The sequence below is a fragment of the Streptomyces sp. CNB091 genome (assembly GCF_000377965.1).
Genome location: NZ_KB899007.1, coordinates 1 through 115,343, shown reverse-complemented (window position 1 = coordinate 115,343; position 115,343 = coordinate 1). Strand labels below are relative to the sequence as shown.

General features: G+C 71.7%; 100 protein-coding genes and 4 tRNA genes (1 of these 104 running past the window's edge). 30 read left to right on the top strand and 74 right to left on the bottom strand.

From position 1 onward, the window contains the following. A protein-coding gene (car, locus tag D581_RS0128590; RefSeq protein ID WP_018960573.1) for a carboxylic acid reductase crosses the window boundary here: on the bottom strand, positions 1-1,430 show its 5' end (the start). 2,086 nt of this gene lie to the left of the window's left edge; 1,430 of the gene's 3,516 nt are visible here — the first part of the coding sequence; it begins with the start codon at positions 1,428-1,430; its stop codon lies beyond the left edge, outside the window. An 81-nt stretch (positions 1,431-1,511) separates the two neighbouring features. Continuing rightward, positions 1,512-2,906, bottom strand: coding sequence for an MFS transporter (locus D581_RS0128585; RefSeq protein ID WP_018960572.1), 1,395 nt, complete (start codon positions 2,904-2,906; stop codon positions 1,512-1,514). 315 nt (positions 2,907-3,221) lie between these two features. Here D581_RS0128585 and D581_RS01000000137835 point away from each other — a divergent pair, with 315 nt between their 5' ends. The 12 genes from D581_RS01000000137835 (at position 3,222) to D581_RS0128525 (ending at position 15,459) form a co-directional block, all read left to right on the top strand. Further along, on the top strand, positions 3,222-4,835 hold the full coding sequence (locus D581_RS01000000137835; RefSeq protein WP_018960571.1) for a 2-isopropylmalate synthase: 1,614 nt from the start codon (positions 3,222-3,224) through the stop codon (positions 4,833-4,835). Continuing rightward, entirely contained in the window at positions 4,832-5,335 is a 504-nt protein-coding gene (locus D581_RS0128575) for a MaoC family dehydratase (protein WP_018960570.1), read from the top strand. Before D581_RS01000000137835 ends, D581_RS0128575 begins: the two co-directional genes overlap by 4 nt. Beyond that, the gene (locus D581_RS0128570; protein ID WP_018960569.1) at positions 5,332-6,279 is read left to right on the top strand and encodes a 2-oxoglutarate and iron-dependent oxygenase domain-containing protein; all 948 of its coding nucleotides are present in this window, start codon (positions 5,332-5,334) and stop codon (positions 6,277-6,279) included. Before D581_RS0128575 ends, D581_RS0128570 begins: the two co-directional genes overlap by 4 nt. Beyond that, entirely contained in the window at positions 6,276-7,136 is an 861-nt protein-coding gene (locus D581_RS0128565) for an aldolase/citrate lyase family protein (RefSeq protein ID WP_018960568.1), read from the top strand. The genes D581_RS0128570 and D581_RS0128565 overlap by 4 nt, the downstream gene beginning before the upstream one ends. A gap of 15 nt (positions 7,137-7,151) precedes the next feature. Next, on the top strand, positions 7,152-8,042 hold the full coding sequence (locus D581_RS0128560; RefSeq protein WP_018960567.1) for a hypothetical protein: 891 nt from the start codon (positions 7,152-7,154) through the stop codon (positions 8,040-8,042). 29 nt (positions 8,043-8,071) lie between these two features. Further along, a complete protein-coding gene (locus D581_RS0128555) occupies positions 8,072-8,953 on the top strand; it encodes an alpha/beta hydrolase (RefSeq protein WP_032753227.1) in 882 nt (293 codons plus the stop codon). After that, positions 8,953-10,179: an aminotransferase class I/II-fold pyridoxal phosphate-dependent enzyme gene (locus tag D581_RS0128550; RefSeq protein WP_018960565.1), complete on the top strand. Its 1,227-nt coding sequence runs from the start codon at positions 8,953-8,955 to the stop codon at positions 10,177-10,179. Before D581_RS0128555 ends, D581_RS0128550 begins: the two co-directional genes overlap by 1 nt. Then, entirely contained in the window at positions 10,176-11,069 is an 894-nt protein-coding gene (locus tag D581_RS0128545) for an ornithine cyclodeaminase family protein (protein ID WP_018960564.1), read from the top strand. Before D581_RS0128550 ends, D581_RS0128545 begins: the two co-directional genes overlap by 4 nt. Before the next feature lie 41 nt (positions 11,070-11,110). After that, complete coding sequence (locus D581_RS0128540) at positions 11,111-11,317, top strand: hypothetical protein (protein ID WP_018960563.1); 207 nt, start codon at positions 11,111-11,113, stop codon at positions 11,315-11,317. Beyond that, on the top strand, positions 11,310-12,776 hold the full coding sequence (locus D581_RS0128535) for an amidase (RefSeq protein ID WP_018960562.1): 1,467 nt from the start codon (positions 11,310-11,312) through the stop codon (positions 12,774-12,776). The genes D581_RS0128540 and D581_RS0128535 overlap by 8 nt, the downstream gene beginning before the upstream one ends. Positions 12,777-12,821: 45 nt before the next feature. Continuing rightward, positions 12,822-14,057 (top strand): MDR family MFS transporter, encoded by a 1,236-nt coding sequence (locus D581_RS0128530; RefSeq protein ID WP_018960561.1) that lies wholly within the window; start codon positions 12,822-12,824, stop codon positions 14,055-14,057. A gap of 100 nt (positions 14,058-14,157) precedes the next feature. Next, complete coding sequence (locus tag D581_RS0128525) at positions 14,158-15,459, top strand: hypothetical protein (RefSeq protein WP_018960560.1); 1,302 nt, start codon at positions 14,158-14,160, stop codon at positions 15,457-15,459. Positions 15,460-15,550: 91 nt separating this feature from the next. Here the strand turns inward: D581_RS0128525 and D581_RS0128520 are convergent, their stop codons facing one another. The 9 genes from D581_RS0128520 to D581_RS0128480 form a co-directional block, all read right to left on the bottom strand. Then, a complete protein-coding gene (locus D581_RS0128520) occupies positions 15,551-18,235 on the bottom strand; it encodes a LuxR family transcriptional regulator (RefSeq protein WP_018960559.1) in 2,685 nt (894 codons plus the stop codon). After that, the gene (locus D581_RS0128515) at positions 18,232-19,674 is read right to left on the bottom strand and encodes an aminopeptidase P family protein (RefSeq protein WP_026290993.1); all 1,443 of its coding nucleotides are present in this window, start codon (positions 19,672-19,674) and stop codon (positions 18,232-18,234) included. Before D581_RS0128515 ends, D581_RS0128520 begins: the two co-directional genes overlap by 4 nt. A 102-nt stretch (positions 19,675-19,776) precedes the next feature. Then, positions 19,777-21,213 (bottom strand): aminopeptidase P N-terminal domain-containing protein, encoded by a 1,437-nt coding sequence (locus D581_RS0128510; RefSeq protein ID WP_018960557.1) that lies wholly within the window; start codon positions 21,211-21,213, stop codon positions 19,777-19,779. Positions 21,214-21,428: 215 nt separating this feature from the next. Beyond that, a complete protein-coding gene (locus D581_RS0128505) occupies positions 21,429-22,289 on the bottom strand; it encodes an HpcH/HpaI aldolase/citrate lyase family protein (protein WP_018960556.1) in 861 nt (286 codons plus the stop codon). 156 nt (positions 22,290-22,445) lie between these two features. Further along, entirely contained in the window at positions 22,446-24,140 is a 1,695-nt protein-coding gene (locus D581_RS0128500) for a flavin monoamine oxidase family protein (protein ID WP_018960555.1), read from the bottom strand. Between the two features lie 47 nt (positions 24,141-24,187). Continuing rightward, positions 24,188-24,985, bottom strand: a complete 798-nt coding sequence (locus D581_RS0128495; RefSeq protein ID WP_018960554.1) for a carbon-nitrogen hydrolase family protein — start codon at positions 24,983-24,985, stop codon at positions 24,188-24,190. Positions 24,986-25,191: 206 nt separating this feature from the next. Continuing rightward, positions 25,192-25,650 carry an Lrp/AsnC family transcriptional regulator gene (locus D581_RS0128490; RefSeq protein WP_018960553.1) on the bottom strand — a complete coding sequence of 153 codons (459 nt, stop codon included), beginning with the start codon at positions 25,648-25,650 and terminating at the stop codon, positions 25,192-25,194. 140 nt (positions 25,651-25,790) lie between these two features. Then, positions 25,791-27,248 carry an aldehyde dehydrogenase family protein gene (locus D581_RS0128485; protein WP_018960552.1) on the bottom strand — a complete coding sequence of 486 codons (1,458 nt, stop codon included), beginning with the start codon at positions 27,246-27,248 and terminating at the stop codon, positions 25,791-25,793. A gap of 167 nt (positions 27,249-27,415) precedes the next feature. Continuing rightward, the gene (locus tag D581_RS0128480; protein WP_018960551.1) at positions 27,416-28,882 is read right to left on the bottom strand and encodes a GuaB1 family IMP dehydrogenase-related protein; all 1,467 of its coding nucleotides are present in this window, start codon (positions 28,880-28,882) and stop codon (positions 27,416-27,418) included. Positions 28,883-29,189: 307 nt separating this feature from the next. On the opposite strand from D581_RS0128480, the gene D581_RS0128475 reads away from it, so the two are divergent. Further along, the gene (locus D581_RS0128475; RefSeq protein ID WP_018960550.1) at positions 29,190-30,266 is read left to right on the top strand and encodes a terpene synthase family protein; all 1,077 of its coding nucleotides are present in this window, start codon (positions 29,190-29,192) and stop codon (positions 30,264-30,266) included. Positions 30,267-30,334: 68 nt separating this feature from the next. On the opposite strand, the gene D581_RS0128470 is transcribed toward D581_RS0128475, so the two are convergent. The 3 genes from D581_RS0128470 to D581_RS0128460 all read right to left on the bottom strand — a co-directional run bounded on the left by D581_RS0128470 (position 30,335) and on the right by D581_RS0128460 (position 33,788). Then, positions 30,335-31,330 carry a sugar-binding transcriptional regulator gene (locus tag D581_RS0128470; RefSeq protein WP_018960549.1) on the bottom strand — a complete coding sequence of 332 codons (996 nt, stop codon included), beginning with the start codon at positions 31,328-31,330 and terminating at the stop codon, positions 30,335-30,337. 133 nt (positions 31,331-31,463) lie between these two features. Beyond that, positions 31,464-32,147, bottom strand: coding sequence for a ribulose-phosphate 3-epimerase (gene rpe / locus D581_RS0128465; protein WP_018960548.1), 684 nt, complete (start codon positions 32,145-32,147; stop codon positions 31,464-31,466). A 207-nt stretch (positions 32,148-32,354) separates the two neighbouring features. Next, on the bottom strand, positions 32,355-33,788 hold the full coding sequence (locus tag D581_RS0128460; RefSeq protein WP_018960547.1) for an RsmB/NOP family class I SAM-dependent RNA methyltransferase: 1,434 nt from the start codon (positions 33,786-33,788) through the stop codon (positions 32,355-32,357). 303 nt (positions 33,789-34,091) lie between these two features. Here D581_RS0128460 and D581_RS0128455 point away from each other — a divergent pair, with 303 nt between their 5' ends. After that, a complete protein-coding gene (locus tag D581_RS0128455; protein WP_018960546.1) occupies positions 34,092-35,036 on the top strand; it encodes an erythromycin esterase family protein in 945 nt (314 codons plus the stop codon). 131 nt (positions 35,037-35,167) lie between these two features. Here the strand turns inward: D581_RS0128455 and fmt are convergent, their stop codons facing one another. Beyond that, complete coding sequence (gene fmt, locus D581_RS0128450) at positions 35,168-36,100, bottom strand: methionyl-tRNA formyltransferase (RefSeq protein WP_018960545.1); 933 nt, start codon at positions 36,098-36,100, stop codon at positions 35,168-35,170. Between the two features lie 269 nt (positions 36,101-36,369). Here fmt and D581_RS0128445 point away from each other — a divergent pair, with 269 nt between their 5' ends. After that, positions 36,370-36,933, top strand: a complete 564-nt coding sequence (locus D581_RS0128445) for a hypothetical protein (protein WP_018960544.1) — start codon at positions 36,370-36,372, stop codon at positions 36,931-36,933. Positions 36,934-37,045: 112 nt separating this feature from the next. Here the strand turns inward: D581_RS0128445 and D581_RS0128440 are convergent, their stop codons facing one another. The 14 genes from D581_RS0128440 to pyrR form a co-directional block, all read right to left on the bottom strand. Next, positions 37,046-39,190: a primosomal protein N' gene (locus tag D581_RS0128440; RefSeq protein ID WP_018960543.1), complete on the bottom strand. Its 2,145-nt coding sequence runs from the start codon at positions 39,188-39,190 to the stop codon at positions 37,046-37,048. A 132-nt stretch (positions 39,191-39,322) separates the two neighbouring features. Beyond that, positions 39,323-40,546: a methionine adenosyltransferase gene (gene metK / locus D581_RS0128435; RefSeq protein WP_018960542.1), complete on the bottom strand. Its 1,224-nt coding sequence runs from the start codon at positions 40,544-40,546 to the stop codon at positions 39,323-39,325. A gap of 192 nt (positions 40,547-40,738) precedes the next feature. Further along, on the bottom strand, positions 40,739-41,989 hold the full coding sequence (coaBC, locus tag D581_RS01000000137830; protein ID WP_018960541.1) for a bifunctional phosphopantothenoylcysteine decarboxylase/phosphopantothenate--cysteine ligase CoaBC: 1,251 nt from the start codon (positions 41,987-41,989) through the stop codon (positions 40,739-40,741). A gap of 162 nt (positions 41,990-42,151) precedes the next feature. Next, the gene (rpoZ, locus tag D581_RS0128425) at positions 42,152-42,424 is read right to left on the bottom strand and encodes a DNA-directed RNA polymerase subunit omega (protein WP_003970369.1); all 273 of its coding nucleotides are present in this window, start codon (positions 42,422-42,424) and stop codon (positions 42,152-42,154) included. A 62-nt stretch (positions 42,425-42,486) separates the two neighbouring features. Beyond that, positions 42,487-43,080 carry a guanylate kinase gene (gene gmk, locus D581_RS0128420; RefSeq protein WP_026290991.1) on the bottom strand — a complete coding sequence of 198 codons (594 nt, stop codon included), beginning with the start codon at positions 43,078-43,080 and terminating at the stop codon, positions 42,487-42,489. Between the two features lie 38 nt (positions 43,081-43,118). Further along, the gene (locus D581_RS0128415; RefSeq protein ID WP_003970367.1) at positions 43,119-43,442 is read right to left on the bottom strand and encodes an integration host factor; all 324 of its coding nucleotides are present in this window, start codon (positions 43,440-43,442) and stop codon (positions 43,119-43,121) included. 244 nt (positions 43,443-43,686) lie between these two features. Then, positions 43,687-44,526 (bottom strand): orotidine-5'-phosphate decarboxylase, encoded by an 840-nt coding sequence (gene pyrF / locus D581_RS0128410; protein ID WP_018960539.1) that lies wholly within the window; start codon positions 44,524-44,526, stop codon positions 43,687-43,689. Continuing rightward, positions 44,523-45,635: a quinone-dependent dihydroorotate dehydrogenase gene (locus D581_RS0128405; protein ID WP_018960538.1), complete on the bottom strand. Its 1,113-nt coding sequence runs from the start codon at positions 45,633-45,635 to the stop codon at positions 44,523-44,525. Before D581_RS0128405 ends, pyrF begins: the two co-directional genes overlap by 4 nt. A 115-nt stretch (positions 45,636-45,750) precedes the next feature. Then, the gene (carB, locus tag D581_RS0128400; protein WP_018960537.1) at positions 45,751-49,059 is read right to left on the bottom strand and encodes a carbamoyl-phosphate synthase large subunit; all 3,309 of its coding nucleotides are present in this window, start codon (positions 49,057-49,059) and stop codon (positions 45,751-45,753) included. Beyond that, positions 49,052-50,191, bottom strand: coding sequence for a glutamine-hydrolyzing carbamoyl-phosphate synthase small subunit (carA, locus tag D581_RS0128395; RefSeq protein ID WP_018960536.1), 1,140 nt, complete (start codon positions 50,189-50,191; stop codon positions 49,052-49,054). The genes carB and carA overlap by 8 nt, the downstream gene beginning before the upstream one ends. Further along, positions 50,188-50,796, bottom strand: a complete 609-nt coding sequence (locus tag D581_RS0128390) for a PH-like domain-containing protein (RefSeq protein ID WP_018960535.1) — start codon at positions 50,794-50,796, stop codon at positions 50,188-50,190. Before D581_RS0128390 ends, carA begins: the two co-directional genes overlap by 4 nt. After that, on the bottom strand, positions 50,793-52,079 hold the full coding sequence (locus D581_RS0128385; protein ID WP_018960534.1) for a dihydroorotase: 1,287 nt from the start codon (positions 52,077-52,079) through the stop codon (positions 50,793-50,795). The genes D581_RS0128390 and D581_RS0128385 overlap by 4 nt, the downstream gene beginning before the upstream one ends. Before the next feature lie 2 nt (positions 52,080-52,081). Then, positions 52,082-53,068 (bottom strand): aspartate carbamoyltransferase catalytic subunit, encoded by a 987-nt coding sequence (locus tag D581_RS0128380; RefSeq protein ID WP_018960533.1) that lies wholly within the window; start codon positions 53,066-53,068, stop codon positions 52,082-52,084. 94 nt (positions 53,069-53,162) lie between these two features. Beyond that, positions 53,163-53,747 (bottom strand): bifunctional pyr operon transcriptional regulator/uracil phosphoribosyltransferase PyrR, encoded by a 585-nt coding sequence (gene pyrR, locus D581_RS0128375; RefSeq protein WP_018960532.1) that lies wholly within the window; start codon positions 53,745-53,747, stop codon positions 53,163-53,165. A 222-nt stretch (positions 53,748-53,969) separates the two neighbouring features. On the opposite strand from pyrR, the gene bldD reads away from it, so the two are divergent. Next, complete coding sequence (gene bldD / locus D581_RS0128370) at positions 53,970-54,470, top strand: transcriptional regulator BldD (RefSeq protein WP_003970358.1); 501 nt, start codon at positions 53,970-53,972, stop codon at positions 54,468-54,470. Positions 54,471-54,676: 206 nt separating this feature from the next. Here bldD and nusB read toward each other — a convergent pair whose 3' ends face one another. The 13 genes from nusB to D581_RS0128305 form a co-directional block, all read right to left on the bottom strand. After that, positions 54,677-55,108: a transcription antitermination factor NusB gene (gene nusB / locus D581_RS0128365; protein WP_018960531.1), complete on the bottom strand. Its 432-nt coding sequence runs from the start codon at positions 55,106-55,108 to the stop codon at positions 54,677-54,679. Between the two features lie 2 nt (positions 55,109-55,110). Further along, entirely contained in the window at positions 55,111-55,677 is a 567-nt protein-coding gene (efp, locus tag D581_RS0128360; RefSeq protein ID WP_018960530.1) for an elongation factor P, read from the bottom strand. A 50-nt stretch (positions 55,678-55,727) separates the two neighbouring features. Continuing rightward, complete coding sequence (locus D581_RS0128355) at positions 55,728-56,834, bottom strand: M24 family metallopeptidase (RefSeq protein WP_032753213.1); 1,107 nt, start codon at positions 56,832-56,834, stop codon at positions 55,728-55,730. A 125-nt stretch (positions 56,835-56,959) separates the two neighbouring features. Further along, entirely contained in the window at positions 56,960-57,850 is an 891-nt protein-coding gene (locus tag D581_RS0128350) for a Pro-rich N-terminal domain-containing protein (RefSeq protein WP_018960528.1), read from the bottom strand. A gap of 150 nt (positions 57,851-58,000) precedes the next feature. Beyond that, the gene (locus tag D581_RS0128345; protein ID WP_018960527.1) at positions 58,001-58,441 is read right to left on the bottom strand and encodes a type II 3-dehydroquinate dehydratase; all 441 of its coding nucleotides are present in this window, start codon (positions 58,439-58,441) and stop codon (positions 58,001-58,003) included. Next, entirely contained in the window at positions 58,438-60,075 is a 1,638-nt protein-coding gene (gene aroB / locus D581_RS0128340) for a 3-dehydroquinate synthase (protein WP_018960526.1), read from the bottom strand. The genes D581_RS0128345 and aroB overlap by 4 nt, the downstream gene beginning before the upstream one ends. Continuing rightward, entirely contained in the window at positions 60,072-61,256 is a 1,185-nt protein-coding gene (gene aroC / locus D581_RS0128335; RefSeq protein ID WP_026290989.1) for a chorismate synthase, read from the bottom strand. The genes aroB and aroC overlap by 4 nt, the downstream gene beginning before the upstream one ends. Positions 61,257-61,401: 145 nt before the next feature. After that, positions 61,402-62,253: a shikimate dehydrogenase gene (locus D581_RS0128330; protein ID WP_018960524.1), complete on the bottom strand. Its 852-nt coding sequence runs from the start codon at positions 62,251-62,253 to the stop codon at positions 61,402-61,404. After that, the gene (gene mltG / locus D581_RS0128325) at positions 62,240-64,015 is read right to left on the bottom strand and encodes an endolytic transglycosylase MltG (protein WP_018960523.1); all 1,776 of its coding nucleotides are present in this window, start codon (positions 64,013-64,015) and stop codon (positions 62,240-62,242) included. The genes D581_RS0128330 and mltG overlap by 14 nt, the downstream gene beginning before the upstream one ends. Positions 64,016-64,115: 100 nt before the next feature. Beyond that, the gene (gene ruvX / locus D581_RS0128320) at positions 64,116-64,589 is read right to left on the bottom strand and encodes a Holliday junction resolvase RuvX (protein WP_018960522.1); all 474 of its coding nucleotides are present in this window, start codon (positions 64,587-64,589) and stop codon (positions 64,116-64,118) included. A gap of 8 nt (positions 64,590-64,597) precedes the next feature. Continuing rightward, on the bottom strand, positions 64,598-67,267 hold the full coding sequence (alaS, locus tag D581_RS0128315; protein WP_018960521.1) for an alanine--tRNA ligase: 2,670 nt from the start codon (positions 67,265-67,267) through the stop codon (positions 64,598-64,600). Beyond that, on the bottom strand, positions 67,267-67,614 hold the full coding sequence (locus D581_RS0128310) for a DUF6167 family protein (RefSeq protein WP_018960520.1): 348 nt from the start codon (positions 67,612-67,614) through the stop codon (positions 67,267-67,269). Before D581_RS0128310 ends, alaS begins: the two co-directional genes overlap by 1 nt. A gap of 7 nt (positions 67,615-67,621) precedes the next feature. Further along, positions 67,622-68,083 (bottom strand): DUF948 domain-containing protein, encoded by a 462-nt coding sequence (locus D581_RS0128305; protein ID WP_007457957.1) that lies wholly within the window; start codon positions 68,081-68,083, stop codon positions 67,622-67,624. A gap of 221 nt (positions 68,084-68,304) precedes the next feature. On the opposite strand from D581_RS0128305, the gene D581_RS0128300 reads away from it, so the two are divergent. Continuing rightward, positions 68,305-70,515, top strand: a complete 2,211-nt coding sequence (locus D581_RS0128300) for a winged helix-turn-helix domain-containing protein (RefSeq protein WP_018960519.1) — start codon at positions 68,305-68,307, stop codon at positions 70,513-70,515. Between the two features lie 17 nt (positions 70,516-70,532). Here D581_RS0128300 and rpsD read toward each other — a convergent pair whose 3' ends face one another. Then, positions 70,533-71,147 carry a 30S ribosomal protein S4 gene (rpsD, locus tag D581_RS0128295; RefSeq protein WP_018960518.1) on the bottom strand — a complete coding sequence of 205 codons (615 nt, stop codon included), beginning with the start codon at positions 71,145-71,147 and terminating at the stop codon, positions 70,533-70,535. Between the two features lie 188 nt (positions 71,148-71,335). Between rpsD and D581_RS0128290 the strand changes: the two genes are divergently transcribed. Then, positions 71,336-72,037, top strand: coding sequence for a DUF2470 domain-containing protein (locus D581_RS0128290; protein ID WP_018960517.1), 702 nt, complete (start codon positions 71,336-71,338; stop codon positions 72,035-72,037). Between the two features lie 32 nt (positions 72,038-72,069). Here the strand turns inward: D581_RS0128290 and D581_RS0128285 are convergent, their stop codons facing one another. The 4 genes from D581_RS0128285 to D581_RS0128270 all read right to left on the bottom strand — a co-directional run bounded on the left by D581_RS0128285 (position 72,070) and on the right by D581_RS0128270 (position 76,453). Further along, entirely contained in the window at positions 72,070-73,440 is a 1,371-nt protein-coding gene (locus tag D581_RS0128285) for a replication-associated recombination protein A (RefSeq protein WP_026290987.1), read from the bottom strand. A 92-nt stretch (positions 73,441-73,532) separates the two neighbouring features. Next, the gene (locus D581_RS0128280; protein ID WP_018960515.1) at positions 73,533-74,171 is read right to left on the bottom strand and encodes a vitamin K epoxide reductase family protein; all 639 of its coding nucleotides are present in this window, start codon (positions 74,169-74,171) and stop codon (positions 73,533-73,535) included. Between the two features lie 314 nt (positions 74,172-74,485). Then, complete coding sequence (hisS, locus tag D581_RS0128275) at positions 74,486-75,748, bottom strand: histidine--tRNA ligase (protein ID WP_018960514.1); 1,263 nt, start codon at positions 75,746-75,748, stop codon at positions 74,486-74,488. 15 nt (positions 75,749-75,763) lie between these two features. Further along, positions 75,764-76,453, bottom strand: coding sequence for an MBL fold metallo-hydrolase (locus D581_RS0128270; RefSeq protein WP_018960513.1), 690 nt, complete (start codon positions 76,451-76,453; stop codon positions 75,764-75,766). A gap of 149 nt (positions 76,454-76,602) precedes the next feature. Between D581_RS0128270 and D581_RS0128265 the strand changes: the two genes are divergently transcribed. Together D581_RS0128265 and D581_RS0128260 are read left to right on the top strand one after the other, a co-directional pair. Continuing rightward, positions 76,603-77,394: a peptidylprolyl isomerase gene (locus D581_RS0128265; RefSeq protein ID WP_018960512.1), complete on the top strand. Its 792-nt coding sequence runs from the start codon at positions 76,603-76,605 to the stop codon at positions 77,392-77,394. A 212-nt stretch (positions 77,395-77,606) separates the two neighbouring features. Then, entirely contained in the window at positions 77,607-78,836 is a 1,230-nt protein-coding gene (locus tag D581_RS0128260; RefSeq protein ID WP_018960511.1) for a DUF349 domain-containing protein, read from the top strand. Between the two features lie 78 nt (positions 78,837-78,914). On the opposite strand, the gene D581_RS0128255 is transcribed toward D581_RS0128260, so the two are convergent. The 15 genes from D581_RS0128255 to pgsA form a co-directional block, all read right to left on the bottom strand. After that, positions 78,915-81,548, bottom strand: a complete 2,634-nt coding sequence (locus tag D581_RS0128255) for a RelA/SpoT family protein (protein ID WP_018960510.1) — start codon at positions 81,546-81,548, stop codon at positions 78,915-78,917. Positions 81,549-81,718: 170 nt separating this feature from the next. Beyond that, positions 81,719-82,270, bottom strand: coding sequence for an adenine phosphoribosyltransferase (locus D581_RS0128250; protein ID WP_018960509.1), 552 nt, complete (start codon positions 82,268-82,270; stop codon positions 81,719-81,721). After that, on the bottom strand, positions 82,267-83,361 hold the full coding sequence (gene secF, locus D581_RS0128245; protein WP_018960508.1) for a protein translocase subunit SecF: 1,095 nt from the start codon (positions 83,359-83,361) through the stop codon (positions 82,267-82,269). Before secF ends, D581_RS0128250 begins: the two co-directional genes overlap by 4 nt. 1 nt (position 83,362) lies before the next feature. Next, positions 83,363-85,135: a protein translocase subunit SecD gene (gene secD, locus D581_RS0128240; RefSeq protein ID WP_018960507.1), complete on the bottom strand. Its 1,773-nt coding sequence runs from the start codon at positions 85,133-85,135 to the stop codon at positions 83,363-83,365. Positions 85,136-85,285: 150 nt separating this feature from the next. Then, the gene (yajC, locus tag D581_RS0128235) at positions 85,286-85,780 is read right to left on the bottom strand and encodes a preprotein translocase subunit YajC (RefSeq protein WP_018960506.1); all 495 of its coding nucleotides are present in this window, start codon (positions 85,778-85,780) and stop codon (positions 85,286-85,288) included. Between the two features lie 166 nt (positions 85,781-85,946). After that, on the bottom strand, positions 85,947-87,035 hold the full coding sequence (gene ruvB / locus D581_RS0128230) for a Holliday junction branch migration DNA helicase RuvB (RefSeq protein ID WP_018960505.1): 1,089 nt from the start codon (positions 87,033-87,035) through the stop codon (positions 85,947-85,949). A gap of 29 nt (positions 87,036-87,064) precedes the next feature. Continuing rightward, positions 87,065-87,691, bottom strand: coding sequence for a Holliday junction branch migration protein RuvA (gene ruvA, locus D581_RS0128225; protein WP_018960504.1), 627 nt, complete (start codon positions 87,689-87,691; stop codon positions 87,065-87,067). Continuing rightward, positions 87,688-88,329, bottom strand: coding sequence for a crossover junction endodeoxyribonuclease RuvC (gene ruvC / locus D581_RS0128220; protein WP_026290986.1), 642 nt, complete (start codon positions 88,327-88,329; stop codon positions 87,688-87,690). Before ruvC ends, ruvA begins: the two co-directional genes overlap by 4 nt. Positions 88,330-88,493: 164 nt before the next feature. Continuing rightward, positions 88,494-89,246, bottom strand: coding sequence for a YebC/PmpR family DNA-binding transcriptional regulator (locus D581_RS0128215; RefSeq protein ID WP_026290985.1), 753 nt, complete (start codon positions 89,244-89,246; stop codon positions 88,494-88,496). Positions 89,247-89,307: 61 nt separating this feature from the next. Continuing rightward, the gene (gene pdxT / locus D581_RS0128210; protein WP_018960501.1) at positions 89,308-89,901 is read right to left on the bottom strand and encodes a pyridoxal 5'-phosphate synthase glutaminase subunit PdxT; all 594 of its coding nucleotides are present in this window, start codon (positions 89,899-89,901) and stop codon (positions 89,308-89,310) included. A gap of 6 nt (positions 89,902-89,907) precedes the next feature. Continuing rightward, entirely contained in the window at positions 89,908-90,828 is a 921-nt protein-coding gene (gene pdxS / locus D581_RS0128205) for a pyridoxal 5'-phosphate synthase lyase subunit PdxS (RefSeq protein WP_018960500.1), read from the bottom strand. A 200-nt stretch (positions 90,829-91,028) separates the two neighbouring features. Then, positions 91,029-91,577 (bottom strand): hypothetical protein, encoded by a 549-nt coding sequence (locus tag D581_RS0128200; protein WP_018960499.1) that lies wholly within the window; start codon positions 91,575-91,577, stop codon positions 91,029-91,031. A gap of 55 nt (positions 91,578-91,632) precedes the next feature. Continuing rightward, positions 91,633-92,793: a glycosyltransferase family 4 protein gene (locus D581_RS0128195; protein WP_018960498.1), complete on the bottom strand. Its 1,161-nt coding sequence runs from the start codon at positions 92,791-92,793 to the stop codon at positions 91,633-91,635. Beyond that, positions 92,790-93,713 (bottom strand): phosphatidylinositol mannoside acyltransferase, encoded by a 924-nt coding sequence (locus tag D581_RS0128190; protein ID WP_018960497.1) that lies wholly within the window; start codon positions 93,711-93,713, stop codon positions 92,790-92,792. Before D581_RS0128190 ends, D581_RS0128195 begins: the two co-directional genes overlap by 4 nt. After that, positions 93,710-94,447 (bottom strand): phosphatidylinositol phosphate synthase, encoded by a 738-nt coding sequence (gene pgsA, locus D581_RS0128185; RefSeq protein ID WP_018960496.1) that lies wholly within the window; start codon positions 94,445-94,447, stop codon positions 93,710-93,712. The genes D581_RS0128190 and pgsA overlap by 4 nt, the downstream gene beginning before the upstream one ends. 460 nt (positions 94,448-94,907) lie before the next feature. On the opposite strand from pgsA, the gene D581_RS0128180 reads away from it, so the two are divergent. After that, the gene (locus D581_RS0128180; protein ID WP_018960495.1) at positions 94,908-97,133 is read left to right on the top strand and encodes an elongation factor G-like protein EF-G2; all 2,226 of its coding nucleotides are present in this window, start codon (positions 94,908-94,910) and stop codon (positions 97,131-97,133) included. Between the two features lie 152 nt (positions 97,134-97,285). Then, on the top strand, positions 97,286-98,956 hold the full coding sequence (locus D581_RS0128175) for a hypothetical protein (RefSeq protein WP_018960494.1): 1,671 nt from the start codon (positions 97,286-97,288) through the stop codon (positions 98,954-98,956). A gap of 57 nt (positions 98,957-99,013) precedes the next feature. Here D581_RS0128175 and D581_RS0128170 read toward each other — a convergent pair whose 3' ends face one another. After that, positions 99,014-99,589 (bottom strand): HIT family protein, encoded by a 576-nt coding sequence (locus tag D581_RS0128170; RefSeq protein WP_018960493.1) that lies wholly within the window; start codon positions 99,587-99,589, stop codon positions 99,014-99,016. Between the two features lie 66 nt (positions 99,590-99,655). On the opposite strand from D581_RS0128170, the gene D581_RS0128165 reads away from it, so the two are divergent. Continuing rightward, entirely contained in the window at positions 99,656-100,333 is a 678-nt protein-coding gene (locus D581_RS0128165; RefSeq protein WP_018960492.1) for a potassium channel family protein, read from the top strand. Between the two features lie 99 nt (positions 100,334-100,432). Here the strand turns inward: D581_RS0128165 and thrS are convergent, their stop codons facing one another. The 3 genes from thrS to D581_RS0128150 form a co-directional block, all read right to left on the bottom strand. Next, positions 100,433-102,409, bottom strand: coding sequence for a threonine--tRNA ligase (gene thrS, locus D581_RS0128160; RefSeq protein ID WP_018960491.1), 1,977 nt, complete (start codon positions 102,407-102,409; stop codon positions 100,433-100,435). Between the two features lie 99 nt (positions 102,410-102,508). Further along, positions 102,509-103,762, bottom strand: a complete 1,254-nt coding sequence (locus D581_RS0128155; RefSeq protein WP_018960490.1) for a hypothetical protein — start codon at positions 103,760-103,762, stop codon at positions 102,509-102,511. After that, positions 103,762-104,358 carry a DUF4365 domain-containing protein gene (locus D581_RS0128150; RefSeq protein WP_018960489.1) on the bottom strand — a complete coding sequence of 199 codons (597 nt, stop codon included), beginning with the start codon at positions 104,356-104,358 and terminating at the stop codon, positions 103,762-103,764. Before D581_RS0128150 ends, D581_RS0128155 begins: the two co-directional genes overlap by 1 nt. Before the next feature lie 226 nt (positions 104,359-104,584). On the opposite strand from D581_RS0128150, the gene D581_RS0128145 reads away from it, so the two are divergent. Then, entirely contained in the window at positions 104,585-105,310 is a 726-nt protein-coding gene (locus D581_RS0128145; protein ID WP_018960488.1) for a 3'-5' exonuclease, read from the top strand. 65 nt (positions 105,311-105,375) lie between these two features. On the opposite strand, the gene D581_RS0128140 is transcribed toward D581_RS0128145, so the two are convergent. Beyond that, a tRNA-Val gene (locus D581_RS0128140) sits at positions 105,376-105,447 on the bottom strand. A 140-nt stretch (positions 105,448-105,587) separates the two neighbouring features. Between D581_RS0128140 and D581_RS0128135 the strand changes: the two genes are divergently transcribed. Beyond that, positions 105,588-108,245 (top strand): SCO7613 C-terminal domain-containing membrane protein, encoded by a 2,658-nt coding sequence (locus tag D581_RS0128135; protein ID WP_018960487.1) that lies wholly within the window; start codon positions 105,588-105,590, stop codon positions 108,243-108,245. A gap of 110 nt (positions 108,246-108,355) precedes the next feature. Here D581_RS0128135 and D581_RS0128130 read toward each other — a convergent pair. Both D581_RS0128130 and D581_RS0128125 read right to left on the bottom strand, forming a co-directional pair. Beyond that, a tRNA-Val gene (locus D581_RS0128130) sits at positions 108,356-108,427 on the bottom strand. A 55-nt stretch (positions 108,428-108,482) separates the two neighbouring features. Continuing rightward, the gene (locus tag D581_RS0128125) at positions 108,483-108,938 is read right to left on the bottom strand and encodes a TIGR02611 family protein (protein WP_018960486.1); all 456 of its coding nucleotides are present in this window, start codon (positions 108,936-108,938) and stop codon (positions 108,483-108,485) included. 190 nt (positions 108,939-109,128) lie between these two features. Between D581_RS0128125 and D581_RS0128120 the strand changes: the two genes are divergently transcribed. Continuing rightward, positions 109,129-109,542, top strand: a complete 414-nt coding sequence (locus D581_RS0128120; protein ID WP_003959770.1) for an SsgA family sporulation/cell division regulator — start codon at positions 109,129-109,131, stop codon at positions 109,540-109,542. Positions 109,543-109,811: 269 nt separating this feature from the next. After that, entirely contained in the window at positions 109,812-110,408 is a 597-nt protein-coding gene (locus tag D581_RS0128115) for a CGNR zinc finger domain-containing protein (protein WP_018960485.1), read from the top strand. 24 nt (positions 110,409-110,432) lie between these two features. Here the strand turns inward: D581_RS0128115 and D581_RS1000000141730 are convergent, their stop codons facing one another. Both D581_RS1000000141730 and D581_RS0128105 read right to left on the bottom strand, forming a co-directional pair. Then, the gene (locus tag D581_RS1000000141730) at positions 110,433-110,588 is read right to left on the bottom strand and encodes a hypothetical protein (protein ID WP_018960484.1); all 156 of its coding nucleotides are present in this window, start codon (positions 110,586-110,588) and stop codon (positions 110,433-110,435) included. A 205-nt stretch (positions 110,589-110,793) separates the two neighbouring features. Then, positions 110,794-111,267 carry a hypothetical protein gene (locus D581_RS0128105; RefSeq protein ID WP_026290984.1) on the bottom strand — a complete coding sequence of 158 codons (474 nt, stop codon included), beginning with the start codon at positions 111,265-111,267 and terminating at the stop codon, positions 110,794-110,796. A 331-nt stretch (positions 111,268-111,598) separates the two neighbouring features. On the opposite strand from D581_RS0128105, the gene D581_RS0128100 reads away from it, so the two are divergent. Then, positions 111,599-112,117: a DsbA family protein gene (locus tag D581_RS0128100; RefSeq protein WP_018960482.1), complete on the top strand. Its 519-nt coding sequence runs from the start codon at positions 111,599-111,601 to the stop codon at positions 112,115-112,117. Between the two features lie 43 nt (positions 112,118-112,160). Here the strand turns inward: D581_RS0128100 and D581_RS0128095 are convergent, their stop codons facing one another. The 3 genes from D581_RS0128095 to D581_RS0128085 all read right to left on the bottom strand — a co-directional run bounded on the left by D581_RS0128095 (position 112,161) and on the right by D581_RS0128085 (position 114,944). Next, positions 112,161-112,997 (bottom strand): GNAT family N-acetyltransferase, encoded by an 837-nt coding sequence (locus tag D581_RS0128095; protein ID WP_018960481.1) that lies wholly within the window; start codon positions 112,995-112,997, stop codon positions 112,161-112,163. Positions 112,998-113,067: 70 nt separating this feature from the next. Beyond that, entirely contained in the window at positions 113,068-113,889 is an 822-nt protein-coding gene (locus tag D581_RS0128090) for an aminotransferase class IV (RefSeq protein ID WP_018960480.1), read from the bottom strand. Next, positions 113,886-114,944 (bottom strand): chorismate-binding protein, encoded by a 1,059-nt coding sequence (locus D581_RS0128085; RefSeq protein ID WP_026290983.1) that lies wholly within the window; start codon positions 114,942-114,944, stop codon positions 113,886-113,888. Before D581_RS0128085 ends, D581_RS0128090 begins: the two co-directional genes overlap by 4 nt. A gap of 145 nt (positions 114,945-115,089) precedes the next feature. Between D581_RS0128085 and D581_RS0128080 the strand changes: the two genes are divergently transcribed. Then, positions 115,090-115,162, top strand: a tRNA-Gly gene (locus D581_RS0128080). A gap of 38 nt (positions 115,163-115,200) precedes the next feature. Then, positions 115,201-115,274, top strand: a tRNA-Cys gene (locus tag D581_RS0128075). Positions 115,275-115,343 lie beyond the last annotated feature (69 nt).

Genomic DNA, 115,343 nt, shown 5'->3' with positions numbered 1-115,343 from the left:
ACCTCGGGCTGCTGGTAGTACCCGGGGAACAGCCCGACCGACTTCACCCTCAACTCGCCGCGGGGGTAGGGCTTGTCGGTGCTGAAGTACCCGAGTTCGGGAACGTCGGCCAGCCGGTGGTCGGTCACCGGCGGGCAGCGGACCACCTGGTCGACGACGATGGCCCGGGTCGTCTCCGTCGACCCGTAGCAGTCGATGATCGGCGTGCCGAGGAGCAAGGCCGTGAAGGTGTGCATCGCCTCCGACAAGGGCGCGCTGCCGCACAGGGCGAAGACGATCCGGCCGCCGAGCATGTCGTCGCGGACCCGGGCGGACGCGGCCGCCTCGGCCTGCGGGCGGGGTGTGCCGGTACGGCCGACGCGGTCGGCCTCCAGCTGGTACCGCTGATACACCATGTCGCAGATCCTCGGGACCAGGCTGAGCACCGTGGGACGCGCCAGGCGGATGTCGTCGAACAGCGTCGACATGTCGCCGCGGGCCGCGAAGTAGCCGGTGCCGCCGGCGGCGAGGCCGTTGACCAGCCAGGCGCGGCCGTTGACGTGGCTCATGGGCATGTAGTGCAGCACGAACACCGGGGTCCCGCTGCCGCCTCCGGCGTTCAGCCCGCCGCGGGCGTTCTGCCACATCCTCGTGATCATGGAGGCGGTGTAGATCGCGCCCTTGGGCGTGCCCGTGCTTCCGGAGGTGTAGATCAGTCCGACCAGCCGGTCCGGATCCCCGTCCTCGTACGGTTCCGCGGCGGGCAGACCGGCGCCCCGGTCCACCTCGTCCACCAGCGTAACCACCTCGGCCCGCCCGCTCAGTCTGCCGCGGGCCGACGCGATCGCCTCCCGGTCGTCGTCCACCCGGGGGTCGTGGTCGAAGACCACCAGGCGCTCGATGGAGGCGGACGTGAGGACGGCTTCGACCGCGGCGTCGAGCGAGGCGACGTCGGCCGCGAGGATCCTCGGCCCCGTCTCGGCGACCACCGGAGCCAGCCGTGCGGCGGACGAGCCGGTGGGCAGCGGCACCGACACCGCACCCAGGTACATGCAGGCCAGGTCGATGACCGCGTAGTCGACACCGGTGAACCCCAGGGTCGCGACGAAGTCCTTGGCGCGCACGCCGTCGGCGCCGTCGGCCCAGGCGGCCGCCAGTCGGCCGACCTGTTGCCACAGCTCGGCGTAGGTCAACGTGTCGAAGCAAGGCAGGAGTTCACGGGTGTGCCGGCCGGTGGCGGGGTCGCGGACGACACGGCCGGACCTGCGGGCGAGGGCCGTCCGGTCGGCGTACCCGTGCATGGCGGCCGCGATGACCTCCATGAGGCCGTCCTGGCGGCCCATCGCGTCGGCGACGTCGGGGGACGGTACCGCCCCGGCGAACTCGGGATCATCCGCGTACAGGGCCGCGATCCTCGATGCGACGTCGTGACCTGCCTGATGCTCGGACATGAGGGCTCCGGTGTGTGTGGAGTGCGAGGAATCAGCTGCGAGCGCGCGTGCGGGTCGGAGTGCGGCCCGGTGGGACAGCTCTCAGCCGGGCGTCGCGTCGGCGGGCTTGGCCCGGCCGCCGAGGAGGGCGGCCAGGCCCATGAGGGTGTAGACGGCGACAAGGGCGAACGCCGGCGCGGCGATGCCGCCTCCCGACGGGAGGCCGGCGAGGAGGGCGACCCCGATCAGGGATCCGGTCGACCGGCCCGCCGACATCAGCCCGGAGGCGATGGCCGACCGGTGCTCGGGGGCGGCGGACAGGGTCAGGGTGATCTGGGGCACCGTCACCAGGCCGAAACCGAACCCGATCAACGCCAGCCCGGCACAGGTGCCGACCGGGGTGGCGCCCACGGCGGCCAGCACCACCGCGCCGAGCAGGGAGAGCAGGATGCCGGCGCCCAGCACGGCCCGGGCGCCGTACTTGGCGGCGAAGCGTCCCGCGGCCAGCGGCATGAAGGTGATCGGCAGGGCGGACGACAGGAAGAAGAGCCCGACGGTAACCGGGTCGTAGCCCCGCACCTGCTGGAGGAACACGCTGAGCGTGAACATCAGCCCGTTGTAGCCGACGAAGAGCAGCAGGCCGACCGCGACGTAGCCGCGGAACCCGGGCGCCCGGAACAGGTCCGCCGGGATCATGGGGTACGCGTAGCGGCGCTGGCGGACCACGAACGCGGCGAACGCGGCCAGGGCCGCCACCGCGGCCACCACGGGCAGGGGCCGCGTCCATCCCAGCTCCTGGCCCTCGGCGAGCGCCAGCGCGAGACCGCCGAGGAAGACGACGGACAGCAACTGGCCCGGCACGTCCTGCGGTTCCTTGGACGTGGACCGCTCCACCCGAGGCATGTTCCGTGCCGAGAGCCACAGGACGACCAGGACGATGGGCACGTTGATCCAGAAGATGCTCCGCCAGCCCACCGACGCGACCAGGGCGCCCCCGAGCGTGGGACCGAAGGCGACCGGACTCCCGGCGACCATCGACCAGATGGAGATGGCCTTGGCGCGTTTGCCGGGCTCCCGGTAGGTGTCGGTGAGCATCACCAGCGTCGCGGGCATGACGAGCACCGCGCCCAGCCCCTGGGCCGCCCGTACGGCGACGAGCACGGGGCCGTTGGGGGCGAGGCCGCACAGCACTGAGGCCACCCCGAACAGCACGACCCCGAGCCGGAACATCCGCACCGCGCCGTAGCGCCCCACCGCCGCGGCGCCGGCCAGCATCAGGCCGGCGATGACGACCACGTAGGAGGTGACGACGGCCTGCATCGTCGGAAGGCTCGCGTCGAGACTGTCGCGGATCGCCGGGATCGCGACGTGGAGGATGCTGGTGTCGACGACGATCATCCCGTGCGCCAGACAGGCCACCGCCAGGACGCGGCCGGGCCGCAGGGCCGCGGGGCCGGTGTCGGACGTGCGGTTGTCGAAACTGGTGGATTCGGCCATGGCCTGCCATTTCGCATGAGTTCGCATGGGTTCGCGTGAGCGCGCATGAGCCGGTGAATTTGATGCCGACAATACTGCGAAACCCTAGTGACAAAACGCGCAGCGTCAACCACGCAGCCGACCGGGCCGACCTCGATGTCTGAATCGTCCGATTCCAGGGTCAGGCATAGAGAATGGTCCACTTCCCCGCAGGGTCTGACGCTCCATAGCCTCGGAGCGCTGAGAATCACCAGAGGGCACAGCCTGGAAGTGCAGGGGGGAACAACATTGTCCTTTTCCCGAGAGTTCCGGGGAATTCAACAGCGCCCGTCGCCCATGCCGTTCCGCCGCTATGCGCGGGACGCCAATTCTCCCACTTCAGGCTGGTCACGGCGGTGGCCGGACGCCACACTCGACCGGGCTCCGATCTGGGCCTCGGTCGACCTCCGGGACGGAAACCAGGCGCTGGCCGAGCCCATGGACAGGGGCCGCAAGCAGCGGATGTTCGACCTGCTCGTGGCGACAGGCTTCAAAGACATAGAAGTCGGATATCCAGCTGCCAGTGCGCATGATTTCGATTTCGTCCGCGAACTGGCCACCAAGGACGAAATTCCGGACGACGTCACGATCTCCGTCTTCACGCCGGCCCGTCCAGAACTCATCGAGCGAACCTTCGACGCGATTCGCGGAGCCGACCGCGCCGTGGTGCATTTGTGCCATGCGACGGCTTGCCTGTGGCGCGAGGTCGTGTTCGGGATGTCGCCGCGCGAGGTCCTGCGCATGGCTGTCGACGGCGCACAGCACCTGGTGCGCCTGGCGGAGCGTGAGCCCGGTACCGACATCCGGTTCGAGTACTCCCCCGAGACCTTCAACGTGACCGAGCCGGAGCTCGCCCTGGAGATCGCGAACCGGGTCGCGGAGGTCGTCGACGCCACGTCGGACCGGCCGCTCGTACTGAACCTCCCGACCACCGTGGAGACCCACTCGCCCCACGTCTTCGCCGACCAGGTCGAGTGGATGCACCGCAACCTCGACCGGCGTGACGCGATCATCCTCTCCGTCCATCCGCACAACGACCGGGGCACCGCCGTCGCTTCGGCGGAACTGGCCGTGCTCGCCGGGGCCGACCGGGTCGAGGGCACCCTGTTCGGCAACGGCGAACGCACCGGAAACGTCTGCCTGGTGACGCTCGCGCTCAACCTGTTCAGCAGCGGGGTCGATCCCCAGCTGGAGCTCTCCGACATCGACGCCGTCCGCGCGATCGTGGAGGACTGCAACCGGCTGCCCGTGCACCCCCGCCACCCCTACGCCGGCGACCTGGTCTACACCGCCTTCTCCGGCACCCACCAGGACGCCATCGCCAAGGGCCTGGCAGCGCTGTCCGAACGGGCCGAACGGGAGGGCAAGGACATCGGCGACATGCCCTGGCAGGTGCCCTACCTGCCCATCGACCCGAAGGACGTCGGCCGCGACTACCAGGCGATCATCCGGGTCAACGGCCAGTCGGGCAAGGGCGGCATCGCCTACGTGCTCAAGGCGGGCTGGGGTGTCGACCTGCCGGCCGAACTGCGGCGGGACTTCGCGGCCGTGGTCCAGTCCGCGGCCGATGCCCTGCGGCGCGAACTGGAGCCGCCGGAGATCTGGCAGCTGCTCCTCAAGACCTACTGCCTCGACGACTCGCCCGCGCTGCCCGACGACGACGGCGATGGTGATGGTGCCGACGGCGCCGCGATCCTCGCACGGCTCGCCGCCGAGCACGGTGTCGGGTTCACCCGGCCCCGGTTCACCGGCTCGACGGCGGCCGGCGCACCGATGACCTGCCTCGTCGCGGTGGAGACGGACGGCCGCACCGTCTGGGGGCTCGGCCGGGCGGCCACCGTCGCCGACGCCGCACACAGATCCGCCCGTTCCGCGCTGCTACGGGCGGGCACGCACGAAGGAGACCAGTGAAGAACAACTCGTTCCACACGGTCGGCCCCGGTATCTACCGGGAGGACAGCGGAATGGTCTACGAGGACTACGTCCCCGGCGAGGTGGTCGAACACCGGCCGGGCCGGACGATCACCATGACCGACAACGTGTGGAGCTCCCTGCTCTGCCTCAACCAGCATCCGCTGCACATCGACGCCGTCTACGCCGAGCAGACCAGGTTCGGCAGGATCGTCGTCTCGAGTCTGGTCACCTTCGGGATCGTGAACGGGATGACCGTCTCCACCATCAGTGCCAAGTGCGTCGCCAACCTCGGTTGGGACAACGTGCGGTTGACCGCCCCGGTGTTCGTGGGCGACACGCTCTACGCACAGACCCGCATCGTCTCCCGGCGCGAGTCCGGCACACGTCCCGACCAGGGGATCGTGACCGTCCACACCACCGGCCGGAACCAGGACGACACGACGGTCATCGAATTCGAGCGGACGATTCTCGTCCCCAAGCAGGAGGCGCACCCATGATTCCGGTCATCGACCTGGCTCCGGCACGGCCCGGCCTCGAACACGGGACCGCCGAGGAGATATCCGACGCCTGTCGGCGGAGCGGGTTCTTCGTCGTACGCGGACACGGCATCGCCCGTGAGGTCTTCGACGACGCCTACGACGCCTCGCTGCGCTTCTTCGGCCTCCCGCTGGAGAGGAAGCGCGCGTTTCCCATGAGCACCTCCACCGCACGCGGCGACAACGACTACAGCCCCTACGGGTACAGCGCCCTCCTCTCCGAGAACGCCTACGCCTACACCGGGAAACCGGGAATGCCCTCGGACTACGTCGAGAAGTTCAGCACCGGACGGCTGATCCTGGACGACGAGGAGAAGCTCCCGTTCCCCGAGGACGAGTCGGGGGCACAGCTACGCACGGCCCTGAAGCGGTACTTCGCCGCCTGCGAGACCGTGGCGGGCCGGATCGCCGAGTTGCTGGCCCTCGCCCTGGACCTGCCCCGCGACTTCTTCGCCATCCGGACGAACACCTCCAACGACTCGCTCCGCTCGCACCTCTACCCCGGGGTCGCCCCCGAGTTCCTCAACGACCAGGGCATGGGGCAGCACACGGACGGCACGCTGATCACCCTGCTCACCCAGGACGGCCCCGGCCTCCAGCTACAGGACCGCTCCGGCCGCTGGCTGGACATCGACGTCCCGGAGCGCGACAGCTTCATCGTCAACATCGGTGACCTGATGGCTCGTTGGTCGAACGACGAGTACGTGTCGACGCCGCACCGGGTGCGGCTCGCCGACCGGCGGCGGCAGTCCATCGTGTTCTTCAAGCTGGCCAACGACGACACCGTCATCGAGTGCTTCCCCACATTCGCGTCGGACCGCCCCGCGAAGTACGAGCCCATCCGCTACGAGGACTACTCCCTCCAGAAGATGAACCTGCTGTTCGGAAGGGAAGACGCCCGGTGAAGTCGTACGCGAGCCTGCTCTACACCCCCGCGCTGCTGCTGGCGTCGGTCGCCCGGCCCGGCCGGGTCCGCGCCGACATACTGGTCCTGGACCTGGAGGACTCCATCCATCCGGCCAGAAAGGCCGAGGCCCGCGAGCTGCTGGCGGGGGCGGACCTCAGCGGGGCCGGGCTGCCCGCACTCGGCATGCGGGTGAACACGATCGCGACGCCCGACGGCCTGGAGGACCTGCGGGCGCTGATCGAGATGGACGCCACCATCGGCGGCGTACCTCTCGACGTGGTCTTCATCCCCAAGATCTCCGGCGCCGGCGACGTGGCCATCTACCGGTCACTGCTGTCACACACCTCCAAGCCGCCGGAGATCTGCAGCTTCATCGAAAGCGTCGACGCCGTCGACAACGCCGTCGAGATCGCCGCGGTCAGCGACGGCCTCTGCTTCGGACAGGCGGATCTGACGGCCGACCTGTACGCCGAGAACACCTTCTACCTCGATCACGCGCGAGCCCGGCTCTGCACCGCGGCGGCCAAGTACCGCGTGCCCGCGATCGACACCAACTCGTTCGAACTGCACGACCTCGACGCCGTCGCGGCGCAGTGCCGGGCCGCCCGGGACGCCGGATTCACGGGGAAGGCGGCCATCCATCCCCGGCAGGTCGACACCATCGCCGAGACGTTCACCGTCGGCGCGGACAAGATCGCCGAGTACCGCAGCGTGGTCGAGGACTACCACTCCACGTCCTACGGCTTCGCGGTCGAGGAGGACCGGGTACTCGCCCCGCCGTTCGTGCTGCGGGCCCAACGCATGCTCGCACTCCACGCACCCGCCGAAACCGGCCGGAACGCCCGCACCAACTAGCCCAGGGGGACCCCAGTGAAGAAGCTTCCGCAGCACGCCGTCATCGACGTCTCCACCCACCCGACCGAGCTGACCGACGGCCGGCTCCGGGCCGTCGGGGACGAACTCGTCCGGGAACTGGTGCGGCTGGTCGCCGAGGGCGACGGCGTGGCCGTCTGCCTCGGCGTCTCCAGAACGCTGGCGCACCACGGACTCGACGTCCACAAGGAGCAGGACGCCGCGATCGCCCGCGACTACCTCGAATCGCTGTTCCGCGGCTTCGGGGAGCACGTCGACGTCTCCCGGTTCAGCCCCGTCGCGATGGACTACGACCGCATCGCCGGCATGGACGTCGACGGGTACAACAAGAACACGCACTTCACGCCCAACGGCGACCACACCACCGAGCGCGAGTTCCTGACGACCAAGTGCGTGCACTTCGACGCCGCCACACCGTTCATCGGGAACATCTACGGGCCCAACACCAACATCACCCACGGCACCCCGATGGTCTGCGACACCCGGGCCTACTGCCAGGAGACCGGGGTCGCCCCCGCCGATCTGCTGGAACTGATGCCGCACAGCTACAACGTCGCGGTCAAGGAGGAGCACGCCGGGCCGGTCCTGGCCGGGTACGCCGCCGCCGTGGAGGCCGACCTCTCCGCCGACCTGGTCATGGTCGTCCTGCTGAACGAGGTGGACCGCGGGCTCGCGCACGCCGGCTCCGAGCCCCGCCCCACCGACTCCACCCGGCCCGCCCGCCGTCCGATCCGGCACCTGGAGTACCAGTTCGCCGAGGGTGTCGAGCTGTCGAAGTGGTACCGGCACTACCGCCTGGAGATCCCGCAGCCCAGCCTCCAGGTGCCGGACGAGGCCGCCCGCGAGCGCTTCCACCGCGGGATCGACCCGGTCGGGACGGACCGGTGACGACGTCCGCGGAATACAGCGTGCCGTCCATGTCCGCGAGCGACCGCGCGGAGCTCGACAAGCTCCTCGCGGCCCTCGCGGCGGGCGAGTGGCCGTTGGACATCGACGAAGCCCGGGTGTTCTACGACGCCTGGGGCGCGCCGATCGCCGACGACATCGTGGTCGAACAGCGCGACGGCGGTCACCTGTTGACCCCGCCGAACGCGGAGGGCTCCCTGACCGGGCTCTACCTGCACGGTGGCGGGTACGTGTACGGATCGCTGCGCAGCCACGGTCACATGGTCTCCGAGATCGCCCGCGCGGCCCGCTGCCCGATGTTCTTCGTGGACTACCGGCGAGCCCCCGAGCACCCCTATCCGGCGGCGCTCGACGATGCCGTGGCCGCGTACCGGAGTCTGCTCGCCGACGGGGTCGCCGCCGGTGACGTGGTCCTCGCGGGCGACTCGGCGGGCGGCGGCCTGATGCTCGCGATGCTGCTGAAGCTGCGGGACTCGGGGCTGCCGGCCCCGGCCGCGGCGGCCTGTGTCTCGCCGTGGACCGACCTCACGGGCAGCGGGGAGAGCTATCACGCCCTGGAGCAGGAGGATCCCATGCTCAGCAAGCCGGTAGTGGACCTGGTGTCCGCGTCGTACCTGGCGGACGCCCCGCGCACGCATCCGTACGTCTCCCCGCTGTTCGGGGAGCTCGCGGGTCTGCCCCCGGTGCTCCTCCAGGTGGGCAGCCGCGAGATCCTGCGCAGCGACGCCGAGCGGTTCGCGGCCGGGCTGCGGCGCGCGGGCGGCACCGGTGTGCTGGAGGTCTGGCCCGGCATGGTGCACGTCTGGCACCTCCACCACTCGCGCCTCGGCAAGGCCCGCGAGGCCGTGAGCCGGCTCGGCGGCTGGCTCCGCGCCCAGGCGGCGGGGGCGTGATGACCGAGGACATCACCGGGCCCCATCGGTACCGCAACAACCGGAAGATGGTGCCCGCGGGTGAGGCCGCGTGGGGCCTGTCCCGCAAGCACGGGATGCTCGGCCTCGTGGTCGAGGCCGTCGAAGGGCAGAACCGGCTGCGCGACGTCCGCACCGGGCACGAGTTCGCCAACCTGTCGTCCTGCTCGTACCTGGGCCTCAACAGCCACCCCACGGTGGTCGAGGCCGGACGGGCCGCGCTGGAGGAGGAGCGGATCACCGGGCTGTCCATGGGCGAGTTCCGGATCCGGCTCGGCATCATGGAACGGCTGGAGGAGGAGCTCGCCGAGCACTTCGGCGCCCACGTCCTGCCCTCGGTGTCCTGCGGAGTGCTCAGCTCGGCGATCCTGCCGCTGCTCGCCTCCGGGCATCTCACCGATGGCGAGCCCCTCGTCGTGGTCTTCGACCGGTTCGCGCACTTCTCACTGAACTTCCTCAAGCCCGTTCTCGCCGACGAGACGCTGGTGCTGACCTGTCCGCACAACGACATGCAGTACCTGGAGGACGTCTGCAAGCGGTATCCGCGGGTGGCCTACGTCGCCGAAGGCGCCTACTCCACCGGCGGGCAGGCGGACCTGAAGGGGATCAAGGACCTCCAGGACCGGTACGGGATGTTCGTCTACCTCGACGACTCCCACGCGCTGTCGGCCGTGGGCGAGCGCGGTGAAGGATACGCGCGCACCGTGTTCGACACTCTCGGCTCCCGCACGATCGTCGTCGCCTCGATCGCCAAGGCGTTCGGCAGCACCGGCGGCATCGCCATGGTCGGCGACCGCGAGATGTTCGAACTCCTCTACCGGACCGGGCCGCTGGCCTGGTCCCAGGGATTGCGGACCGCCGCGGTCGGCACCACCCTCGGAGCCCTGGAGGTCCACCGGAGCCCGGAGCTCGGCCTGCGACAGCGACGACTCGCCCAGAACATCGCCCTTTTCGACGAGCGGCTGCGCGACCACGGCCTGCGGGGCGCCGGATCGCACATCAAGTTCGTCACCGTCGGCGACAACGACCGGGCGGTACGACTGTCGACCGAGCTCTACCGGCGCGGCTACTACTGCTCCGCGATGTTCTTCCCGATCGTGGCGCAGGGGCAGGCGGGCGTGCGGATGATGCTGCGCGGCGACATGCCGACGGAGCTGACCGAGCGTTTCGCGGCGGACCTCCTCGACGTACTGGCGGAGCTCACATGACCCCCGCGGGCACGGACCACGACGGGTCCGACGTGGCGGCCGTGGCCGCGCTGATGCGCGAGAGCCTGCGCAGCGGCGCGGTGCGGAGGATGGCCGTACCCCTGCGGCAGGTCGTCGACGACGGCCGCGGCACCAGATTCCTGTCCATGCCCGCCGTCAGCGCCGATCACGGGCTGTGCGTCAACAAGACCGCCACCATCACCGACGGTCCGGGCCCGACCGTGACGTCCGTGGTCCCGGTGTTCTCCACCGTGACCGGGGAGCTCCTCGGGGTGCTGGACGGCGCGGCCGTCACCAACCTCAAGTGCGCGGCCGTGACGGCATTGGTCACCGACGCCTGCGCGGCCCCGGGCAGCGCCGTCCTCGGGATCGTCGGATCGGGGGTGCAGGCGTGGCAGCAGTACCTCGGGGTGACGGCGGTGCGCCGGATCACCGAGGTACGGGTCCACTCCCGCACCCCCGAGCACGCCGGGATCCTGTGCGAGCGCATCCGGCGCGCCGATCCGGGCGTACGCGCCCTGGTCGGCGCGTCGGCCGAGGAGGCGACCGCGGGAGCGGATGTCGTCTCGACGGCGACGACCTCCGTACGGCCGCTGCCGATCGCCGCCGAACTGCCGGAGCACGTGCACATCAACTGCATGGGCGCGCACACCACCGAGTCCCGGGAGCTGCCGCGCTCGCTCCTGGCCGCCGCCACGCTGGTCGTCGAGGACAGGGCGATCGCCGTGGCCGAGGCCGGGGAGATCCACCGTACGGCGATCGACCTGGAGTCCCTGGAGACCGGCGGGCATGCCGGATTCGACCGCCGCCGGACCGTCTTCAGCTCCACCGGGCACGCCTCGCTGGACCTCATCACCTGCGCCCATCTGGTGGCGCGGCCACACCGTTGACCGAGCGGTCAGCGCTGACCGGAACGAAAGGACGACCGTACGTGGCACACGTCGGCACGGAAGAGACCACGGGGTCGCACGAGGACGGAGAGCCGGCGGGGGCGGCCGCCGACCGGGAGTTCGACGCGGCTCTCGCCCGCCTCGGCATCGAGATGCCGCCGGACCTGGCGCCGGGAGTCCTGGCCGGACACCGCTCGCTGCGCGCGATGAACCGACTGCTGCGGGACGTGGAGATCGCCGATGTCTGACACCGCCCCCGCCCGGCCGGGCCCTCGGCCCGACGTACCCGAACCGCGCGAAGCCCCGGGCCTGTCCGGGCTGTCCGTGGCGGAGGCCGGTGCGCGGCTGCGCGCCGGGACGCTCACCTCGGTGGAGCTGGTGGAGCACGCGTTGAGCCTGATCGACGCGTACGACGGCGAGCTGCACGCGTTCGTCCTGGTCACCCGTGACCTCGCGCTGCGGCGCGCGGCGCGGGCGGACCGGGAGCTGCGCGACGGCGTCGACCGCGGACCGCTCCACGGCATCCCGTACGCGCTGAAGGACATCCTCGCCGCCGAGGGCCTGCCCACCACCAACCACTCGCGGCTGACCCTCACCGACCTGGCCACCGAGGACAGCACCGTGGAGGCCCGGCTGCGGGCCGGCGGCGCGGTGCTGCTGGGCAAGCTGGCCACCTACGAGTTCGCGTTCGGCGGACCGAGCACGGACCTGCCCTTCCCGCCGGCGGGCAACCCCTGGAACCGCGAGCACATCCCCAGCGGCTCCTCGTCGGGAGCGGGCGCCGCGGTGGCGGCCGGGTTCCTCCGCGTCGCCTTCGGGTCCGACACCGCCGGCTCGCTGCGCGGCCCGGCGTTCCACTGCGGGGCCGTCGGCCTCAAGCCCACCTACGGCAGCGTCTCGGGTCACGGCGCCACCCCGCTGGCGCCCACCATGGACCACTTCGGGCCCCTCGCCTGGACGGTGGCCGATGCCGCCGCCGCCCTCCAGGTGGTCGCGGGTCCCGACCCCAGGGACCCGCGCACCCGCGAGGCGCCGGAGCCCGACTTCCTCGGCTCGCTGAGCGGGGAGGTCCGCGGGCTGCGCGTGGCGTACTCGAAGGCCTGGTACGCGTCGGATCCGGGGACCCTTCCGGAGATCACCGAGAGCATCGACCGGGCCCTGGCCCACCTCGACCGGCTCGGCGCCGTCGTCGAGGAGTGCGAGCTGCCGCCGTACGAGCTGTTCGACGCCTGCGGCCGGGTCATCCTGATGGCGGAGGGGTTCGCCGTGCACCAGGAGAACCTGCGCCGCGCGCCGCGGTCCTTCGGCCGCTACACCTACCAGAAACTGATGCCCGGCGCGGGGATCACCGCCGACGAGCTCCAGCGGGCCCGCCAGGTCCGCGACAGCCTCGCCGCGGCCCTCGACCGGCGGGTCTTCGCCTCCCACGACCTGCTGATCACGGCGTGCGGTCAGACCACCGCGGCCCGGATCGACGCCTTCGGCGCCGACTGGCCCCCGCCGAAGCTGGCCAACGACATGCAGACCATCCCGTTCGCCGTCACCGGACACCCCGCGATGTCCCTGCCCCTCGGGTTCGCCGGCGACGGTCTGCCCATCGGTGTGCAGCTCGTGGGGCCCGCGTACGGCGAGGCGGGCCTGTTCCGGGCCGGCCTCGCCCTGGAGGCCGAGTTCGGCCGCCGGGACACCCGTCCGGGGCCGGCATGAGACGGCGGTCCCGCCCGTCGGCGACCCGTCGGCAGAAGGGCTGAGGTGAACGACCGCACTCGCCCCCCGCTCCCCGCCGGCTTCTGGTGGCTGTGGACCGCGACGCTGGTGAACCGGTTCGGCCTGTTCGTCATGCCGTTCCTGTCCCTCTACCTCGCCGTGGAGCGGGGCTACTCCGCCACGTACGCGGGCCTGGTGATCTCGCTGTACGGACTCGGCGGGATAGCCGGATCGCTGATCGGCGGGTCGCTCAGCGACCGGTGGGGCAGGCGGCCCACCCTGCTCACCGGGCAACTGGGCGCCGCCGTCTTCACCCTCGCCCTGGGACTCGCCGAGCAGCCCGTGACGATCGCGGCGTGTGTCACCGTGCTGGGCGTCGCGCTGAAGGTGTCACAGCCCGCGATCGGGGCGATGCTCGCGGACCTGGTCCCCGAGGAGTCCCGGCCCCGGTCCTACTCGCTCAACTACTGGGCGCTCAACCTCGGATTCTCCGTCTCCGCCCTGTCGGCGGGCACCCTCGCCGCCTTCGGCTATCCGACCCTGTTCGTGGTGGACGCCGCCAGCACCCTGCTGTGCGCGGTGCTGGTCTTCTGGCGGATTCCCGAGACCCTGCCGGCGAAGCTCCGCACGGAACCGTCCGAGGAGGCGGCCCCGCGCACGTCCCTGGCCGCCGTGGTCCGCGACCGCCGGTTCATGTGCCTGGCCGGACTGAACCTCCTGGTGGTCACCGTCTTCACCCAGCGGCACCTGGCACTGCCGCTGTCCATTGCCGAATCCGGCCTGTCCACCGCGGACTACGGGATCGTGGCGGGCGTCAACGGCGTCATGATCGTCACTCTCCAGCTCGCCGTCACCCGCTTCACCCAGCACCGGCCCGCCGGTTGGGTGCTCGCCTGCGGGGCGCTGCTGATCGCGCTCAGTTCGGTGCTCAACGGACACGCCGGCACCGTGCTGCTGTACTGCTGCGCCGCCGTCGTCTACACCCTCGGTGAGATCGCCTACGTACCCACCAGCGAGGCGCAGGTGCCCGCCATGGCTCCGGAGCACGCACGTGGCCGCTACGAGGGCGTGATGGTCCTGACCTGGGCCGTCGGCGGCTTCGTGGCACCGCTGACGAGCGGTCTGATCATCGACGCCCACGGCACGGACACCCTCTGGGCGGGGTGCGCGGTGATCGGCGCGCTCGCGGCCGCCGGTTACGTCGCGTTGCTGCGGCCGCGCCGCGGGAAGGAGGACGCCCCCGGGTCCGCACGAGCCCTCCGGTCCACGCGGGCTCCCTAGGGGCCCCTGGCCCCCAGTCCGCACAGCCTTCTAGCAGGAGTGGAAAGACATGGAAGACACCTCGACGACCCCGCGGGCAGCGGCTTCGCGGAGGCCGCATGTGACGGACCCCCGCAGGCTCCTCAACGCGTTCGACCACCAGTTCCGGGGCTTCAGGACCTTCTGGTTCGACCGGATCGCCCCGGCCGGTCCCGTCGTCCTGCCCGCGGCGCTGGGCGCCGAACTGGAGGACGCGATCGCCTACTTGGCCGACCTGCTGCGGCGGGCGGTGCACCACCTGGGCGACGACTGCGTCTCCCGGCACCGGGCCCTGGGCCTGGACGAGCGGCTGACGGAGTTCTACGGGGACGAGGAGTTCGAGAACGCCTACGCCACGGTCATGGGCCGACCGGACGTGATCCTCACCGACGCCGGATGGAAGTTCATCGAGTTCAACTTCTGCTCGTCCACCGGCGGTCAGGTCTACGTCCACCTCCTCAACGAGCTGTGGCGGCAGCTCCTGCCCGACGACGCCCTGAACACCCTCACGCTCGCCGATCCGCTCAAGACACGCGGGGACATGCTGCGCACCGTCCTGGACGACCTCGGTCTGGAACCGTACGTCGCGCTGGTCGGCCATCTCCCGGACGTCTTCCTCTCCGACTCCGGGGGGAACCGGAGGTACTACGAGATCGAGGCCGACTCCCTGCGGAAGTCGGGCATCAGGGCGGAGTACTTCGAGACTGACGAGTTCATCGACGCCCTCGGCTCCCGTCGGGGCGAGTTCCCCCTGGTCCTGGAGCGGACCGTGCCACAGGAGTGGATCGACGCCGGCCGAGAACTCGGACCGCTGCTGACGATCAGGAAGTGCGGCGCCGCGGTGCTGACGCCGCAGAGTTCCTACCAGGCGGCGAACAAGCAGCTCTTCGCCCTGCTGTCCCAGGGGCAGGACTGGATGAGCGACCGGGACCGGGAGTTCGTGCGGCGGTACATCCCCTGGTCGCGCTCGGTCCGGGAGGAGACCGTCGAATACCGGGGCATGTCCTGGAAGCTGGACGAACTGCTGCGCGGGCGGCGGGCGGACTTCGTCCTGAAGCGCTCCGACGGCGACCAGAACTTCGACGTGCACATCGGCGCGCTGACCGACGCGTCCGCCTGGGAGGAGGTCATCGACAGGGCCCGCGAGGCCGGCACCTGGATAGCGCAGGAGACCGTCCACAGCACCGGGATCCACGCGGACGTCCTCGACTGCGACCGGGGCGAACACCACGGCATCGCGACGCGCGCGGTGTTCGGCCCCCTGTTCATGGGAGGACGCATGACCGGATGCGGGGTGCGCTACGACGTACCCGCCCCGGGCGGCTCCGCACCGCGGGCGACGGGATCGAGCATCCTGGGATCCGTCGGCTGGCAGGCAGGCTGACCCGGACGTCCGTCCCGTGTCCGGGCCGGGGCCGCCGGCGGGGTCGGCCGGTGGGCCGGCCCCGGCCCGGACATCCTGCCGGACGTCCCGGTCACCGCCGCTCGGGGTGGGCGCTCTTCTGGACGAGCGCCGTCAGCTGGACCCGCGAACGCACCCCCAGCTTGCGGTAGATCCGGGTGAGCGCCGCCTCCACGGTCTTGACGCTGACGTACAGGGCGGCCGCGATGTCGCGGTTGCCGCGCCCTTCGGTGACCAGCTCGGCGATCCTGCGCTCCGCGTCCGTCAGACCGGCCGGCGAGGACCGCACCCGGTTCGGCTCCGGCTCCCACAGCGGCGCGCCCGCCCTGCGGAACACCGCGTCGGCCGTCGCCCGGAGCTCCCTGGCCCGGGCCGGGCGCCTGTGCCGCTGCTCGACGGACGAGTACGCCAGCAGCACCCGGCCGCACTGCAACGGGTAGCCGAGCCGTTCGAAGGTGCGCAGGGCGCGGCCGACCAGTTCCTCGGCCGACGCGTGGTCGCCCGCCGCCGCGTGGCACAGCGCCTCGGCCCGGTCCAGCGAGGCGAGGACTCCGCGCCGTCCCAGCTCCTCGGCCCGCGACCGGGCGTCGGCGACCGTCCGCAGGGCGGCCGGCAGGTCTCCCGCGGCGACCAGTGCCTCGGCCAGATCCGCGTCGTAGCGGACCTCCGCGGGGTCCGCGATACCCAGGTCCTGCACCAGGTCCCGGACCCTGAGCAGATCCGCCAGGGCTCCGCCCGCGTCCCGCAGCAGCAGCCGGGTCATCCCGGACAGGTGCAGACAGTGCGCGGCGAAGACGGTGTCCTCGTCCTCCTGCGAGGCCGTCAGACCGAGGTCCGCGTAGGCGAGCGCCTGCTCCAGGGTCCCGCCGGCGAGTTCGGCGACCGCCGCCGCGTACCACGGCGGACCGGGCGAGGTACCCAGGTCACGTGTCAGCGCCAGGAGCCGGTGCGCCTCCTCGCGGGCAAGCTGGCCCTCGCCCCGGTGGGCGTGGATCCGGACGGCGCGGCCGAGCACCCAGAGCCGGTCGGCGGGGCAGTCCGGCGGGCGCATCTCGTCCAACAGCCGCCCCGCCTCGTCCAACCGGTCGTCGAGCAGGGCGAACGCGACGCCGACCCGGCGTGGCTCCCCGGGGGTCCGGCCGGCTCCGGCCGGCGTGCCCGTCGCCAGGGCACGCCGGAGCAGCTCGGCCTGGCCCGGCGAACCGCGGACCTGCTCGATCCGGGCGGTCAGGGCCAGGGCGAAGGAGTGGACCGCCGCGTCGCCGGCCCGCTCGGCCAGTTCGGCGGCCGAGCGGGCGTGCGTCAGCGCCTCCGCGTGGTAGCCCCGGTTCGCGCCCAGGCTCCGGGCGAGGCGCAGATGCGCCGCCGAGGCCAGTGCGGGATCGTCGGCGGCCAGGGCCTCGGACAGGGCCCGCGCCGCCATCCGCTCCACCACCGCGGCGCCCCGGCCGGCGGCGTCGGCGACGGCGAGCCGCGCCTGGGCGCGGGCGGTGGGCACGGCCCGCCTGCGGACCAGCTGCTCCAACGCCGTGCAGGCCAGGTCGAACCGCCCGGCGGCCTCGGCGTCCCTGGCGGCGGCGATCAGCAGGTCGTGCCAGGCGCCGCCGGCCCGGCCGCCCGCGAGCAGACCGAACTCGGCCGCCCGGGTGTGGTCACCGCCCTCCCGTGCGGCGGTGGCGGCGTCGGCCAGGCCGGGAACCAGCCGCGCGGGAATCTCGGCCGCGCTCAGGGCGGAGGCCTCGTGCCAGACGCGGTCGTCGTCCTCCGACGCGGCGGCGGCCAGGGCGAGATGCGCCTGGCGCACCGCCTCGCCGCTGGACTCGGCGAGGAGGCACTCGCGTACGACCGGGGCCGGGAAGCACACGGTGCCCGCCACGCGGATCAGCCCGGCGGCCTCGGCGTCGGCCAGGGCCGCGTCGGCGGACGGTCCCGCGGCCCGGCGGACGGCGTCGAGCGAGGGGTCGGCCGCCAGCGCCGCGAGGAGCAGCACCCAGTGCACGGGGGCCGCGAGCCCCGCCAGCCAGGCCCTCAGGGCCTTGCGCGCGTGCGGGGCCAGCGGCTGTGCGTCCAGGACCGCCGTCGCCCCGGCCCGGGCCAGTCCGGCGGCGATGTCCGAGACCAGACGGGGGTTGCCGCCCGTCGCCGTGTGGATGCGCGCGGCGGTCCGCAGGGGAATCCCGAAGGACCGCACCACGGCTGCCGACTCGTGCGGGGTGAGCGCGGGGACCGCGATCTCCACCGCGTCACCGCCGAGGACGTCGTGCGGCAGCGGGCCGTCGGGCCGCAGCGCCGCCAGCAACGACACACTGCCGCGGCTGCGGCGTGCCGCGAAGCCGAAGACGTCCAGGCTGTCCGGGCCCCACCAGTGCATGTCGTCGGCGGCCAGCAGCAGCCGGGCCCGGCGCCCCCACGTCTGGAGGCACGACAGGACCGTGACCCGCAGGATCGCGGGGTCGGGCGGAGGCCCGGTGACCCGGCGCAGCACCCAGTCGATCGTCGATCGCTGGACGTCCGGCAGGTCGCCGCTCACGTCCGCCGGGCACACGGTGAACAGGTCCACCAGGGGTACGTACGGCAGGTGTGCGTCGGCGGGCGCCGAGCTGAGCCTGACCACGGGGTCCCCGGAGGACTGCCATCCCGCGCACACCGCGTCCAGCACCGCGGACTTGCCGAAACCGGTGGGTCCGACCACCGCCACCGCACCTGCCTGCCGCAGCTCACCGGAGACCTGGTCGACCAGCGGGCGGCGCGCCCTCACCGCAACGCGTCCATCCACGCCTCGACCGCGTCCGCGTCGCGCGGCAGGTCCGCCGACAGACACAGCGCGCCGTCGGAGGTGATGACGAAGTCGTCCTCGATCCGCACGCCGATGCCGCGCAGTTCCTCGGGGATCGTCAGGTCGTCGGGCTGGAAGTACAGCCCCGGCTCGACGGTGAGCACGTGCCCCTCCTCCAGTACACCGCCCAGGTACGTCTCGCTGCGGGCGGCGGCGCAGTCGTGGCAGTCGAGGCCGAGCATGTGGCCGGTGCCGCACACGGTGTAGCGACGGTAGAGGCCGGGCTCGTGCGGGATCGTGGCGCCGCCGGGCCGCAGGCCCCAGGCGTCGAGCCCCTCGGTGATGACCCGCGTCGCGGCGTCGTGGAAGGCACCGTACGGCGCTCCGGGCCGCAGGGCGGCGATGCCCGCGGACTGGGCGGCGAACACCAGGTCGTAGACGCGGCGCTGCACATCCGTGAAGCGCCCGCCGACCGGCAGGGTCCGGGTGACGTCCCCGGTGTAGAACGAGTCGGCCTCGACGCCCGCGTCCAGCAGGAGCAGTTCCCCCTCCCGCACCGGGCCGTCGTTGTGCATCCAGTGAAGCACGCACGCGTGCGCGCCGGCCGCCGCGATGGTCTCGAACCCCAGGCCGTAACCCTCCAGCCTGGCCCGCCTGTTGAAGGTGCCCTCCACCCAGCGCTCCCCGCGTGCGAGGCGGGTGGCGTGGGGCAGCTCACCGGCGACGTCGTGGAAGCCGGCGACCGTGTGCCCCACGGCGGCGCGCAGCTGCTCGATCTCCCACGCGTCCTTGACCAGCCGCGACTCGGAGAGGAAGGCGAGCAGTTCGGCGTCGGCCGGTGCGGACGGCGGGACGGTCGCGTCGACGAGCGCGTCCTCGCCGCGCACCACCCGGGTCGGGACGTCACCGGCGAGTGCCCGCTCCAGCCCCTCCCGGGAGACCGCCTCGACGCCGAGGGCTTCGGCGGTCTCCCGGAGCGTCCGGCGCCGGCCGACCCAGAACTCGCCGTGCTGCCGGTCGCCGTAGAACTCCGCACCGGACGGACCGGCGTCGCGCGGTGACCGGGGCCGGGTGAACAGGGTGATCTCGTGCCCGCTGCCGGTGGGCTCGAAGACGAGCACGCTGTCCGGCACCGCGCCCGTCCCCTGTTCGGCCGTGAGGTGGATGTACGCGGAATGCGGGCGGAAGGCGTAGTCGAAGTCGTTGCTGCGGGCCTTGAGCCCGCCCGACGGGACGACGATCCGCTCTCCGGGGAACCGCGTCGACAGCGCCGCACGCCGCTTGGCCGCGTATGCGGCTCCGGAGACGGGTGGAAGCCTCCTGTCCGTGTCCGCCCACCCCTGCCGAAAGACCTCCGCCACCGCCGCCGGTACCCGACGATCGTGACTCCGCGCTCCGCGCGGGCCGTCCTGACGTTCCATCGCACGCCTCCCCGTCATTCCGTTCCGTGGTGCTGCGCCCTCACTCCACAGGGAGAACGCACGTGTCCGAGCCGCGGCCCCGAAGGGCCGCGGCGGCCGATGTCAGCCGCGAAGCCGGGCCATCCACTCCTCCACTTCGTCGGCCGTCCGAGGAAGGTCGGCCGAGAGGTTCTCGTTGCCCTCGTCGGTGACCAGCAGATCGTCCTCGATCCGCACGCCGATGCCGCGGAGCTCCTCGGGCACGGTCAGGTCGTCCGACTGGAAGTACAGGCCGGGCTCGACGGTGAGCACCATGCCCGCCTCCAGCGTCCCGTCCACGTACAGCTCGGTACGGGCCTTCGCGCAGTCGTGGACGTCCAGGCCGATCATGTGGCCCGTGCCGGCCAGCGTCCAGCGGCGGTACAGCCCGAGTTCGTACGCCTCGTCCACCGACCGCTCGCCGAACAGGCCCCAGGAGGCGAGGTGCTCGGTCAGCACCCGCTGGGCGGCGTGGTGGAAGTCCCGGTACTTCGCACCGGGCCGGACCTCGGCGATACCGGCCGACTGCGCCGCGTACACCGCGTCGTACACCTTGCGCTGGACCGGTGTGAAACGGCCGTCGACCGGCAGCGTCCGGGTGACATCGGCGGTGTAGAGGTTGCGGCTCTCCACTCCGGCGTCGATCAGCAGCAGCTCGCCCGGCCGGGTCTCGCCGTCGTTGCGGACCCAGTGCAGCGTCGTGGCGTGGGCTCCCGCGGCGCAGACCGACGCGTAACCCACGTCGTTGCCCTCGGTCCGCGCACGCATCCAGAACGTGCCCTCGATGACCCGCTCCGCGGTCGGCGTGTCCGTGCCGAGAACGCGCACCACGTCCTCGAAGCCACGCGCCGTCGCCTGACAGGCGTGGCGCAGGTCGGCGATCTCGAACTCGTCCTTGAGGAGGCGCATCTCGGACAGGGCGACGCGGAACTCGGTGTCGCGCTCGGCGGTCACCTTGTCGTCGAGGGCGGCATCGACCCCGGCGTCGTAGTCGCGCAGCAGACGGATCGAGCCGGTGGCCTCGGCCAGCCGCTCGGTCAGCGTGCGGACATCACGGCAGGGCAGGCCCAGGAGCCGCTCGTTCTCGGTGAGGCTGTTGCGACGGCCGTCCCAGAGCTCGCCGTGGTAGTCGCGCCAGAACTCCCCGTTCTCGCGGTCCGACCGGGGGAGCAGATAGGCGACCGCCACATGGTCACCGTCCGCACCGGGCTCCAGGACCAGTACGGAGTCCTGGGACTGGTCACCCGTCAGGTAGACGTAGTCGGAGGACGGGCGGAACGGGTAGTCCGTGTCGTTGGCACGGACCTTCGGGTTGCCGGCCGGGACCACCAGCAGTTCACCGGGGAACAGCGCGGAGAGCGCCGCCCGACGGCGCGCGGTGTACGCCGCCTGGGCGATGGGTTCGAGGTCGCGGCGCTCGGTGTCGGCCCAACCCTGCTTCATGTTCTCGGCCAGCTCGGCGCTCACGTCCACGTACAGACCGTTCTTCCGCGTCTTGTTCTCATCCGTCTCACCAGCCACGACAGCCTCCTGATGCGAATCCGTCACGCGTGTTCCTCTCGATCGCAGAAGTCGATGCCCGCCCCGGGGACCGACCGGAGAATCCTCCGGGCAGTGCCGGCCCGGCGGCCCCCAACTCCCCCGGCAGTAGGGCTCCTTGCCGTGAACCGCACTCTTGCAGCCGCCCCTCGTCCCCACGTCATACACATGTATGAAATCTCACGGATGCTCTTGCGTCATTTGTCGCTGGGCGGGCCCGGCCGCTCTCGTGGAGTCTGGGCCAGACAGCCACCCCCGGCGGCGAGGATCCGGCGGGCGCGTTCGAGCAGGGGCTTGTCGATCATCTGTCCGTCCACCACGGTGACGGAGTCACCCGCGGCGACCACGGCCCGGGCCCATTCGCGTTCGCTCGCGGTCGGCGCGAACCGCTCCGCCACGACGGGGACTTGGGCGGGATGGATGCACAGCTTCCCGGTGAAGCCGAGCCGGCGCCCGTGGGCGATGTCCGCGGCGAGCGCGTCGGCGTCCCGCACGCCGGTCGTGACACCGTCGACCGGAGCGCACCGCCCCGTCGCAGCCGAGGCCGAGACCAGCCGGGACCGGGCGTACGCGAGGGCCGTGTGGTCGTCGTGAGCGACGCCGAGCTGCCCGGCCAGGTCCACGTTGCCGAGGGCGACACGGACCGCGCCCGGGGTGGCACACACCTCCACGGCCCGCTCGATCCCGGCCGCCGTCTCGATCAGCGGAATCAGGAACGGCACCCCTCCCGTCCGGGAGGCCAGGCCCGCGAGCACGAGCGGGTCCTCGGCCTTGGGCACCATCACGGGCATGCCGCGCCCGGCCGCCATCGCGAGGTCGTCGTCGCACCAAGGCGTGCCGGGCGCGTTGATCCGGACCAGGGCGCTGTTTCCCGCGCCGAGCCAGGCGGCGGCGTGATCACGCGCGCGATGCTTGTCCGGCGCCGCGACCGCGTCCTCCAGGTCGAGGATGACCACGTCCGCTCCGGTGGCGACGGCCTTGTCGAACCGGTCCGGCCGGTCCCCGGGCACGAACAACAGACTGCGGGCCGTTTCCAGCCGGCTCACGGGCATGCTCATACGGATGGCTCTCCTCTACGGCTGGTCCAGGAGCGCCATCATGCTCGGTGAGGGGCGAAGCCGCCCCCTTCGGGGCCCGCACGTCGGCGCGGCGCGCCCACCGCCGCGAGGAGCCCCGGGCGGTTTCCCGCCCCGGGGCTCCCCTCAGTCCTCCGGTCAGTCCTCCGGGAGCTCCACCGGGGCGATCTCGTCGAAGACGTCGCCGGGCCCGGGGTTGGTCGCGTCGGTCGCCCCGCCGAACTGGTGCATGACGCCCCACACGGCGTTCAGCGCGGTCTGCACCGCGCCCTCGGCCCAGCCGGCCGTCCAGGAGATGTCGTCGCCCGCCAGGAACAGGCCCCGCTTGTCGGCGGGCAGTCCGTCCTGCATGAAGTGGGTGAACAGCCGTCGCTGGTAGCGGTAGTGGCCGGGCAGGTTCGCCTTGAACGCGCCCATGAACCAGGGCTCGTTCTCCCAGGAGACGGTGACCGGATTGCCGATGATGTGGCTCCGGACGTCGACGTTCGGGTAGATCTCGCCGAGCGACTTGAGCATGACCTCCATGCGCTCCTTCGGGGAGAGCGGCAGCCACTTCAGGCTGTCGTCGCACCACGTGTAGGAGAGGCAGATGACGGCGGGCCTGTCGGGGCCGTCGTCCAGGAGGTACGTCCCCCGGGTCATCCGGTCGGTGAGCGTCATCGACATGGTATCGCGGCCGGTGGTCGCGTCCTTGTCCAGCCAGAACGGCCGGTCGACCGGGACGAACAGCTTGGACGACTCCATGTAGTGGGTGCGCTCCATCGCCGTCCAGTGGTCGATCGGGAAGAGTGCGTCGTCGCAGTCGATCTTGGAGAGCAGCAGCCAGGACTGGCCGGTGAAGACCGCGGCCCGGAAGGTGCGGATGTCCCCGGTGGCGTCGGTGACCGTGATGCGGTTGCCCGCGGTACGGGTCAGCCGGGTCACGGCGGGACGCGGCTCGCCCCCGTGCAGGGAGGCCAGCGAGGTGCCGAGCGGCCAGTGGACGATCTTCCGCGGCTCGCGGTCCCACAGGCGCAGCGGGAGCTGCTGGCTGCCGCCGACGATGCCGCGGTGGTGGTCGTCGGCCTCGGTGTAGACGACGCGCAGGATCTCCAGGATGGAGTTGGGGAAGTCGGTGTCCCAGCCGCCGGTGCCGAAGCCGACCTGGCCGAAGATCTCGCGGTGACGGAAGGACTTGAACGCGTCGGAGTCACAGAGGAAGCCGTAGAACGTCTGGTTGTCGAGCCGCTCGACGAGCTGCGACCAGATCTCCCGGATACGCGGTACGTCGCGCTCGCGCAGCGCCCGGTTCATGTCGGAGAAGTCGGCGCCCTCCTCCAGAGCGGCGCTCCACGCCTCGGCCACGTCACGGTAGACCTGCGGCAGGTCGTCGATGGTCTCGGCGTAGTGCGACTCGCCCTTGAGGTCGACGACGGTCGATGGCGTCGCCGGGGAGAGCGGGTTGGGGAAGGGCCGGGTCTCCAGGCCCACCAGGTCGATGTAGTGCTGGAGCGCCGTGGAGGAGGGCGGGAAGCGCATCGCGCCCATCTCGGCGGTGAGCGAGGGGTCGCAGCCGTCGAAGCCGACGGTGCGCAGCCGGCCGCCGATCCGGTCGGCCTCGTAGACGACGGGCCTGAGGCCCATCTTCATCAGCTCGTACGCGGCGATGATCCCGGAGAGCCCGCCGCCGATGACGGCGACCTCCTGGCCGTGCTCGGTCGCCGGTATCTGCCCGAGGCCCGCCGGATGGGCGAGGAAGTCGTCGTAGGCGTACGGGAAGTCCGGCCCGAACATGGTGATCGGCGGGGCGGTCGCGTCGGTGTGCTGGACGGCGTTGGGCACCGTGGACGTCATGGGGTACGGACTCCTTGCGCGGTACGGAAGTTCGGGAGGAGGCGGGTTCAGGCGAGGGAGCCGTACAGGCCGGGGCGGCGGTCACGCAGATACGGGTTGGCGGCGCGCGAGGCGGCCAGGAGCTCCGAGTCCACCTCGCCGACGACGAGTTCCTCGCCGCGTCCGGCGCGGGTGCGCACGGCGCCGTCGGGGCCGGCCAGACAGCTGAGCCCGACGAACTCGAACTCGCCTTCCGGACCGGTGCGGTTGACGTACGCCACGTACATCTGGCTCTCGAAGGCCCGTACGGGGACGACGGATTCGGCGACGAACTGGAAGGGGTGCATCTGCGCGGTGGGCACCAGCAGCAGATCGGTGCCGGCGAGGGCGTGCGCCCGGACGTTCTCCGGGAACTCGACGTCGTAGCAGATCAGCAGGCCGATGCGGATGCCGTCGAGGTCGGCCTGGACGACCGGCTGGTCGCCGGGGGTGAACCACTCCTGCTCGAAGCAGCCGAACAGGTGGGTCTTGCGGTAGTTCGCGAGCCGCCCGCCGTCGGGTCCGATGAGCTGGGACGCGTTGAAGATCCGCTCCCCGTCGCGCTCCGGATAGCCGTAGAGGACCGCGAGGCCGTGGCGTACGGCGATCTCGGCGACGGCCCCGGCGCCGGGGCCGTCGGCGGGTTCGGCCAGCTCGGGGACCGCGTCGCCGATGGCGTATCCGGTGAGGAACAGCTCGGGCGAGACCAGCAGCCGGGCCCCCGCACCGGCGGCCCGTGCGGCGGCCTCGTCCAGCGCCTTCAGGTTCTCGGCGACGGCGCCCGGGCGTCCGGAGCTCTGGAGCAGGGCGGTGCGCAACGACGGCATGGCTGACCTCGGGAGGTGCGGGCGGGGTGGGGAGACGTATCGAAGGTACGTGGCCCTGATCGGCCCGGACAAGGCGCGACTGTTGCGCACCAACCGTTGATTCGTTGCGTGGGAAGGGCCTGGCGCGGCGAATCGTTGCGCGGGGCGTCATCGCAGGTCAACGGGGTGACCTGCGCCACGGTCGGGGGAACCGCGGGTGGTGCGCCTCAGGCGGGCGGGCCCTCCGCCGAGTACCGCCGCAGCAGCGGCGAGAGCACGAGGACGGATTTGGTGCGCTCGACGTACGGCTCGCCCGCGATCCGCTCCAGGACCTGTTCGAAGTGGCGCATGTCGGCGGCGAAGACCTGCACCACCGCGTCCGCCTCGCCGGTCACCGTCGAGGCCGAGGCGATCTCCGGATAGCGGGCGAGGCCCTGCCTGATGGCGTCCGGGGAGGTGTTGCGGCTGCAGTAGATCTCGATGAAGCCCTCGGTCTCCCAGCCGAGCGCCGCCGGGTCGACCCGCACGGTGAAGCCGGTGATCGCCCCCTCGGCCCGCAGCCGGTCGACGCGGCGTTTCACGGCGGGGGCGGAGAGGCCGACGATCGCGCCGATGTCGGCGTAGGAGCGCCGGGCGTCTTCGGCGAGGGCGTGGACGATGCGTTCGTCGAGGTCGTTCAGGCGCACGTCGGGCGGTTCACTTCTCTGCGATGGGTCGGTTTGCGGGAGGCGGAGCGTGCCGCCTCCCGCAGTAGACCATGCGCCGCCGTCCCGGGCGTGCCCGGCGTGATGGGGTCCCGGAACGGCCGGGACCGGGCGGGAGGCGCTCAGAAGGGGAACTGCGAGCGGCCGTGCTGGATGGAGATCCACTTCTGGGTGGTGAAGGCCTCGACCATCGAGTCGCCGTTGAGCCGGCCGAGGCCGGAGCTCTTCTCGCCGCCGAAGGGGACGATCGGCTCGTCGTGGACGGTGCCGTCGTTGATGTGGATCATGCCGGTGTGGATGCGCTGGCCGATCCGCACCCCGCGCTCGATGTTGCCGGTGTGGACGGCGCCGCTGAGGCCGTACGGGGTGTCGTTGGCGATGCGGACGGCCTCGTCCTCTCCGTCGAAGGGCACCAGCAGGGCGACGGGGCCGAAGATCTCCTGGTGCAGGACGGGCGAGTCGGCGGCGAGACCGGTCAGCACGGAGGGGCTGACCAGGTTGCCGTCGGCGCGGCCGTGCAGCAGCGCCGTCGCCCCGGCCGCCACGGTCTGGTCGACGAGCTTGGAGATGGACTCGGCCTGCGAGGAGTTGATCAGCGGCCCGATCTGGGTGGCCGGGTCGGCGGGGTCGCCGACGGTGAGCGAGGCGACCTTGGCGACGAACTTCTCGGTGAACTCCGCCTCCACGGCGCGGTCGACCAGGATGCGGTTGGCGGCCATGCAGACCTGGCCCTGGTGGACGTACCGGCTGAAGACCGCCGCGTCGACGGCGTAGTCCACGTCCGCGTCGTCGAGCACGATCAGGGCGCTGTTGCCGCCGAGTTCGAGGACGGCGCGCTTGAGGTTCCGGGCACAGACGGTGGCGACGTGACGGCCGACCTTGTCCGAGCCGGTGAAGGAGATGACCTGCGGCACGGGGTGTTCCAGCAGAGTGTCGCCGATCTCCGCGATGTCGGTGATCACGACGTTCAGGAGCCCGGCGGGCAGCCCCGCGTCCTCGAAGATCCTGGCCAGCAGGGTGCCGCCGCAGATCGGGGTGTTCTGGTGCGGCTTGAGGACGACGGCGTTGCCGAGGGCCAGCGCGGGGGCGACGGACTTGAGGGAGAGCAGGAACGGGAAGTTGAACGGGCTGATCACGCCGACGACCCCGACGGGCACGCGGTAGACGCGGTTCTCCTTGCCCTCGGTCGGCGAGGGGAGGATCTGTCCGGCGGGGCGCAGCGCCAGCTGGATGGCCTCGCGGAGGAACTCCTTGGCCAGATGCAGTTCGAAGGCGGCCTTCAGGCGGGTGCCGCCGAGCTCGGCGACGATCGCGTCGCTGATCTCCGGCTCGCGCTCCTCCACGAGGTGCAGCGCCTTCTCCAGGACCGTCCGCCTGCTGTACGGGTTGGTGTCCGCCCACGTCTGCTGGGCGCGCTCGGCGGCGCGGTAGGCCTGGTCGACCTCGTCGGCGGTGGCGACCGGGATCGAGGCGAGCTTCTCCCCGTCGAACGGGTTGAAGTCGATGATGTCCCAGGACCCCTTCCCCGGCCTCCACTCGCCGTCGATGTACTGGTGGGCCAGGTCAGTAAAGAAGGACATGAGATCCCTTACCGCAGAGAGGGCGGGCAGCTGAGTGGGCTTCATATTACTTACCACTCAGTGCAGTTGAAGCGCACCCCTGAGCGGCCTCCGCACGGCCGAAAACGACCCTGCCCCCTCCGGCGCGAAGCACCGGAGGGGGCAGGGTCGTTGCGGTGATCGGGGGATCAACTCCAGCTGGCGTGGAGCGGCTTGCCCTCGGCGTAACCGGCGGCGCTCTGGACGCCGACGACCGCCTTCTCGGCGAATTCGGCCAGGGAGCCGGCGCCGGCGTAGGTGCAGGAGGAGCGGACACCCGCGATGATCGAGTCGACGAGGTCCTCGACTCCCGGGCGTGTCGGGTCGAGGAACATCCGCGAGGTGGAGATGCCCTCCTCGAAGAGCGCCTTGCGGGCGCGGTCGTACGCGGACTCGTCCGAGGTGCGGTTCTTCACGGCGCGGGCCGAGGCCATCCCGAAGGACTCCTTGTAGAAGCGGCCGTCGGCGGACTGCTGGAGGTCGCCGGGCGACTCGTACGTCCCCGCGAACCAGGAGCCGATCATCACGTTGGACGCGCCGGCGGCGAGCGCCATCGCGACGTCGCGCGGGTGCCGGACGCCGCCGTCCGCCCAGACGTGCTTGCCGTGCTTCCTCGCCTCGGCGGCGCACTCCAGGACGGCGGAGAACTGCGGTCGGCCGACGCCCGTCATCATCCGGGTGGTGCACATGGCGCCGGGGCCGACGCCGACCTTGATGATGTCCGCGCCCGCCTCGATCAGGTCGCGCACGCCCTCGGCGGCGACGATGTTGCCCGCGACGATCGGCACCTGCGGGTCGAGCGCCCGGACGGCCTTCACCGCGCTGATCATGGACTCCTGGTGGCCGTGGGCGGTGTCCACGACGAGGACGTCGGCGCCCGCGTCCAGGAGCTGCTCGGCCTTGCCGGCCACGTCACCGTTGATGCCGACGGCGGCCGCGATGCGCAGCTTGCCCTCGGCGTCGGTGGCGGGGGTGTAAAGCGTGGCGCGCAGGGCGGCCTTGCGGGTGAGGATGCCGACGAGGCGTCCCTGCGCGTCGACCGCGGGGGCGAGCTTGCGGTTGGCGCCGTCGAGCTTGTTGAAGGCGTCGCGCGGGTCGATGTCCGCGTCGAGCAGCACCAGGTCCTTGGACATGACCTCGGAGAGCTGGGTGAAGCGGTCGACGCCCGTGAGGTCGTGGTCGGTGACGACGCCCACCGGACGGCGGTCGGCGTCGACGACGACGCCCGCGCCGTGGGCCCGCTTGGGCAGCAGGGAGAGCGCGTCGGCGACGGTCTGGCCGGGGGCCAGCTCGATCGGGGTGTCGAGGACGAGGTGGCGCGTCTTGACCCAGGAGATGACGTCGGTCACGACCTCGATCGGGATGTCCTGGGGGATGACGACGAGGCCGCCCCGACGGGCGATGGTCTCGGCCATCCGGCGGCCCGCGATGGCGGTCATGTTGGCGACCACGAGCGGAATGGTGGTGCCGGTCCCGTCGGGCGACGAGAGGTCCACACCTTGCCGGGAGCCGACCGCGGAACGGCCCGGGACCATGAAGACGTCGTCGTACGTGAGGTCGTACGGGACCGCGGGGGACTCTGTGTAGCGACCGGTGCCCGGCTCAAGAAAACGCATAACACTCATTTTTTCATACGAAACGGTGCAGGTCGTTTCCACGAAGACACAACAAAGGACCCCCGCGTTCGTCTTTTCCTCCGAAGAGGCGCGAAAAGGCGGCCGGGGGCTCCGGGCAAGTGGAACCTGCCTTACCCACGGACCCTACCCGAACAGGATTCGAATCATTCGTGATCACCATCCCTGGACCGGGTGACAAGGGGTCAGGTAGCTTCAAACCCGCAGGTCCCGTGGGTGTCCGAAGCGTCGATCGGCTCATCGGCACCCCTGGGCACACCGTTTGACCGGAGAGGATCCCGATCCGCCTGTGGACAGCGAACTGCCGGACATCTACTGCCCGTTCCCGCAGCGGACCAACCCGCACGTGGCGCATACCCGTGGGCATCTGGACAGCTGGACCAGACAGACGGGTCTGGTCCACCGCGAGTCCGCGAGGAACCGATTCGAACAGGCCGATTTCGGGGCGTTCGTCGGCATGGTCTATCCGACGGCCGACGAGGAACACCTCGATCTGGTGGCCGACTGGTTCGTCTGGCTCTTCCTGGTCGACGACCAGCTCGACGACGGCCACCTCGGACGTTCGCCCGACCGGGTGAGAGACGTCGTCGACCGGATGCGCGCGGTGGTCGACGGCTCCGCCCCCGAGCCGCTGCCGGGCGAGGACGTCCCGGCGGCCGTGACCGCCCTGGCCGACCTGTGGAAACGTACGATGCCGGACGCCGCCCCGCACTGGCGGACCCGGTTCGCCTGGCACCTGGTCACCTACCTCACGACCGCCACGACCTGGGAGGCGGGAAACCGCGCCGAGGACGTGGTGCCATCGGAGGACACGTACATCGCCAAACGGCGGCACACCGGGGCCATCCACGTCTGTATGGACCTCATAGAGATCGTGGCGGGCATCGACGCCCCGGAGTCGATCCACAACGACCCCCGCTTCATCACCGCCCTGGAAGCCGCGTGCAACCACGTGTGCTGGGCGAATGACGTGTACTCCTTCGAGAAGGAGCAGGTGCTCGGCGAGATCCACAACCTCGTCCACCTGGTCCGCCACCACCGGGGCCTCGGGGAGCAGCAGGCGCTGGACCACGTCGCGGAGCGCCTCGCGAGGGAGACCGAACGGTTCCTGACCGCCGAGGACGAGCTGCTGGAGCTGTATCCGGAGCTGTCCGGGATGCTGGTGCCCTACCTCGACGGGATGCGGAGCTGGATGCGCGGCAACCTGGACTGGTCGCGCCGGACGCCGCGCTACAACCCCGCCGACGTGGGCCAGTACGAGGAGCCCGAGGAGTATCTGGAGGAGACCGTGCTGGGCGTTCCGTCCGCGCGCATGGAGACCGCCGCCCCCGCCCCGTGCGTGGCCAAGGCCCCGCCGGCGGGCTGACACGGGCCGGGACACACCGAGGGCCGTGCACCGCGTCCGGTGCACGGCCCTCGGTGTGTTCCCGCCCGTCACTCCCCGTCGGGGTCGGCCCGCTCCAGTGCCGGACGGACGCCCGCGGGGGACTCGGTGAGCAGGAAGTCGGCCGCGGCGGTGTCCGTCACCAGGCTGGTGACGAGTCCGGAGCGCAGCACCGCGCCGATCGCCGCCGCCTTGCGCAGACCACCGGCGATCGCGACCACCTCGGGGATCCGGCGCAACCGGTCCGCCTCCACGGTGATGCAGCGCTCCCCCAGGTCACGGCCGACCCGGCGGCCGTCGGAGTCGAAGAGGTGCGCGGACATCTCGGCGGCGACGCCGAGCGAGGCGTAATGGGCGCGTTCGGCGTCCGAGAGCATGTCGTGGACCGTGGAGATGCCCGGCTCCCAGGAGCCGATGGAGACGGCGGCGACCGTCACCTTGTCGAAGTACTCGAAGGCCCGGGCGATGCCGGTCTGCTCGCGCAGCGCGGCGGCCGTCGCGGGGTCGGGCAGCAGCATCGGTGCGTAGATGGGGTGCGCCTCGCCGCCGGAGACCTGCGCCGCCCGGCGGACCGCCTCGACCGAGCCGCGCTCGGCGGTGCCCGCGTCGTACACGCCGGTCAGCTGGACTACCGTGCACGGCGGGAGCCGGTCGAGGGCGGCCGCCATGTGGATGGTGGAGCGCCCCCAGGCCAGGCCGAGTACATCGCCCTCGACGACCAGCTCGCCGAGGAGGTCGGCCGCGACCTCGCCGAGGTTCTCCGGGTCGGGGGCGTCCTCCTGTTCCTCGGCCGGGGACTCGACGACCACCGCGTGCCGCAGCCCGTAACGGGCCCGCAGGGCGTCGGAGCGTTCGGCGTCCAGCTCGGCCGGTACCCGGATCTCGATGCGCACGAGATCGCGTTCGAGGGCTGTCTCCAGGACCCGGGCCACCTTGAAGCGGCTCACGCCGAACTCCTCGGCGATCTGGATCTTGGACTTGCCCTCCAGGTAGAACCGGCGGGCCATGGCCGCCGCCTGCACCAGCTCCGCGGGTCCCATCCGCATGGCTGACCGACCCGCCGAGATGCCAGACACCGCGATCTCCTCACTGCTGTTCACACGCCCGATACGCCGTTCATCCTGTCAGATCCGGCGATCCTTGATCGGCCCTGTCGGACCGCGTTCATCTGCCCTTGGTTCAGTGTCCGCATGCCCAGGGGGCGACGGCCGTGACCGCGTCCGCCTGTGCCCGCAGCTCCCGCACCGCCGCGGCCGGGTCCTGGGCCCCGTAGACGGCGGAGCCCGCCACGAAGACGTCGGCGCCGGCCTCGGCGCAGCGCTCGATGGTGGTGGCCGACACCCCGCCGTCGACCTGGAGCCACAGTTCGAGACCGTGCTTGCTGATCAGCTCCCGGGTGCGGCGGATCTTCGGCAGCATGATGTCCAGGAAGGCCTGGCCGCCGAAGCCCGGCTCGACCGTCATGATCAGCAGCATGTCCAGCTCGGGCAGCAGGTCCTCGTACGGCTCGATGGGCGTCGCCGGCTTGAGAGCCATCGAGGCGCGGGCCCCCTTCGCCCGGATCTCCCGCGCCAGGCGCACCGGAGCCGCCGCCGCCTCCGCGTGGAAGGTGACGGACCCGGCCCCCGCCTCCACGTACTGGGGGGCCCAGCGGTCCGCGTCCTCGATCATGAGGTGGCAGTCCAGCGGAGTGTCCGTGGCCTTGCTGAGCGCCTCGACGATCGGCACGCCGAGGGTCAGGTTGGGCACGAAGTGGTTGTCCATGACATCGACGTGGAGCCAGTCCGCGCCTTCGACGGCCTTCGCCTCCTCGGCGAGACGCGCGAAATCGGCGGACAGGATGCTGGGGTTGATCTGCGCCATGACCCAAGCCTGCCACGTCTCCCGCCGGTTCCCCGCCTCGCTGGGCTCCGAAGCCTCACAGGGCCATCACACTTCGCACATTCTGCACATTTTGCTGGCGCTTTACTGTTCCTTTGCCGTTCTCAGGAATCCCGGGGATCTGACGGGCTGCCGTGCCCGGCCGTCGACCCCGCATCGCCCGGTCTTTCCCGAGGGCGGGCGGCAGGTTCAGCCGGTCCGGCGCAACAGCGCCAGGTACATCGCGTCCGTGCCGTGCAGATGCGGCCACAGCTGGACGTCGGGGCCGTCCCCCAGCGCCGGCACCCCGAGCATCAGCGGGCGGGCGTCGATCCACTCCGCCTCCACCGGCTCCCCGCCCCGGCCCTTGAGGACGTCCTCGACCACCACGCGGGTCTCCGCGAGATGCGGCGAGCAGGTCGCGTAGCCGACCACGCCGCCGACCCTTACGGCCTTCAACGCCTCGCGCAGCAGGCCTCGTTGGAGCGGGGCGAAGGCTTCGAGGTCCTCGGCCCGACGCCGCCAGCGGGACTCCGGACGACGCCGCAGAGCGCCCAGGCCGGAGCAGGGAACGTCCATCAGGATCCGGTCGAACGTGCCGGGCAGCCACGGCGGACGGGTGCCGTCCGCGGTGATCACCTGGTACGGGCCGGGGTTGCCGGCGAGCGCCCGCTCGACCAGCCGGGCGCGGTGCGGCTGCTTCTCGGCGGCGAGCAGGGCGGCGCCCCGGCCGGCGGCGAGGGCGGCGAGCAGGGCGGCCTTGCCACCGGGGCCCGCGCAGCCGTCCAGCCAGCGGGTGTCGCGGCCCTCGACGGGTGCGGCGGCCAGGGCGGCGGCGACGAGCTGGCTGCCCTCGTCCTGGACGCCCGCCCGGCCCTCCTGGACGGCCTCCAGCGCGCCGGGCTCGCCGCCCTCGGCCATCCGGACCGCGTACGGGGACCAGCGGCCCGGCAGGGAGTTGTCCTCGCCGAGCGCCTCGGCCAGCTCATCGGTGGTGGAACGGCCGGGGCGGGCCGCCAGCGTCACCTCGGGCCGCTCGTTGTCGGCTTCCAGCAGGTCCTCGATGCCCGCCCGGCCGCCGCCCAGCGCGTCCCAGAGGGCGGAGACGATCCAGCGGGGGTGCGAGTGCACGACGGAGAGGTGGTCCTCGGCGTCCTCGTCGTACGGCGGGGCGACCTTCTCCACCCAGCCGTCGAGGTCGTGCGCGGTGACCTTGCGCAGCACCGCGTTGACGAACTTCGCACGCCCCTCCCCCAGCACCACCCGGGCCAGCTCCACACTGGCGGAGACGGCCGCGTGCGTGGGGATACGGGTGCCGAGCAGCTGGTGGACGCCCATGTTCAGGACATCGAGGACCGGCGGGTCGACCTCGCGCAGCGGCCGGTCGACGCAGGCCGCCACGATCGCGTCGTACGTACCCTGGCGGCGGAGCGTCCCGTAGACCAGCTCGGTCGCCAGCGCCGCGTCCCGGCCGTCGAAGTCGCCCTTGGCACGGGCCTTCTTCAGCAGCGGGGGCAGCACGAGGTTGGCGTACGCGTCACGCTCGTCCACGGCCCGGAGCGCCTCGAAGGCCAGGAAACGGACCGGGTCCTTCTGCGGACGACGGTGGGGCTTGGCGGGACGGCGACGCGGCTGGTCGTTCACGTGAAAGGTGCTCCGCTGATGGTGAGAGGTGCGAACTCTCCCAGCGTACGTCGCCGTCCCCGGGCGCCCGAACGGCAGCCCGGGGCCCTGGCCCGGTTCAGCGTCGGACCGTCGGCATGGCCATGGGTCGGGTAGAGCTGACGAACGAGGAGCGGGCGAACGCAGAAACGAAGTCGAGAGGGGCCGCTCCAGTGACGAGCGCCGACTCGACGTCACGAACTCTTGACCTCAACCGAGCTTGAGGTCAGACGATCTCCTGGAGGGGCCCGCAGGAAGCGGAGCTCGGGGATGAAGGGCAGGCCAGTGGAGACAGCGACCGAATGGATCAAGAAGAACTCCCAAGCGCTCGTGAACAGGAAGCCTGACGAGCCACTGGACGATCTGCGGCCGCTCGCCCCGCTGGTGCGCGACGCCAAGATCGTGGCGCTTGGAGCAGCTGCCCGGCAGACACGCGAATTGTCGGACGTGGCGCATCGCATCGTGCGGCTGCTGGTGGAAGAAGAGGGGTTTCGCTCCCTTGCCCTGGAGGGCGACGACCCCGTTCGCCTCGGCCTGGACGTCCATGTCGCCACCGGCGATGGAGACCCCCGCGCACTGCTGGGAAAGGCACGGTCGTTCTGGCAGACCGCCGAGATCCTCGATCTCGTCCACTGGATGCGGTCCTACAACAAGCGCCACCCGGGCGACCCGGTATGTTTCGCGCAGTTCCCCGCTGAACCGGTGCGGCACACCACACGGCTCGATGGTCTGGCCGAACTGGAACGCACGCTGGCCGACGGCGTGAGCTGGTGGCAGCAGCTCACCGGCGACAAGGTCGTCTACTGGGGTGGTACGGCGCACACCGCCATCGGCGCCCCGCGTAGCGTGTCCCCCTCGGAGCCCCTGGAGTCGCACCGGAACATGGGCGGCTACTTGCGTGAACGACTGGGACAGGACTACCGGTCCGTGGGCCTGACCATGGGGCATGGTTCGATCGGCCGGCCACTGCCCGCCCCACGCCCGGACTTCGTCGACAGCCTGCTGCACACGGCCGCCGAGGACAGGGCGGGATACGTCCTGGATCTGGGCACATCGCGGCCCGAGCCGATCCGCCGTCTCCTGGACGCCCCGACGCGCACGCGGTTGATCGGCCCGTTCTACGACCCCCGGGATGACGGGGCCCACCACATGTCGGGCGGGTCGCTCGCGAGCTGGTTCGACGTCGTCGTCCACACCCAAGAGGTGACACCGTCCCGGCCCTTGCCCTGAAGGCTGCCCGGCGGAGCACTCCGCGGACGTCGGCTCCGCCACGCAGACATGCGCTGATCCGCCGGACAGGACCCCCGACTCGAACCGTCCCGTCCCGGCCGCGTCCCGTCCCGGCCGCTCGGGGCGCTTTGCTACAGGCCGAGCAGCTCGCCGTGGACGATGCGGACGCCGCGCGCCCAGTCGGCGCCCTTCATCGGCTTCTTGCCCTGCGGCTGGACCCAGAGCAGCTCGACCGCGTGCGATCCGGTGCCCACGTACACGTTGTTCTTGGCGGCCGACAGCTCGCCGGGGGCCAGGTCGGTGCGGTCTGGGACCGGCGTGGCCTGGATCAGCTTGAGCCGCTCGCCGCGGAACAGGGTCCAGGCGCCGGGGGCGGGGGTGCAGCCGCGCACCACCCGGTCGACCCGCAGGGCGGGCGCGGACCACTGGACCTGGGCGTCCTCGACGGTGATCTTCGGGGCCAGGGTGACGCCGTCGTGCGGCTGGGCCACGGCGTGCAGCGTGCCGTCCTCGATGCCGTCCATGGTGGCGGCGAGCAGCCCGGCCCCCGCGAAGGCGAGCCGGGTGAGCAGGTCGCCGCTGGTGTCGGTAGGGCGGACCTCCTCGGTGAGGACTCCGTAGACCGGGCCGGAGTCCAGTCCCTCCTCGATCAGGAAGGTCGACGCGCCGGTCACCTCGTCCCCGGCCATCACCGCGTGCTGGACCGGCGCCGCGCCCCGCCAGGCCGGCAGCAGGGAGAAGTGCAGGTTGACCCAGCCCCGGGCGGGTACGTCGAGGGCGGCCTTGGGCAGCAGGGCCCCGTAGGCGACGACCGGGCAGCAGTCCGGGGCGATCTCGCGCAGCCGGGCGAGGAACTCCTCGTCCCGGGGCTTCGCGGGCTTGAGCACCTCGATCCCGGCCTCCTCCGCCCGCTCGGCCACCGGACTCGCGACGAGTCGGCGGCCCCGCCCGGCGGGGGCGTCCGGGCGGGTCACGACGGCGGCCACCTCGTGGCGGCCGGAGGCGATCAGGGCGTCCAGTGCGGGGACGGCGACTTCGGGGGTGCCGGCGAAGACGAGCTTCATGGGTGGCTGACTGCCTCTCGGGCCAAGACGTACGGTGACGAGCAGCACACCAGTCTAGGGGCGTGCCGCTGATCGGGGCCCGGTGGCTCCCTTGCGTGGGGGCGGCGACCGGGGGGCGTACGCGCGCCGCGCACGCCCCGTGCATATGCACATACGCCCCGATAGCGTGACCACATACCCGGCTCGGGCGTTGGTCAAAGGAGATTGACCGAAGCGGGCCGCCCCGATGCGGCCCGATCCCTTTCAACGCCGGTTCGAGAGGCTTCTTCATGGCCGACCACGCAACCCACGACGCCCAAGCGCGGGCCAGTCTGCATCTTCTGGTGCGGGACATCGAGCGGGTCCGGCGGCAGGTGGACGCGCTGCGCACCCTCACCGCCCAGCTGGGCAACGTCTACCGTCCGCGCCGCTCCGGCCCTTCCGCGGGCTTCGTCGTCTACGGCAGGGCCCCGGCCCCCACCGTCCGCCTCGCGCAGGAACTGCGGGACAGCGTCGAGACGCTGGTCACGGCCGCGGTGGACTTCGACCGCTCCCTGGGCTTCTCCTGGGACGCGGTGGGCTCCGCCCTCGGCGTCACCAAGCAGGCCGTGCACCGCCGTTACGGAACGCGCCGGACCACGCCGCAGCCCACCGCCGAGACGGGCGGCGAGGCCGCGGCCGTGTCGCGCCCGGTCTCCGTCGGGCCCGGGCTGTCCGGTTCCTCCGCCGGGGGGCCCGGCTCCCCGGTGCCCTCGGTCCCGGCGGCCCGCTCGATGCCGCCGCAGCCTCTCGCGGACCGGCCGGTCCGCGAGGAGCTGCGCCCCGGCGCCTTCCCGGGCCCCCGCAACGGCTGACCGGGCGCCGTCCCTCTGCCCCACCGTGCCGGTCGCACGGCGGGGCAGTCCCCTGTCCGGGCCCAGGGCCTGTCCGGGGCCCAGGGTCCCCGCGGGGGCGTCCCCCGTGGTCTCAACCGATGTCGGGCGGGTCGATCCTGATGCGCACCGGGTCGGTCGCCCCCTTGGCCATGCGGGCCGCGAGCGCCGTCTTCAGGGCGCGGGCGAGCGCCGCCCCCCGCCCCGGGACCACCCGGATCAGGGCCCGCTCCCAGGTCTCGCCCGGCGGGGCGTCCCCCGAGCGGCGGGGCCTGCCCGGCTCGGCCGACGAAATCGGCACCGGCCCCAGGATCTCGGCCTCCGGCGGCAGCCCGGCGGTCCGGAGGAACGCGGCCAGGGCCTCGGCGGGACCCGTCGCCGAGGCCATCCGGGAGACCGGCGGGAAGCCCAGCTCGGCCCGCTCCGCCAGCTCCCGCCGGGCGAATCCCGCCGGGTCCCAGCGGACCAGCGCCTGCACCGCGCGCTCCGTCGGCTCGGCCACGATCACCACCGTGCCGCCCTCGTCCTGGCCCCGCACCAGCGCCCCCGCGGCCGTCCACCGGCGCAGCGCCTCCTCCCCGGCCCGCAGATCGGGCCGGCCGAGCATCGCCCAGCCGTCCAGAAGCAGGGCCGCCGCGTAGCCGCCTTCGGCGACGGGCTCCGCGCCGGGCGTGCTGACGACGAGCGCCGGGGTGTCGGGCACCGCGTCCAGGATGTGGTCGCGCCCCGAGGTACGGACGGGCACGGCGGGGAAGGCCCGGCCCAGCTCCTCCGCCGTGCGGCGGGCGCCGACGATCTGGGCGCGCAGCCGGTTCGAGCCGCACTCCGCGCAGTGCCAGGCCCGCTCGGCCCGCCCGCACCACGCACAGTTGAGATCCTGCTGGTCCGGGGCCTGAAGGGGGCCCGCGCAGTGCCGGCAGCGGGCGGGCGTGCGGCAGCGTTCGCAGGCGAGGCGGGGGGCGTAACCCCGGCGGGGCACCTGGACCAGCACCGGACCGCTGCGCAGGCCGTCGCGCACGGCCCCCCAGGCGAGGCTGGGCAGCCGGGCGGTCCGGGCGGCCCCGTCCCGGGCCAGCTCGCCGTCCCCGACCGTACGGATGAGGGGCGCGGCGCGGCGCAGCCGCTCGCGGTCCGCGAGGAGCGGCAGCGCCCAGCCGCTCTCCACGAGCTGGGCGGCCTCGACCGTGCAGCTGGTCCCGCCGAGGAGGAAGCCGCAGCGGCCCTGTGCCGACCGCAGCTCCAGGACCTCGCGGACATGCGGGAAGGGGGCGTTGTCGTCGCTGTGGCTGGAGTCCCCGTCGTCCCAGACGACGACCAGGCCGAGGTCCTGGACGGGCGCGAACATGGCGGCCCTGGTCCCCACGACCGCCCGCACCGAGCCCCGGCGCACCGCGAGCCACTGCCGGTAGCGCTTCTCGGGGCCGGAGTCGGCGGTCAGCAGGGCATGCCGGCCGGAGCCGAGCGCCTCCGTCAGGGCCGTGTCGACCCGTCCGGCGGCCCGTCCGTCCGGGACGACGACGAGCGCGCCGCGCCCGGAGGAGAGCGTCGCGGCGACGGCCCCGGCGATCTCGGCGGGCCAGTGCGGGCCCGGCAGGGCGGTCCACACCGCGCGCGGAGCGCCCCCCTCGGCCAGCGCGCGCAGGAAGGCCGGGCCCTGGCCGTACCGCTCCCAGGTGCCCGGCTCCGGCGCGGGGGGCGGGGGCAGCGGGTCCGGCGAGGGCTTGGACTCGGCGCGGCCGTTGCGGGGCGGGACGGCGAGCTGGAGCACATCGGCGAGGCTGCCCGCGTACCGGTCGGCGACGGCGCGGCAGAGGGCGAGCAGGTCGGGCCCGAGGACCGGCTCCGGGGAGACCACGGAGGCGAGGGCGGCCAGCGCCCCCCGGTAGTCGGAGTCGGCGCGGCGCTCGACCACGAAGCCGTCGATCAGCCCGCCGCCCTCACGCCGCCCGCCCTGGATATTGCGTCCTCCCGCCCCGAACCGGACCCGCACCCGGACGCCCGGCTGCGCGTCGGCGTCCAGCTCCTCGGGGACCGCGTAGTCGAAGTACTGGTCGAGGTGGAGGACGCCCTTGTTGACCAGGACGCGGGCGACGGGCAGCTCCTCGGCGAGGGCCGCGCCGCGCCAGGTGCGCGGCTTGGCACGCGGGACCTTCGCCCGGCGCACGGTCTCCCGGATCAGCGCAAGCTGCTCCGGCGCCCCGGCACCGGGTTCGGCGGACTGCTCGTTCTCGCTGCTCACAGCTGAATTCCTACCAGAGTGCACTGACAGCGGCGGGGGCACGGCAGCGGGGCCCGGCCACCGCGTTCGGTGTCCGGGCCCCGCTGTCGTACTCGATGACGCCCGCCCCGCTGTCGTACGCGGGCGGTTTCGCTACAGACCGGCGGCGGCGCGCAGGGCGTCCACGCGGTCGGTGCGCTCCCAGGTGAAGTCGGGGAGCTCGCGGCCGAAGTGGCCGTAGGCGGCGGTCTGCGCGTAGATCGGGCGCAGCAGGTCGAGGTCGCGGATGATCGCGGCCGGGCGGAGGTCGAAGACCTCGCCGATCGCGTTCTCGATCTTCTCGGTGTCGACCGCGGCGGTGCCGAAGGTCTCGACGAAGAGACCGACGGGCTCGGCCTTGCCGATCGCGTAGGCGACCTGGACCTCGCAGCGCGCGGCGAGACCGGCGGCCACGACGTTCTTGGCGACCCAGCGCATCGCGTACGCGGCGGAGCGGTCGACCTTGGACGGGTCCTTGCCCGAGAAGGCGCCGCCACCGTGCCGGGCCATGCCGCCGTAGGTGTCGATGATGATCTTGCGGCCGGTCAGGCCGGCGTCGCCCATCGGGCCGCCGATCTCGAAGCGGCCGGTCGGGTTCACCAGCAGGCGGTAGCCCTCGGTGTCCAGCTTGATGCCGTCCTCGACGAGCTGTGCGAGGACGTGCTCGACGACGAACTCGCGGATGTCGGGCGCGAGCAGCGAGTCCAAGTCGATGTCGGAGGCGTGCTGCGAGGAGACGACCACCGTGTCCAGACGGACCGCCTTGTCACCGTCGTACTCGATGGTGACCTGGGTCTTGCCGTCGGGGCGCAGGTAGGGGATGGTCCCGTTCTTGCGCACCTCGGACAGCCGCCGGGAGAGGCGGTGCGCGACGTGGATCGGGAGCGGCATCAGCTCCGGGGTCTCGTCGCAGGCGTAGCCGAACATCAGGCCCTGGTCGCCCGCGCCCTGCTTGTCGAGCTCGTCGACCTCTCCACCCGCGGCGGCACCCCCGACCCGATTCTCGTACGCGGTGTCGACGCCCTGCGCGATGTCCGGCGACTGCGCGCCGATCGACACCGAGACGCCACAGGAAGCACCGTCGAAGCCCTTTTTGGAGGAGTCGTAACCGATCTCCAGAACCTTGTTGCGCACGAGGTTGGGGATGTCGGCGTAGGCCTTGGTGGTGACCTCGCCCGCGACATGCACCAGACCGGTGGTGATCAAGGTCTCGACGGCGACGCGCGAGGAGGGGTCCTCGCGCAGGAGCGCGTCGAGAATCGTGTCGCTGATCTGGTCAGCGATCTTGTCGGGGTGACCCTCGGTGACGGATTCCGAGGTGAAGAGACGGCGGGACACATCGCTCCCTGGGGTTGCAGCGGCTGCTGGCTGATCATGGGTGGCACGACCGAGAGCTGCGCTCGGCCCGTACCGTCGGCCAGTTTATCGGTCGCATCGGGCCAGCGGGGCAGGTGTCTCGCCCTTTGGGAGGTTCGTGACGTGCGCCACGCAGGGAGCCAGTAGGACAATCCACCCTTCCCGACCCATGTTTCAGGCCTTATAGGACGATTTCGCCCGCCCGGAGGGTTGACTGTGAATCGGCCGGAACCTGCCCGAAACCAGATCCCAGACCGTGTCGGCGAGCGCTTCCTTGGGGCCGTACGGCACCGGCGTCTCCTGGCCGTCGGCGGCGAGGACGACCGCTTCGTTCTCCTCGGCGCCGAAGGTCTTGCGTTCCCCCACCTCGTTGACCACGAGGAGGTCGCAGCCCTTGCGGCGGAGCTTCGCACGGCCGTTGACCAGGACGTCGTCGGTCTCGGCGGCGAATCCGACGACGATCTGATCCGGGCGGGCCCGCTCACCGGCGACCTCGGCGAGGATGTCGGGGTTACGGACCAGGGTGACGACCGGCGCCTCCTCGCCGTCCTTCTTCTTGATCTTGCCGGAGGCATACGCGGCGGGACGGAAGTCGGCCACCGCGGCCGCCATCACGATGACGTCCGCACCGGGGGCGGCCTTCAGCACGGCCTCGCGCAGCTGGACGGCCGTGCCGACGCGGAGGACATCGGCCCCGGCCGGGTCGGGCAGCCCGGTGTTGGCCTCGATCAGCGTGACCCGTGCCCCCCGGGCCACCGCGGTGCGCGCCAGCGCGTACCCCTGCTTGCCGGAGGAGCGGTTGCCCAGGAAGCGCACCGGGTCGAGCGGCTCGCGCGTGCCGCCGGCGCTGATCACCACATGGCGGCCCGCGAGGTCGGGCTCGGTGACCCCGCGCGCCAGCACCCGGCGGCAGACCTCGAAGATCTCGCCGGGGTCGGGGAGCCGGCCCTTGCCGGTGTCGACGCCGGTGAGCCGCCCGACGGCGGGCTCGATGACGACGGCTCCCCGGCGGCGCAGGGTGGCGACGTTCTCCTGGGTGGCCGGGTGCTCCCACATCTCGGTGTGCATCGCGGGGGCGAAGACCACCGGACAGCGGGCGGTCAGGAGCGTGTTGGTGAGCAGGTCGTCGGCGAGCCCGTGGGCGGCCTTGGCCAGCATGTCCGCGGTGGCCGGGGCGACCACCACGAGGTCGGCGCCCTGCCCGATCCGCACGTGCGGGACCTCGTGGACGTCCTGCCAGACCTCGTCGGAGACCGGGTGGCCGGAGAGCGCCGACCAGGTGGCGGCCCCCACGAAGTGCAGCGACGCGGCGGTCGGGACGACCCGTACGTCGTGGCCGGACTCGGTCAGCCGGCGCAGCAGCTCGCACGCCTTGTAGGCGGCGATGCCCCCGCTGACCCCCAGGACGACCTTCGGCTTGTCCACTGCGTCTCCCCGCACTCGGCAACGTAAGGCAACGTACGCGTCCCACACGTACGCCCCCCATGCTGCCTCACCGCCCGGACCGCGTTCATCCGGCCCCGGGCACGCCTCAGGCCCGGCGGACGGGCCGCCGGGCCTGAGGTGAGGTGCCGTGGTGCTCCTGCGTTACTGCGCGGGGCCCTCGATGGCCTCGGAGGTCAGCAGGCCCGCGTTGATCTCGCGGAGTGCGATCGAGAGCGGCTTCTCGTGCACGTGGGTGTCGACGAGCGGACCGACGTACTCCAGGAGGCCTTCACCGAGCTGCGAGTAGTACGCGTTGATCTGGCGGGCGCGCTTGGCCGCGTAGATCACCAGGCTGTACTTCGAGTCGGTGGCTTCGAGGAGCTCATCAATCGGCGGGTTGATGATGCCCTCGGGCGTGGTGATGGAAGAGGACACTCTCTGCCTTCCGAAGGGGATGTAGATCAAAGATCAGAACGATCCGAAACGATCGCGGAGATCTAGGCCTGAAGCATCAACGTTAGCAGCTCACGCGCGACGTCCTCGACGGAGGTGTTGACGAGCGTCGTATCGAACTCGGCCTCGGCGGCCAGTTCGATCTTCGCGGCGGCGAGCCGGCGCTCGATGACCTCGGGGGCCTCGGTGCCCCGGCCGGTGAGCCGGCGCACCAGCTCCTCCCAGCTCGGCGGGGCCAGGAAGACCAGACGCGCGTCGGACATCGACTGGCGGACCAGCCGGGCGCCCTGGAGGTCGATCTCCAGCAGGACCGGTTCGCCGGCCTCCAGTCGGTCGAGCACGGCGCGCCGGGGCGTGCCGTAGCGGTTGCCCGCGAACTCGGCCCACTCCAGCAGTTCACCGTTGGCGACGAGCTTGTCGAACTCCTCGTCGTCCACGAAGAAGTAGTGCACACCGTTGCGCTCCCCGGGGCGTGGCTTGCGTGTCGTCGCCGACACGGAGAGCCAGACCTCGGGGTGCACGGTGCGCATATGAGCGACGACCGTGCTCTTGCCGACCCCTGAGGGGCCGGAGAGCACGGTCAGCCGCGGACGTACGTCCGGGGGTACGGGGGACGTCCCCCGGGATGTTGCAGCCATGGGGCGATTATCCCCGTTCTCAGGAGTGCCTGAGAACGTCAGGCGGGGCTGCCGCCGAACTCACGCTCCAAGGACGCGATCTGATTGGAGCCAAGACCCCTGACCCGGCGGCTCTCGGAGATGCCGAGACGCTCCATGATCTGCTTGGCGCGGACCTTGCCGACGCCCGGCAGGGATTCGAGCAGTGCGGAGACCTTCATCTTCCCGATGACGTCGTTCTCCTGGCCCTGCTTGATGACCTCGTGGAGGGAAGCGCCGGAGTGCTTGAGTCGATTCTTGACCTCGGCCCGCTCCCGGCGAGCCGCGGCGGCCTTTTCGAGCGCGGCTGCGCGCTGTTCAGGGGTAAGGGGCGGAAGAGCCACGCCTACGTCACCTCGGATGTCGATCTGTCGGATACGGACCGGCGGGGAAGCTGGACGCCACCCACCAGGTGAGCGGAGAACACACTGTGCTCGGCCGCTCTCGACGGAGACTAGCGGCAAGGGCCGCTGTAGTCAGCGAGAACAGACGAAAAGTCCTGGTCAGCTGTGGCCGACCAGGATTTTCGCGACATATCGACCAGGTTTCTCGTCAGTATTTCGTCAACACGCTGTAAACGTGTCAGGGTCAGCTGCCGGATACGGCCCCGCGGACCTCGTCCGCGAACCGCTCGGCGGCTTCGCGCAGCCCGGACACGTCCGGGCCGTGGCGCAGCACGCCCCGGCTCACGCTGGGGACCACGTTGCCCACCGCGTCGCCGAACACCGCCGGAAGATCCGCCGGGGTCGCGCCCTGGGCGCCGATGCCGGGCGCGAGGAGCGGCCCGTTGATCGCCAGGTCGACCCCGGGGTCGCCGAGCGTCGCGCCGACCACCGCGCCGACCGAGCCGAGCGGGAGGGCCCCGGCGTTCTCGGCGGCCATGTGGTCGAGCATCAGCTGGGCGAGCGAGCGGCCGTCGGCCGCCGTGGCCCGCTGGACCTCGGCGCCCTCCGGGTTGGAGGTGAGGGCGAGGACGAAGACGCCCGCGCCGGAGACGGCGGCGGCGTCGAGGGCCGGGCGCAGCGAGCCGAAGCCCAGGTACGGGGAGAGCGTGACCGCGTCGGAGAAGAGCGGGGAGTCCTTGTCCAGATAGGTCGCCGCGTAGGCGCCCATGGTGGAGCCGATGTCGCCGCGCTTGGCGTCCATCAGGACGAGCGCCCCGGCGGCGCGTGCCTCCTCGACGGCCTTCTCCAGGACGGCGACGCCGCGCGAGCCGAAGCGCTCGAAGAACGCGGACTGCGGCTTGAGGACGGCGACCCGGTCGGCCAGCGCCTCCACGACGGTCCGGGTGAAGCGCTCCAGGCCGGCGATGTCGTCGTTCAGGCCCCAGGAGGTGAGCAGGGAGGCGTGCGGGTCGATGCCGACGCAGAGCGGCCCGCGGGTGTCCATGGCACGGCGCAGGCGGGCGCCGAAGGGTTCGGGCGTCACAGGGCGGCCTTCTTCCGGGTCTCGGCGCCGACGGCCTCGGCGAGGGTGGCGTACGGCGAGGCGGCGAGCCGGGCGGCGAGGCCCTTGTGGATCGCGCGGGCGTAGCAGGGACCTTCGTAGATGAAGGCGCTGTAGCCCTGGACGAGGGTGGCTCCGGCGAGGATGCGCTGCCAGGCGTCCTCGGCGTTCTCGACGCCCCCGACGCCCACCAGCGTGATCCGGTCCCCCACGCGGGCGTACAGGCGGCTCAGGACCTCCAGCGAGCGCTCCTTGAGGGGCGCGCCGGACAGTCCGCCGGTCTCCCCCACCAGTCCGGGGGCCGACTTCAGGCCCAGGCTCTCCCGGGCGATGGTGGTGTTGGTGGCGATGACGCCGTCCAGGCCCAGCTCCACGGCGAGGTCGGCGACGGCGTCGACGTCCTCGTCCGCGAGGTCCGGGGCGATCTTGACGAGCAGCGGGACGCGCCGGGTGGTGACGGTGCGGTCGGCGGCCTCGCGTACGGCGGTGAGCAGCGGGCGCAGCGACTCGGTGGCCTGGAGGTTGCGCAGGCCGGGGGTGTTGGGCGAGGAGACGTTGACGACCAGGTAGTCGGCGTGGCCGGCCAGCGCCTCGGTGGACTTCACGTAGTCGGCGGCGGCCTCGGCCTCCGGGACGGCCTTGGTCTTGCCGATGTTGACGCCGACCGTGGTGCGGAAGACGGGGTTGCGGGCGGCGAGGCGGGCGGCGACGGCGGCGGAGCCCTCGTTGTTGAAGCCCATGCGGTTGATCAGCGCGCGGTCCGCGACCAGCCGGAAGAGGCGCTTCTTGGGGTTGCCCGGCTGCGGTTCGCCGGTGACGGTGCCGATCTCGATGTGGTCGAAGCCGAGCATGGCCATGCCGTCGATCGCGACGGCGTTCTTGTCGAAGCCGGCGGCGAGGCCGAAGGGACCGTGCATCCGCAGGCCGAGGGCCTCGGTGCGCAGCTCCTTGTAGCGCGGGGCGAGGGCGGCGGCGACGAAGGTGCGCAGGAGGGGGGTCCGGGCGGCGAGGCGGATCCAGCGGAAGGCCGCGTAGTGGGCCTGCTCGGGATCCATCCGCTTGAAGACCAGCCGGAAGAAGAGCTCGTACATGAAGAGATGTCCTTGGTGCTCGGCGTGCTCGACAGGGCTCGCGAGGAGTCGAGAGGAGTCGACAGGGCTCACAGAGAGGGGGACACCGTTTGACGGTGTCCCCCTCTCCCGGCGGCTAGTCGCGCGCCGCGATCAAGTGTTCCGCGTGTTCCTGGAGGGAACGGACCCCGACGCCACCGTGGTTGAGGGCGTCGATGCCCTGGACGGCGGCGGCGAGCGCCTGGACCGTGGTCAGGCAGGGTACGGAGCGGGCGACGGCCGCGGTGCGGATCTCGTAGCCGTCGAGCCGGCCGCCGGTGCCGTACGGCGTGTTGACGATGAGGTCGACCTCGCCGGCGTGGATGAGCTGGACGATCGTCTTCTCGCCGTTCGGGCCGGTGCCCTCGGACTGCTTGCGCACGACGGTGGCGTTGATGCCGTTGCGCTTGAGGACCTCGGCCGTGCCGGAGGTGGCCATCAGCTCGAAGCCGTGGGCGACCAGCTCGCGGGCCGGGAAGATCATCGAGCGCTTGTCGCGGTTGGCGACCGAGATGAACGCGCGGCCCTTCGTGGGCAGCGGGCCGTAGGCGCCGGCCTGCGACTTGGCGTACGCCGTGCCGAAGACCGAGTCGATGCCCATGACCTCGCCGGTGGAGCGCATCTCCGGGCCGAGGACCGTGTCGACGCCCCGGCCGTGGATGTCGCGGAAGCGCGACCACGGCATCACGGCCTCCTTGACGGAGATCGGCGCGTCCAGCGGCAGGGTGCCGCCGTCGCCGGTCTTCGGCAGCAGGCCCTCCGCGCGCAGCTCGGCGATGGTCGCGCCCAGCGAGATACGGGCGGCGGCCTTGGCGAGCGGCACAGCGGTCGCCTTCGAGGTGAAGGGGACCGTGCGGGAGGCGCGCGGGTTGGCCTCCAGGACGTAGAGGATGTCGCCGGAGAGCGCGAACTGGATGTTGATCAGTCCGAGGACGCCGACGCCCTTGGCGATGGACTCGGTGGAGGCACGCAGCCGCTTGATGTCGAAGCCGCCGAGCGTGATCGGGGGCAGGGCGCAGGCCGAGTCGCCGGAGTGGATGCCGGCTTCCTCGATGTGCTCCATGACGCCGCCGAGGTACAGCTCGGTGCCGTCGTAGAGGGCGTCCACGTCGATCTCGATGGCGTCGTCGAGGAAGCGGTCGACCAGGACCGGCCGGGTGGGGCTGATCTCGGTGGACTCGGAGATGTACGAGGCGAGGCGCGTCTCGTCGTACACGATCTCCATGCCGCGCCCGCCGAGGACGTAGGAGGGGCGTACGAGGACGGGGTAGCCGATCTCGTCGGCGATGGCCTTGGCCTCGCCGAAGGTGGTGGCGGTGCCGTGCTTGGGCGCGGGCAGTCCGGCCTCGGCCAGGACCCGGCCGAAGGCGCCGCGGTCCTCGGCGGCGTGGATGGCCTCCGGGGAGGTGCCGACGACGGGCACGCCGTTGTCCTTGAGGGCCTGCGCGAGGCCGAGCGGGGTCTGGCCGCCGAGCTGCACGATGACACCGGCGATCGGGCCCGCCAGCGATTCGGCGTGCACGATCTCCAGGACGTCCTCCAGGGTGAGCGGCTCGAAGTAGAGCCGGTCGGAGGTGTCGTAGTCGGTGGAGACCGTCTCCGGGTTGCAGTTGACCATGACGGTCTCGTAGCCCGCGTCGCTCAGGGCGAAGGAGGCGTGCACACAGGAGTAGTCGAACTCGATGCCCTGGCCGATGCGGTTGGGGCCCGAGCCGAGGATGATCACGGCCGGCTTGGTGCGGCTCGCGACCTCGCTCTCCTCGTCGTAGGAGGAGTAGAAGTACGGCGTGTTCGCGGCGAACTCGGCGGCGCAGGTGTCGACCGTCTTGTAGACCGGGCGGATGCCGAGCGCGTGCCGGACCTCGCGGACGACGTCCTCGCGCAGCCCGCGGATCTCGCCGATCTGAGCGTCGGAGAAGCCGTGCCGCTTGGCCTCGGCGATCAGGTCGGCGTCCAGGCGGTCGGCGGAGGCCAGCTCGTCGGCGATCTCCTTGATCAGGAAGAGCTGGTCGACGAACCAGGGGTCGATCTTCGTGGCGTCGAAGACCTCCTCCTGGGTGGCTCCGGCCCGGATCGCCTGCATGACGGTGTTGATGCGGCCGTCGGTGGGGCGGACCGCCTCGGCCAGCAGCTCGGACTTGTCGCCGATGGGGCCGGTGAAGGCGAACTGCGAGCCCTTCTTCTCCAGGGAGCGCAGGGCCTTCTGGAGCGCCTCGGTGAAGTTCCGGCCGATCGCCATGGCCTCGCCCACCGACTTCATGGTGGTGGTGAGGGTGGAGTCGGCGGAGGGGAACTTCTCGAAGGCGAAGCGCGGGGCCTTCACGACGACGTAGTCGAGGGTCGGCTCGAAGGAGGCCGGCGTCTTCTCGGTGATGTCGTTGGGGATCTCGTCCAGGGTGTAGCCGACGGCCAGCTTGGCGGCGATCTTGGCGATCGGGAAGCCGGTGGCCTTGGAGGCGAGCGCCGAGGAGCGGGAGACGCGCGGGTTCATCTCGATGACGATGACCCGGCCGTCGGCGGGGTCGATGGCGAACTGGATGTTGCAGCCGCCGGTGTCGACGCCGACCTCGCGGATGATCGCGATGCCGACGTCGCGCAGCCGCTGGTACTCGCGGTCGGTGAGCGTCATCGAGGGGGCGACGGTGATGGAGTCGCCGGTGTGGACACCCATCGGGTCGAAGTTCTCGATGGAGCAGACGACTACTACGTTGTCGTGTCTGTCGCGCATCAGCTCCAGCTCGTACTCCTTCCAGCCGAGGATGGACTCCTCCAGGAGCACCTCGGTGGTCGGGGAGAGCGTGAGGCCCTGTCCGGCGATGCGGCGCAGCTCCTCCTCGTCGTGGGCGAAGCCGGAGCCGGCGCCGCCCATGGTGAAGGAGGGGCGGACGACGACGGGGTAGCCGCCGAGGGTGTCGACGCCGGCGATGACGTCGTCCATGGTGTGGCAGATGACGGAGCGGGCGGACTCGCCGTATCCGATCTTCTCCTTGACGGCCGCGACGACGCCCTTGAAGAGGTCGCGGTCCTCGCCCTTGTTGATCGCCTCGACGTTGGCGCCGATGAGCTCGACGCCGTACTTCTCCAGGACGCCGTTCTCGTGCATGGAGATCGCGGTGTTCAGCGCGGTCTGGCCGCCGAGGGTGGGCAGGAGCGCGTCGGGGCGCTCCTTGGCGATGATCTTCTCGACGAACTCGGGGGTGATCGGCTCGACGTAGGTGGCGTCGGCGATCTCCGGGTCGGTCATGATCGTGGCCGGGTTGGAGTTCACCAGGATGACGCGCAGGCCCTCGGCCTTGAGGACGCGGCAGGCCTGGGTGCCGGAGTAGTCGAACTCGGCGGCCTGGCCGATGACGATCGGACCGGAGCCGATGACCAGGACGGACTGGATATCGGAGCGCTTAGGCACGCTGGCCCTCCATCAGGGTGGTGAAACGGTCGAAGAGGTAAGCGGCGTCGTGCGGGCCCGCGGCCGCCTCGGGGTGGTACTGGACGCTGAAGGCGGGCCGGTCCAGGAGCTGGAGGCCCTCGACCACCTGGTCGTTGAGGCAGACGTGGGAGACCTCGGCGCGGCCGAACTCCGTGTCGGACACCTGGTCCAGCGGGGCGTCGACGGCGAAGCCGTGGTTGTGCGCGGTGACCTCGACCTTGCCGGTGGTGCGGTCCTGCACCGGCTGGTTGATGCCGCGGTGGCCGTACTTCAGCTTGTAGGTGCCGAAGCCGAGCGCGCGGCCGAGGATCTGGTTGCCGAAGCAGATGCCGAAGAGCGGCGTGGAGCGCTCCAGTACGCCGCGCATGAGGGCGACCGGGTGGTCGGCGGTGGACGGGTCGCCGGGGCCGTTGGAGAAGAAGACGCCGTCGGGGTTGACGGCGTACACCTCGTCCAGGGTGGCGGTGGCGGGCAGCACGTGCACCTCGATGCCGCGTTCGGCCATCCGGTGGGGGGTCATGCCCTTGATGCCGAGGTCGATCGCGGCGACGGTGAACTTCTTCGTGCCGATCGCGGGGACGACGTAGGCCTCCTTGGTGGCGACCTCGGCGGAGAGGTCGGCGCCCGCCATCTCGGGGGCCTGCTGGACCCGGGCCAGCAGCGCGGCCTCGTCGGCCAGCGCCTCGCCGGAGAAGATCCCGACGCGCATCGCGCCGCGCTCGCGCAGGTGGCGGGTGAGGGCGCGGGTGTCGACGCCGCTGATGCCGACGACGCCCTGCGCCTGAAGCTCCTCCTCCAGCGAGCGCTGGGAGCGCCAGTTGGAGGGCTTGCGGGCGGGGTCGCGGACGACGTAGCCGGAGACCCAGATGCGAGCGGACTCGGGGTCCTCGTCGTTCACGCCGGTGTTGCCGACGTGCGGGGACGTCATGACGACGACCTGGCGGTGGTACGAGGGGTCGGTCAGCGTTTCCTGGTAGCCGGTCATGCCGGTGGAGAACACCGCTTCGCCGAAGGTCTCCCCCACGGCCCCGTAGGCGCGGCCGCGGAAGGCGCGACCGTCCTCCAGGACGAGTACGGCGGGGGTCTGGTCCCCCCGGGTGGAGATCGTCATCGTGCGGTGCCTTCCGTAGTGGTGCTGGTGAGTTCCGTGGCGGCCGGTGCGCCGGTGAGCCGGCTGACGGCGTCGACCCAGGCCTGGTGCTCGGCGGCGTGGTCGGAGCGGAAGCCGGAGTCGATCAGAGTCTCGCCGTGCGCCCAGGTGATGATCAGCAGGCCGCCCTCGGGGAGGACCTTGCCCGCGAGCGCCTTGTCGAGGCGGGCCTCGCGCAGGGCGTCGGCCGGGATGAAGAAGCCGGCCGCCCCGGGGCGTACGACGTCGAGGCCGCGGGTGGTGAGCGTGAGCTCGGTGCGGCTGCGGGTGCCGAGGCCGTGCGCGACGATCCGGTCGAGCCACTGCCCGGCGGTGGTGGAGGCGTGGTAGCGCCCCTGAAGCGTCAGCAGCGTCTGGTCGTCGGCGAAGTCCTCGGGGGTGGCGGGGAGCTGCGGCAGGTCGGACTGGAGGCTGGCGCGCCACTTCCAGCCCTGGCGCATCAGCCAGTAGACGAGGGCGATGAAGACGAACAGGCCGATCACCCAGGCGATGCGGGCGGCCCAGTCCGTCACTTCCGCCGACTTCTGTTCGGCGGCCAGGTGGTACAGGGGGGTCAGAGTTGTCACGCGAGCTTCCCGTCGACGACCGTGGCACGGCCCCGCAGGAAGGTGTGGGTGACGCGGCCCGGCAGCTCACGGCCCTCGTAGGGGGTGTTGCGGCTGCGGGACGCGAAGCCCGCGGGGTCCACGGCTCCACGGTATGCCGGATCGACCAGAGTGAGGTTGGCGGGCTCACCCGCCGAGACGGGGCGGCCGTGTCCTTCGAGCCGGCCGATGGCCGCGGGGCGGAAGGACATGCGGTCCGCGACGCCCGCCCAGTCCATCAGGCCGGTGTCCACCATCGTCTGCTGGACGACCGGGAGCGCGGTCTCCAGGCCCACCATGCCCATGGCGGCCGCGGCCCACTCGCAGTCCTTGTCCTCGTGCGGGTGCGGGGCGTGGTCCGTGGCGACGCAGTCGATCGTGCCGTCGGCGAGCGCCTCGCGCAGGGCCAGGACGTCGGCCTCGGTGCGCAGCGGCGGGTTCACCTTGTAGACCGGGTTGTAGGTGCGGACCAGCTCGTCGGTGAGGAGGAGGTGGTGCGGGGTGACCTCGGCGGTGACGTTCCAGCCCTTGGACTTGGCCCAGCGGACGATCTCCACGGAGCCGGCCGTGGAGAGGTGGCAGATGTGGACACGGGACCCGACGTGGGCGGCGAGGAGGACGTCGCGGGCGATGATCGACTCCTCGGCGACGGCGGGCCAGCCGCCGAGCCCGAGTTCGGCGGAGACGATGCCCTCGTTCATCTGGGCGCCCTCGGTGAGGCGGGGCTCCTGGGCGTGCTGGGCGACGACGCCGTCGAAGGCCTTCACGTACTCCAGGGCGCGGCGCATGATCACCGCGTCGTCGACGCACTTGCCGTCGTCGGAGAAGACCTTCACCCCGGCGGCGGAGTCGTGCATCGCGCCGAGCTCGGCGAGCTGCTTGCCCTCCAGGCCGACGGTGACGGCGCCCACGGGCTGCACGTCGCAGTAGCCGGACTCCTTGCCGAGGCGCCAGACCTGCTCGACGACGCCGGCGGTGTCGGCGACGGGGAAGGTGTTGGCCATGGCGTGCACGGCGGTGAAGCCGCCGACGGCCGCGGCCTTGGTGCCGGTGAGGACGGTCTCGGAGTCCTCGCGGCCGGGCTCGCGCAGATGGGTGTGCAGGTCGACCAGGCCGGGCAGCAGGATCTGCCCCTCGGCCTCGATGACGGTGGCGCCGGCGGCGTCGAGGCCGGTGCCGACCTCGGTGACGGTCTCGCCGTCGATCAGGACGTCCCGGGGCTCGCCGCCGAGGATCCGCGCACCGCGGATAAGGATCTTGCTCATGGTTACTTGTTCTCCTCGGTACGGGCGGGGGCGGCGGACAGTGCGGTGTCGGAGCCGCCGAGCAGCAGGTAGAGCACGGCCATGCGGATGGAGACGCCGTTGGCGACCTGCTCGACGACCGTGCAGCGGTCGGAGTCGGCGACCTCGGCGGTGATCTCCATGCCGCGGACCATCGGGCCGGGGTGCATGACGATGGCGTGTCCGGGCATCTTCGCCATGCGCTCGCCGTCCAGGCCGTAGCGGCGGGAGTACTCGCGCTCGGTCGGGAAGTACGCGGCGTTCATCCGTTCACGCTGCACACGCAGCATCATCACCGCATCGGACTTCGCCAGCACGTCGTCGAGGCTGTAGCTGACGTCGCAGGGCCACTTCTCGACGCCGACAGGCACCAGGGTGGGCGGAGCCACCAGGGTGACGTGCGCGCCGAGCGTGGTGAGCAGGTGGACGTTGGAGCGGGCGACGCGGCTGTGCAGGATGTCGCCGACGATCGTGATGCGGCGGCCGTCCAGGTCGCGGCCGAGCCCGGTGTCGGCGCCGACGAGCCGGCGGCGCATCGTGAAGGCGTCCAGCAGGGCCTGGGTGGGGTGTTCGTGGGTGCCGTCGCCGGCGTTGACCACGGCCCCGTCGATCCAGCCGGAGGTGGCGAGCCGGTAGGGGGCGCCGGAGGCTCCGTGCCGGATGACGACGGCGTCGGCGCCCATCGCCTCCAGGGTCAGCGCGGTGTCCTTGAGGGACTCGCCCTTGGAGACGGAGGAGCCCTTGGCGGAGAAGTTGATGACGTCGGCGGACAGCCGCTTGGCGGCCGCCTCGAAGGAGATACGGGTCCGGGTCGAGTCCTCGAAGAAGAGGTTGACGACGGTACGGCCGCGCAGGGTGGGGAGCTTCTTGATCGGCCGGTCCGCGACCCGGGCCATCTCCTCGGCGGTGTCGAGGATCAGGACGGCGTCGTCGCGGGTGAGGTCGGCGGCCGAGATGAGGTGACGCTTCATCTGGGGGTTCTCCGGGTTGCTGGAGGGAGTTTCAGGCATGCGGGCACGCGGGAGCGGCCGTACGTCCCCGAAAGGCCGTACGGGCGGGCTCGGGCTACTGCGTGTCCGCGGGGGTGGCCTGCTTGACGCCCAGCAGCACGGCGTCGCGGCCGTCCTCCTCGGCGAGCTGGACCTTGACCGTCTCCCGCAGCGACGTGGGGAGGTTCTTGCCGACGTAGTCCGCGCGGATCGGGAGCTCCCGGTGGCCGCGGTCGACGAGGACCGCGAGCTGCACGGCGCGGGGGCGGCCGATGTCGCCGAGCGCGTCGAGGGCGGCGCGGATCGTGCGACCGGAGAAGAGCACGTCGTCGACCAGGACGACCAGGCTGCCCTCGATCCCCTCGCCGGGGATGTCGGTACGGGCCAGGGCGCGCGCCGGGCGCATCCGCAGGTCGTCGCGGTACATGGTGATGTCGAGCGATCCGACCGGCGTCTTCCGGCCGGTGATCTCCTGGAGTTTCTCGGCCAGCCGACGGGCGAGGAAGACGCCTCGGGTCGGGATGCCGAGCAGCACCACGTCGTCGGCGCCCTTGGCGCGTTCGACGATCTCGTGGGCGATACGGGTCAGAACACGGGCGATGTCGGGGGCCTCGAGAACGGGGCGTGCCGCGTTGCCGGTGTCGTCGTGCTGTGCGTCCATAAGAAACGGACCTCCTTCTCCGCCTCACGGGACGGATCGTTAAAGGACGTCGAAATTGCGTCATCCACGCTACCAGGGCTTGCGCCCGGCCCTGGCCCCGCCCCCGGGAGGTACCGGTCCGGACCATTCGGCTTGACGCATCCAAGTAACGCTGCGTAACCTCACAGTGAGTTACCAGCCACGCGGCGGAGCCGCACACTGTTCCAGCGTCCGGGGAGCCATATGTCCAGCGAATACGCAAAACAGCTCGGGGCCAAACTCCGTGCCATCCGCACCCAGCAGGGCCTTTCCCTCCACGGCGTGGAGGAGAAGTCCCAGGGTCGCTGGAAGGCCGTCGTGGTCGGTTCGTACGAGCGCGGCGACCGTGCCGTGACCGTACAGCGCCTCGCCGAGCTGGCGGATTTCTACGGGGTCCCGGTGCAGGAGCTGCTGCCCGGTACGACGCCGGGCGGGGCCGCCGAGCCGCCGCCGAAGCTCGTCCTGGACCTGGAGCGCCTCGCCCACGTCCCGCCGGAGAAGGCCGGTCCGCTGCAGCGCTACGCGGCGACCATCCAGAGCCAGCGCGGCGACTACAACGGCAAGGTGCTCTCGATCCGCCAGGACGACCTGCGCACGCTCGCCGTCATCTACGACCAGTCGCCTTCCGTGCTCACGGAGCAGCTCATCAGCTGGGGCGTGCTGGACGCGGACGCGCGCCGCGCGGTCTCCCACGACGAGGGCTGAGCGAGCGGGGCAGGACCCCACAGCAGAAACGTGCCGCCGGGTGGGCGGGGACCTTCGGGCTCCCGCCCTCCCGGCGTTTCTGTTCCCGGCCCGTGCCCCGGGTCCATCCGACCCGGCGCGCGGTTCCCGGGTACGACGAAGGGGCCCGCGGTCGGCTGACCGCGGGCCCCTTCGTGGTGTGTGCGACCGAACCGCCGCGGCCGGGGCTACTGCTCCCGGCGGAGGTTCGGCTTCAGGTCCTTGAAACGGGCCAGCAGGCCGTTCACGAAGGACGGGGAGTCATCGGTGGAGAACTCCTTGGCGAGCTGGACGGCCTCGTCGATCACCACGGCGTCCGGGGTCTCGTCCATCCAGATCAGCTCGTACGCGCCGAGCCGCAGGATGGACCGGTCGACGACCGGCATTCGGTCGATCTCCCAGTCCACGGCGTAGGTGACGATGAGGTCGTCGATCCGGTCCGCGTACTGCGCGTACCCCTCGACGAGCTCCATCGTGAACTCACCGACCGGCGGCTGACGGTCGTCGGTCCGCGAGAGCCGAACCCAGTCCGCGAGGACGCGCTGCACGGACTCACCGCGCTGGTCGGCCTCGAAGAGGATCTGGAAGGCGCGCTTGCGGGCCTTGTTCCGGGCAGCCACGGTTAGCTGTTCACCCGGCCGAGGTAGTCGCCCGAGCGGGTGTCGACCTTGATCTTCTCGCCGGTGCTGATGAAGAGCGGCACGCCGATCTCGTAGTCCGTCTCCAGGGTGGCGGGCTTGGTGCCGCCGGTGGAACGGTCGCCCTGCACGCCCGGGTCGGTGTGCTTGACGGTGAGCTCGACGGCGGCGGGCAGCTCGACGTAGAGCACCTCGCCCTCGTGCTGGGCGACGGAGGCGGTGAAGCCCTCGATCAGGAAGTTGGCGGCGTCGCCGACGGCCTTGCGTTCGACCATGAGCTGGTCGTAGGTGCTCATGTCCATGAAGACGAAGTACTCGCCGTCCATGTACGAGAACTGCATGTCGCGGCGGTCAATGGTGGCCGTCTCGACCTTCACACCGGCGTTGAACGTCTTGTCGACGACCTTGCCGGAGAGCACGTTCTTGAGCTTGGTGCGCACGAAGGCGGGGCCCTTGCCGGGCTTGACGTGCTGGAACTCGACGACGGACCAGAGCTGGCCTCCGTCGAGCTTGAGCACCAGGCCGTTCTTGAGGTCGTTCGTGGAAGCCACGGTTGCGGAATCTCCTGGACTGAAGCTGGTGGAACGACCGAGGATGCGCGCTAGAGCGCGAGCAGCTCCTTGGTCGTCATGGTGAGTAGCTCGGGTCCGCCGTCCGCCTCGGGGCGCACGACGAGCGTGTCATCGATCCGGACACCGCCCCGGCCCGGGAGGTGGACCCCCGGTTCGACGGTGACCGGCACACAAGCGTCCAGTTTACCCATGGCTGTCGGTGCCAGTTGCGGGTCCTCCTCGATTTCCAGGCCCACACCGTGCCCGGTCCTCGGCTGAAGCCCCGCTCCGTGCCCCGCCGACTCCAGCGGATGACGGGCCGCACGGTCCACGTCCCGATACGCGGCCCCCGGTGCCAGGGCTTCCCGGCCGGCCCGCTGAGCGGCGAAAACAAGGTCGTAGAGCTCGATCTGCCACTCGGCGGGGGCGGTGCCGATGACGAAGGTCCGGCCGATCTCGCAGCGGTAGCCGTGGTAGCTCGCGCCGAGGCGGACGGAGAGGAAATCCCCCTCCTCCACCCTGCGGTCCGAGGGCCGGTGGCGGCCCTGGCCGGAGTTGGGGCCGGTGGCCACGGAGGTGGCGAAGGCGGGGCCGTCCGCCCCGTGGTCGACCAGGCGGCGCTCCAGCTCCAGGGCGAGATGCCGCTCGGTGCGGCCGACGAGGATCGATTCGAGGAGTTCGCCGAGGGCCTGGTCGGTGATCTCGGCGGCGATCCGGAGGCAGCCGATCTCCTCCTCGTCCTTGACGATCCGCTGCTGCTCCACGGTGAAGCCCAGATCGGCCAGGATCAGGCGTGGGGCGGCCTTCCCCATGGCTCGGTGCCGGGCCACGGTCAGATCGTGCTCCTCGACGGCGAGCGAATCGGCGCCCGCCGAGGCGGCGAGCCCCGCGGCGGCGACCACCGGGTCCCCGTCCGGGGCGGGCAGGAGGTCGATCCGGAGCGCCTCGTCGGGCCGCCCGTGGGCGGGTTCACCGGTCGGGGCGCGAGGGCAGAGCAGAACGTCCTCGCCGGGGCAGAGCAGCAGCACGGCCCCGGGCGGCGCTCCACCCGCGAGATAGCGGACGTTGGCGGGGCGGGAGACCAGGGCGGCCGCGGAGCCCGCGGCGGCGCACCGGTCGCGGAGCAGCCCGCGTCGGACGGCGTGCACCTCTGACATGGTTCGAGCGTACGAGCGGGGGCGGCCCCCCGCCCGGCCAGCGCACCCGACCGGGGGCCCGGGCACCGGGGGCGCCGCGCGGCGGCCGCCGTCGGGAGTCTCCCGGCCGGGCGGGCCGCCGACGGCTACCAGGCGGGCGGGCTCGCGATCGAGCGGGCCAGCACGTCGTCCAGGACCCGGGCGGTGGTCTCGACGTCGTACGTGGAGTTGTCGATGATCGGGAGGCCGGAGCCGTACCAGCCGGCCATCCGGCCGTGGATGCGGGCGACCTCCTCGTCGGAGAGCCTGCGGTTGCCGCTGCGGGCGGCGTTGCGCTCCAGGACGATCTCCAGGCCGGGCAGCAGGACCACGGGCAGCAGGCCGGGGCCCACGTGGCGCTTCCAGCCTCCGAGGCCGACGACCGGGCGGTCGGGGAAGACGGCGTCGTCGAGGATGCAGGAGATGCCGTTGGCGAGGAAGTTACGGGCGGCGAAGCCGCAGGTGCGGCGGGCCAGCCGGTACTGGGCCTCCGAATGGTCGTTCCAGCCGGCCTGCGGGTCGGCGAAGCCGGAGCGGACCCATTCGCGGACGTCGTCCAGGGAGACGTGGGCGGTGGGCACCCGGCGGCGGGCCGCCCAGAGCTTGGCGACCGTGGTCTTGCCCGCGCCGGCGGGGCCGATGAGCAGGACGGCGAGCGTGGCACCACCGGTGCCGGCCCCGGCGGGCGGGGCGGGCAGCGGAACGGGACCGCCCGGGGGCAGTTGGACGTGCCCGGTGTGCCCGGTGGCCTGCCCGGCGGGCGGCGGCGTGGGTCCGGTGCCGCTCCAGCCCGGCTGCGGGGCCTGGCCGGGGGCGGCGGGCTGCTGGGGCCGGCCCTGGGCCGGGGCCTGGCCAGGAGCGGGGGGCGCCTGGCCGGGCGGCGGGGATATCGGGGGCGGGCCGGGGTGGCCGGCGTGCTGGGCCTGGTACGGCCGGCCGACGTGCCCGATGCCGGGGCCGTGGGGCGGCGGCAGCGGGGCCCCCACTGCGTGCTGCATCCGGTGCCACTCCGTCTCGTAACTGCAACTGACGCTGATGGGACGGCCACCGTACCTTCCCGGGCCGTCTCGGGGTGAACGGCCCGGGAGGGTGCGAAGTGCCCGTCGGCCGTGCGGAGTGCGGACGGGCGTCGCGATGCTGTCGGTCCGTCAGTCCGTCAGCTCTTCGGCCAGGGCGCGCAGGGCGAGCCGGTAGGAGCCGATGCCGAACCCGGCCACCGTGCCCGTGGCCACCGCGGCGACCACGGACGTGTGCCGGAACTCCTCGCGGGTGTACGGGTTGGAGATGTGCACCTCGATCAGCGGGGCGGTGCGCTGGGCGGCCGCGTCCCGCATGCCGTACGAGTAGTGCGTGAAGGCGCCCGGGTTGAGAATGACCGGAATCGATCCGTCCGCCGCCTCGTGGAGCCAGCGGATCAGCTGGCCCTCGTCGTTGGTCTCCCGCACCTCGACGTCGAAGCCGAGCTCCTTGCCGAGGGTCGTGCAGGCGTCGACGAGCCCGGCGTAGGAGGTGGCCCCGTAGACGTCGGGCTCACGCGAGCCGAGCCGGCCGAGGTTGGGACCGTTCAGGACGAAGACCCTGCGGGTCACGCGGAGACCTCCCCGTAGGCGGCGAGCAGCACGGCCGGGTCGGGGCCCTCCAGGACGGTGGGCCTGCCGATGCCGTCCAGGACGATGAAGCGCAGCAGGTCGCCGCGCGACTTCTTGTCGACCTTCATGTTCTCCAGCAGCTTGGGCCACTGGTCGCCGCGGTAGGCGAGCGGCAGGCCCACCGACGCCAGGACGCTGCGGTGCCGGTCGGCGGTGGCGTCGTCGAGGCGTCCGGCGAGCCGGCCCAGCTCGGCGGCGAAGACCATGCCGATGGAGACGGCCGCGCCGTGGCGCCACTTGTAGCGCTCGTTCTTCTCGATGGCGTGGGCCAGGGTGTGGCCGTAGTTGAGGATCTCGCGGAGTCCGGACTCCTTGAGATCGCTGGAGACGACCTCGGCCTTGACCCGGATGGACCGCTCGATCAGCTCGGCGGTGTGCGGCCCGGCCGGGGTGCGCGCGCCCTCGGGGTCGGCCTCGACCAGGTCCAGGATGACCGGGTCGGCGATGAACCCGGCCTTGATGATCTCGGCCATGCCGGAGACGTAGTCGTTGACCGGCAGCGAGTCCAGCGCGGCGAGGTCGCAGAGGACCCCGGCGGGCGGGTGGAAGGCCCCCACCAGGTTCTTGCCCTCGGCGGTGTTGATGCCGGTCTTGCCGCCGACGGCCGCGTCGACCATGCCGAGCACGGTGGTCGGGACCGCGATCCAGCGCACCCCGCGCAGCCAGGTGGCCGCGACGAACCCGGCGACGTCCGTGGTGGCGCCGCCCCCGATGCCGACGATGACGTCGGTGCGGGTGAAGCCGGTCTGGCCGAGCGCCTTCCAGCAGTAGGCGGCGACCTCGACGGTCTTGGACTCCTCCGCGTTGGGCAGTTGGATGGCGATGGCCTCGTACCCCTGGTCGGCGAGGTCCTGGCGGACCGCCTCACCGGTCTCGGTGAGCGCCTCCGGGTGCAGTACGGCGACGCGTCGCGCGCGGTCGCCGATCAGCTGGGGCAGCTCGCCCAGGAGCTGGTGGCCGACGAGGACCTCGTACGGGTCGGAGCCCGCGGAGCCTGCGACCTGGATGCGGGTGGGGCCCTGCTGCGTCATGCCGGTGTTCTCCACGCCGGGGGCGGCTTGGCCCTCCGGCAGTTCCAGTGCGTCGATGATCGCCTGGGCGACCTCTTCGGGGGTGTGTTCGTCGGTGGCGACGACGGTGCGGGCGACCTCTTCGTAGAGGGGGCGGCGGGCGTCCATCAGCTCGCGCCACTGCCGGCGCGGGTTGACCGCGAGCAGGGGGCGGGCGGCGCCGAGGCCGACGCGGCGGACGGCCTCGTCCACGTCCATGGAGAGGTAGGCGACGGGACGGCCGGCCAGCAGCTTCCTGGTCGTCGCGTCCAGGACGGCACCGCCGCCGAGGGCGAGGACGCCCGTGTGTCCGGCGACGGCCGCCTCGACGGCCCGGCGCTCCAGGGCGCGGAAGTGCTCCTCGCCCTCGTCGTAGAAGATCTCCGCGATCGGCTTGCCGGCCGCGGTGACGACGTCCGCATCGGTGTCCCGGTAGGTGGTGCCGAGGCGGGCGGCGAGCAGTTCGCCGACGGTGGACTTGCCGACGCCCATCGGGCCGACGAGGACGACCAGGGGGCCGCTCATCGGATCTGGAGGTGGTCGAGGTACGACTGGACGTTGCGGTGGGTCTCGGGGACGCTGTCGCCGCCGAACTTCTCCGCGACCGCGTCGGCCAGGACGAGGGCGACCATGGCCTCCGCGACGATGCCCGCGGCCGGGACGGCGCAGACGTCGGAGCGCTGGTGGTGGGCCTTGGTGGCCTCGCCGGTGACGACGTCCACGGTGGCCAGGGCGCGCGGCACGGTCGCGATGGGCTTCATCGCGGCGCGCACGCGCAGCAGCTCGCCGGTGGTGAGCCCGCCCTCGGTGCCGCCGGACCGCCCGGAGGTGCGCCTGATGCCGTCCTCGGTGGCGACGATCTCGTCGTGCGCCTTCGAGCCGGGGACCCGGGCCAGCTCGAAGCCGTCGCCGACCTCGACGCCCTTGATGGCCTGGATGCCCATGAGCGCGGCGGCGAGCCGGGCGTCCAGGCGCCGGTCCCAGTGCACGTGCGAGCCGAGCCCGACGGGCACGCCGTACGCCAGCACCTCGACGACCCCGCCGAGGGTGTCGCCGTCCTTGTGGGCCTGGTCGATCTCGGCCACCATCGCCTTGGACGCGTCGGCGTCCAGACAGCGGACCGGGTCGGCGTCCAGCTTCTCCACGTCGGCGGGGACGGGCACGACCCCGTACGGGGCCTGGGCGGCGGCCAGCTCGACGACATGGCTGACGATCTCGATGCCCGCGGTCTCCTTGAGGTAGGAGCGGGCGACGGCACCGAGGGCGACGCGCGCGGCGGTCTCCCGGGCACTGGCGCGCTCCAGGACCGGCCGGGCCTCGTCGAAGCCGTACTTCTGCATCCCCGCGAGGTCGGCGTGGCCGGGGCGGGGGCGGGTCAGCGGGGCGTTGCGGGCGAGCTTCGCCAGCTCCTCGGGGTCGACCGGGTCGGCCGACATGACCTGCTCCCACTTGGGCCACTCGGTGTTGCCGACCATGACGGCGACCGGGGAGCCCATGGTGAGGCCGTGGCGGACGCCGCCGAGGAAGGTGACCTCGTCCTTCTCGAACTTCATCCGCGCGCCGCGGCCGTAACCGAGCCGTCGCCGGGCCAGCGCCTCCGCCACCATCTCCGTGGTGATCGGGACACCGGCGGGAAGGCCCTCCAGCGTCGCCACCAGTGCGGGGCCGTGCGACTCCCCCGCGGTCAGCCAGCGCAACCTGCTCAACGGTGCTCCTCATGCTCGCGCCTGAAATCCAACGGCGCCACCGGGTGCGCGGCCCTGGCCCGCCGCCTTTGATCCTCCCACGACCGGGGGCACGGTCCGGCCGCCGGTCCAGCAGACGGACGGACGGCCCCGGCCCGCGGGCCCGTCAGCGGGCCGCGAGCGCGGCTTCCCCGGCCTGCCGCATGGCGGCCAGCGGCGCCGGGGCCCGGCCGGTCATCTGCTCGACCTGGAGCAGTGCCTGGTGGACGAGGAGGTCGAGTCCGCCGACGACGGCCCCGCCGTGCGCCGACCAGGCGGCGGCGAGCGCGGTGGGCCACGGCTCGTACAGCACGTCGAAAAGGATGCCCGGGGCAGTCGGCACGGATCCGGCCAGGGCGTCGGTGGCGCCCGCCGGGGTGGTGGCGATGACGAGCGGCACGGTCAACGCCGCTGCCGCGTCCGCCCAGTCGGCGATCACGACGTCGACGCCGAGCCGTTCCCCCCAGGCCCGCATCTCGGCCGCGCGCTCGGGGCCGCGCACGTATGCCGTCACGGGTCCGGCGCAGACGGCGGCGAGCGCGGCGAGTGCGGAGGAGGCGGTGGCTCCGGCGCCGAGGACGGCGGCGGAGTCGACCTTGTCGATCCCGCGTTCCCGCAGGGCGGCGATCATGCCGGGGATGTCGGTGTTGTCACCGACCCGGCGGCCGTCGTCGGTGAACACGACCGTGTTGACGGCCTCCACGGAGGCGGCCGTCGCGCTGATCTCGTCGAGGAGCGGGATGATCGCCCGCTTGAGCGGCATGGTCAGCGACAGCCCGGCCCAGGAGGCGTCCAGTCCCGCGACGAAGCCCGGCAACGCCGCCTCGTCGACCTCGAACCGGTCGTAGGACCAGTGGTCGAGGCCGAGTTCGACGTACGCGGCGCGGTGCAGGACCGGGGAGAGGGAGTGGGCGATGGGCGAGCCGAGGACGGCCGCCCGGCGCTTCTCCGTCGAGGGCGTCGCATCAGTCGAGGGCATCGAACTTCTTCTTCAGCCTGAGGTGCTCGTCGTAGGTCTTGGCGAACTCGGTCTTGTGCCGACCGTCGGTCGCGACGAAGTAGAGCCAGCCGTCCGTGGTGGGGTTCAGAGCGGCGTCGAGGGCGTCGGCCCCGGGGTTGCTGATGGGTCCCGGAGTGAGGCCCGGCTGCGTGTACGTGTTGTACGGGTCCTTGTTCTCGCGGGTCTCCGCCTCGCTGATCTTGATGTTGCTCTGGTTCTTGAGGTAGTTCAGCGCCGAGTCGAACTGGATCAGCTGGTTCGTCTCCGTGTTGGACGGCTTGAGGCGGTTGTAGATGACCTCGGACATCTTGCGGAAGTCGTCGAGCGTCTTGCCCTCCACCTGGACCAGACTCGCCACCGTGATCACCTGCCACGGCCCGTCGAGGTCGTACTTCTTGGCGGCGGCTTCGAGGTCGTGCTTGCCGTACTCCTTGTTGGCCCGCGCGACCATCCGCTTCAGCGCGTCCTCGGGCTTCGACCCCTTGGCGACCGGATAGGCGGCCGGGTACAGGAAGCCCTCCAGCGGGTCCTTCACCTCCGGGTCGTCGACCACCCAGTCGGGCAGCCCCAGCGACTCCGCCTTGGTCTTGGCGATCTTCGCCGTGGTGCCCTTCTCCAGCTCCAGCCGCTCGTCGATCTTCTCGTAGACCTTGACGTTACGGGTGCCCTCGGGGATCACGAAGGCGTTCTGGCTCTTGGGGTCGAGCATCAGCTCGATCGCGCTGGCGGCGGACATCTCCTTCTTGAGGAGGTAGACGCCGGCCTGGAGCAGCTTGCCCTTGGGGTTGTCGTTCTGCGCCGCGACGAAGGCGTCGGAGGACTTGATGACGCCCTTCTTGCGCAGGATGTTGGCGATGTCGTAGCCGAGCGACTTTTCGGGGATCTCGACCTCGACCTCGCCCGTGCCCGTCCCCGCGTAGTCGGCCGGGGCTCCGAACTGCTTCTGCCAGAAGGTGTAGCCGACGTAGCTGACGCCGCCGAGGCCGCCGACCAGGACGACGGCGACCACCAGACAGGCGACGCCGCTGCGGCTCTTCTTCTTGCCCTTGCCGCCCCGCCGGTCGCTGCCGCCGCGGTCGCGGCGCGAGGCGCGCGAACCGTCGTCGTCCGGGTCATCGTCGTCGTCTCGCGGCTCGCGGCCGGCCGGTTCGTCCGCACCGGTGAAGAAGGGGTGCGTCTCTTCCTGCGGCGCGTCCGGGTCCCAGTCCGCCGGCGACTGCTGTTGTTGCTGCCGCTCGGCTGCGGCGTCGCGGCGGCCCGGGGGCTGCGGCGGAGGGTAGGCCTCAGGGGTGCCGTAGTAGTCCTGCGCCGCGTCGTAGCCGCCGGGCTGCTGGGCGTACGGGTCCTGGGGCTCGGCCCCGTACGGCATGGCGGCCTGCTGCCCGGTGTCCCAGCCGCCGTTGTACTGCGGCTGGGCACCCGGCTGCTGGGCGTACGGGTCCTGCTGAGGCGTGCCGTACTGCTGCTGCTGGTTCTGCTGGGCGTACGGCTGCTGGTTCTGCTGGTCGTACTGCTGCTGTTGCTGGTTCTGCTGCTGCGGGTACTGCTGGTGGTTCTGGGCGTACGGGTCCTGCGGATAGGACTGCTGCTGGGCGTACGGGTCCTGCGGAAAGGACTGCTGCTGGTCGCCGTACTGGCCCTGGCCGTGGGCGGCCTGCTGGCCTCCCCATCCCTGGTCCCCGTACAAGGGGTCCTCGGGATGCCACGGTTCGGAGCCGGGGCCCCGGCCATACTCAGTCATCGATCCCCTAGAGCCGCGAGACGACGTTCCGTCTCTTCGCTTCGCTGTGCGGTGTTTGTTCGAACACCGCCGCATCGCGCGGAACGTTACCGTATCGCGATCAGACAACCACTTCGACGCCCTCGCCGGGGGGGTTGCCTGACGCCCGTTCGGACTCCAGAGCGTTCTGAAGGATCACCACAGCGGCAGCCTGGTCGATGACAGACCGGCCCTTCTTGGACTTCACGCCCGAGGCGCGCATCCCCTGAGCGGCCGTCACTGTGGTCATCCTCTCGTCCACCAGCCTCACCGGAACGGGTGCGATCGAGCGGGCGAACACCTGGGCGAACTCCCGGACCTTGACCGCCGCCGGGCCCTCGCCGCCGCCGAGGGAGCGCGGCAGGCCGAGGATGACCTCGACCGGCTCGTACTCCTCGACGAGTTGGCGGAGCCGCCGGTGGGCGGCCGGGACGTCGCGTCCCGGCACGGTCTCCACCGGCGTGGCCAGGATCCCGTCGGGGTCGCACGAGGCGACCCCGATCCGGGCGTCCCCGACATCGACGGCGAGCCGTCGGCCCCGGCGCATCGGCGTCATCCCGCTCGTCACGCGGTCTCGGTGACGAGGCGTTCGACGGCGGCCACGGCGTCGCCGATGGCGGCCGGGTTCGTGCCGCCGCCCTGGGCGACGTCCGGCTTGCCGCCGCCACCGCCACCGAGGGTCTTGGCGGCGGCGCGCACCAGGTCACCGGCCTTGAGACCGCGCTCGCGGGCGGCCTCGTTGGTGGCGATGACGGTGAGCGGGCGGCCGTTGGCCGTGGTGAACAGGGCCACGACGGCCGGCCGGCCGCCCTGGATGCGCCCGCGCACGTCCAGGACCAGCTTGCGCAGGTCGTCGGCGGAGGTGCCGTCGGGGACCTGGCCGGTGACCAGGGCGGTGCCCCGGACGTCCTTGGCGGACTCGACGAGTCCGGCGGCGGCCGCGAGGACCTTCTCCGCGCGGAACTTCTCGATCTCCTTCTCGGCGTCCTTGAGCTTGCCGAGCATGCCCGCGATCTTCTCGGGGAGCTCCTCGGGTCGGCCCTTGACCAGCTCCTGGAGCTGGGCGACGACCGTGTGCTCCCTGGCGAGGAAGTTGTACGCGTCCACGCCGACCAGAGCCTCGATACGGCGCACGCCGGAGCCGATGGAGGACTCGCCGAGCAGCTTCACCAGACCCAGCTGGGCGGTGTTGTGGACGTGGGTGCCGCCGCACAGCTCCTTGGAGAAGTCGCCGATGGTGACGACGCGGACCCGCTCGCCGTACTTCTCGCCGAACTCGGCGATGGCGCCCTGCTTCTTGGCCTCGTCGATGGACATGACCTCGGCCTGGACGTCGAGCTCCCGCGAGAGGACCTCGTTGATCCGCTGCTCGACGTCGGTGAGGACCGTGCCGGGGACGGCGGCGGGCGAACCGAAGTCGAAGCGGAAGCGGCCGGGCGAGTTCTCCGAGCCGGCCTGGGCGGCCGTCGGGCCGAGCGCGTCGCGCAGTGCCTGGTGCGTGAGGTGCGTGGCGCTGTGGGCGCGGGCGATGGCGCGGCGGCGGGTGCTGTCGATGGAGGCGAAGACAGGAGCCCCGACCGTCACCTCGCCGACCTGGACGACGCCCTTGTGCACGTGGACGCCGGGGACCGGCTTCTGGACGTCGCGGATCTCGATCACGGCGCCGGTGTCGAGCCGGATGCGGCCGGTGTCGGCGAGCTGGCCGCCGCCCTCGGCGTAGAAGGGGGTGCGGTCGAGGACGACCTCGACCTCGTCGCCCTCGGTGGCGGCGGGCGAGGGCACGCCGTCGACCAGCAGGCCGACGATGGTGGACTCGCCGGCGGTGGCGGTGTAGCCGGTGAACTCGGTGGCGCCGGAGGTGTCGGCGACCTCGCGGTAGGCGGAGAGGTCGGCGTGACCGGTCTTCTTGGCGCGGGCGTCGGCCTTGGCCTTGTCGCGCTGCTCCTGCATGAGGCGGCGGAAGCCGTCCTCGTCCACGGAGAGCCCCTGCTCGGCGGCCATCTCCAGGGTGAGGTCGATCGGGAAGCCCCAGGTGTCGTGGAGCAGGAACGCCTTGTCGCCGGCGAGGACCTGGCCGCCGGCGGCCTTGGTCTCGGTGACGGCGGTCTCCAGGATGTTGGTGCCGCCCTTGAGGGCCTTGAGGAAGGCGGCTTCCTCGGCGAGCGCGACCGTCTCGATGCGCCTGCGGTCGGTGATCAGCTCCGGGTACTGGAGGCCCATCGTGTCGATCACGACGTCGACCAGGTCCTTCACCACGGAGCCGGTGGCGCCCATGAGACGCATGTTGCGGATGGCGCGGCGCATGATGCGGCGCAGCACATAGCCGCGGCCCTCGTTGCCGGGGGTGACGCCGTCGCCGATGAGCATCACCGACGTACGGATGTGGTCGGCGACGACGCGGAGCGAGACGTCGGTTCCCTGCTCGGCGCCGTAGCGCACGCCGGTCAGCTCGGTGGCCTTGTCCATGACGACGCGCAGGGTGTCGGTCTCGTACATGTTCTGTACGCCCTGGAGGATCATGGCGAGGCGTTCGAGGCCGAGACCGGTGTCGATGTTCTTCGACGGCAGGTCCCCGAGGATCGGGAAGTCCTCCTTGCCGTCGCCGGCGCCGCGCTCGTACTGCATGAAGACCAGGTTCCAGATCTCCACGTACCGCTCGTCGTTGACGGCCGGGCCGCCCTCGACGCCGAACTCGGGGCCGCGGTCGTAGTTGATCTCCGAGCACGGGCCGCAGGGGCCGGGGACGCCCATGGACCAGAAGTTGTCCTTCTTGCCCAGGCGCTGGATGCGCTCGGCGGGAACGCCGATCTTGTCGCGCCAGATCTGCTCGGCCTCGTCGTCGTCGAGGTAGACCGTGATCCAGAGCTTCTCGGGGTCGAGGCCGTAGCCGCCGTCCTCGACGGAGTTGGTCAGCGCCTCCCAGGCGAGCTGGATGGCGCCTTCCTTGAAGTAGTCCCCGAAGGAGAAGTTGCCGCACATCTGGAAGAAGGTGCCGTGCCGGGTGGTCTTGCCGACCTCTTCGATGTCCGGCGTACGGACGCACTTCTGCACGCTGGTGACGCGCGGGGCGGGCGGCTTGACCTCGCCGAGGAAGTACGGCTTGAAGGGGACCATGCCCGCGGGGACCAGCAGCAGAGTCGGGTCGTCCGCGATGAGCGACGCCGAAGGCACGGCGGTGTGACCGCGCTCCTCGAAGAAGCTCAGCCAGCGGCGGCGAATTTCAGCCGACTCCATCAGTGGTCCTCATTCCGGTTGTTCGAGTTGTAGGGGAGCGTGCGGTACGTGTTCGCGTTCGCGGGCGGTTCGGCCGCTTCGACGGCGAAGTGCCGCTGTACGGGAAGGTCGGGGTCGACCGGTGCTTGAAGGCCCAGGGCGCCGCCCAGTTCGGCTTCGCGCCGGACCATGCCGTCGCGTACGTCGAGGGCGAAGTCCTTGAGCTTGTGACCGGTCTCGATCGCCTTGTCCGCGGCCTGCGCCGCGAGGCTCTCGGGCGTCAGCTGCTTGAGCTTGCGGTTGACCTTGGTGGTGGCCCACACACCGGCGGCTGCGCCGGCGGTGAACCAGAACGTGCGGCGGAACATCGCTCGATCAGTCCTTCTGTCCGCGGGCGTTTCGGCGTTCGCGCCTGCGTCCGCGCGCCGAGGGTACGGTCCGGCCGACGATCACCGTGCGGCGGGCGGAGCCGCGGCCCCGCGCCGGTTCCGGTTCGGGCTCGGGTGCGGTGCGGCGGCCGAGGGCCTGCCGTACGCCGTAGCCGAACGCGGCGACCTTGACGAGGGGACCGCCGAAGGTGGAGGCGACGGTCGTGGAGAGCGCGGAGGCGTTGGAGGTGACCTCCTGGACGTCGCTCGCGATGGCGTCGACCTTGTCCAGCTGGGTCTGCGCGGAGCGCACCGTCGCCGAGGCGTCGGCCAGCAGCGGAACGGCCTGGTCGGTCACGTCCGCCACGAGCTTGGTGGTCGCCCTGAGCGTCTGGGCGAGCCTCACCAGCACCACGGCGAGGAACGAGACCAGGATCGCCCAGAAGACGGCCACGAGGATCCCGGCCACCTCTCCACCGGACACTGTGCACCGCTCTCTGCTCGTCGCTCGGCCCTGCCGGGCCTTGTCTCCGTCGGTCGCGTCCGGGCCTCGGCCCGGACGCCCGATCGTCGTCACACGAGCCTATCGCGCCGCGCATCTCCTCCCCTACCGCATTCTCCGCGGGCGGGGCGGGAGTTGCCATAACGAGATTGTACGGAGAGCTTTCAAGCCAGTACGCTCCGTGTTTCATGCGACGCCTGCACGACCCCTGCCCGAATCCCGGCGATCCGGACGCCCGCCCCGCACGGGCGCCCGGCAATCTCCCGGCCGAACTGAACCCCTTCGTCGGGCGCGAGGACGAACTGGCCGAGCTGGGCGGGCTGCTGGAGGAGCCCAGGCTCGTCACCGTCGCCGGAGTGGCGGGTGTGGGCAAGACCCGGTGCGTCATCCGGGTCGCCGCACTTCGGGAGAAACGGTACTGCGGCGGGGCCCTGCTGGCCGAGCTCTCCGCCGTCCGCCACCCCGACCTGCTGGAACACGCCCTGGTCGACGCCCTGGGGCTGACCGATCACACCAGCAGGCCCCCGCATGCCACCCTCGTCGAACATCTTTCCGGGCGCCGCACGCTGCTGGTGATCGACGGCTTCGAGCACCTCGTCGACGCCTGCGCCGACCTCGTCACCGAACTCCTGCGCCGGGCTCCGCGCCTCCAGGTGCTCGCGGCCGGACGCTGCCCCCTCCGGGTGGACGGGGAGCGGACGTTCCCGCTCGCCCCGATGTCCGACGGGGACGCGGTGGAGCTCTTCACCGAGCGGGCGCGCGGGGTCCGGCCGGGCTGGGAGCCGACGGCGGGCGAGCGGGCGTCCGTGGTGGAGCTCTGCCGCCGCCTCGACGGCATTCCGCTGGCCCTGGAACTGGCGGCCGGGCGGCTGCGCGCGCTCTCGGTGGAGCAGGTGCTCCTGCGCCTGGACGACCGGTTCCGGCTGTTGACCGGCGGCCGTCGCGGCGCGCCGCCCCGCCAGACGCTGCGTACGGCGATCGGCTGGAGCCATGAGCTGTGCACGCCCGAGCAGCGGCTGCTGTGGGCGCGGCTCTCGGTGTTCGCGGGATCGTTCGACCTGGAGGCCGCCGAGTACATCTGCGGCGGGCCGGATCTGCCGGCCGACTCGGTGCTCGATGTGCTGGACGAGCTGCTCGCCCAGTCGGTGGTGGAGCGCGAGGACGGCCCGGCCGGCGCCCGCTACCGGCTGCTGGACACGGTCAGCGAGTACGGGGCGCAGTGGCTGGCGGCCGCCGGGGACGCCCCGCGGCTGCGGCGGCGGCACCGGGACTGGTTCCTGGGGCTCGCGACCTGGTGCGAGCTGGACTGGTTCAGTCCGCGTCAGGCGGAGGTGGCGGCGCGCGTCGACAGCGAGCTGCCCAACCTCCGCCGGGCGATGGAGTGCTCGATGGAGAGCCCCGACGAGGTGCATCTGGCGCAGTATCTGGCGGGCACGCTGTGGTTCTACTGGGCCGGCTGCGGGCGGCTGTCGGAGGGACGGCACTGGCTGGACCACGTCCTGGAGGAGCCGACCCCGCACGACGCCGCACGGCTGAAGGTGCTGTGGGTGCTGGGCTACGTCGCCGTGCTCCAGGGCGACGCGGTCGGCGCGATCTCGGCGCTCCAGGAGTGCCGGGAGGAGGCCGAGCGCTCCGGGGACGCGACCGCACTGGCGTACGCGGTGCACCGCACGGGGTGCCTGGCGATCGTGACGGACGACATGGAGCGCGCCGAGGAGCTGCTCCGCGACGCGCTCGGCCGGTACCGCGAGGTCGGCGAGCTGAACAGCAATGTGCTGATGGCGCAGGTGGAGTTGGCCATGGCGGTGGCGTTCCTCGGTGATCTGGACGCGGCGGCGGCGATCTGCGACGAGGTCCGGGAGGTCTGCGAGGACCACGGGGAGCGGTGGGCGCTGGCGTACGCGCTGTACGTCCTGGCGTACGCGGCGCTGCGGCGCGGTCGGCCGGCCCGGGCGCGGCAGATGCTCGGGGAGTGCCTGACGATCGGCCGGACGTTCAACGATCTGCTGGGCACGGTGCTGTCGCTGGAGCTGTTGGCCCTGGTGACGGCGGTGGAGGGGGACTCCCGGGAGGCCGCCGTGCTCCAGGGAGCGGCGGAGGGCGTCTGGCCGTCGGTGGGGTTGCAGCTGTTCGGCTCGGCGTTCTACGGGCGGCCGCGGGCGGAGTGCGAGGAGCGGGCGCGCCGGGAGCTGGGGAACGTGGCGTACGAGGAGGGGCTGCGGGCGGGCCGGCGGCTGGATCCGGCCACCGCGGTCGAACGGGCCCTGGCCGGCGGCGGACCGGCGGCGACGGTGGACGGACCGGGCGCGGGCGGCGCGCCGACGGCGGGCGGATCCGGGGGAACGCGAAGGCCCGCCGCCTCCCGGATGACAGGGAGGGGCGGGCCGGAGCGCTGGTGAGAGCGGCTACGCCTGGATCAGCGGGCGTAGTACTCGACGACGAGCTGCTCGTCGCAGATCACCGGGATCTCCTTGCGGTTCGGGTCCCGGTCCAGGCGGAAGGCCAGGGCCTTCAGGTTCACCTGGAGGTAGCGCGGGGTCTCACCGTCGGTGTCGTAACCACCCTCGCGGGCCACCTGGAAGGGGACCTTGGAGCGGCTGCGCTCGCGGACCATCACGACGTCGTCGGGACGGACGCGGAACGACGGCTTGTCGACCTTGCCACCGTTGACCTCGATGTGGCCGTGGACGACCATCTGACGGGCCTGGTAGATGGTGCGGGCGATGCCCGAACGCAGGACCAGGGCGTCGAGGCGGCGCTCGAGCTCGACGACCAGCGCCTCGCCCGTCTTGCCTTCGGCCTTCTTGGCACGGTCGTAGGCGCGCGCCATCTGGCGCTCGCTGATGTCGTACTGCGCACGCAGGCGCTGCTTCTCCAGCAGACGGACCTTGTAGTCCGAGTTCTGCTTGCGGCCACGGCCGTGCTCGCCCGGCGGGTACGGACGAGCTTCGAAGTACTTGACAGCCTTGGGCGTCAGAGCGATGCCGAGGGCACGCGACTTCTTGACCTTGGGACGCGACTGGTTAGGCACGTTCTCCAGACCTCCGTTGTAGGTTAGGTTAGGTTTACCTTACTCAAGGAGATCGCATGTCTCGCCCTGGGAACACCACTCACGTCACGGACAGCACAGACAGCGGCAGCACACCAGAAGGTGCTGCTACGACGGAAGGCCGATCTGATCGTGGTCAGCCGCGTCCCAGCGGGCTTGAAAACACTCGGATGCCGTCAGCAGCCGAGCGCACACGAACTCTCGTACAGAGTACCTGCTCCGCGCTGCTCGTCGTACCGGGGCTCGACCTGGCCCGCGCCGAACCCCTCATCCCGGACAGCAGGAGCGTGGGCCCCGAGGGCGACCTGTTCCTCGAATTCCCCGCGGATTCCCCGGCCGTTCGGGCCGCCACACACGCGCAGGGCGACGAGCTGACCGCCGTGCTGGAGATCACGGACGTCGCCCCGGTCTCCGTACCGCACCGGATCCGCGGCCGCGCGTGGGTCTCCGGCTGGCTCACCTCCGTCCCCGGACTTGCCCCGGCCGGCCGGATGATGCTGCGCCTGGAGTTCGGCGAGGCGTACGTGGACGACCTCTGGGGCGCCGAGGACATCGAGCCGGAGGACTTCCGGGACGCGGTACCCGACCCGCTGGTCCTCCACGAGCCGGAGCTGCTCCAGCATCTGCACTCCGCCCACGACGAGCAGATGCGCACCCTGTGCGGGCTGCTGGGCGAGCGCACCGCCCGCGCCTGCTCCTCCCAGCAGCCCAGGGCCGTGCCCGTCGCCCTGGACCGCTTCGGGCTGCGGGTCCGCTTCGTCGAGGACCGGGGCTCCTGCTTCGACGCCCGCTTCGAGTTCCCGGAGCCGGTCCGCGACGTCACCGAGCTGCGCCGCGCCATGCACACGCTCTTCGAGGCGGCCGCCTCCTGATCCAGGGGCCTCGGCCCCCAGTCCCTGTAGACCTAGGACGGCTCCGCGCTCTCGCCGGACCGGCCCAGGCGCTCGCGCACACGCTCGACGACGTCCGCGTACCGCGCCTCGGCGCCGTAGCGGGTCGGGGTGTAGTACCGCCGGTCGCGGACCGCGTCCGGGGCGTACTGCTGGGCGGCGATGCCACCCTGCACGTCGTGCGGATAGACATAGCCCTGGGCGTGGCCGAGCTTGGCCGCGCCCTTGTAGTGGCCGTCGCGCAGATGGGCCGGGACTGGTCCCGCGAGCCCCTTGCGCACGTCCTCCCGCGCGGCGGAGATCGCCAGGGTCGCCGCGTTGGACTTGGGGGCGAGCGCCAGTGCGATGGTGGCGTGGCTGAGGGTGAGCGCCGCCTCCGGGAATCCGATCATGGCGACCGCCTGGGCGGCGGCCACGGCGGTCGGCAGTGCGGTGGGGTCGGCCAGGCCGATGTCCTCGCTGGCCGAGATCATCAGCCGACGGGCGATGAACCGCGGGTCCTCCCCCGCCTCGATCATGCGGGCCAGGTAGTGCAGAGCGGCGTCCACGTCGGAGCCGCGGATCGACTTGATGAGCGCGCTGGCCACGTCGTAGTGCTGGTCGCCGTCCCGGTCGTACTTCACGGCGGCGCGGTCGACGGTCGCTTCCAGCGTCTCCAGGGTGATCTCCGCCTCGCCCGTGGCGATGGCCGCGCCCGCGGCGGCCTCCAGCGCCGTGAGGGCCCGGCGCGCGTCGCCGCCCGCGATGCGCAGCAGATGCGCCTCGGCGTCCTCGGGCAGGGTGACCGCCCCGCCCAGGCCCCGCTCGTCGGTCAGCGCCCGGCGCAGCAGATCACGCAGGTCGTCGTCGGTCAGCGATTCCAGGGTCAGCAGCAGGGACCGCGACAGCAGCGGGGAGATGATCGAGAAGTACGGATTCTCCGTGGTGGCGGCGATGAGGGTGACCCAGCGGTTCTCCACGGCGGGGAGCAGGGAATCCTGCTGGGCCTTGGAGAAGCGGTGGATCTCGTCGAGGAAGAGGACGGTCTCCTTGCCGAAGCCACCGGTGGCGCGGCGCGCGCTCTCGATGACGGCCCGGACCTCCTTGACGCCCGCGGTGATCGCTGAGAGCTCGACGAAGCGCTTGTTGGTCGCCTTGCTGACCACGTACGCCAGGGTCGTCTTGCCGGTGCCGGGCGGTCCCCACAGGATGACCGAGGACGCGCCGGCCGGACCGCCGCCCCCCTCACCCACGAGGCGGCGCAGCGGCGAGCCCGGCTTCAGCAGATGCTGCTGGCCGACGACCTCGTCGAGGATTCGGGGACGCATCCGGACAGCGAGGGGGCTGCTGGACGGGTCCTTCTCCTGGCGGTCTTCGGCGGCTGCGGTAAAGAGGTCGGGCTCCACGTCATGAAGCCTATGCGACCCCACTGACAGTGCCGCCGGGGCCACCTATCCAGAGTCGTAGGCGCTCACCACCTACCAGAGTCGTAGGTGCCTCAGCTGGTCCAGAAGTCCCACCAGCGGGTCAGGATCAGCATTCCGATGATGCCGATCCACATCACCGGCAGCACCCACGGGAACTCGGTGAGGCCGTTCCGCAGCCAGGCCGGGGCCGGGAGGATGCGGTGCTTGACGTTGTGCGTGGTCACGTAGCAGAACATGACGATGGTGGCGACCCAGGCCAGGCAGCACCACAGGCAGAGCGAGTTGATGTTGTACAGCGACTGGTACTGGAGCCAGGTGCAGAAGCCGACGCCGAAGAGCGTCCCGGCGTTCAGCCCGAGCCAGAACCAGGCGCGGAAGCGCGCGCCGGCGAGGAGCCCCATCCCGATCGCGATGACCATGCCGTACGTGACGAGGCCCAGCATCGGGTTGGGGAACCCGAACACGGAGGCCTGCTCGCTCTTCATGATGTTGCCGCACGCGACGACGGGGTTGAGGCTGCACCCGGGGGTGAAGGAGGGGTCCTCCAGCAGCTTGAACTTGTCGAGCGTGATGACCCAGGCGGCCAGCAGTCCGGCCGCGCCGGTGATCACCAGGAGCAGGGCGAGACCGCGTCCGGCCCCGAAGGTGCGCTTGCGGCCGCCCTCGTCCTGATCGGAGGAGAGATCGTGGTCTACCGCTGCAGTCGTCATATCGCCGTTCCGTCACCGAGTGGTCAGCCGGGCATGGTCATTGTGCCGCACCCCCGTACGGATCAACCGTTCGATGAACATAAAGGTGTGCGCCCGCGAGCACTCCCCCGGGCGGAGTCGCTGGGTGGCGGGGCCAGGACTACGGACGATGCGCGTGTCCCCTGCGCCGGTCCGGCGAGGCCGACCGCGCGGGAGGCTCCAAGTCGGGGTCACCGGCCAGGATGAATCACCGCTCACCGGGTTGACAGCGAACGAGAAGGGCGCGGGCGGCAGGACCTTAACGTCCTTCCGCCCGCGCCCCGCTCACGCCTCGGTCAGCCGAGCCGCTTCATCAGCTCCGCCGCGACCTCGGCCAGCTCCACCGGGCCCTGCTCGCCGGACTCCATGTCCTTGAGCTGGACGACGCCCTCGGCGAGATCGCGCTCGCCCGCGACCAGGGTGTAGCGCGCGCCCGAGCGGTTGGCGCTCTTCATCGCGCCCTTCAGACCGCGGCCGCCGAACGCGAAGTCGGCGGCGATCCCCGCGCGGCGCAGCTCGGTGACGACGCCGAACAGCACCCGGCGGGCCTCCTCGCCGAGCGGGACCGCGTACACGCTGGTGGTGGAGGGCAGGTCGAGTTCGATGCCCTCGGTCTCCAGCGCGAGGACCGTGCGGTCCACGCCGAGCGCCCAGCCGACGGACGGCAGCTCGGGGCCGCCGATCATCTCGGACAGTCCGTCGTAGCGGCCGCCGCCGCCCACCGCGGACTGGGCGCCGAGACCGTCGTGGACGAACTCGAAGGTCGTACGGGTGTAGTAGTCGAGGCCGCGCACCAGCTTCTCGTCATCCTCGAAGGCCACCCCGGCGGTCGTGAGGAGCGACCGGACCTCCTCGTGGTACGCCTTGCACGCGTCGCAGAGGTGGTCGCGGAGCTTCGGGGCGTCCGTGAGCTGCTGCTGTACGTCGGCCCGCTTGTCGTCCAGGACGCGCAGCGGGTTGATCTCGATGCGGCGGCGGGTCTCCTCATCGAGGTCCAGGTCGCGCAGGAAGGTCTGGAGCGCCTCGCGGTAGACCGGGCGGCACTCCTTGTCGCCCAGCGAGTTCAGCAGGATGCGGAACCGGCGCAGGCCCAGCGAGCGGTACGCCTGGTCGGCGAGGATGATCAGCTCGGCGTCCAGGACCGGGTCCTCGGTGCCGATGGCCTCGGCGCCGACCTGCGAGAAGTGGCGGTAGCGGCCCGCCTGCGGGCGCTCGTAGCGGTAGTACGAGCCGGAGTACCAGAGCTTGACGGGGAGGTTGCCCGCCTTGTGGAGATTGGCCTCCAGGGCGGCGCGGAGCACGGACGCGGTGCCCTCGGGCCGCAGGGCCAGCTGGTCGCCGCCCTTGGTGGTGAGGGTGTACATCTCCTTGGTGACGATGTCGGTGGACTCACCGACACCGCGGGCGAAGAGCTCGACGTTCTCGAAGCCGGGCGTCTCGATGTAGCCGTAGCCCGAGTCGCGCAGCGGGGCCGCGATGGCCTCGCGCACGGCGAGGAACGTCGCGGAACGGGGCGGGGTCAGGTCGTACGTGCCCTTGGGGGCCTGAAAGGTGCTCACGATTGCGTCTCTCGTCTACATTCCTCGGCGCGGCGCCGCGTCCAGACCGTTCAGGAACGGGTTGGAGGCGCGCTCGCGGCCGATGGTCGTCTGGGGGCCGTGGCCGGACAGCACCACGGTCGAGTCGTCGAGCGGCAGGCACACACGGGCCAGCGACTCGAGCAGCTCGGCGTGGTCGCCGCCGGGCAGGTCGGTGCGTCCGACGGAGCCGGCGAAGAGCAGGTCGCCCGAGAAGAAGACCGGCGGAACGTCCGCGGCCTCGGGCATCCCGAACGTCACCGACCCCTTGGTATGGCCGGGCGCGTGCGAGACGGCGAACTCCAGACCGGCCAGGGTCAGCTTCGAGGCGTCGGTCAGCTCCTTGACGTCGTCCGGCTCCCCCACGGTCAGCTCGCCCATGAGCGGCATCCCGATCGAGCGGCCGAGCGCCTTCTCCGGGTCGCTCATCATGTAGCGGTCCTCGGGATGGATCCAGGCGGGGACGTCATGGGCGCCGCAGACGGGGACGACCGAGGCGACATGGTCGATGTGGCCGTGGGTGAGGACGACGGCGACGGGCTTGAGCCGATGCTTCTTCAGCGTCTCCTCGACGCCCTGGGCGGCCTGGTGGCCCGGGTCGATGATCACGCACTCCTCACCGGCGGCGGGGGCGACCAGATAGCAATTGGTCCCCCAGGCCCCGGCGGGGAACCCGGCAATGAGCACGATCGTCCTTAATGTTCGTCCGGAGGATGCGGCAACGGCGAAGGATGCGGCGGATCAGAGCCTACCGGCGCTCCTCACGACACAGGTAACCCATATACGGTACGGGCAACTCAGGCCCTCATCTCACGACGTAACAAGGAGCCCAACCGGTGTCCAGCAGCGAACAGCGGCGGCGGCAGCTCGCCCGGGAAAAGTTCGAGCGCCAGCAGAAGCGCCGGGAGGAGGCGCGCAGCAGGACGAGGCGCGTCACCGCGATCGTCGCGGCCTCGGTGGCCGTGGTCGCCGTCGTGGGTGTGAGCGCGTTCGTCGTGGCGGGCAAGGACGACGACAAGGACAAGAAGAGCGACGCGGCGTCGAGCCAGAGTCCCGCTCCGGAGCCTTCGGAGAGCGAGAGCAAGGCTCCCACGCCGCCGATGAAGATCGACAAAAAGGCGAAGTACACGATGTCGCTCAAGACGAGCCAGGGCGACATAGCGTTCTCGATGGACGCGGCGAAGACTCCGCAGACGGTGAACTCCTTCAAGGCGCTCGCCGACAAGAAGTACTTCGACGACACCAAGTGCCACCGGCTGACCACCCAGGGCATCTTCGTGCTCCAGTGCGGCGACCCGAAGGGCGACGGCACGGGCGGTCCCGGCTACAACATCCCGGACGAGAACCTGGACGCGCTCGGCAAGGCGGGCGCCGACGGCACGGTCGTCTACCCGCCGGGCACGGTGGCGATGGCCAATACCGGCCAGCCGAACTCCGGTGGCAGCCAGTACTTCCTGGTCTACGAGGAGACGAAGCTCCCGCCCACCTACACCCCGTTCGGCACGATGGACGACGCCTCGCTGAAGGCCGTCCAGAAGGTCGGCGAGGCCGGTGTCGAGGGCGGTGCGGGCGACGGCGCCCCGAAGAAGGCCGTGACGGTCGAGAAGGCTTCGGTCGAGAAGGGCTGAACCGTCGGGACGGGACCGACGGGTACGGCGACCGGCCGGGCAGAGCGCCGCCGCTGGCCGGAGCGGAGAATTTCAGCCGTGCTGAGTGCGGACAGCCGGGTGGCCGGTCGCCTAGATTGGCGTTGTGCAGGGCGGGCGATGCCCGCCCCAGGAAACTGTGGACGATGCCCGGGGGGCGAACCCCCTCGCAGGCATCAGGTGGAGGAGGCGCTGTGAGCAGCGACCCGTGGGGCCGCGTCGATGAGACGGGCACCGTGTACGTGCGTACTGCCGAGGGCGAGCAGGTCGTCGGATCGTGGCAGGCCGGTTCGCCCGAGGAGGCTCTGGCCTATTTCGAGCGCAAGTACGACGGCATTGTGGTCGAGATCGGCCTCCTCGAACGGCGGGTGAAGACCACCGATCTGTCGGCGAAGGACGCGACGACGGCCATCGACCACCTGCGGCAGCAGGTCGACGAGCACCACGCGGTGGGCGACCTCGACGCGCTGCGCAAGCGGCTGGACGCGCTCGTCGCGACGGTCGAGGCGCGGCGCGAGGAGCGCAAGGTCCTCAAGGCGAAGCAGACCGACGAGGCCAAGCAGGCCAAGGCGGCCCTGGTCACCGAGGCGGAGGAGCTGGCGCAGAGCGAGCAGTGGCGCTCGGCCGGTGAGCGGCTGCGGGCCCTGGTGGACACCTGGAAGGCTCTCCCCCGTCTCGACCGCAAGTCGGACGATGAGCTGTGGCACCGCTTCTCGCACGCCCGCTCGGCGTTCTCCAAGCGGCGCAAGGCCCACTTCGCCGCCCTGGACGCCCAGCGCGAGGACGCCCGTAAGGCCAAGGAGAAGCTGGTCACCGAGGCCGAGGCGCTGTCCGGCTCCACGGACTGGGTGACCACGGCCGCGCGCTACCGCGACCTGATGACCGAGTGGAAGGCGGCGGGCCGCGCCCAGCGCGAGTCCGAGGACGACCTGTGGAACCGTTTCCGCGGCGCCCAGGACGTCTTCTTCGCCGCCCGCAGCGAGGTCTTCGCGGAGCGGGACGCCGAGCAGGGCGAGAACCTCAAGCTGAAGGAGGAGCTCGCCGCGGAGGCCGAGAAGCTGGTGCCGGTGAAGGACCTCAAGGCGGCCCGGGCCGCGTTCCGGTCCATCAACGAGCGCTGGGAGGCCATCGGCCACGTACCGCGTGACGCCCGCCCGAAGGTCGAGGGCCGGATGCAGGCGGTGGAGCGGACGCTCCAGGAGTCCGAGGAGTCGGAGTGGCGCCGGACGAACCCGGAGGCGCGGGCCCGCGCCGCGGGTCTGACGGGTCAGCTCCAGGCTGCCGTGGACAAGCTGCGCGGCCAGATCGACACCGCGCGCGCCCAGGGCAACAACGCCCGTGCGGACAAGCTGGCCAAGGAGCTGGAGGGCCGCCAGGCGCTGCTGGACCAGGCGCTCAAGGGCCTGGAGGAGTTCGGCGGCTGAGACGGCTGTCAGAAGGCCCCGGTACGCGTCGCGCGTACCGGGGCCTTTCCGTTGCCGGTGCTCAGGGCGGGACAGCCCTCAGGGCCTGCGGGCCGAGGTGACCCGGTAGACGTCGTAGACGCCCTCCACCCCGCGCACGGCCTTCAGGACGTGGCCCAGGTGTTTGGGGTCGCCCATCTCGAAGGTGAAGCGCGAGGTGGCCACCCGGTCGCGGGAGGTCTGGACGGCCGCCGACAGGATGTTGACGTGCTGGTCGGAGAGGATCCGCGTGACGTCGGAGAGCAGCCGGGAGCGGTCCAGCGCCTCGACCTGGATGGCGACCAGGAAGACGGAGGACTGGGTGGGGGCCCACTCGACCTCCAGGATCCGTTCGGGCTGCTGCGAGAGCGACTCCACGTTGACGCAGTCGGCGCGGTGCACGGAGACGCCGCTGCCCCGGGTGACGAAGCCGATGATCGGGTCGCCGGGGACGGGCGTGCAGCAGCGGGCCAGCTTGACCCAGACGTCCTCGACGCCCTTGACGACGACGCCGGGATCCGCGTTGGCGCGGCGCTTGCCGCGACCGCCGTGCGAGGGCGGAGTGGACTCCGCGAGGTCCTCGTTGGCCTCGTCGTGGCCGCCGAGTGCCTGCACCAGCTTCTGCACGACGCCCGCCGCCGCGACATGGCCCTCGCCGATCGCCGCGTACAGCGAGGAGATGTCCGGGTAGCGCATCTCGTGGGCGAGGGTGACCAGGGAGTCGCCGGTCAGGATGCGCTGGATCGGCAGGTTCTGCTTGCGCATGGCGCGCGCGATGGAGTCCTTGCCCTGCTCGATGGCCTCGTCGCGGCGCTCCTTGGAGAACCAGGCGCGGATCTTGTTGCGGGCGCGCGGCGACTTGACGAAGCCGAGCCAGTCCCGGGAGGGTCCGGCGCCGGCCGCCTTGGAGGTGAAGACCTCGACCAGGTCGCCGTTGTCGAGCGTCGATTCGAGCGGGACGAGCCGCCCGTTGACCCGTGCTCCTATGGTCCGGTGGCCGACCTCGGTGTGGACGGCGTACGCGAAGTCGACGGGGGTCGCGCCTGCGGGCAGCGCTATCACGTCGCCCTTCGGCGTGAAGACGAACACCTCGTTGCGCGAGAGGTCGAAGCGCAGGGACTCCAGGAACTCGCTGGGGTCCTCGGTCTCCTTCTGCCAGTCCAGGAGCTGACGCAGCCACGCCATGTCGTTGACGGTGTCCTGCCCGCGACCGGTGCTCCTGGGCACGTCGGTACGCACCTTGGAGACGCCGGCGGAGGGCTCCTGCTTGTACTTCCAGTGGGCGGCGATGCCGTACTCGGCGCGGCGGTGCATGTCGAAGGTGCGGATCTGGAGCTCGACGGGCTTGCCGCTGGGACCGATCACCGTGGTGTGCAGTGACTGGTACATGTTGAACTTGGGCATCGCGATGTAGTCCTTGAACCGCCCGGGCACCGGATTCCACCGGGCGTGGACGGTGCCGAGCGCCGCGTAGCAGTCGCGGACCGTGTCGACGAGGACTCTGATGCCCACCAGGTCGTAGATCTCGGCGAAGTCGCGGCCTCGCACGATCATCTTCTGGTAGACGCTGTAGTAATGCTTGGGGCGGCCGGTGACGGTGGCCTTGATGCGGGCGGCGCGCAGGTCGGCCTGGACCTCGTCGGTCACTATGGCGAGGTATTCGTCGCGCTTGGGGGCGCGCTCGGCGACGAGCCGGACGATCTCGTCGTACATCTTGGGGTAGAGGATCGCGAAGGCGAGGTCCTCCAGCTCCCACTTGATGGTGTTCATGCCCAGCCGGTGCGCCAGGGGGGCGTAGATCTCCAGCGTCTCGCGGGCCTTCTTCTCCTGCTTCTCCCGCTTGAGGTAGCGCATGGTGCGCATGTTGTGCAGACGGTCCGCGAGCTTGATGACCAGGACCCGGGGGTCCTTGGCCATGGCGACGACCATCTTGCGTACGGTCTCGGCCTGTGCGGCCTCGCCGAACTTGACCTTGTCGAGCTTGGTGACGCCGTCGACGAGCAGGGCGACCTGATCCCCGAAGTCGCGCCGCAGGGTGTCCAGGCCGTACTCGGTGTCCTCGACGGTGTCGTGCAGCAGGCCCGCCATCAGCGTCGCCGGGTCCATGCCCAGCTCGGCGAGGATCGTGGTGACGGCCAGCGGGTGGGTGATGTAGGGGTCGCCGCTCTTGCGCTTCTGGCCGCGGTGCCAGCGCTCGGCGACCTGGTAGGCCTTCTCGATCTGGCGGAGCGTGGCCGTCTCGATCTTGGGGTCGTTGCCCCGGACCGTACGCAGGAGGGGTTCCAGGACGGGGTTGTACGGGCTGGAGCGCTGTACGCCCAGTCGGGCGAGGCGGGCCCGCACCCGGTTGGAGGAGCCGCCGGTGCGGGAGGCGGACCCGGCGGTGGCCCCGGTCTTCGCCGGGGGGCCAGGAGCCGGGGGCTTGGGCGCCTCAGGGGCCGGTTTCCTCGCCGGTGGCTGCGCGGGCCCGGTCGTCCCGGCCGGAGTCGGCGGAGTCTCGGGGCCCGCGGGCTTCGCGGGAGGGGCGGCCGGACCGGTGGGCTTCGCGGCGGCCGGGGGGCGCGCGGCGTCGGCGGCGGGTTCGGCGGGCGCGGGCTCCGGCGCGTTCGAGGGCGCGGCCTTTTCCGGCGTGGCGGGGGCCGCCACGGGCTTGTCGGGCTGCGGGGCGGCGGCTGACTGGGCCTCGTCTGGCAAGAGCGCTCCTCGTGCGGATCCGGGGTACCCGGAGAGCCCATGGTATCGATCCCCCGGCGGGACCTCGCCCGGGGCGGTGGGAGCCTGCACAACGAGGGATGGGCACCCGGTGTTCCCGGGTGCCCATCCCTCTCGTGCTCGGTGTCCGTCGCGGGACGGGCGACCGGCGTTCAGACCGTGATCAGAGCCTCCAGCGGTATGCCTGCGAGGCCGCGTTCCAGACGGGCCCGGCCCGCGAGGAAGCCGAGCTCCATGAGGACCGCGACGCCCACGACCTGGGCTCCGGCCCGCCGGATGAGTTCCAGCGAGGCCTCGGCGGTGCCGCCGGTGGCGAGGACGTCGTCGATGATCATGACCCGGTCCTCCGCGTCGAGGTCCTCCGCGTGGATCTCGATCTCCGCGCTGCCGTACTCCAGCTCGTAGGACTGGCTCAGCGTGGCACCGGGGAGCTTCCCGGCCTTGCGGACCGGGACGAACCCCATGCCGGCCCGCACCGCGACGGGCGCGGCCAGGATGAAGCCGCGCGCCTCCAGGCCGACGATCTTCGTGGCGCCGTGCCGTACGCACAGCTCCGCGAGGGCGTCGGTGAGCGCCGTGAAGGCCACCGGGTCCGCGAGCAGCGGGGTGATGTCCTTGAACATCACCCCCGGCTTCGGGTAGTCCGCGACATCGCGGATCCGGCTGAGCAGTAGCTCCCTGGTGGATTCGGTGGTGCTCGTCATCGCTCAGCGCTCCCGGGGGTGTGGCCGTGCGACCGGGGGCGGCCGATCGCCGTGCCCGCGGTCTGGGCGTCGTCGTACTGGTCCTCGGGGCCGTCGTCGTCGGGGGACTCGCCCTTGGCGGCCGCGGCGGCCCGCTTGGCGAGGATCCGCTTCTTCAGCGCCTTCATCTGCGGCTCGCGTTCCTTGAGGTCGGCGACGAGCGGCGTGGCGATGAAGATCGAGGAGTAGGCACCGGCGGCGAGACCGACGAACAGCGACAACGAGATGTCGTTCAGCATGCCCGCGCCGAGGACGCCGCCGCCGATGAAGAGCAGGCCGGCCACCGGCAGGAGCGCCACCACGGTGGTGTTGATGGAGCGGACGAGCGTGCTGTTGATCGACCGGTTGGCGATCTCGCTGTACGTGAAGCGGGTCTGCTTGGTGATGTCCTTCTGGCCCTCCTTGAGGCTGTCGAAGACCACCACCGTGTCGTACAGGGAGTAACCGAGAATGGTCAGCAGACCGATCACCGTGCCCGGTGTGACCTCGAAGCCGACCAGGGCGTAGACGCCGACCGTGATGGTGATGTCGTGGATCAGCGCGATGAGGGCGGCGACGGCCATCCGCCACTCGAAGGCGATGGCCAGATAGATCACCACCAGGATCATGAAGACCCCGAGACCGGTCCACGCCTTGTTCGCGATCTGCTCGCCCCAGCTGGGGCCGACCAGGTCCGCGTTGATGTCGTTGGCGGGGATGCCGAGCTCGTCGGAGAGCGTCTCCTTGATCTCGTTGGCCTTGGCGGTGTCGACCTCGGTGATCTGGATGCGCAGACCGCCGTTGCCGAGTTCCTGCACGATCGCCAGGTGGCCGGAGGCCTCGGTCGCCACGTCCGTGGCCTGGGCGGTGGAGATCTGGGCCTTGGTGTCGGTCGTGAAGACCGCGCCGCCCTTGAACTCGATGCCCATGCGGAGGCCGCCGACCGCCACGCCGATGATGGCCGTGATGGTGATCAGGATCGAGATGCCGTACCAGATCTTGCGGTTGCGGATGAAGTCGTAGCCGACCTCGCCGCGGTAGAGCCGGGCGCCGAGATTGCCGAGTCGCGACATCTCACGCCTCCTTCGGTTCGGTGGGGGCGTTGACACGGCGCGAGCGGCGCAACGGCGGCTGGGCGCCGAGCCGCTTCGGGTCCAGCCCGGACCACGGTCCGCCCTTGGAGAAGAACTTCGTCCGGCCCATGAGCGTCATCAGGGGCTTGGTGAAGAGGAACACCACGACGACGTCGAGCAGGGTGGTGAGGCCGAGCGTGAAGGCGAAGCCCTGCACCTTGCCGACGGTGACGATGAAGAGCACGATCGCGGACAGGAACGATACGAAGTCGGAGACCAGGATGGTGCGTCGGGCGCGTGGCCAGGCGCGCTCGATGGCCGGGCGCAGCGTGCGTCCCTCGCGGATCTCGTCTCTCACGCGTTCGAAGTACACGATGAACGAGTCCGCTGTGATACCGATCGCGACGATGGCACCGCAGACCGCCGGGAGGTTCAGCGCGAAGCCGATGGCCGGGCCCAGGAGGGCCATGATCGTGTACGTCAGGATGCCCGAGACCAAGAGGCTCAGCAGCGCGATGAACGCCAGCCCCCGGTAGTAGGCGACCAGATAGATCACGACCAGCGCGAGACCGATCGCACCGGCGATCAGACCCGCCTTGAGCTGTTCGTCGCCGAGGGCGGCGGTCACCGTGGTGACGCTCACCTCCTCGAAGGTCAGCGGAAGCGCACCGTACGACAGGATGTTGCCGAGGTCCTCGGCGGACTGCTGGTCGAAGCTGCCGGAGATCTGGGCGTTCTTGCTGAGCGCCGTGCGCACCGAGGGCGCGGAGACGACCTCGCCGTCGAGGACGATCGCGAACTGGTTCATCGGCGGCTGCTGCTGCGAGAGCCGGCCGGTGATCGTCTGGAACTTCTTGGCGCCGGCGGAGGTGAACTCCATCGACACGATCCACTCGCCGGTCTGCTGCTCGATGGCGCCCTTGGCGTCGTCGACGTCGCTGCCGGAGACCTCGGCCGGGCCGAGGACGTACTTCTCGTAGCTGCCCGGGACGTTGGAGCCGCAGGCGACGATCGAGTCGGTGGGCTTGGCGTTCTTGCCGGCCTCCGTGCGCTGCTTGGGATCGGTGCAGTCGAGCTTGGCGAACTCCTCCTGGAGCTTGGCCGTCGCCGGGTCCGCAGGGGGCGTCGCCCCGGGGGAGTCGGACGGCTTCGGCTTGTCGGAGGCGCCGGGGGTCGGGTCGTCCTTCGTCAGGGCGCCGGTGACCGCGCGGCCCTGGGTGGTGGCGCTCGCCGAGGGGGTGGCCTCCGAATCAGTGGCCTCCTCGCCCTTGGGCTTGTCCGCGTCTTCGGCGGACTCGCCGGGCTTCGGGGTGGCGCTGCCCGAGGGAGTCCCGGAGCCGGAGGGTGTGGGCTGCTCGGGGCCGCTCGCCTGAACTGTCAGAACAGGCCGGAAGTAGAGCTGGGCGGTGGTGCCGACCTGCTCCTGGGCCTGCTTGGAGTTCGTCCCCTTGGGGATGTTGACGATGATGTTCTCGCGGCCCTGGGTCTGAACCTCGGCCTCGGAGACGCCCAGACCGTTGACCCGCCGCTCGATGATCCCGACCGCGGTGTTCATGTTGGTCGGGTTGATCGCGTTCGGCTTGCCGGGCTGGTTCTGTGCCTCCAGCGTGATCGACGTGCCGCCGGCCAGGTCGATGCCCAGTCGTGGCGTGGTGTGCCCGGACAGGAACATCCCGCCGGTGAGCGCGACCATGGCGATGAGGATCAGAGCCAGGGCACGCCCCGGCCTGCCCTGACCGCCGGACGGCCCTCGGCCCTTCTTGGGTGCTGCCACCTTCTCGTTTCTCCCTGTCCAACCGCCCCGCGCCGGGTACGCGCCCGAGCGGCCACGAAGTGTAGTGGGGACCCTGCCCCCGCAGACGACCGCACGGTCCCGGGGACGCCGCGCGCCGGTGGGCGCGCGACGTCCCCGGGATCGTGAGAACTACTTGGAGTCGGCGTCGCCGTCGGTCTTGCTCTCGTCCTTGGCGTCCTTCGCGTCCTTGACTTCCTTGACCGAGGCGTCCTCGGGCTCGACGTCGTCGGCCGCGTCGTCCTTGGTCAGGTCGATCCTGGCGACCTCGGCGGAGTCGGACTCGCCGGTCAGCGAGGAGGCGTCGTCGGGAACGACCGTGCCGTCCGCGTCCAGCTCCGGGTCGTCACCGTGCACGATGCGGTTGTACTCCGCGTCGTCCAGGACGGCGCCGATGGAGTTCTTCGCGTAGATGGCGTGCACGCCGGGAGCGACCTCGAGGATAACGGTGTCGTCGTGGACTTCCTTGACGGTGGCGTACATGCCCCCGATCGTCCGGACGCCGGTGCCGGGCTGCATGTCGTTGCGCATCTGCGCGGCCGCCGCCTGCTTCTTCTTGGCGGAACGGGTCATCAGGAACATGGCCCCGATGAGCACGATGAAGGGGAGGAGAGTCAAGATATCCACGGGACGGGAATTCCTTCGCACGACCGCGCTGGAATGCGGCCTGTATATACGGGGGTGGGTACACCGACCGGTAAGGGCGGCATCGGCGGAGTCTAAGCGAGTCCGCATCGTTGGAACAACGCCCAGCATGGCACCGGGGTTCCTGCGCACGCGAACCTGTGACCCATCACGCCCCGAACAGACCCTGTTGTCCCTTTGCTCCGTGCTGCGGCGGGACCAGTCCCAGATGCGCCCAGGCCGCCGGGGTGGCGACGCGGCCGCGCGGGGTCCTGGCCAGCAGTCCTTCCCGTACGAGGAAGGGCTCGGCGACCTCCTCGACGGTCTCCCGCTCCTCCCCCACCGCGACCGCCAGTGTGGACAGCCCCACCGGGCCGCCGCCGAAGAGCTTCAGCAGGGCGCCGAGGACGGCGCGGTCCAGCCGATCGAGTCCGCGGGCGTCAACCTCGTACACCTTGAGGGCGGCCATCGAGATCTCCCGGTCGATCGTGCCCTCCGCCTTGACCTGGGCGTAGTCGCGGACGCGGCGCAGCAGGCGGTTGGCGATACGGGGGGTGCCGCGGGAGCGTCCGGCGATCTCGGCGGCGCCCTTCACGTCGATGGCGACGTCGAGGAGGCGGGCGGAGCGGTGGATGACGCGCTCCAGTTCGGCGGGGGCGTAGAACTCCATGTGCCCGGTGAAGCCGAAGCGGTCGCGCAGCGGGGGCGGCAGCAGCCCGGCCCGGGTGGTGGCCCCGACCAGGGTGAAGGGGGGCAGTTCGAGTGGGATGGCGGTGGCGCCGGGGCCCTTGCCGACGATGACGTCGACCCGGAAGTCCTCCATCGCCATGTAGAGCATCTCCTCGGCGGGCCGGGACATGCGGTGGATCTCGTCGAGGAAGAGGACCTCGCCCTCCTGGAGGGAGGAGAGGATCGCCGCGAGGTCGCCGGCGTGCTGGATGGCGGGGCCCGAGGTGATCCTGATCGGGGCGTTCATCTCCGCCGCGATGATCATCGAAAGAGTGGTCTTGCCGAGGCCCGGGGCACCGGAGAGCAGTACGTGGTCGGCGGTGGCGCCGCGGGCGAGGGCGGCCTTGAGGACCAGGTCGAGCTGTTCGCGGACCTTCTCCTGGCCGACGAACTCCTCCAGGTCCTTGGGGCGCAGCGCCGCCTCGACCGCGGTGTCCTCGCCGTCGAGATGGCCGGCGTCGACCAGCCGGTCGTCGAGGACCGGGCCGGTCGGCTCGTCGGTCTCGGGTCCGGGCTCGTCCCAGTTCATCAAGGGCCTCTTCGGTGGTTCGGTGCCGGTCAGCGTGCGCGGTTGAGAGTCTGCAGGGCGGCCCGCAGCAGCTGCGGCACGGGGGGTGCCGTGCCCTCGGCGACGGCGGCCTCCGCCTGCGGGGCGACGGCGCTGACGGCCTCGTCGGCCTCGCGGCTCGCGTAGCCGAGGCCGATGAGGGCGGCCTGGAGCTGGTCGCGCCAGCCGGAGGTGTGGGGGGTGCCGATGCCCTGCTGGCCGATGTGCGCGCCGACCGGTTCGCCGAGCCGGTCCTTGAGCTCCAGGAGCAGCTTCTGCGCGCCCTTCTTGCCGATGCCGGAGACGGCGGTCAGCGCCTTCTCGTCGCCGGTGGAGACCGCGAGGCGCAGGGCGTCGGGGCTGTGGGTGGCGAGCATGGCCTGGGCGAGGCGGGGGCCGACGCCGCTGGCGGTCTGGAGGAGCTCGAACACCTGCCGCTCGTCGTCGTCCGCGAAGCCGTACAGCGTGAGCGAGTCCTCGCGGACGACCAGCGAGGTGGCGAGCTTGGCCTCCTTGCCGACGCGCAGGTCGGCGAGGGTGTGCGGGGTGCACTGGACCGCCATGCCGATGCCGCCGACCTCGATGACGGCGGTGGTCGGGGCCAGGGCGGCCACCGGGCCGGAGACGAAAGCGATCATGCGGTGCGGCCTTTCAGCGTGCGGGACGTGCCGGGGGCCCCGGGCAGCCCGGGCGGGCGGGAAACCCCGGCTGTACGGGAGGCGCCGAGGGCGCCGGCCGCCCCGGGTGTGCGGGACGCGCCGGACGTGCGGTGGGCGGCGACGGCCTGCTGGAGCCGGTTCTGCGCGGGGGCGCGCCAGATGTGGCAGATGGCCAGGGCCAGGGCGTCGGCGGCGTCGGCGGGCTTGGGCGGTGCGTCCAGCCTCAGCAGGCGGGTCACCATGGCGCCGACCTGGTCCTTTTCGGCGCGGCCGGATCCGGTGACCGCGGCCTTGACCTCGCTGGGGGTGTGCAGGGCGACGGGGATGCCGCGGCGGGCGGCACAGAGCATGGCGACCGCGCTGGCCTGCGCGGTGCCCATCACCGTGCGGACGTTGTGCTGGGCGAAGACGCGCTCGACGGCGACGAAGCCCGGGGAGTGTTCGTCGAGCCACTGTTCGATGCCGCGTTCGACGGCGACGAGCCGGTCGCCGAGCTCGGCGTCGGAGGAAGTGCGCACGACGCCGACGCCGATCATGGTCAGGGGTCTTCCCGCGACTCCTTCGACCACGCCGACGCCGCACCGGGTCAGCCCCGGGTCAATGCCCAGAACCCGCATGGAGCCCCCCTGTCCTCAGCCCGTCGCCGACGCGCACCGCGCCCGCTCGATCATCTGTTCCCGCAGGCTATCGGCTCGCACTGACAATCCGTCGCAACCACAGGACGACGGGCCGACGGGGAGTGCCCCGTCGGCCCGTCGTGTGGGACCTGTCGGCCGCGCCGTCAGGCGTCGACCTTCTCCATGACCTCGTCGGACACGTCGAAGTTGGCGAAGACGTTCTGCACGTCGTCGCTGTCCTCCAACGCGTCGATGAGCTTGAAGATCTTGCGGGCGCCCTCCTCCTCCAGCTCGACCTGCATGGTCGGGAGGAAGTTGGCCTCGGCGGAGTCGTAGTCGATGCCCTCCTCCTGGAGCGCGGTGCGCACCGCGACCATGTCGGTGGCCTCGCTGACCACCTCGAAGGTCTCGCCGAGGTCGTTGACCTCCTCGGCGCCCGCGTCCAGGACCGCGCCGAGGACGTCGTCCTCGGTCAGCTCGCCCTTGGGCACGATCACGACGCCCTTGCGGTTGAACAGGTACGAGACGGAGCCCGGGTCGGCCATGGAGCCGCCGTTCCGGGTCATCGCGACACGTACGTCGGACGCGGCACGGTTGCGGTTGTCGGTGAGGCACTCGATGAGCACCGCGACACCGTTGGGGCCGTAGCCTTCGTACATGATCGTCTCGTAGTCGGCGCCGCCCGCTTCGAGACCGCCACCGCGCTTGACCGCGGAGTCGATGTTCTTGTTCGGGACGGAGCTCTTCTTCGCCTTCTGGATGGCGTCGACGAGCGTGGGGTTGCCGTCGGGGTCCACGCCGCCGGAGCGCGCCGCGACCTCGATGTTCTTGATCAGCTTCGCGAAGAGCTTGCCGCGCTTGGCGTCAATCACGGCCTTCTTGTGCTTCGTCGTAGCCCATTTAGAGTGGCCGGACATCTGCCTTCTCCTTCGCGTCACCAAAATCGAGTCGAACCCGAGAGATCCTACCGGGGTCCGCTCAGTTCACCGCGCGCACCATGTCCACGAACAGAGCGTGTACGCGATGGTCGCCGGTCAGTTCGGGATGGAACGAGGTGGCGAGGGCGTTCTCCTGCCGGACGGCCACGATATGCCCGCCGTGTTCGGCGAGGACCTCGGTCCCGGCCCCGACGGACTCGACCCACGGCGCGCGGATGAACACACCGTCGACCGGGCCGCCTTCGACGCCGCCGACCTCGACCTCGGCCTCGAACGACTCGTTCTGCCGGCCGAAGGCGTTGCGCCGCACGATCATGTCGATGCCGCCGATGGTCTCCTGGCCCGAGCGGGGGTCGAGGATCTTCTCGGCCAGCAGGATCATTCCGGCGCAGGTGCCGTAGACCGGCATGCCGGCCCCGACCCGCTCGCGCAGCGGCTCCATCATGCCGAAGAGGACGGCCAGTTTGGACATGGTGGTGGACTCGCCGCCGGGTATGACCAGGCCGTCGACCTCGGCGAGCTCCTCGGGGCGCCGGACCGGCCTGGCCAGGGCGTCCGCCGAGGCCAGGGCGATCAGATGCTCCCGTACGTCGCCCTGGAGAGCCAGCACGCCGATCAGGGGGGTGTCGCTCATCAGTGGTTACCAGCCGCGGTTGGCGTAGCGCTCGGACTCGGGCAGGGTGTCGCAGTTGATGCCGACCATGGCCTCGCCGAGGTTGCGGGAGGCATCCGCGATGACCTTCGGGTCGTCGTAGAAGGTGGTGGCCTTCACGATGGCGGCGGCGCGCTTGGCCGGGTCGCCGGACTTGAAGATGCCGGAGCCGACGAAGACGCCCTCGGCGCCGAGCTGGCGCATCAGCGCGGCGTCGGCCGGGGTGGCGACGCCACCGGCGGAGAACAGCACGACGGGCAGCTTGCCGAGCTCCGCGACCTCCTTGACCAGCTCGTAGGGGGCGCGGAGGTCCTTGGCGGCGGCGTACAGCTCGTTGTTGTCGAAGCCGCGCAGCCGGGCTATCTCGTTCTTGATCTGGCGCAGGTGGCGTACGGCCTCGACGACGTTGCCGGTGCCGGCCTCGCCCTTCGAGCGGATCATGGCCGCGCCCTCGGCGATGCGGCGCAGGGCCTCGCCCAGGTTGGTGGCGCCGCAGACGAAGGGGGTGGTGAAGGCGAACTTGTCGCTGTGGTTGACCTCGTCGGCCGGGGTGAGGACCTCGGACTCGTCGATGTAGTCAACGCCGAGGGACTGGAGCACCTGGGCCTCGACGAAGTGGCCGATGCGGGACTTGGCCATGACGGGGATGGAGACGGCCCCGATGATCTCCTCGATCATGTTGGGGTCGGACATCCGGGCCACGCCGCCGTCCTTGCGGATGTCGGCCGGGACCCGCTCCAGGGCCATGACGGCGACGGCGCCCGCGTCCTCGGCGATCTTCGCCTGTTCGGCGTCGACGACGTCCATGATCACGCCGCCCTTGAGCTGCTCGGCCATGCCGCGCTTGACGCGGGCGGTGCCGGTGGCGGGGTACTCGGCGGACTGCGGGGTGCTGGGAAGCGTGGACACGGGACCTCACTCGGTGAAAAGACGCTGGACACTGCAACGCCGAGCAAACGCCCCGGGACCAGTCCACAGCAAGGGCCAATGGACAGGCCGTGGATCGTTTTGGCCCTGGATCGAACCCGGATCGATCCCCGGACCGGCCCTGGATCGAACGCGGAATCGATCCCCGGATCGGCCCTGGATCGATCCCGGCTCAGCGGCTGTCAGGTGCCGGGCCGGTCCGCGAGGGCCACCGGTGGGGCGTCGTCCATCTCGAAGGCGAGCGGGAACGGGGCGTGCCCGGCCAGCCGGAAGAGCCGGACGGTACGGTGCCGGCGCAGCGCGCGGGCGGCGCGCACGGAGTCGTTGTGGAAGCGCCGGGCCATGGGGACGCGGCGTACGGCGGCGGCCAGTTCGGTGGCCGCCTCCTCGCCGCCGGGGATCTCCTTCACCGCGTCGACCTGCGCCGGTTCGCCGAACACGGCGCGCAGGGCGGTGCTCAGTTCGCTCTCGGCGACCTCGCGGTGGTCCTCCTGCGCCTGGCGGGCGGCGTGCGCGGCCTCGTACAGGACGATCGAGGCAGCCGGGTCCAGGACGCCGGAGGTGGCCAGCTCCTGGGTGACCGAGGCGCGGCGCAGCAGTTGGGCGTCGAGGGCGGCGCGGGCGGCGTCGATCCGGGAGTGCAGCCGGTCGAGTCGGCCGGCGGTCCAGCTGAGGTACACGCCGACCGCGATGAGGGCGACGACGATCCAGACGATGAGGGTTACGGTCACGGGCCCACACGCTACCGTCGCCGGGGGCCCCCGCTTCAACGGGAGCCCCCGGGGCTCAGTCCCGGGCCAGCCCGAACCGGGCCCGCAGCCCGGAGCGTTCGTCCGCCGCGACCGAGGCGGCCCCGTCGGTCACCGTCTCGTACACCGCGAGGATGTCGGCCCCCACCGTCGCCCAGTCGAAGCGCCGTACGTGGGCCTCGCCGCGCTCGCGCAGTCCGGCCCGGCGCTCGGGGTCGCCCAGCAGCCGGATCGCGGCGGCGGCCAGCGCGTCGGCGTCCTCGTTGGCGAACAGGTCGCCCGCCGCGCCCTGGTCCAGCACCTGTGCGAAGGCGTCCAGGTCGCTCGCCAGCACCGGCGCACCGGCCGACAGCGCCTCGACCAGGATGATGCCGAAGCTCTCGCCGCCGGTGTTGGGGGCCACGTACACATCGACGCTGCGCAGCAGCCGGGCCTTGTCCTCGTCGCTGACCATGCCGAGGAACTCGACGCGCCCGCGCAGTTCCTTCGGCAGGGTCTGGACCGCCTCCTCCTCGTCGCCGCGCCCGGCGACCAGCAGCCGGGCCTCGGGGTGGGCGGCGAGGATCGCGGGCAGCGCCTTCATCAGGACGGGCAGGCCCTTGCGGGGTTCGTCGATGCGGCCGATGAAGCCGAGGGTCCCGCCCTGCCATGCGGTCTTCGGCTCGGCCCTGGCGAAGAAGCCGACGTCGACGCCGTTGGGGATGACGACGGCGTCCCCGCCGAGGTGCTCGACCAGGGTGCGCCGGGCGTACTCGCTGACGGCGATCCGGGCGCTGATCTTCTCCAGCGCGGGCTGGAGGATCGGGTACGCGGCGATCATCGCCCGGGAGCGCGGGTTGGACGTGTGGAAGGTGGCCACGATCGGCCCCTGCGCCGCCCAGCAGGCCAGCAGGCCCAGCGACGGGGAGGTCGGCTCGTGGATGTGGATGACGTCGAACGTGCCGTCGTGGAGCCAGCGCCGCACCCGGGCCGCCGACAGGAAGCCGAAGTTCAGCCGGGCGACGGAGCCGTTGTACGGGACGGGGACGGCCCGGCCCGCCGAGACGACGTAGGGCGGCAGCGGCGTCTCGTCGTCGGCGGGGGCCAGGACGGAGACCTCGTGGCCGAGCCGGATCAGGTGTTCGGCGAGGTCCCGGATGTGGAACTGCACGCCGCCCGGTACGTCCCAGGAGTACGGGCAGACGATGCCGATCTTCACGTGGGTTCCCCCCGGGGGTCCAGGTCGTCCAGCCAGAGCCGCTGGAGCATGTGCCAGTCCTCCGGGTGTTCGGCGATGCCGCTCGCGAAGGCGTCGGCCATCGCCTGGGTCATGGCCGCGGTCCTCTCGGCGCGGGTGCCTTCTGCCGGCGCCTCGACCGCCGGGTGGATGCGCCCCTTCATCACGGGTGTGCCGTCGTACCAGAGTGTTACCGGCATCAGCAGCGCGCCGGTCTGCTGGGCGAGCAGCGCCGGGCCCGCGGGCATCCGGGCGGTGGCGCCGAAGAACGACACCTCGACGCCGGAGGCGGACAGGTCCCGGTCCGCGACCAGGCAGATCAGACCGCCCGCGCGCAGCCGCCGGGCCAGGGTTCCGAACGCGGCCCCGCCGCTGTGCGGCAGGACCTCCATCCCCAGGCCCTCGCGGTAGGCGACGAACCGGTCGTAGAGCGTCGCGGGCTCCAGGCGTTCGGCGACGGTGGTGAAGGGGACCTTGAGGTCGGTGGTGACCCAGGCTCCCGCGAGGTCCCAGTTGGCCAGGTGCGGCAGGGCGACGATCACGCCCTTCCCGGCGTCCAGGCCCTCGGTCAGGTGGTGGACGTCGGCGATGTCGATGCTGTCCTTGATGCGCTGGGGGCTCCAGGTGGGCAGCCGGAAGGACTCCATCCAGTAGCGCATGTAGGAACGCATCCCGGCCCGCGACAGCTCAGCTAGCCGTTCCGGACCCGCGTCGGGGACGACCCGGGCCAGGTTCGACTCCAGACGCAGCACGCTCTTGCCGCGCCGCTTCCACACCTGGTCGGCGATGGTGGAGAAGAGCCGGGCGGAGGCGGGCTCGGGCAGCTTCTTGACGGCGCCCCAGCCCAGTCCGTAGAGCCCGTCGGTGAGCCGCCCCTTCAGATCGGACGCGCCGGCGCTCACCGGTCGCCCTCGCTCCGCCGTCCGGCCTGACCGGCCTGACCGGCCTGACCAGCGGAACCGGCGGCGGGCGGGTCCACGGCGGCCGGTCCCGAGGCGGTCTCCGCGGCGTCCGCCTCGGCGGATTCGCGGCGTACGGTCACCACACGCTGGATCAGCGTCACGAGGCTGCCCGCGGCGACGATCCACAGTGCGATCGGCAGCAGGATATCGATACCGGGGACGCCGAAGGCGTGCAGTCCGGCGAGACCGGCGGCGACCAGCGAGATCACCAGGCGCTCGGCGCGCTCCACGAGGCCGTTGACCGCGACCGGCAGGCCGATCGACTCGCCGCGCGCCTTGGTGTACGAGACCACCTGGCCGCTGGCCAGGCAGAAGATCGCGACGGCGCACAGGATGGTGTCGTCACCGCCGCCCGCGTACCAGAGGGCGAATCCGGCGAAGATCGCCCCGTCGGCGACCCGGTCCAGCGTCGAGTCGAGGAACGCGCCCCACCGACTGGAGATCCCGGCCTGCCGCGCCATGTTGCCGTCGACGAGGTCGGAGAAGACGAAGATCGTGATGACGATCGTGCCCCAGAAGAACTCCCCCATGGGGAAAAAGACCAGCGCACCTGCCATCACTCCGGCCGTGCCGACGAGAGTGACCGCGTCGGGGCTGACCCCGAGGCGGAGCAGCAGAGCGGCGAACGGTGTGAGGACACGCGTGAAAAATGCACGCGCGTACTTGTTCAGCATGGCCTTCCCGAGGGTTCGGTTCGCCGGGCGGCCCCTTCGGCCACCGGCTGGCCCATCGTAGTCACCGCCGGTGCCTTCCACCGGACGGGCACCCGCCGCCGGGTGTCACACCGGCTTCGCGCGCGGGCCGGCGCGTACGCGACGCCGTGGCCCGTGCCGGTGCCCGGCTTCCGGGATGTGCCGGTGCGCGCCGTACGAACCCTGCCGCGCGCGACGTACGAACCGCGCCGTGCGCGGCGCGGGGGGCAGGACCCCTCCGTACGAACCCGAGGGGCAGAGCCCCTCCGTACGAACCGCGCCGTGCGCGACGTATGGACGGGGCCCCGTCGCGGTGCCAAGCTCGAAGGACCGCGGGCGTCGCCGAAGCCGCCGCGGGCGGCCTCCCCGTGCCCGTGACCACCGCTGCTCCGCGCGCGGTCGCCCTCCCCCGCACCGCGCCATCGACCGGGAGGCACGCACCATGGGCGACAAGGCACACGCACACCCCGGGGCCGCCGGAGGAGTACCGACGGCCGGCCATCCCTCCGCCGTACGGAACGTGGTGCTGGTCGGCCCCAGCGGATCGGGCAAGACCACGCTGGTCGAGGCGCTGGCCCTGACGGCGGGAGCCGTGAACCGGGCCGGGCGGGTCGAGGACGGGGCGACCGTCTCCGACTACGACGAGATCGAGCGGCGCCGACGGCGTTCCGTACAGCTCTCGCTGGTCCCGGTGGCCTGGGACGGCTGCAAGATCAATCTGCTGGACACCCCCGGATACGCGGACTTCGTCGGGGAGCTGCGGGCCGGTCTGCGCGCGGCGGACGCGGCCCTGTTCGTCGTCTCCGCGGCCCAGGACGCGGCGACCGTGGCCCCGACCACCCGGGCCGCCTGGGAGGAGTGCGCGCTGGCCGGCACACCCCGCGCGATCGTCGTCACGCACGTGGACACCGCCCGCACCTCCTTCGACGACATGACCCGGATCTGTGCCGGGGCCTTCGGGGGCGAGGACCCCGACGCCGTACTGCCGCTGTATCTGCCCGTGCTGGGGCCCGAGGGCGCCGACGGGCACGCCCCGCTGACCGGGCTCACCGGGCTGCTGAGCCGACGCGTCCTCGACTACTCCTCGGGGGAACGCGCCGAGCGGCCCCCGGCGCCCGGCCAGGAGGAGCCCCTGCGGGCGGCCCGGGACCGGCTGATCGAGGGGATCATCGCCGAGAGCGAGGACGAGTCCCTGATGGACCGCTACGTCGCGGGCGAGGACCTCGACGTCGCGACGCTGATCGCCGACCTCGAACGGGCCGTCGCCCGGGGCTCCTTCCACCCCGTCCTCACGGCGGCGCCCGCGGCCGAGGGCGCCCGGCAGGGCATCGGCACGGTGGAGCTGCTGGACCTGATCACCCGCGGCTTCCCGACCCCGCTGGAGCGCACCCCGCCCACCGTCACCTCCCCGTCGGGCGAGCCCCGGCCCGCCCCGGTCTGCGATCCCGGGGGCCCGCTGGTCGCCGAGGTCGTCAAGACGGCCTCCGACCCGTACGTGGGCCGGGTCTCGCTGGTCCGCGTCTTCTCCGGCACCCTGCGCCCCGACGACTCCGTACACCTCTACGGCCACGGGCTGGGCGCCACGGGACACGCGCCGCGCCCCTGTCACGAGGCGGAGATCCGTGTCGGGGCGCTCACCTCACCGTTCGGCCGCCGGCAGCATGCCCTGGACCGGTGTGTCGCGGGCGATCTGGCGTGCGTGGCCCGGCTCGGTGGGGCGGAGACCGGCGACACGCTCTCCCCGGCCGACGACCCCGTCCTGATCGAACCCTGGTCGACGCCCGACGCGCTGCTCCCGCTGGCCGTACGGGCGCACGGGAAGGCGGACGAGGACAAGCTGTCGCAGGGTCTGGCCCGGCTGGTCGCCGAGGACCCCACGCTGCGCCTCGAACAGAACCCGGACACCGGTCAGGTCGTCCTGTGGTGCCTGGGCGAGGCCCACCAGGAGGTGGCCCTGGAGCGGCTGCGCAGCCGTTACGGCGTCCAGGTCGACGCGGAACCGCACCGGGTGCCGCTGCGCGAGACGTTCGCCGGGCGGGCCGCCGGGCGCGGACGGCACGTCAAACAGTCGAGCGGGCACGGCCAGTTCGCGATCTGCGAGATCGAGGTGGAACCGCTGCCGCCGGGCTCGGGCATCGAGTTCGTCGATAAGGTCGTCGGCGGTTCGGTGCCGCGTCAGTTCGTAACCTCGGTGGAGAAGGGCGTGCGGGCCCAGGCCGCCCGGGGGCTGGCCGCCGGGCACCCCTTGGTCGACGTGCGCGTCACGTTGCTGGACGGCAAGGCGCACTCGGTGGACTCCTCGGACGCCGCCTTCCAGACCGCCGGGGCGCTCGCGCTGCGCGAGGCCGCGTCCGACGCCCGTATCCAGCTCCTGGAACCGGTGTGCGAGGTGAACGTCCTGATTCCCGACGACTACGTGGGCCCGGTGATGAGCGACCTCTCGGGGCGGCGAGGGCGTGTCGTGGGCACCGAGCAGAGTCCGGGCGGGCGCACCGTCGTACGGGCCGAGGTGCCGGAGATCGAGGTCGGCCGGTACGCGGTGGACCTGCGCTCCCTGTCGCACGGCACGGGCCGCTTCGACCGCGCGTACGCCCGCCACGAGGCGATGCCGCCCCAGGTGGCGGACCGGGTCCGGGCGGAGCGGTCGGACGGGGCCCCCGGCGCGTGACCGGCGCACTGTCGCACACGCCGTTCGACGCAGGCGGGTGACGGGTAGTGGTGTGATCAGGACGATACGCTGTGGTCGCAGCTCAGAAGGTATGCCGCGTACGGTAGTTGGGCACACCGCAGGAGCAGACGTGCGGCGAGTGGGGGCGACAGGTGGCCAACGACGGATTCGACTTCTCACCCGGGGCCCAGATCCCGATCCAGGGCTCGGGCGGCCAGACCGTGGCGACCAATGCCCTGGCCTCGGCGGCGTATCGGGACAGTCCGGTGGAGACGATCCTCGACGCCAACAGCGAGTGGCACAAATCGGTGGTGAAGCCGGGCTCCTCGAAACTCTTCAAGTCCGACTACTTCAAGCCGAATCTGGGCGAGGCGTTCGCCCGTGCCGTCCAGGAGCGGATGCTCGGCGGCGCCCGCAAGGCGCTCATCCAGTCCTTCGGCACGGACCCGCAGACCGTGGTGGAGCACTGCCTGTCGGCGAACAACCTGCGCAAGGCCCGTGACACGCGGCTCACCCTGGTGACCGTGGTGTTCGGCGTCCTGTTCCTGCCCGGCATGCTGGCCTGGGTGATCGCCTTCCGGGTCCGGGACGCGCTCAACAAGTCCAAGGACAACGCGTTCCGCGCGGTCGGCACGGTCCTCCTGGCCGCCTTCGGGATCGGCGCGCTGGTCCTGATGGTCAAGCTCCCCCTGGACGGGCTGCTCGCGCTCTACGTCCGGGGCGCGCTCATCGCCCCGGTGATCGGCTGGGTGATCGCCAAGCGGATCGCGGAGACCTCGGCCAAGGACATGCGGGCCCGCTGGGAAGGTCTGCTCTCCGGTGCCGGGGTGATCGCGAAGATCCCCGAGGCGGTGCCGAAGAACCCCAACGAGACCGCCCGCGAGGCCCTCCGTCAGGGCCTGGAGAAGCTGTCGGCCGAGCAGCAGTCGAACGCCGTCTTCTACGCCGGTCCCAAGGGCGTCCTCGGGATGGGCACCCGCTGGGGCAGCTGGCAGCTGGCCGAGGAGCTGCTCCCCAAGGACCCGACGAGGGAGATCCACCAGTTCCGCAGCTGGGACCTGATCCGGATCATCCACGACCAGCTGAAGATGCTGGAGCGCGGACCGCTGAACACCGGCGGCTTCCCGAAGCCGTCCGTGAAGCACTGGATCGTCTCGCCCATCGGGGAGAACGCCGACTCCGTCACCCGCCCGGAGGGCGAGGACGTCGCCACCTTCCAGGTGAAGCCCCACGAGATACAGCGGATCTGCAACCACCAGCAGTTCGGCAGCGGCGACCGGCACTACCTGGGCGTCCAGTTCACCCTGTGGGACGGCCAGCTGGTGATCACCATGATGATCACCGTCACCGTGCTCCACGAGACCCTGCGCATCGAGGTCACGGGCCACGCACTGGGGCCGGTGCACGGCCTGTTCCTCTCCAAGCCGGCGGCGAAGACGAAGACCGTCAACAAGACCGTCCGCTTCTGGGAGACCCGGGACGTCCAGCTGGCGCTGGTGGACGCCAAGGAGGTCGTCCGGCTGGCCCTGCGGGCCCCGCTCACCTGGTATCCGCCGCTGCTGGACTACCTGGGCGGGAAGATAGTGCTGCCCGAGCCGTTCGGGCTGCGGCACGCGTGGGCGGCCAAGCCGTGGAACCACCGCTTCATGGCGGACGACGCGATGCGCGCCGCCACCCCGGTGCTGCGGGCCGTCCACACGGCTGCGATGCGGGTCCTCGCGGAGAACGGCGTCGACACGGAGCGCTTCGACAACCGCTCGATGATACTGAGCGGCCTCGTCCAGGACCCGGCCCCGCGCAAGGCCGACGTCTACGACGCGTAGGAACGTGCACGTGAGAGGGGGAGGCCCGGTCGGCCCTCCCCCTTTCACGTACCGCGCTCAGCGGGCAGGCAGCTCGCCCTTCGGCCAGGCGTCGGCCAGCATCGCCCGGGTGTCGCCCAGCAGCTGGGGCAGCACCCTGGTGTGGCCGATGACCGGCATGAAGTTGGCGTCCCCGCCCCAGCGCGGCACCAGGTGCTGGTGCAGATGCGCGGCGATCCCGGCGCCGGCCACGGAGCCCTGGTTCATGCCGATGTTGAAGCCGTGCGCCCCGGAGGCCGCCCGCAGCGCGCCCATCGCCCGCTTGGTGAAGTCCGCCAGCTCCGCCGTCTCCGGGCCGTCCAGCTCGGTGTAGTCGGCCACATGACGGTAGGGGACGACCATGAGGTGACCACCGTTGTACGGGTACAGGTTCAGCACCGCGTAGACGTGCTCGCCGCGCGCCACGAGGAGCCCGTCCTCGTCGGATTTGGCGGGGATCGAACAGAACGGACAACCGTCCTCCGCGCCCGGGCCGCTCGGCTTGTTCTCGCCCTGGATGTACGCCATCCGGTGGGGAGTCCACAGGCGCTGGAATGCGTCGGGCGTCCCCACGCCGATCTGCTGCTCCGGCTCACTCGTCATGCCGATCAGCATATTGCGTCACTCCGGCGGAGCGTGTCGCCGGGGCCGCACCGCCCGGCCGCCCGCGATGCTGAGGCGATGAGCGACGGACCCGCCCCCGAGCCACCCGCCCGGCTGACCCGCTGGGAGCGGCGCACGGAGGTTCCGCTCTTCGCCGCGGGGCTGCTCTTCCTGACCGGCTACGCGGTCCGGGTGCTGACCCCTCACGACGACGAGCCCTGGAACGACCTCGCCCTGATCCTCGTCTGGTCGACCTGGCTGCTGTTCCTCGTGGACTACGGGGCCCGGCTGCGGCTCAGCGGACTGGGCGCGCGCTTCCCGCGCACGCACTGGCTCGACACCCTGGTCCTGCTGCTGCCGCTGCTGCGCCCGCTGCGCATGGTCAAGGTGTACACGGCGGTGCAGCGACGCCGCGACCGCCCGCGGCTCGGTCTGTACGCGCGAGTGATCTCGTACGCGGGCCTGACCGCCGCCCTGCTCGGTTTCGCCGCCTCGCTCGCGGTCTACCACCTGGAGCACACGGCCCCCGGCGCCTCCATCCGTACCTTCGGCGACGCGGTGTGGTGGGCGTGCGCGACGCTCACGACGGTCGGTTACGGGGACGCCGCACCGGTCACGTTCTGGGGCCGGACGGTCGCGGCGGGGCTGATGGCCGGCGGCCTGGCGCTGCTGGGCGCGGTCACGGGGTCGTTCTCGTCCTGGCTGATCCAGGTGTTCACCCGGGAGGACGAGAGACGGCCCCCGGAGCGCGGGTAGCGCTCCGGGGGGCCGAGCCCCGCCTGTGCGGGGACGACGGAACCTTCGTCTTGTGCTGGTTCCGAATCTTCGGAGCACCCCCGCGTCAGCGGGGACCGGTCACGCCTGGACTCGGCGCTCGACCACATCGACCAACTTGGCCAGCGCCTGGTCGACCGGAACGCCGTTCTCCTGCGAACCGTCGCGGTAGCGGAAGGACACCGTGCCCGCGTTCATGTCGTCGTCACCCACGATGAGCATGAAGGGCGTCTTCGCCTTCTGCGCGTTGCGGATCTTCTTCTGCATCCGGTCCGAGGAGGCGTCCACGTCCACCCGCAGCCCCTGCTTGCGCGCCTTGGCGGCGAACTCCTGGAGGTAGGGGATGTGGGCGTCGCCGATCGGAATGCCGACGGCCTGCACCGGGGCGAGCCAGACCGGGAACGCGCCCGCGTAGTGCTCCAGGAGCACGGCGAAGAAGCGCTCGATGGAGCCGAACAGGGCACGGTGGATCATGACCGGGCGCTGCTTGGAGCCGTCAGGCCCGGTGTACTCCAGGTCGAAGCGCTCCGGCAGGTTGAAGTCAAGCTGCACGGTCGACATCTGCCAGGTACGGCCGATGGCGTCCTTGCACTGCACGGAGATCTTCGGGCCGTAGAACGCGGCGCCGCCCGGGTCCGGGACCAGGGGCAGGCCCTGCTTCTCGGCGACCTGACGCAGCGTCTCGGTGGCCTCTTCCCAGGTCTCGTCGGAGCCGACGTACTTCTCCGGGTCCTTGGTGGAGAGCTCCAGGTAGAAGTCGGTGAGCCCGTAGTCCCGGAGCAGGTTCAGCACGAAGGTGAGGGTGCGGTCGAGCTCCTCCGCCATCTGCTCCTTGGTGCAGTAGATGTGCGCGTCGTCCTGCGTGAAGCCGCGCGAGCGGGTCAGGCCGTGCACGACGCCCGACTTCTCGTACCGGTACACCGTGCCGAACTCGAAGAGACGCAGCGGCAGTTCGCGGTACGAGCGGCCCCGCGCGTCGAAGATCAGGTTGTGCATCGGGCAGTTCATCGGCTTGAGGTAGTAGTCCACCCCGTCGTCGAGCTGCATGGGCGGGTACATGCCGTCGGCGTACCAGTCCAGGTGGCCGGACTTCTCGAAGAGCTTGCCCTTGGTGGCGTGCGGGCTGTAGACGAACTCGTAGCCCTCCTCCTCGTGACGGCGGCGCGAGTAGTCCTCCATGGCCCGGCGGATGACGCCGCCCTTGGGGTGGAAGACCGCGAGGCCGGGGCCGATCTCGTCGGGGAAGGAGAAGAGGTCCAGCTCGTTGCCGAGCTTGCGGTGGTCGCGCTTGGCGGCCTCCTCCAGGAACTCCAGGTGCGCCTTCAGCTCGTCCTTGGTCGGCCAGGCGGTGCCGTAGATGCGCTGGAGCATCGGGTTCTTCTCGCTGCCGCGCCAGTACGCCGCGGCGTTGCGCATCAGCTTGAACGCCGGGATGAACCGGGTGGTGGGCAGGTGCGGACCCCGGCAGAGGTCCTTCCAGCACAGGTCGCCGGTCTTCGGGTCGAGGTTGTCGTAGATGGTCAGCTCGCCGCCGCCCACCTCGACGTCCGCGCCGTCGTCCGAGGAGGCGGAACCCTTGATGCCGATGAGCTCCAGCTTGTACGGCTCGTCGGCCAGCTCCTCGCGGGCGGCCTCGTCGGAGACCACGCGGCGGGAGAACTTCTGGCCCCGCTTCTGGATCTCCTGCATCTTCTTCTCGATGGCCTTGAGGTCCTCGGGCGTGAACGGCTTCTCGACGTCGAAGTCGTAGTAGAAGCCGTCCTTGACCGGCGGGCCGATGCCCAGCTTCGCGTCGGGGAAGAGCTCCTGCACGGCCTGGGCCATGACGTGCGCGGTGGAGTGGCGCAGGATGTTCAGGCCGTCCTCGGAGGAGATCTCCACCGGCTCGACGCTCTCGCCGTCCTGGAGCTCGTAGGAGAGGTCCTTCAACTCGCCGCCGATGCGCGCGGCGACGACGGTGCGCTGACCGGGGAAGAGCTCGCCGGCCGTCGTGCCCGTCGTCACCACGTGCTCTTCCCGCTCGGAATCGCGTTGGATGATCACACGGACGTCTGACACCGGTCTCTCCTGACTGAGGGGATGCCTGCCTTCGTATGGCTAAGCAATACGAATCGTACCGAGCCCCCAGGCCCCGGCGCGAACGCCTTCCGCGCCGGGCTACGGCTCCTCCCCCGCGCACGCCTCCTCGAAGAAGTCCACGTTCTCCTGGAGGGCCTTCATCAGCCGGTCCCGTTCGGCTTCGTCGACCTGGACGGGCGCGACCTGACAGGCCCCGGTGAGCCGCCGGAAGCCGCCCCGGTTCTCCAGCCGCCCCTCCACCCGGAGCGGCAGTCCGACCAGGTGGGCGTGGCCCGCGATGCGGTACGCCTCCTCGTCCAGCTCCACGCGGACGTGCGCGACCTCGGCCCCGGCCAGTACCCGCAGCCGTACGATTCCGGCGCCGCGCGGCCCCGAGCGGCGCAGCCGGACCACCGCGCCGGTCAGCCGCACCTGCACGGCGGGTTCGTCGCGGAGGTAGCGGGCTCCGGCGGCGCGCAGGGCGGGCAGGTCGCCCGGGGAGAACTCGACGGGCGCGGGGCGGGCCGGGCAGCCGTCCGGGGTGCCTGCGGCGGGCGCCCACCGCAGGTCGATCCGGGCCCCCTCGGAGCCGCGTACCAGGGCGATCAGCGCCTCGGTCAGCTCCCGGCCGGCGCCCGCCGCGACCGCGCTGTCGAAGGCCTCCATGCCGCCGGTGGCCCGCTGGTAGTCCACCGCCTCGCGGGTGGCGTGCAGGGCGTGGCAGAGCCGCACCGCGACGGCGCGGCCGGAGGCGACGGGGACGTACGCGGTGAGGCTCCGGCCGTCGGCTCCGGGCCCGATCAGGGCGTCGTCCAGGGCGGCGCGCGCTTTCCGGCGGTGCCGGGCCCCGTGGTAGCCGGCCCGGCCGCGGGCCGCGAGGGCACCGGCCATGAGGACCTGCCGGGCGGCCGAGCGCAGCTCCTCCGCCTCGGTCCAGGCGGCGGCGCCCGCGGCTGCGGCCGCCGACTCGGGGACCTCGCGCCACCAGCGGATCTCGTCGCTGGGCAGGGTGAGGGAGAGGAGGACGTCGCGGGCGGAGGGGGCGGCGCTGCGGCCGAGGGCGTCTAGGGCCTCCTCGATCAGCTCCCCGCTGTCGGGGAAGCCCGCGCTCTCGGGCACCAGCAGGCTGGTCGTCCCCGCGGCGGATCCGGGCGGGGTCCAGCGGCCGTAGCGTCCAGGTGCTCCCCCGCGCCGCTGCCAGCCGTGCCGGCGCAGGAGGGCCCCGAGGACGGCGGGGTCGGGGAGTTCCTCACCGGCCCCGGCGAGTGGCGGGGGCCCGGGGCGGGCGGTGGGATGCGAGCGGGCGGCGGGCAGTCCGGCTCCGCCCGTGGGCTCGTCCATCGACCGGTGCATCAGGGTCTCCCTCCGGCCCCGACCCGGGCCATGATGTCGCAGAGTGCGCGGTCGTCGAAGATCCGTGAGGTCGGGATGCGCACAGTGGTCCGGTGCCGGCCCGTCACCGCGTGGCCGGCCAGGTTGGTCCAGTAGCAGCAGTGGCGCAGGTCGAGGCCCCCGGGCCCGGCGCGCAGCCAGTCGTCCCGGCTGCGGGGGACGATCATCACGACCAGGATCTTGTGCACCGACACCGGGCTGCGGGCGAGCTTGACGAGGTGGGCGTTGTCGAGCGTGAAGGAGAACGCCCCGCCCGCCGGGTGCGGCGGTATCTGGTAGGTGCATTTGAGCTGCACCTTGATGGTCACTTCGTCGTCGACGGTGTGGGCCGGGGCGCCGTGGCTGACGTGCCAGTCGATGCCGTTGTCGGGGAAGGGCTGGGACAGGGAGCATCCCGCCGCCGCCGCGACGGCGTGCAGATATCCCACCTGAAGGGTCTCCATGCAGGCGGTGGTGGCGAGGGAGCCGCGCAGCGGCGCGTCGGGCTGCTGCGGCGGCCGGGGCCCGATGGCCTCGGCGCGGGCGGTCCCCCCGGGGTCGGGCTGCGCGAGCGCCATGGCTCCGTGTGCCTTCCGGGCGTGCCGATCGATGGCAGGTGGTCTGCCGGCGGGTGTGGTGGGCTGGGCGGATCGACGGACGTCGGAGGCAACTGCCCGGCGTCTCACCTGTGTTGTCACCGCATCGGACCGCCCGCAAACGGCGTATCAGGCAAACAGCCCGGGTATCACCGATATCGGGCAGAGGAATCACTCCATCTGCCGTGCGGGTGCGAGGAGTTCGGGGATGATGCACTGGTTCGAGGGGCCACTGGCCGCTTTTGACACGGAGACAACAGGCGTGGACGTCGAGCGGGACCGGATCGTTTCGGCCGCTCTCGTCGCGCAGGACACCGCGGGCGGTCGCGTCCGCGTCACGCGCTGGCTGGTCAATCCGGGGGTCCCGGTTCCGCCGGGGGCGACCGGGATCCACGGCCTGACCGACGATCACCTTCAGCGCAACGGGCGTTGGCCCGCCCCGGTGATGGACGAGATAGCCCGGGCGCTGGCGGAGAGCTGCGCGACCGGGCGGCCGCTGGTGGTGATGAACGCCCCCTTCGACCTGACGCTGCTGGACCGCGAGCTGAGACGGCACCGGGCGTCGTCGCTGGCCGGCTATCTGGACGGGGTGCCGATGCGCGTCGTGGATCCGCGGGTGCTGGACAAGCACCTGGACCGCTACCGCAAGGGCCGTCGTACGCTCACGGATCTGTGCGCGAGTTACGAGGTGGTGCTCGACGGCGCCCATGACGCGGCAGCCGACGCGACGGCCTCGCTGGAGCTGGTGCGGGCGGTGTGCCGGCGCTTCTCGGCCCGGCTGGAGCGGGTGTCGCCGTCCGAGCTGCACGCCTTGCAGGCGACCTGGCACGCGGCCCAGGCGCGGGGCCTGGAGGCGTGGTTCGCGAAGAGCGGGACGCCGGAGACGGTGGATCCGGCGTGGCCGCTGCGCCCGGAACTGCCCGCTGCGGCGTGAGGGTTTCGAGGCGTGGGACATGCGAAAGCCGGTCCGCGTGATGCTGGCGGACCGGCTTTCCCCGGTGGGCGATACTGGTTTCGAACCAGTGACCTCTTCGGTGTGAACGAAGCGCTCTCCCACTGAGCTAATCGCCCGGGAACGGGTTGAACCATACAGGGCTCCGAGGGCTTCGTTCAAACCGCTTGCGGGTGGGGCTCTACTCAGGGCGCCGCGGCCGGGAAGTGAGTATCCGAGCGCATGTACGGGCCGGGGGGCCGGGCCCACACTCCCGTACATGGAACACGTGCCCCCGCCCGCCGAGGAACTGGCCCGCCTCGACCGAGAACTGGCCGAGCTGGACGCCCGCCGGGCCCAGCTGCTGACCCGGCGCACCTGGCTGCTCGCCGCGCTGCGGCCGCCCGCGCCGACGGCCGCCCCGGGCTGGAACCCGTCCGGCTGGGGAGCGCCTCCCGGCGCGCCCGCGCGGCCGTGGGGCTATGTGCCGAAGCAGCCGTCCGCCCCGCGCGGCGCGCAGAACGTCCTGCTGACGCTGGGCGGTCTGCTGCTGACGGTCGCGGCCGTCGCGTTCACCCTGGTGAGCTGGGGTTCGATGGGGATCGGCGGCCGGTCGGCCGTGCTGGCCGTGGTGACCCTGGGGGCGCTGGCCGCCCCGGCGGTGCTGCTGCGGCGGGGGCTGGCGGCCACCGCCGAGGTGCTGGCCGCCCTGGCCCTGGTGCTGACGCTGCTGGACGTCTACGCGGTCCACGCGGTGGCCGCGCCCGACGCCGACGGGCTCGGCTTCACGGCCGCCGCGGCGGCGGTGCTCGCGGCGCTGTGGACGGCGTACGGGCTGGCGCTGGGCACGCTGCGCCTGCCGTTGCCGGCCGCCGTGGTGCTGGCGCAGTGGCCGCTGCTGTTCTGGGCCTGGGCCGCGGGCGCTCCGGCGCCGGTAGTCGGGTGGGCGCTGCTGGCGACCGCGGTGCTGGACGGAGCGATCGCCCTGTGGGGCAAGGGCGCCGGGGTGCGGGTCACGGCGTGCGTCGGTGGATCGGCGATGGGGTTCTCGGCCCTGATGGTGGGCCTGGCGCTCTCCGCGACGGCCGCCGGGCCGCTCGGGGCGGCGGCTCCGGGCGCGCTGCTGCTGGCCGCGGCCGCGGCGGCCCTGGCCGGAGCGTGGCGCGCGCCGAAGGGTTTCGCACGGACGGGCGGCGTGGTGGCGGGCCTCGCGGCGGTGGCCGCGGTGGGCGGCGTACCTGCCGCCGCGCTGCCGGACGGCTGGCGGGTGCTCGCGTATCTGCTGTGCGGCCTCGCCCTGACCGGGGTCGTACGGGCGGGGGTGCCGAGGGACGCGGCGCGCGGGGTGCTGGCGGCGTCGGGGGTGGTGGTGGCCGGCGCCCTGGTGTGGGCGCTGCGGCCGCTCGCGGTGGTACTGCTGGGTCCGGGGACGCTGTTGTCGGACGTGTGGGCGGGGTCGCCGGAGGGCTTCCGGTCGGCGCTGGGGGCGACGCTGCCGTGGTCGGAGCTGGCCGCGGCCCCGGTGGTGCTCGCGCTGGTGGCCGGGCTGCTGGGGGCGGCGCACCGGTGGTGGCCGTCGCTCGTGCGGATCTCGGCGCCGTTGGCCGCGCCGAGGACGGCGGACACCGGCACGCCGGGAGCGGGAGTACCGGGAGTACCGGGAGTACCGGGAGTACCGGGAGTACCGGGAGCGCCGGGAGCGCCGGGAGCGGTCGGAGCCGCAGCGCCTTGGCCCGGCTGGTCCGGCTGGACCGCCTGGTCCGGTGCTGGGGCCGGTGCCGGCAGGCGGCCTTCCGCGGCCAGCCCGCGCGGGGTCGTCGGTGCTGGGGCGGTGGCTCTCGGCTGGGGCGCGTTGCTGCTGGCCGGGGCGCTGCTGGACGTGCCCTACGCGCTCGCGGTGGCCGGGGAGACGGCTCTGGTGGGCGGTCTGCTCGCTCTGGCGGTCCGGGGCACCGGGAGCGGCCGGGGCGCGACCGCGATGCCGGTGTGCGCCCTGGTTGCGGCGGTGGCCGGGGCGGTGAGCGTCGGGGTGCTGTCGCTGGCGTCCGAGGGGGCCTCCTACGCGGTGTCCGGCGCGCTGGCGGCCCTGTTCGCCGGGGCGGCGGTCCGGGCGGGAGCCGCGTTGCCGCGTGCGGTGTTCGCGGTCGCCGCGGTGGTCTGGGGCACCGTGCTCACGGGGCTGGCGGGCCGGTCGCTGGGCCTCGCCCCGCAGGAGACCGCGCCGCTGGTGCTCGTGGTGCCCGCGCTGACGGTGCTGCTCGGGGCACGGCTGCGGCGGAACCCGGTGGCGTTGCCGGTGGAGCTGACGGGCGCGCTGGGTGCGGTGGTGGCCGTGGGGCTCGCGATGTCCGACGCGCCGTTCCTGGCCCTGGTGCTGGCGTTGTGCGGGGTGCTGGCCGCGGGGGCGGCGGTGCGGCCGGAGCGGCGGCCGGTGGCGGGCTACCTGGCGGCGGCGCTGTTCGTGCTGGCCACGTGGGTGCGGCTGGCGGCCTCGGAGGTGTCGTTCCCGGAGGCGTACACGCTGCCGGTGACCGTGCCCGCGCTGGTGGTCGGTGTGCTGCGGCGGCGCCGGGACCCGGAGGCCTCGTCGTGGACGGCGTACGGGCCGGGGCTCGCGGCGACGCTGCTGCCGAGCATGGCGGTCGCCTGGACCGACACGGACTGGCTCCGGCCGTTGCTGCTGGGGGTGGCGGCGCTGGTGATCACCCTGCTCGGCGCGCGCTACCGCCTCCAGGCGCTGCTGCTGCTCGGTGGGGCCGTGCTGGCACTGGACGGGCTGCACGAGCTGGCGCCGTACGTGGTGCAGGTCGCGGGCGCCCTCCCCCGCTGGCTGCCGCCGGCCCTGGCCGGGCTGTTGATGCTGGTGGCGGGAGCGACGTACGAGCAGCGGCTGCGCGACGCGCGTCGGCTCAGGGAGGCGCTGGGGCGGATGCGGTGAGCCACGCCCGGTCCGGGGGCACGCCGGTCACAGCGGCTCCCGGACCGGACCCAGAGGGCAACGCAGAGGGCCCGGGAGACGGAATCCGTCTCCCGGGCCCTCTGTCCGGGTGGGCGATACTGGGTTCGAACCAGTGACCTCTTCGGTGTGAACGAAGCGCTCTCCCACTGAGCTAATCGCCCGGGCGCACCGCAAACATTACCCCATGTCAGCGGTGCTCCCGGACCGTCCCCCGGGCTACTCGCTGATCTTCCACGGCATGGTGAGCCCGAACTTCCAGACGTAGATCCCGGCCAGCACCGCCATGATCACGAGCCCCAGCGTGGTGAGGATGATGTTGCGTCGCCGGACCTTGGGATCCATGGCCCGCTGCGCCGCCTCGGTGACCTTGCGCTTGGTCCAGCGCAGCACCAGTTGGGCCCAGACGAACTCGGTCGCCCAGATCGCCATACCGCCGAAGATCACCAGCCAGCCGGGGCCCGGCAGCACCAGCATGAGCACGCCCGCGATCACCACGCCGAGACCGACGATGAAGACGCCGACCTGCCAGCTCAGATGGAGCGCTTTCGACGCCTTGATGAAACCCGGCGCCCGCGAGCCCAGCTCACGCTCCACCCGGTCCGATTCCCCCGTGGCGGATGCCGGGGCCGCCTGGTCGGCGGCCTCGCTCCGCTCGTCACTCTCCGCGTTCATGAAGCTCAACTTACCCGACCTGTCCTCGTCACTGGAATGGGCGCATAACTCAAAGTTACACGCCGCTGAGCGAGGGACCCGAAGCATCACAAATGGGTCAGAGGGGTTTACAACGTCACCGTAGGTGGCATGTCGATTTCGCCGACGTGCGAATCCCCGAGCGCACACTGAGCGAAAGGCCCTGGCGCTTATGAACACCACGGTCAGCTGCGAGCTGCACCTGCGCCTCGTTGTGTCGAGCGAGTCCTCACTGCCTGTACCCGCGGGCCTGCGGTATGACACGGCCGATCCCTATGCCGTGCACGCCACCTTCCACACCGGAGCGGAGGAGACGGTCGAATGGGTATTCGCCCGCGACCTCCTCGCCGAAGGGCTGCACCGGCCCACCGGCACCGGAGACGTCCGCGTCTGGCCATCTCGTAGTCACGGTCAAGGCGTCGTATGCATCGCCCTGAGCTCCCCAGAGGGAGAAGCCCTGCTCGAAGCCCCGGCGCGAGCCCTGGAGTCGTTCCTGAAGAGGACCGACGCCGCGGTTCCGCCCGGCACCGAGCATCGTCACTTCGATCTCGACACGGAGCTCTCCCACATCCTGGCCGAGAGCTGAGCCAGGCAGAGAGCCGCTCTACGCCGTCCGACTCGGGGCGACGGCGTCGTGCTGACAACCGCATAGGGCAGACACCGGCGCCGTCGTCGCGGAAACCACCGCGACGACGGCGCCGGTGCGCCCGGCCGCCGCGCTCCTCCTTCCAGGCGCCGGAGGGGCCCGTTCCGCTCCCTGCCCGGCCCGCACCGGACCCGGTGCCGGCCGGCCGAGCCAGTAGAGTCAGCCGCCATCGGCAGGCGCCCGCCCGCCGGAAGGCCAGGGAGCGAAGCGTGCTGATCCCTCACGACACCCGGATCGCCCTCGACACGGTGGTCGATCTGGTGAACACCGCACCGGAGAACGAGCCGCCGCGGGACGACCCCGGGGGCGGACTCGCGGGCGGATCCGAGGACGGTCTCGCCGACATCGCCGCGCTGTACGCCTTCGCGGAGCGGCATCTCATCAGCGGGGTCGGCACGCTCGGCGAGAAGGACCTGGCCGCCGTTCGCGACGTCCGGGCCCGTTTCGCCGAGGTCTTCGCGGCGCCCGACCCCCGCGCCGCCGCCGACCTGGTCAACCGGCTCGTCGCGGCGGCCGGAACCACCCCGCAGCTCACGGACCACGACGGCTACGACTGGCACGTGCACTACTTCGCCCCGGACGCCTCGATCGCCGACCATCTCGCGGCCGACTGCGGCATGGCGCTGGCCTTCATCATCGTGGCGGGCGAGCAGGAGCGCCTGCGGCGCTGCGAGGCCCCGGACTGCGGGCACGCGTTCGTCGACCTGTCGCGCAACCGCTCCCGCCGCTACTGCTCCAGCCGTACGTGCGGGAACCGGCTCCACGTCGCGGCGTACCGGGCCCGGCGCAAGGAAGCCGCGGGCTGACGCCCCGCACGGTGGCGCGAGGCGTCACAGCAAGAAGAGATCGTGCAGGGCGGCCATCAGCAGCAGGCCCCCGATCACCGTCAGGAAGATCATCAGGGGCGGCTGGGAGAGCGCGAAGAGACAGCCGCGGGGCTCTTCGGCGGGGGGTGCGGGGGCATCGCCCCGGGAAGTGTCCACCATCTCGGAGTGATCATGACGCACCCACGGCCGTGTTGGCGATCAACCGACTTGATTCCCCCGGGAGTTCACCGTCCCGTGGCCATCGATATTCGCTCCGGCGTACGGGGATCCGTCAGACATTCGGGCCGGTTGGCCCGAGCGCGCGCCCCCGAGGGGCCGGCCGCCGTCTCGGATGCCGTGCTTTCTTTCAGACGCCGTGCTTTTCTCAGATGCCGTGCTTCTTGAGGATCGCCTCGATGTCGCTGAAGTCGTCGCCGGGCGCGGCGGCCTCCTGCTTCTTCTTCGGCTGCGGCTTCGGCTTCGCGGCCGCTGCCGCGGGTCCCGCCGCACCGCCCGCGCCGAGCGAGGGAGCGGAGGCGGCCGGGGCCACCGCCTCGTTCCGTCCGGCCGCCCGCGCGGCCTTGCGTTCCGCGCGGGTGGTGCCGCTGCGGCGCTCGATGGCACGGGTGGTCATGAACAGCAGCCAGGAGAGGCCGAGCACCCCGAAGCCGAGCCAGACGCTCGGCTTGAAGGCGATCCCGGCGACCCACTCGACGACCCCGGTCAGCACGAGCCCGACCGGGACGAGGGAGTAGGCGGCGATCCTCGTCGCCGTGAGGAACCGCTTGCGGTACGCGGCCACCGCGGCGATGCCGAGGCCGGCCGCCGACACCGCGGAACAGATGGTCTCGGCAAGCATCAGGGCCTCCAGGCGCAGGGGATACGTCCCTTCCATCCTGCACCGGCGACCGCCGTCGGGGCCACGGTGGCCGTCCACCTCAGGGACATTTCAGGGCCGGACTCCTCCCCGGGGGGTGGCCAAGGGCTGTCCCGCTCATCCCTGGTGGATCAGCGCGCGGCGTCAGATGCGGTGCATCGCAAGGCGGAGGGACGTCCGCATACTGGATGTATGGGGATGTTCCGACAACGCGGCGAGGTGCCGTAGCTGTCGTCGTGCGCCCGCCAGGGATGACGGGACAGCCCTCAGGTCCCGGTTGGGTCGCGCCCGCCCGGCCTGGGAGACTGGGCACATGAGCGATTCCTCCCCCGCGGCACCGGTCGTCCTCGACCTCTGGTGCGATCTCGAATGCCCCGACTGCCACCAAGCCCTCGACGATGTGCACGCCCTGCGCGCCCGGTACGGGGACCGCGTCGAGATCCGGCTGCGGCACTTCCCGCTGGACAAGCACCAGCACGCCTACGCCGCGGCCCAGGCCGCCGAGGAGGCGACGGACCAGGGGAAGGGCTGGCCGTACATCGAGGCGCTGCTGTCCCGCACCGCCGACCTCGGCCGCACGGGCGAGCCGGTGCTCCTCGACGTGGCACGGGAACTGGGCCTGGACGCCGAGGAGTTCGACACGGCGCTGATCGACGGCCGGCACCTGCTCATCGTCGACGCCGACCAGGCGGAGGGCAAGGCGATCGGCGTCACCGGCACGCCCACCTATGTGATCGGAGACGAGCGGCTGGACGGCGGCAAGAGCCAGGACGGGCTGCGCGAGCGGATCGAGGAGATCATCGACGGCATCCTGGCCGCACGGGACCGGTAGCGGCGCGGCCACCGGTAAGCGGGCAGCAGCGGCCGGGGAGCGGCTACAGCGCCTTGGCCAGGTTGTAGCGCGTCGTCGCGTAGCCGAGGGACTCGTACAGCCGCAGGGCCGGCGTGTTGGAGGCGAAGACGTGCAGGCCGAGCCGGTCCGCGCCCCAGGCGCGGGTGACGTCCTCGGCGAGCAGCATCAGGGTCCTGCCGTGGCCGCGGCCCCGGTGTTCCTCACGCACCTCGACGTCGAAGACGAACCCGGCGTCGCCGCCTGGCGGCAGCTCCCGGCGGGCCACCCACACATGGCCGACAACCTCGCCCACGTGCACCAGCACCTCGAAACGCACCCCGTCGGTCGCCAGTCCGTCCGGCAGGAGGGTGGCGTGGTCGGCATCGGACTTGAGCCTGGCCTGCTCGGGCGGCACGCCGCGGTCGACCCATTCCTGTGCGTACGTGCGCACCGCGTCCTGCCGCCAGGCGGCGAACTCCTCGTCGCCCATCGCGCGCGAGGTGAGGCCCGCGGGAAGCCGGACGGTGTCCGGGCCGAGGTCCTTGACCATGTTGCGGCTGCGTTCGGTGTAGCCGAGAGCGGCCGCGAGGCGGCGGGCCGGGTCGTTGTCGGCGGGGACCTCCACCCGTACCCGGGTGCAGCCCCACCCCCGCAGCACCTCCTCGGCGGCGAGCACGGCGATGGTGCCCCGGCCGCGCCTGCGCCGGGGCTCCTCGACACTGAGCGAGCGCAGCACCCCGGCGGTCGCGCCGAACGCGTCGTCGGTGCTGATCGAGACGGCGCCGACGGGCCGCCCGTTGTCGCACACGTCGTAGTGGCGGGCCCGCGCGCCGTCGGCGCCCTGCTGAAGCGGCCCGGACGGCCGGAGTGTCGTGGTCATCAAGGGTGTTTATCCCCTGCGCGGCGCCCCGTCACCCCTTTTTCGGGGCCGCCGGGGCCGCCGGGGCCGGTTACGGGTCGAGGTCGTCGCCGGACCGCTCGGCGAAGATCCGCATGGCCTTCGCCGTCACCGGTCCGATCTCCGGGGTCAGCGCGCGGTCGTCGAGGCGGTGCACGGCCTGGACATCGCGGAGCGTCGAGGTCAGGAACACCTCGTCGGCCTCGGCGAGGACGCCCATCGGAAGGTCGGTCTCCTCGGCCCCGGTCCACTCCACGGCCAGCGCGCGGGTGATCCCGGCGAGGCAGCCGGAGGCCACCGGCGGGGTGTGGACGCGGCCGTCCAGGACGACGAACACGTTGGAGCCGGTGCCTTCGCAGAGGCGGTCCGCGGTGTTGGGGAACAGCGCCTCGGACGCGCCCCGTTCCCGCGCCCGTGCCAGGGCGACGACGTTCTCGGCGTACGAGGTGGTCTTCAGGCCGGCGAGCGCGCCGCGTTCGTTGCGCGTCCAGGGGACGGTGATCACCGCCGTGCTGTCCGGGCGGCGCTTCACCCCGTCGAGAGCGACGACGAGGCTCGGCCCCTCGGTCCCCCGGTCCGAGCCGAGCGGCGACAGCCCGCCGGTGTAGGTGATCCGCAGGCGCCCCAGGGCGACGGGATTGGCGTCGATGACCGCGGCGGCCGCGCGGCGGATCTCGTCGTGGTCCGGATCCGGCAGACCCAGGCCCCGGGCGGACCGGGTGAGCCGGTCGAGGTGCCGAGTCAGCGCGAAGGGGCGCCCCTCGCTCGTACGCACCGTCTCGAAGATGCCGTCGCCCACGGTCAGCCCGTGGTCGAGCACCGACAGCCGGGCGTCGTCGGCGTCCCGCAGTCCGCCGTTGACCCAGATCCTCATAGTGCGGTCCTTCCTGTCTCCGGATACGCGCCCGACGCTACAGCGAGCAGCCGGGAGGCCTTGAGTTCGGTCTCCTCCCATTCGCGATCCGGGTCCGATCCCCAGGTGATCCCGGCCCCGGTCCCGAACCGCAAGCGCGGCGCGGGCCCGGTCCGGTCGATCCAGAACGTCCGTATCCCGACGGCGAGCGAGGCCGTTCCCCGGTCGGCGTCGACCCAGCCGATCGCACCGCAGTACGGCCCGCGCGGGGCCCGCTCCAGCTCGGCGATGATCCGCAGCGCGCTGGACTTCGGCGCCCCGGTGACCGAGCCGGGCGGGAAGGCCGCCGAGAACAGCTCGGGCCAGCCCGCTCCGTCGGCCAGCCGCCCTCGGACGGTGGAGACGAGATGGACCAGACCCGGGTGCTTCTCGACGACGCAGAGATCGGGCACGCTCACACTTCCGGTGGCGCAGACCCGGCCCAGGTCGTTGCGGACCAGGTCCACGATCATCACGTTCTCCGCGTGGTCCTTGGCCAGCAGGTCGTCCTCGGTCCGGCCGGTGCCCTTGATCGGCCCGGACTCCACGGTCCGGCCGTCGCGCCGGAGGAAGAGTTCCGGCGACGCGGTGGCGACCTCCACGCCGTGACCCGGCAGCCGGATCGTTCCCGCGTACGGGGCTGGGTTGCCGCGGGCGAGCAGGGAGGTCAGGGCATCGACGTCGGCACCGGCCCCGCCGCCGGGGAGCGGCGCGGACAGCACCCGGCAGAGGTTGGCCTGGTAGACGTCGCCCGCCGCGATGTGTTCACGGATCCGCCGTACGCCCGCCGTGTAGGCGTCACGGTCCAGCGAGGAGATCCAGTCCCCGGTGGCGGGCCCGCGCCACGCTCCGGGCACGGGAGGGGGCACTGCCTCCTTGCGCACATCGGAGAAGCGGGCGCAGACGATGCGCCCTTCAAAATCGGCACATACCGCCCAGAAGCCGGATGAGTCGAGAGCCGCGGGATCATGGGTCACATCCTGCAGACCGGAGGCGATGAGGCCGTCGAAACGGGCCAAGGGGGCGAGGTCGGACACGCGAACGAGTCTAGGACGGTGCGCGGTGACCTGCGCCGGGGCGAGGTCACCGCAGCACGCTGCACAAACGCGTTTTTGTACTGGCCCAGGAATCCGCTAGAGTTCAACACGTCGCCGGGACGCGCAAGCGGGCCGGAAACGACAAGCGGACGTAGCTCAGTTGGTAGAGCGCAACCTTGCCAAGGTTGAGGTCGCCAGTTCGAACCTGGTCGTCCGCTCGCAGAAGGTGGGGGATTCTTTCCGAGCCCCCATCCCTGGTGGAGTGGCCGAGAGGCGAGGCAACGGCCTGCAAAGCCGTCTACACGGGTTCAAATCCCGTCTCCACCTCCAAGGACGATTAGCTCAGCGGGAGAGCGCTTCCCTGACACGGAAGAGGTCACTGGTTCAATCCCAGTATCG

Bases quoted from the DNA above. Each gene is read 5' to 3' on its own strand.
- D581_RS0128585 (WP_018960572.1), bottom strand. From the start codon at position 2,906: ATGGCCGAATCCACCAGTTTCGACAACCGCACGTCCGACACCGGCCCC.
- D581_RS01000000137835 (WP_018960571.1), top strand. From the start codon at position 3,222: ATGCCGTTCCGCCGCTATGCGCGGGACGCCAATTCTCCCACTTCAGGC.
- D581_RS0128570 (WP_018960569.1), top strand. From the start codon at position 5,332: ATGATTCCGGTCATCGACCTGGCTCCGGCACGGCCCGGCCTCGAACAC.
- D581_RS0128555 (WP_032753227.1), top strand. From the start codon at position 8,072: ATGTCCGCGAGCGACCGCGCGGAGCTCGACAAGCTCCTCGCGGCCCTC.
- D581_RS0128550 (WP_018960565.1), top strand. From the start codon at position 8,953: ATGACCGAGGACATCACCGGGCCCCATCGGTACCGCAACAACCGGAAG.
- D581_RS0128545 (WP_018960564.1), top strand. From the start codon at position 10,176: ATGACCCCCGCGGGCACGGACCACGACGGGTCCGACGTGGCGGCCGTG.
- D581_RS0128535 (WP_018960562.1), top strand. From the start codon at position 11,310: ATGTCTGACACCGCCCCCGCCCGGCCGGGCCCTCGGCCCGACGTACCC.
- D581_RS0128515 (WP_026290993.1), bottom strand. From the start codon at position 19,674: ATGGAACGTCAGGACGGCCCGCGCGGAGCGCGGAGTCACGATCGTCGG.
- D581_RS0128505 (WP_018960556.1), bottom strand. From the start codon at position 22,289: ATGAGCATGCCCGTGAGCCGGCTGGAAACGGCCCGCAGTCTGTTGTTC.
- D581_RS0128500 (WP_018960555.1), bottom strand. From the start codon at position 24,140: ATGACGTCCACGGTGCCCAACGCCGTCCAGCACACCGACGCGACCGCC.
- D581_RS0128495 (WP_018960554.1), bottom strand. From the start codon at position 24,985: ATGCCGTCGTTGCGCACCGCCCTGCTCCAGAGCTCCGGACGCCCGGGC.
- D581_RS0128485 (WP_018960552.1), bottom strand. From the start codon at position 27,248: ATGTCCTTCTTTACTGACCTGGCCCACCAGTACATCGACGGCGAGTGG.
- D581_RS0128480 (WP_018960551.1), bottom strand. From the start codon at position 28,882: ATGCGTTTTCTTGAGCCGGGCACCGGTCGCTACACAGAGTCCCCCGCG.
- D581_RS0128470 (WP_018960549.1), bottom strand. From the start codon at position 31,330: ATGCGGATGGGACCCGCGGAGCTGGTGCAGGCGGCGGCCATGGCCCGC.
- rpe (WP_018960548.1), bottom strand. From the start codon at position 32,147: ATGGCGCAGATCAACCCCAGCATCCTGTCCGCCGATTTCGCGCGTCTC.
- fmt (WP_018960545.1), bottom strand. From the start codon at position 36,100: ATGAAGCTCGTCTTCGCCGGCACCCCCGAAGTCGCCGTCCCCGCACTG.
- D581_RS0128445 (WP_018960544.1), top strand. From the start codon at position 36,370: ATGGCCGACCACGCAACCCACGACGCCCAAGCGCGGGCCAGTCTGCAT.
- gmk (WP_026290991.1), bottom strand. From the start codon at position 43,080: ATGGCTGCAACATCCCGGGGGACGTCCCCCGTACCCCCGGACGTACGT.
- D581_RS0128405 (WP_018960538.1), bottom strand. From the start codon at position 45,635: ATGTACGAGCTCTTCTTCCGGCTGGTCTTCAAGCGGATGGATCCCGAG.
- carA (WP_018960536.1), bottom strand. From the start codon at position 50,191: ATGACGATCTCCACCCGGGGGGACCAGACCCCCGCCGTACTCGTCCTG.
- D581_RS0128385 (WP_018960534.1), bottom strand. From the start codon at position 52,079: ATGAGCAAGATCCTTATCCGCGGTGCGCGGATCCTCGGCGGCGAGCCC.
- D581_RS0128380 (WP_018960533.1), bottom strand. From the start codon at position 53,068: ATGAAGCGTCACCTCATCTCGGCCGCCGACCTCACCCGCGACGACGCC.
- pyrR (WP_018960532.1), bottom strand. From the start codon at position 53,747: ATGGACGCACAGCACGACGACACCGGCAACGCGGCACGCCCCGTTCTC.
- bldD (WP_003970358.1), top strand. From the start codon at position 53,970: ATGTCCAGCGAATACGCAAAACAGCTCGGGGCCAAACTCCGTGCCATC.
- D581_RS0128355 (WP_032753213.1), bottom strand. From the start codon at position 56,834: ATGTCAGAGGTGCACGCCGTCCGACGCGGGCTGCTCCGCGACCGGTGC.
- D581_RS0128350 (WP_018960528.1), bottom strand. From the start codon at position 57,850: ATGCAGCACGCAGTGGGGGCCCCGCTGCCGCCGCCCCACGGCCCCGGC.
- aroB (WP_018960526.1), bottom strand. From the start codon at position 60,075: ATGAGCGGCCCCCTGGTCGTCCTCGTCGGCCCGATGGGCGTCGGCAAG.
- D581_RS0128330 (WP_018960524.1), bottom strand. From the start codon at position 62,253: ATGCCCTCGACTGATGCGACGCCCTCGACGGAGAAGCGCCGGGCGGCC.
- mltG (WP_018960523.1), bottom strand. From the start codon at position 64,015: ATGACTGAGTATGGCCGGGGCCCCGGCTCCGAACCGTGGCATCCCGAG.
- ruvX (WP_018960522.1), bottom strand. From the start codon at position 64,589: ATGACGCCGATGCGCCGGGGCCGACGGCTCGCCGTCGATGTCGGGGAC.
- alaS (WP_018960521.1), bottom strand. From the start codon at position 67,267: ATGGAGTCGGCTGAAATTCGCCGCCGCTGGCTGAGCTTCTTCGAGGAG.
- D581_RS0128310 (WP_018960520.1), bottom strand. From the start codon at position 67,614: ATGTTCCGCCGCACGTTCTGGTTCACCGCCGGCGCAGCCGCCGGTGTG.
- D581_RS0128300 (WP_018960519.1), top strand. From the start codon at position 68,305: ATGCGACGCCTGCACGACCCCTGCCCGAATCCCGGCGATCCGGACGCC.
- D581_RS0128290 (WP_018960517.1), top strand. From the start codon at position 71,336: ATGCCGTCAGCAGCCGAGCGCACACGAACTCTCGTACAGAGTACCTGC.
- D581_RS0128280 (WP_018960515.1), bottom strand. From the start codon at position 74,171: ATGACGACTGCAGCGGTAGACCACGATCTCTCCTCCGATCAGGACGAG.
- D581_RS0128250 (WP_018960509.1), bottom strand. From the start codon at position 82,270: ATGACGAGCACCACCGAATCCACCAGGGAGCTACTGCTCAGCCGGATC.
- secF (WP_018960508.1), bottom strand. From the start codon at position 83,361: ATGTCGCGACTCGGCAATCTCGGCGCCCGGCTCTACCGCGGCGAGGTC.
- ruvB (WP_018960505.1), bottom strand. From the start codon at position 87,035: ATGAACTGGGACGAGCCCGGACCCGAGACCGACGAGCCGACCGGCCCG.
- ruvA (WP_018960504.1), bottom strand. From the start codon at position 87,691: ATGATCGCTTTCGTCTCCGGCCCGGTGGCCGCCCTGGCCCCGACCACC.
- ruvC (WP_026290986.1), bottom strand. From the start codon at position 88,329: ATGCGGGTTCTGGGCATTGACCCGGGGCTGACCCGGTGCGGCGTCGGC.
- D581_RS0128215 (WP_026290985.1), bottom strand. From the start codon at position 89,246: ATGTCCGGCCACTCTAAATGGGCTACGACGAAGCACAAGAAGGCCGTG.
- pdxT (WP_018960501.1), bottom strand. From the start codon at position 89,901: ATGAGCGACACCCCCCTGATCGGCGTGCTGGCTCTCCAGGGCGACGTA.
- pgsA (WP_018960496.1), bottom strand. From the start codon at position 94,447: ATGCTGAACAAGTACGCGCGTGCATTTTTCACGCGTGTCCTCACACCG.
- D581_RS0128180 (WP_018960495.1), top strand. From the start codon at position 94,908: ATGGGCGACAAGGCACACGCACACCCCGGGGCCGCCGGAGGAGTACCG.
- D581_RS0128170 (WP_018960493.1), bottom strand. From the start codon at position 99,589: ATGCTGATCGGCATGACGAGTGAGCCGGAGCAGCAGATCGGCGTGGGG.
- D581_RS0128165 (WP_018960492.1), top strand. From the start codon at position 99,656: ATGAGCGACGGACCCGCCCCCGAGCCACCCGCCCGGCTGACCCGCTGG.
- D581_RS0128155 (WP_018960490.1), bottom strand. From the start codon at position 103,762: ATGCACCGGTCGATGGACGAGCCCACGGGCGGAGCCGGACTGCCCGCC.
- D581_RS0128150 (WP_018960489.1), bottom strand. From the start codon at position 104,358: ATGGCGCTCGCGCAGCCCGACCCCGGGGGGACCGCCCGCGCCGAGGCC.
- D581_RS0128145 (WP_018960488.1), top strand. From the start codon at position 104,585: ATGATGCACTGGTTCGAGGGGCCACTGGCCGCTTTTGACACGGAGACA.
- D581_RS0128135 (WP_018960487.1), top strand. From the start codon at position 105,588: ATGGAACACGTGCCCCCGCCCGCCGAGGAACTGGCCCGCCTCGACCGA.
- D581_RS0128125 (WP_018960486.1), bottom strand. From the start codon at position 108,938: ATGAACGCGGAGAGTGACGAGCGGAGCGAGGCCGCCGACCAGGCGGCC.
- D581_RS0128120 (WP_003959770.1), top strand. From the start codon at position 109,129: ATGAACACCACGGTCAGCTGCGAGCTGCACCTGCGCCTCGTTGTGTCG.
- D581_RS1000000141730 (WP_018960484.1), bottom strand. From the start codon at position 110,588: ATGGTGGACACTTCCCGGGGCGATGCCCCCGCACCCCCCGCCGAAGAG.
- D581_RS0128105 (WP_026290984.1), bottom strand. From the start codon at position 111,267: ATGCTTGCCGAGACCATCTGTTCCGCGGTGTCGGCGGCCGGCCTCGGC.
- D581_RS0128100 (WP_018960482.1), top strand. From the start codon at position 111,599: ATGAGCGATTCCTCCCCCGCGGCACCGGTCGTCCTCGACCTCTGGTGC.
- D581_RS0128095 (WP_018960481.1), bottom strand. From the start codon at position 112,997: ATGACCACGACACTCCGGCCGTCCGGGCCGCTTCAGCAGGGCGCCGAC.
- D581_RS0128090 (WP_018960480.1), bottom strand. From the start codon at position 113,889: ATGAGGATCTGGGTCAACGGCGGACTGCGGGACGCCGACGACGCCCGG.